General features: G+C 40.5%; 97 protein-coding genes, 1 tRNA gene, 2 pseudogenes and 1 riboswitch (1 of these 101 only partly in view). Of the genes and pseudogenes, 55 read left to right on the forward strand and 45 right to left on the reverse strand.

Annotated elements, in window-relative coordinates; genetic code table 11:
- Positions 1–127 precede the first annotated feature (127 nt).
- From BMY50_RS22725 to BMY50_RS22750, 7 genes are all read left to right on the forward strand, one after another.
- Positions 128–1,474: a YncE family protein gene (locus BMY50_RS22725; RefSeq protein WP_093329520.1), complete on the forward strand. Its 1,347-nt coding sequence runs from the start codon at positions 128–130 to the stop codon at positions 1,472–1,474.
- 174 nt (positions 1,475–1,648) lie between these two features.
- Positions 1,649–2,470: a hypothetical protein gene (locus BMY50_RS22730; protein ID WP_093329523.1), complete on the forward strand. Its 822-nt coding sequence runs from the start codon at positions 1,649–1,651 to the stop codon at positions 2,468–2,470.
- 135 nt (positions 2,471–2,605) lie between these two features.
- Positions 2,606–2,800: an SRPBCC family protein gene (locus BMY50_RS22735; protein WP_202907921.1), complete on the forward strand. Its 195-nt coding sequence runs from the start codon at positions 2,606–2,608 to the stop codon at positions 2,798–2,800.
- 257 nt (positions 2,801–3,057) lie between these two features.
- The gene (locus tag BMY50_RS22740; protein ID WP_093329526.1) at positions 3,058–3,627 is read left to right on the forward strand and encodes a Crp/Fnr family transcriptional regulator; all 570 of its coding nucleotides are present in this window, start codon (positions 3,058–3,060) and stop codon (positions 3,625–3,627) included.
- A 38-nt stretch (positions 3,628–3,665) separates the two neighbouring features.
- Positions 3,666–5,354 carry a dihydroxy-acid dehydratase gene (gene ilvD / locus BMY50_RS22745; RefSeq protein ID WP_093329529.1) on the forward strand — a complete coding sequence of 563 codons (1,689 nt, stop codon included), beginning with the start codon at positions 3,666–3,668 and terminating at the stop codon, positions 5,352–5,354.
- Positions 5,355–5,643: 289 nt separating this feature from the next.
- Positions 5,644–5,769: a hypothetical protein gene (locus BMY50_RS28635; RefSeq protein WP_262496946.1), complete on the forward strand. Its 126-nt coding sequence runs from the start codon at positions 5,644–5,646 to the stop codon at positions 5,767–5,769.
- Positions 5,770–5,780: 11 nt separating this feature from the next.
- A complete protein-coding gene (locus BMY50_RS22750; protein WP_093329532.1) occupies positions 5,781–6,272 on the forward strand; it encodes a cupin domain-containing protein in 492 nt (163 codons plus the stop codon).
- A 123-nt stretch (positions 6,273–6,395) separates the two neighbouring features.
- On the opposite strand, the gene BMY50_RS22755 is transcribed toward BMY50_RS22750, so the two are convergent.
- The gene (locus tag BMY50_RS22755) at positions 6,396–7,028 is read right to left on the reverse strand and encodes a 5'-methylthioadenosine/S-adenosylhomocysteine nucleosidase family protein (RefSeq protein ID WP_093329535.1); all 633 of its coding nucleotides are present in this window, start codon (positions 7,026–7,028) and stop codon (positions 6,396–6,398) included.
- A 411-nt stretch (positions 7,029–7,439) separates the two neighbouring features.
- Between BMY50_RS22755 and BMY50_RS22760 the strand changes: the two genes are divergently transcribed.
- On the forward strand, positions 7,440–7,643 hold the full coding sequence (locus BMY50_RS22760) for a hypothetical protein (protein WP_093329537.1): 204 nt from the start codon (positions 7,440–7,442) through the stop codon (positions 7,641–7,643).
- Positions 7,644–7,906: 263 nt separating this feature from the next.
- On the opposite strand, the gene BMY50_RS22765 is transcribed toward BMY50_RS22760, so the two are convergent.
- Together BMY50_RS22765 and BMY50_RS22775 are read right to left on the reverse strand one after the other, a co-directional pair.
- A complete protein-coding gene (locus BMY50_RS22765; protein WP_093329540.1) occupies positions 7,907–8,788 on the reverse strand; it encodes an Rpn family recombination-promoting nuclease/putative transposase in 882 nt (293 codons plus the stop codon).
- Between the two features lie 543 nt (positions 8,789–9,331).
- Positions 9,332–9,985 (reverse strand): CPBP family intramembrane glutamic endopeptidase, encoded by a 654-nt coding sequence (locus tag BMY50_RS22775; protein WP_093329542.1) that lies wholly within the window; start codon positions 9,983–9,985, stop codon positions 9,332–9,334.
- Between the two features lie 193 nt (positions 9,986–10,178).
- On the opposite strand from BMY50_RS22775, the gene BMY50_RS22780 reads away from it, so the two are divergent.
- The gene (locus tag BMY50_RS22780; RefSeq protein WP_093329545.1) at positions 10,179–10,799 is read left to right on the forward strand and encodes a hypothetical protein; all 621 of its coding nucleotides are present in this window, start codon (positions 10,179–10,181) and stop codon (positions 10,797–10,799) included.
- A 120-nt stretch (positions 10,800–10,919) separates the two neighbouring features.
- Here the strand turns inward: BMY50_RS22780 and BMY50_RS22785 are convergent, their stop codons facing one another.
- Complete coding sequence (locus BMY50_RS22785) at positions 10,920–11,171, reverse strand: hypothetical protein (RefSeq protein WP_093329548.1); 252 nt, start codon at positions 11,169–11,171, stop codon at positions 10,920–10,922.
- 46 nt (positions 11,172–11,217) lie between these two features.
- On the reverse strand, positions 11,218–11,721 hold the full coding sequence (locus BMY50_RS22790; protein ID WP_093329551.1) for a hypothetical protein: 504 nt from the start codon (positions 11,719–11,721) through the stop codon (positions 11,218–11,220).
- A gap of 689 nt (positions 11,722–12,410) precedes the next feature.
- On the opposite strand from BMY50_RS22790, the gene BMY50_RS28765 reads away from it, so the two are divergent.
- The gene (locus tag BMY50_RS28765; RefSeq protein ID WP_394332936.1) at positions 12,411–12,641 is read left to right on the forward strand and encodes a DUF2683 family protein; all 231 of its coding nucleotides are present in this window, start codon (positions 12,411–12,413) and stop codon (positions 12,639–12,641) included.
- 3 nt (positions 12,642–12,644) lie between these two features.
- Here the strand turns inward: BMY50_RS28765 and BMY50_RS22795 are convergent, their stop codons facing one another.
- Positions 12,645–14,009 carry a Fic family protein gene (locus BMY50_RS22795; protein WP_093329554.1) on the reverse strand — a complete coding sequence of 455 codons (1,365 nt, stop codon included), beginning with the start codon at positions 14,007–14,009 and terminating at the stop codon, positions 12,645–12,647.
- Between BMY50_RS22795 and BMY50_RS28770 the strand changes: the two genes are divergently transcribed.
- Positions 13,984–14,283, forward strand: coding sequence for an HNH endonuclease domain-containing protein (locus tag BMY50_RS28770; protein ID WP_394332935.1), 300 nt, complete (start codon positions 13,984–13,986; stop codon positions 14,281–14,283). The two genes, BMY50_RS22795 and BMY50_RS28770, sit on opposite strands and share 26 nt — an antisense overlap.
- Before the next feature lie 119 nt (positions 14,284–14,402).
- Here the strand turns inward: BMY50_RS28770 and BMY50_RS22805 are convergent, their stop codons facing one another.
- The 5 genes and pseudogenes from BMY50_RS22805 to BMY50_RS22825 all read right to left on the reverse strand — a co-directional run.
- Positions 14,403–15,485: an alkene reductase gene (locus BMY50_RS22805; protein ID WP_093329560.1), complete on the reverse strand. Its 1,083-nt coding sequence runs from the start codon at positions 15,483–15,485 to the stop codon at positions 14,403–14,405.
- A gap of 10 nt (positions 15,486–15,495) precedes the next feature.
- On the reverse strand, positions 15,496–16,500 hold the full coding sequence (locus BMY50_RS22810) for a bile acid:sodium symporter family protein (RefSeq protein WP_093329562.1): 1,005 nt from the start codon (positions 16,498–16,500) through the stop codon (positions 15,496–15,498).
- 102 nt (positions 16,501–16,602) lie between these two features.
- Positions 16,603–17,631 carry a methionine synthase gene (locus tag BMY50_RS22815; RefSeq protein WP_093329565.1) on the reverse strand — a complete coding sequence of 343 codons (1,029 nt, stop codon included), beginning with the start codon at positions 17,629–17,631 and terminating at the stop codon, positions 16,603–16,605.
- 28 nt (positions 17,632–17,659) lie between these two features.
- Complete coding sequence (locus tag BMY50_RS22820; RefSeq protein WP_202907923.1) at positions 17,660–18,658, reverse strand: DUF1852 domain-containing protein; 999 nt, start codon at positions 18,656–18,658, stop codon at positions 17,660–17,662.
- Between the two features lie 79 nt (positions 18,659–18,737).
- Positions 18,738–18,857, reverse strand: a pseudogene (locus BMY50_RS22825) (hypothetical protein); the annotation flags it as partial.
- A gap of 179 nt (positions 18,858–19,036) precedes the next feature.
- Positions 19,037–19,217: riboswitch (cobalamin riboswitch) on the reverse strand.
- Between the two features lie 163 nt (positions 19,218–19,380).
- On the opposite strand from BMY50_RS22825, the gene BMY50_RS22830 reads away from it, so the two are divergent.
- Positions 19,381–19,842: an Lrp/AsnC family transcriptional regulator gene (locus BMY50_RS22830; protein WP_093329570.1), complete on the forward strand. Its 462-nt coding sequence runs from the start codon at positions 19,381–19,383 to the stop codon at positions 19,840–19,842.
- A 644-nt stretch (positions 19,843–20,486) separates the two neighbouring features.
- Here BMY50_RS22830 and BMY50_RS22840 read toward each other — a convergent pair.
- Positions 20,487–20,837, reverse strand: coding sequence for a hypothetical protein (locus tag BMY50_RS22840; RefSeq protein ID WP_093329574.1), 351 nt, complete (start codon positions 20,835–20,837; stop codon positions 20,487–20,489).
- Positions 20,838–21,142: 305 nt separating this feature from the next.
- Between BMY50_RS22840 and BMY50_RS22845 the strand changes: the two genes are divergently transcribed.
- The 3 genes from BMY50_RS22845 (at position 21,143) to arr (ending at position 23,692) form a co-directional block, all read left to right on the forward strand.
- A complete protein-coding gene (locus tag BMY50_RS22845; protein WP_093329576.1) occupies positions 21,143–22,225 on the forward strand; it encodes a sensor histidine kinase in 1,083 nt (360 codons plus the stop codon).
- On the forward strand, positions 22,203–22,934 hold the full coding sequence (locus BMY50_RS22850) for a LytR/AlgR family response regulator transcription factor (RefSeq protein ID WP_162276658.1): 732 nt from the start codon (positions 22,203–22,205) through the stop codon (positions 22,932–22,934). The genes BMY50_RS22845 and BMY50_RS22850 overlap by 23 nt, the downstream gene beginning before the upstream one ends.
- Before the next feature lie 344 nt (positions 22,935–23,278).
- The gene (arr, locus tag BMY50_RS28775; protein ID WP_377533823.1) at positions 23,279–23,692 is read left to right on the forward strand and encodes an NAD(+)--rifampin ADP-ribosyltransferase; all 414 of its coding nucleotides are present in this window, start codon (positions 23,279–23,281) and stop codon (positions 23,690–23,692) included.
- Positions 23,693–23,747: 55 nt separating this feature from the next.
- Here the strand turns inward: arr and BMY50_RS22860 are convergent, their stop codons facing one another.
- The 5 genes from BMY50_RS22860 to BMY50_RS22880 form a co-directional block, all read right to left on the reverse strand.
- Positions 23,748–25,394, reverse strand: coding sequence for a glycoside hydrolase family 32 protein (locus tag BMY50_RS22860; RefSeq protein WP_093329583.1), 1,647 nt, complete (start codon positions 25,392–25,394; stop codon positions 23,748–23,750).
- 87 nt (positions 25,395–25,481) lie between these two features.
- Positions 25,482–27,050: a glycoside hydrolase family 172 protein gene (locus tag BMY50_RS22865; protein ID WP_093329585.1), complete on the reverse strand. Its 1,569-nt coding sequence runs from the start codon at positions 27,048–27,050 to the stop codon at positions 25,482–25,484.
- Between the two features lie 61 nt (positions 27,051–27,111).
- On the reverse strand, positions 27,112–28,833 hold the full coding sequence (locus tag BMY50_RS22870; protein ID WP_093329588.1) for a RagB/SusD family nutrient uptake outer membrane protein: 1,722 nt from the start codon (positions 28,831–28,833) through the stop codon (positions 27,112–27,114).
- A 38-nt stretch (positions 28,834–28,871) separates the two neighbouring features.
- Positions 28,872–31,994, reverse strand: coding sequence for a SusC/RagA family TonB-linked outer membrane protein (locus BMY50_RS22875; RefSeq protein WP_202907924.1), 3,123 nt, complete (start codon positions 31,992–31,994; stop codon positions 28,872–28,874).
- A gap of 53 nt (positions 31,995–32,047) precedes the next feature.
- The gene (locus BMY50_RS22880; RefSeq protein WP_093329593.1) at positions 32,048–33,388 is read right to left on the reverse strand and encodes a sugar porter family MFS transporter; all 1,341 of its coding nucleotides are present in this window, start codon (positions 33,386–33,388) and stop codon (positions 32,048–32,050) included.
- A 216-nt stretch (positions 33,389–33,604) separates the two neighbouring features.
- On the opposite strand from BMY50_RS22880, the gene BMY50_RS22885 reads away from it, so the two are divergent.
- Positions 33,605–36,469 carry a substrate-binding domain-containing protein gene (locus tag BMY50_RS22885; protein WP_093329596.1) on the forward strand — a complete coding sequence of 955 codons (2,865 nt, stop codon included), beginning with the start codon at positions 33,605–33,607 and terminating at the stop codon, positions 36,467–36,469.
- A 12-nt stretch (positions 36,470–36,481) separates the two neighbouring features.
- Here BMY50_RS22885 and BMY50_RS22890 read toward each other — a convergent pair whose 3' ends face one another.
- Positions 36,482–37,387, reverse strand: coding sequence for a carbohydrate kinase family protein (locus BMY50_RS22890; RefSeq protein ID WP_093329974.1), 906 nt, complete (start codon positions 37,385–37,387; stop codon positions 36,482–36,484).
- Positions 37,388–37,879: 492 nt separating this feature from the next.
- On the opposite strand from BMY50_RS22890, the gene BMY50_RS22895 reads away from it, so the two are divergent.
- From BMY50_RS22895 to BMY50_RS22975, 17 genes are all read left to right on the forward strand, one after another.
- On the forward strand, positions 37,880–38,461 hold the full coding sequence (locus BMY50_RS22895) for an SMI1/KNR4 family protein (protein WP_093329598.1): 582 nt from the start codon (positions 37,880–37,882) through the stop codon (positions 38,459–38,461).
- Positions 38,462–38,660: 199 nt separating this feature from the next.
- Entirely contained in the window at positions 38,661–39,209 is a 549-nt protein-coding gene (locus BMY50_RS22900; RefSeq protein ID WP_093329601.1) for an AAA family ATPase, read from the forward strand.
- A 217-nt stretch (positions 39,210–39,426) separates the two neighbouring features.
- Complete coding sequence (locus BMY50_RS22905) at positions 39,427–40,065, forward strand: hypothetical protein (RefSeq protein ID WP_139202320.1); 639 nt, start codon at positions 39,427–39,429, stop codon at positions 40,063–40,065.
- A 342-nt stretch (positions 40,066–40,407) separates the two neighbouring features.
- The gene (locus BMY50_RS22910) at positions 40,408–40,863 is read left to right on the forward strand and encodes a helix-turn-helix domain-containing protein (protein ID WP_093329977.1); all 456 of its coding nucleotides are present in this window, start codon (positions 40,408–40,410) and stop codon (positions 40,861–40,863) included.
- Positions 40,853–41,416, forward strand: a complete 564-nt coding sequence (locus BMY50_RS22915) for a PIN domain-containing protein (RefSeq protein ID WP_093329606.1) — start codon at positions 40,853–40,855, stop codon at positions 41,414–41,416. The genes BMY50_RS22910 and BMY50_RS22915 overlap by 11 nt, the downstream gene beginning before the upstream one ends.
- 258 nt (positions 41,417–41,674) lie before the next feature.
- The gene (locus tag BMY50_RS22920; protein ID WP_093329609.1) at positions 41,675–42,361 is read left to right on the forward strand and encodes a hypothetical protein; all 687 of its coding nucleotides are present in this window, start codon (positions 41,675–41,677) and stop codon (positions 42,359–42,361) included.
- Positions 42,354–43,241, forward strand: coding sequence for a DUF4350 domain-containing protein (locus BMY50_RS22925; RefSeq protein ID WP_093329611.1), 888 nt, complete (start codon positions 42,354–42,356; stop codon positions 43,239–43,241). Before BMY50_RS22920 ends, BMY50_RS22925 begins: the two co-directional genes overlap by 8 nt.
- Before the next feature lie 182 nt (positions 43,242–43,423).
- Positions 43,424–43,840: an OsmC family peroxiredoxin gene (locus BMY50_RS22930; protein ID WP_093329614.1), complete on the forward strand. Its 417-nt coding sequence runs from the start codon at positions 43,424–43,426 to the stop codon at positions 43,838–43,840.
- Positions 43,841–44,004: 164 nt separating this feature from the next.
- Positions 44,005–44,856, forward strand: a complete 852-nt coding sequence (locus BMY50_RS22935; RefSeq protein WP_093329617.1) for a helix-turn-helix domain-containing protein — start codon at positions 44,005–44,007, stop codon at positions 44,854–44,856.
- 134 nt (positions 44,857–44,990) lie between these two features.
- Positions 44,991–45,395, forward strand: coding sequence for a hypothetical protein (locus BMY50_RS22940; protein ID WP_093329620.1), 405 nt, complete (start codon positions 44,991–44,993; stop codon positions 45,393–45,395).
- Between the two features lie 123 nt (positions 45,396–45,518).
- Positions 45,519–46,346: an alpha/beta fold hydrolase gene (locus BMY50_RS22945; RefSeq protein ID WP_093329623.1), complete on the forward strand. Its 828-nt coding sequence runs from the start codon at positions 45,519–45,521 to the stop codon at positions 46,344–46,346.
- Between the two features lie 135 nt (positions 46,347–46,481).
- Complete coding sequence (locus tag BMY50_RS22950) at positions 46,482–48,401, forward strand: protein-disulfide reductase DsbD family protein (RefSeq protein WP_093329625.1); 1,920 nt, start codon at positions 46,482–46,484, stop codon at positions 48,399–48,401.
- Positions 48,402–48,519: 118 nt separating this feature from the next.
- Positions 48,520–48,978, forward strand: coding sequence for a thioredoxin family protein (locus BMY50_RS22955; RefSeq protein WP_093329628.1), 459 nt, complete (start codon positions 48,520–48,522; stop codon positions 48,976–48,978).
- A 16-nt stretch (positions 48,979–48,994) separates the two neighbouring features.
- Positions 48,995–49,645, forward strand: coding sequence for a peptide-methionine (S)-S-oxide reductase MsrA (gene msrA, locus BMY50_RS22960; RefSeq protein WP_093329632.1), 651 nt, complete (start codon positions 48,995–48,997; stop codon positions 49,643–49,645).
- Positions 49,626–50,138, forward strand: coding sequence for a peptide-methionine (R)-S-oxide reductase MsrB (msrB, locus tag BMY50_RS22965; RefSeq protein WP_093329634.1), 513 nt, complete (start codon positions 49,626–49,628; stop codon positions 50,136–50,138). Before msrA ends, msrB begins: the two co-directional genes overlap by 20 nt.
- A gap of 56 nt (positions 50,139–50,194) precedes the next feature.
- Complete coding sequence (locus tag BMY50_RS22970) at positions 50,195–51,211, forward strand: hypothetical protein (protein WP_093329637.1); 1,017 nt, start codon at positions 50,195–50,197, stop codon at positions 51,209–51,211.
- A 161-nt stretch (positions 51,212–51,372) separates the two neighbouring features.
- Positions 51,373–51,861, forward strand: coding sequence for a hypothetical protein (locus BMY50_RS22975; RefSeq protein WP_093329640.1), 489 nt, complete (start codon positions 51,373–51,375; stop codon positions 51,859–51,861).
- A gap of 180 nt (positions 51,862–52,041) precedes the next feature.
- Here the strand turns inward: BMY50_RS22975 and BMY50_RS22980 are convergent, their stop codons facing one another.
- From BMY50_RS22980 to BMY50_RS22990, 3 genes are all read right to left on the reverse strand, one after another.
- The gene (locus BMY50_RS22980; protein ID WP_093329643.1) at positions 52,042–52,953 is read right to left on the reverse strand and encodes an aromatic alcohol reductase; all 912 of its coding nucleotides are present in this window, start codon (positions 52,951–52,953) and stop codon (positions 52,042–52,044) included.
- Between the two features lie 99 nt (positions 52,954–53,052).
- Complete coding sequence (locus tag BMY50_RS22985; RefSeq protein ID WP_093329645.1) at positions 53,053–53,946, reverse strand: helix-turn-helix domain-containing protein; 894 nt, start codon at positions 53,944–53,946, stop codon at positions 53,053–53,055.
- A gap of 262 nt (positions 53,947–54,208) precedes the next feature.
- A complete protein-coding gene (locus tag BMY50_RS22990; RefSeq protein WP_093329648.1) occupies positions 54,209–54,595 on the reverse strand; it encodes a winged helix-turn-helix transcriptional regulator in 387 nt (128 codons plus the stop codon).
- 104 nt (positions 54,596–54,699) lie between these two features.
- Between BMY50_RS22990 and BMY50_RS22995 the strand changes: the two genes are divergently transcribed.
- Complete coding sequence (locus BMY50_RS22995) at positions 54,700–55,491, forward strand: alpha/beta hydrolase (protein WP_093329650.1); 792 nt, start codon at positions 54,700–54,702, stop codon at positions 55,489–55,491.
- A 139-nt stretch (positions 55,492–55,630) separates the two neighbouring features.
- Here the strand turns inward: BMY50_RS22995 and BMY50_RS23000 are convergent, their stop codons facing one another.
- Entirely contained in the window at positions 55,631–56,533 is a 903-nt protein-coding gene (locus BMY50_RS23000) for an arginase family protein (protein ID WP_093329653.1), read from the reverse strand.
- A gap of 148 nt (positions 56,534–56,681) precedes the next feature.
- Here BMY50_RS23000 and BMY50_RS23005 point away from each other — a divergent pair, with 148 nt between their 5' ends.
- Positions 56,682–57,107, forward strand: coding sequence for a hypothetical protein (locus BMY50_RS23005; RefSeq protein WP_139202321.1), 426 nt, complete (start codon positions 56,682–56,684; stop codon positions 57,105–57,107).
- Positions 57,108–57,162: 55 nt separating this feature from the next.
- Positions 57,163–57,450, forward strand: coding sequence for a hypothetical protein (locus tag BMY50_RS23010; protein WP_139202322.1), 288 nt, complete (start codon positions 57,163–57,165; stop codon positions 57,448–57,450).
- 327 nt (positions 57,451–57,777) lie between these two features.
- Here the strand turns inward: BMY50_RS23010 and BMY50_RS23015 are convergent, their stop codons facing one another.
- Positions 57,778–60,582: a bifunctional aconitate hydratase 2/2-methylisocitrate dehydratase gene (locus BMY50_RS23015; protein WP_093329664.1), complete on the reverse strand. Its 2,805-nt coding sequence runs from the start codon at positions 60,580–60,582 to the stop codon at positions 57,778–57,780.
- Positions 60,583–60,941: 359 nt separating this feature from the next.
- Between BMY50_RS23015 and BMY50_RS28225 the strand changes: the two genes are divergently transcribed.
- The 3 genes from BMY50_RS28225 (at position 60,942) to BMY50_RS23025 (ending at position 62,779) form a co-directional block, all read left to right on the forward strand.
- The gene (locus BMY50_RS28225) at positions 60,942–61,100 is read left to right on the forward strand and encodes a hypothetical protein (protein ID WP_162276659.1); all 159 of its coding nucleotides are present in this window, start codon (positions 60,942–60,944) and stop codon (positions 61,098–61,100) included.
- 95 nt (positions 61,101–61,195) lie between these two features.
- A complete protein-coding gene (locus BMY50_RS23020) occupies positions 61,196–61,729 on the forward strand; it encodes a carboxymuconolactone decarboxylase family protein (RefSeq protein WP_093329668.1) in 534 nt (177 codons plus the stop codon).
- A 192-nt stretch (positions 61,730–61,921) separates the two neighbouring features.
- Positions 61,922–62,779 carry a helix-turn-helix domain-containing protein gene (locus BMY50_RS23025; protein WP_093329671.1) on the forward strand — a complete coding sequence of 286 codons (858 nt, stop codon included), beginning with the start codon at positions 61,922–61,924 and terminating at the stop codon, positions 62,777–62,779.
- 50 nt (positions 62,780–62,829) lie between these two features.
- Here the strand turns inward: BMY50_RS23025 and BMY50_RS23030 are convergent, their stop codons facing one another.
- Complete coding sequence (locus tag BMY50_RS23030) at positions 62,830–64,728, reverse strand: c-type cytochrome (protein ID WP_202907925.1); 1,899 nt, start codon at positions 64,726–64,728, stop codon at positions 62,830–62,832.
- 111 nt (positions 64,729–64,839) lie between these two features.
- Entirely contained in the window at positions 64,840–65,952 is a 1,113-nt protein-coding gene (locus BMY50_RS23035) for a carbohydrate-binding family 9-like protein (RefSeq protein ID WP_093329674.1), read from the reverse strand.
- Between the two features lie 408 nt (positions 65,953–66,360).
- Here BMY50_RS23035 and BMY50_RS23040 point away from each other — a divergent pair, with 408 nt between their 5' ends.
- The 5 genes from BMY50_RS23040 (at position 66,361) to BMY50_RS23060 (ending at position 73,198) form a co-directional block, all read left to right on the forward strand.
- Entirely contained in the window at positions 66,361–66,783 is a 423-nt protein-coding gene (locus tag BMY50_RS23040; protein WP_139202323.1) for a hypothetical protein, read from the forward strand.
- 145 nt (positions 66,784–66,928) lie between these two features.
- Positions 66,929–67,972 carry an efflux RND transporter periplasmic adaptor subunit gene (locus BMY50_RS23045; protein WP_238383861.1) on the forward strand — a complete coding sequence of 348 codons (1,044 nt, stop codon included), beginning with the start codon at positions 66,929–66,931 and terminating at the stop codon, positions 67,970–67,972.
- A gap of 15 nt (positions 67,973–67,987) precedes the next feature.
- Entirely contained in the window at positions 67,988–71,149 is a 3,162-nt protein-coding gene (locus BMY50_RS23050; protein WP_093329684.1) for an efflux RND transporter permease subunit, read from the forward strand.
- The gene (locus BMY50_RS23055) at positions 71,142–72,581 is read left to right on the forward strand and encodes a TolC family protein (RefSeq protein WP_093329686.1); all 1,440 of its coding nucleotides are present in this window, start codon (positions 71,142–71,144) and stop codon (positions 72,579–72,581) included. Before BMY50_RS23050 ends, BMY50_RS23055 begins: the two co-directional genes overlap by 8 nt.
- Positions 72,582–72,919: 338 nt before the next feature.
- The gene (locus BMY50_RS23060; RefSeq protein WP_093329688.1) at positions 72,920–73,198 is read left to right on the forward strand and encodes a hypothetical protein; all 279 of its coding nucleotides are present in this window, start codon (positions 72,920–72,922) and stop codon (positions 73,196–73,198) included.
- A gap of 25 nt (positions 73,199–73,223) precedes the next feature.
- Here the strand turns inward: BMY50_RS23060 and BMY50_RS23065 are convergent, their stop codons facing one another.
- The 5 genes from BMY50_RS23065 to BMY50_RS23085 all read right to left on the reverse strand — a co-directional run bounded on the left by BMY50_RS23065 (position 73,224) and on the right by BMY50_RS23085 (position 83,313).
- A complete protein-coding gene (locus tag BMY50_RS23065; protein ID WP_093329691.1) occupies positions 73,224–75,875 on the reverse strand; it encodes a glycoside hydrolase family 38 C-terminal domain-containing protein in 2,652 nt (883 codons plus the stop codon).
- 124 nt (positions 75,876–75,999) lie between these two features.
- Positions 76,000–77,931 carry a RagB/SusD family nutrient uptake outer membrane protein gene (locus BMY50_RS23070; RefSeq protein ID WP_093329693.1) on the reverse strand — a complete coding sequence of 644 codons (1,932 nt, stop codon included), beginning with the start codon at positions 77,929–77,931 and terminating at the stop codon, positions 76,000–76,002.
- Between the two features lie 9 nt (positions 77,932–77,940).
- Entirely contained in the window at positions 77,941–81,474 is a 3,534-nt protein-coding gene (locus BMY50_RS23075) for a SusC/RagA family TonB-linked outer membrane protein (RefSeq protein WP_202907926.1), read from the reverse strand.
- A gap of 172 nt (positions 81,475–81,646) precedes the next feature.
- Positions 81,647–82,693: a FecR family protein gene (locus tag BMY50_RS23080; RefSeq protein WP_093329696.1), complete on the reverse strand. Its 1,047-nt coding sequence runs from the start codon at positions 82,691–82,693 to the stop codon at positions 81,647–81,649.
- A 59-nt stretch (positions 82,694–82,752) separates the two neighbouring features.
- Positions 82,753–83,313, reverse strand: coding sequence for an RNA polymerase sigma factor (locus BMY50_RS23085; RefSeq protein WP_093329699.1), 561 nt, complete (start codon positions 83,311–83,313; stop codon positions 82,753–82,755).
- A 605-nt stretch (positions 83,314–83,918) separates the two neighbouring features.
- On the opposite strand from BMY50_RS23085, the gene BMY50_RS23090 reads away from it, so the two are divergent.
- A complete protein-coding gene (locus BMY50_RS23090) occupies positions 83,919–84,503 on the forward strand; it encodes a dihydrofolate reductase family protein (RefSeq protein WP_093329702.1) in 585 nt (194 codons plus the stop codon).
- Between the two features lie 222 nt (positions 84,504–84,725).
- Here BMY50_RS23090 and BMY50_RS23095 read toward each other — a convergent pair whose 3' ends face one another.
- A complete protein-coding gene (locus BMY50_RS23095) occupies positions 84,726–84,914 on the reverse strand; it encodes a hypothetical protein (RefSeq protein ID WP_093329704.1) in 189 nt (62 codons plus the stop codon).
- Positions 84,915–84,934: 20 nt separating this feature from the next.
- Between BMY50_RS23095 and BMY50_RS23100 the strand changes: the two genes are divergently transcribed.
- Positions 84,935–87,400 (forward strand): glutaminase family protein, encoded by a 2,466-nt coding sequence (locus tag BMY50_RS23100; RefSeq protein ID WP_093329707.1) that lies wholly within the window; start codon positions 84,935–84,937, stop codon positions 87,398–87,400.
- A gap of 208 nt (positions 87,401–87,608) precedes the next feature.
- Here the strand turns inward: BMY50_RS23100 and BMY50_RS23105 are convergent, their stop codons facing one another.
- The 3 genes from BMY50_RS23105 to BMY50_RS23115 form a co-directional block, all read right to left on the reverse strand.
- Positions 87,609–88,721 (reverse strand): acyltransferase family protein, encoded by a 1,113-nt coding sequence (locus BMY50_RS23105; protein ID WP_093329710.1) that lies wholly within the window; start codon positions 88,719–88,721, stop codon positions 87,609–87,611.
- Between the two features lie 150 nt (positions 88,722–88,871).
- Complete coding sequence (locus BMY50_RS23110) at positions 88,872–90,053, reverse strand: multidrug effflux MFS transporter (protein WP_093329991.1); 1,182 nt, start codon at positions 90,051–90,053, stop codon at positions 88,872–88,874.
- A gap of 103 nt (positions 90,054–90,156) precedes the next feature.
- Entirely contained in the window at positions 90,157–90,744 is a 588-nt protein-coding gene (locus BMY50_RS23115; protein WP_093329711.1) for a GNAT family N-acetyltransferase, read from the reverse strand.
- Between the two features lie 310 nt (positions 90,745–91,054).
- On the opposite strand from BMY50_RS23115, the gene BMY50_RS23120 reads away from it, so the two are divergent.
- Positions 91,055–91,789: a GNAT family N-acetyltransferase gene (locus BMY50_RS23120; RefSeq protein ID WP_093329717.1), complete on the forward strand. Its 735-nt coding sequence runs from the start codon at positions 91,055–91,057 to the stop codon at positions 91,787–91,789.
- A 30-nt stretch (positions 91,790–91,819) separates the two neighbouring features.
- On the opposite strand, the pseudogene BMY50_RS28780 reads toward BMY50_RS23120, so the two are convergent.
- Positions 91,820–92,925: pseudogene (locus tag BMY50_RS28780) on the reverse strand (acyltransferase family protein).
- 111 nt (positions 92,926–93,036) lie between these two features.
- On the opposite strand from BMY50_RS28780, the gene BMY50_RS28240 reads away from it, so the two are divergent.
- Positions 93,037–93,177, forward strand: a complete 141-nt coding sequence (locus tag BMY50_RS28240; protein ID WP_162276661.1) for a hypothetical protein — start codon at positions 93,037–93,039, stop codon at positions 93,175–93,177.
- 433 nt (positions 93,178–93,610) lie between these two features.
- On the opposite strand, the gene BMY50_RS23135 is transcribed toward BMY50_RS28240, so the two are convergent.
- A tRNA-His gene (locus tag BMY50_RS23135) sits at positions 93,611–93,686 on the reverse strand.
- 133 nt (positions 93,687–93,819) lie between these two features.
- On the opposite strand from BMY50_RS23135, the gene xerD reads away from it, so the two are divergent.
- The 5 genes from xerD (at position 93,820) to BMY50_RS23160 (ending at position 99,109) form a co-directional block, all read left to right on the forward strand.
- Complete coding sequence (gene xerD / locus BMY50_RS23140; protein WP_093329724.1) at positions 93,820–94,716, forward strand: site-specific tyrosine recombinase XerD; 897 nt, start codon at positions 93,820–93,822, stop codon at positions 94,714–94,716.
- Between the two features lie 67 nt (positions 94,717–94,783).
- Positions 94,784–95,131 carry a hypothetical protein gene (locus tag BMY50_RS23145; protein WP_093329727.1) on the forward strand — a complete coding sequence of 116 codons (348 nt, stop codon included), beginning with the start codon at positions 94,784–94,786 and terminating at the stop codon, positions 95,129–95,131.
- 149 nt (positions 95,132–95,280) lie between these two features.
- A complete protein-coding gene (locus BMY50_RS23150; RefSeq protein ID WP_093329730.1) occupies positions 95,281–97,638 on the forward strand; it encodes a TonB-dependent receptor in 2,358 nt (785 codons plus the stop codon).
- Positions 97,639–97,658: 20 nt separating this feature from the next.
- The gene (locus tag BMY50_RS23155) at positions 97,659–98,306 is read left to right on the forward strand and encodes a hypothetical protein (RefSeq protein ID WP_093329732.1); all 648 of its coding nucleotides are present in this window, start codon (positions 97,659–97,661) and stop codon (positions 98,304–98,306) included.
- A gap of 104 nt (positions 98,307–98,410) precedes the next feature.
- Complete coding sequence (locus tag BMY50_RS23160; RefSeq protein WP_093329734.1) at positions 98,411–99,109, forward strand: hypothetical protein; 699 nt, start codon at positions 98,411–98,413, stop codon at positions 99,107–99,109.
- A gap of 56 nt (positions 99,110–99,165) precedes the next feature.
- On the opposite strand, the gene BMY50_RS23165 is transcribed toward BMY50_RS23160, so the two are convergent.
- Positions 99,166–101,469, reverse strand: coding sequence for a TonB-dependent receptor (locus tag BMY50_RS23165; RefSeq protein ID WP_093329737.1), 2,304 nt, complete (start codon positions 101,467–101,469; stop codon positions 99,166–99,168).
- Positions 101,470–102,159: 690 nt separating this feature from the next.
- On the opposite strand from BMY50_RS23165, the gene BMY50_RS23175 reads away from it, so the two are divergent.
- Entirely contained in the window at positions 102,160–102,807 is a 648-nt protein-coding gene (locus BMY50_RS23175; RefSeq protein ID WP_093329742.1) for an ankyrin repeat domain-containing protein, read from the forward strand.
- 11 nt (positions 102,808–102,818) lie between these two features.
- Here the strand turns inward: BMY50_RS23175 and BMY50_RS23180 are convergent, their stop codons facing one another.
- The 8 genes from BMY50_RS23180 to BMY50_RS23215 all read right to left on the reverse strand — a co-directional run bounded on the left by BMY50_RS23180 (position 102,819) and on the right by BMY50_RS23215 (position 114,545).
- Complete coding sequence (locus BMY50_RS23180; protein WP_093329745.1) at positions 102,819–103,040, reverse strand: PspC domain-containing protein; 222 nt, start codon at positions 103,038–103,040, stop codon at positions 102,819–102,821.
- Positions 103,037–104,326, reverse strand: coding sequence for a DUF2851 family protein (locus tag BMY50_RS23185; RefSeq protein WP_093329747.1), 1,290 nt, complete (start codon positions 104,324–104,326; stop codon positions 103,037–103,039). The genes BMY50_RS23180 and BMY50_RS23185 overlap by 4 nt, the downstream gene beginning before the upstream one ends.
- Before the next feature lie 70 nt (positions 104,327–104,396).
- Complete coding sequence (locus BMY50_RS23190; RefSeq protein WP_093329749.1) at positions 104,397–105,614, reverse strand: dicarboxylate/amino acid:cation symporter; 1,218 nt, start codon at positions 105,612–105,614, stop codon at positions 104,397–104,399.
- Positions 105,615–105,698: 84 nt separating this feature from the next.
- Complete coding sequence (locus BMY50_RS23195; RefSeq protein ID WP_093329752.1) at positions 105,699–107,945, reverse strand: Tex family protein; 2,247 nt, start codon at positions 107,943–107,945, stop codon at positions 105,699–105,701.
- Between the two features lie 158 nt (positions 107,946–108,103).
- The gene (locus BMY50_RS28680) at positions 108,104–108,553 is read right to left on the reverse strand and encodes a Sec-independent protein translocase subunit TatA/TatB (RefSeq protein ID WP_093329754.1); all 450 of its coding nucleotides are present in this window, start codon (positions 108,551–108,553) and stop codon (positions 108,104–108,106) included.
- 292 nt (positions 108,554–108,845) lie between these two features.
- On the reverse strand, positions 108,846–110,189 hold the full coding sequence (locus BMY50_RS23205) for a dihydrolipoamide acetyltransferase family protein (RefSeq protein ID WP_093329757.1): 1,344 nt from the start codon (positions 110,187–110,189) through the stop codon (positions 108,846–108,848).
- A 190-nt stretch (positions 110,190–110,379) separates the two neighbouring features.
- On the reverse strand, positions 110,380–111,627 hold the full coding sequence (locus BMY50_RS23210; RefSeq protein ID WP_093329760.1) for a competence/damage-inducible protein A: 1,248 nt from the start codon (positions 111,625–111,627) through the stop codon (positions 110,380–110,382).
- A 206-nt stretch (positions 111,628–111,833) separates the two neighbouring features.
- A complete protein-coding gene (locus BMY50_RS23215; protein WP_238383863.1) occupies positions 111,834–114,545 on the reverse strand; it encodes a putative LPS assembly protein LptD in 2,712 nt (903 codons plus the stop codon).
- A 212-nt stretch (positions 114,546–114,757) separates the two neighbouring features.
- Between BMY50_RS23215 and BMY50_RS23220 the strand changes: the two genes are divergently transcribed.
- Positions 114,758–115,343, forward strand: partial view of an N-acetylmuramoyl-L-alanine amidase family protein gene (locus tag BMY50_RS23220; RefSeq protein WP_093329762.1) — the 5' portion only. 287 nt of this gene lie beyond the right edge of the window; only the first 586 of its 873 coding nucleotides appear in the window; it begins with the start codon at positions 114,758–114,760; its stop codon lies off the right edge, out of view.

A 115,343-nucleotide genomic window follows, 5' to 3' on the forward strand; every position in this document is an offset into this window, starting at 1 on the left:
ACCATAATTTAGGGTAAAAGTATTCTTTTTACTTGCATTGACAGCTACAAGTTCAGATTTGAAAATATTCAACCTCTATGAATTATTACATCACAAACCTTTATCTTCGCATATCTGAATCGAATATATGTTTAGTAAGTCAACCTATCACTTAATATTAGCATTATTTATGCTAGTAAGTTTTTCAAAATGCAGTAAAAAGAATGAGAACACACCTCCTTCTCCACCTCCAGAAAAACCCAAACCCATTAAACTGGCCCTGATAGACCATACGAATGGAGAAACTCCTTTTAGTGATTCCATTTACTTAACGTTCAGTAAAAAAATCAAGGTTAACTACATTAAATCAAATTACCAATATTGTATAACGGACGATATGGGAATCAGTTACACCAGTGATTCAAAAGGGTTTAAATTTAAATATAGCTGTGCCGAACTAGGCCGGACATATCCTTTCGAATATAGTGTTACAGATGAAGAGGGAAACACATTAACGAACAAGATTAATATAGATTTTTTCACAAACAGAATACAGTTTGATGGTTTTTCTGTTTTAAATACAATCTTATCGCCCGACAATAAGCATATTTGGCTAACATTAACGAACATCGAGGATGTTAATCGATTCGTTTCCTTGTCTACAGACTCCCTAAAAGTAGAGTTTGACATTCCTGTTCCGGACGCGTCAAAGGATATCAGCTATAACCCTTACAATGGATTTATTTATATTTCATCTTTTTATCACCCTCAAATTTTTGTATTCGACCCGATCGCAAAAAAATTAGTAAAAACAATCACGTTAAATATACTTCCGGAAGACAATGAAACATATCCGGCGATATTTCCAGCAGATATTCGTTTTACTAAAAACGGGTTTGGAATTGTAAATCTTAACAGTGAAGGAAGTGCTGGTATCAATTGGAAGATAATCGACTCCACGAAGGAAGATACAATCTACTATGGCTCTGAAAAAGACGGGACATATGCCAGTATCGGGCAAGCATGCCTAATCAATGATAGCACGCAAATAATGGGATATTCTGGATATCTGCGCAAGATTGTTGTTATTGATCAAGTGAGCCGCGACATAATTAAGACCTTCGAGTCCCCCATTCCAGTTACGTATACTCCCTACTTTAAAGTCAGCACAAAAAACAATAACGTTATGGTATATGGAAACGGGGTAGCTTTTATGAACACCAAATCGAACGCTGTACATAATCATCATAATGAAGGTTTTTTTCCGTGGGACTTCTCCTATCGTTCTAATGAACCGAACCATATTTTTGGCATGGAAAATCAACATGTCATCTTATTCAACTATTTAAATGGAAATAAAATTCTTTCTTATCCCCTTGGAATAACGCCTACTTTTACCTACATGACATCTGACGGTAAGTCCCTTGCCTGTGCCGGTATTGAGGGTGTATATCTATTTTCAGAAAAAATGTTTACGGGAGGAAGCGATAGATAATGAAAATATAATCCTCGAAAAAACACTGACACCATCTATTTTAGTAAAATTACCGAATGATAAAAACGCTTTACGACACTTTTAGTTTTTTGTGTCATTACCACTTTTGGGCAGATTAAAATTGACAACACGATAACCCATCACCATGAGGTCATTCCTGGCACTAAACTTAGCATGATTCCTCCAACTGGCTTTATTAAAGCACTCCATTTCTTTGGCTATCAGCATACAGAAAGCGGTTCAAGCATCATGATAATAGACATGCCGGGACCTTATTCCGAAATTTCCAAAGGCATAACCAAGGAAAATTTGTTGAGCAAGGGAATCAAAGTAAGCTCAATTGAAAATTATGTCATTAATCAATTGCCAGCAATTTTTGTAACGGGAACACAAAACGCTGATGGAAATATTTACGCAAAATATATCCTAATGTTTGGTACGGAGGGTGAAACGTTCATAATTAACGGCGTATTTCCTGAAAAACTCATAAAAATCGGCGAAGAAATTAAAGCATCAATGTTGACGACCTACTACGATGAAGGGAAAGTTACTGACCCGTTTGAGGCTTTGGACTATTCTATAGACGTTTCCAAAACTAAACTCAAATTCGGGAAAAGCGCTGCAAACTCGCTTATATTCACTGTGGATGGCAAATTACCCCCTTTAGTCGACGACAAAACATGTCTCATAGTGACAAAGTCCTTTTCAACTATTACTCCCGTAGACAAAAAGACATTTTCAATCAACAGACTAAAGCAGAACCCTATGAACATCAAAAACATTGAATATGTTAATGAAGTTTCCATTGATGGTATTTCAGGGTATGAGATTTTTGCATCTGCTAAAAATAAAAAGACGGATGAAACGGAAAATATATATCAGGTTATCTTGTTTAGTGATAATCTCTACTATATTCTTACGGGAGTGACAAACGACGAGACGGAAAAAAGCATTGAAGAAATAAAGCGAGGAATACGGACATTTAAACGAAAATAATGTTTATATCCTTTCCAAGTCACTAAGCCTAACATTCGGGCCGATGCGCTTTTGCTTCATTATAAACCGTCTATACAACACTCGAAAAAGCCTTTCTATATAAAAATTGCTATCTTTAACTAAAATTAACTTAGCGTGCCGGTTATTGAATTGACTACACTTATTGATGCAGATATCAACATTTGTTTTGATCTAGCTAGAAGCATTGATCTGCACACAATATCTACTAAGAAAACCAAAGAACAGGCTATTGCCGGCGTAACAACGGGATTAATCGGTAATGGCATTGTCCAACACCAACAGTCCCTCCTAGGTACGACATTTAAATGAAAAATTCAACAAAGATTCTCTGCATCGCAAGAATTTATTATTTGGTGCCGAATTGGACGGATGGCCATAGGTGGAACCCATTTGTTCGACTGCCACCGCAACTGGAGCAATACAAGATAGCGAACTCTATTTAATGTACTTCGTCACAAGAGAATATTTGGAAATTTTGTTGGTTAACGAAGGTCGATTTTGACCTTCGTCAATCTTTTTTAGAAGTTTTTACTGCAACTTTGAATTTCAGTTATGGAATTGAAAAAATGACAACGGTGCTAGCAGATTTAATACAGAAAATAACCGACCTGGATGAGGAGCAATTAATAGCTGTTGTTTCCTGCTTTAAACCATTAACGGTAGAGAAGCATGATAATCTACTGGAAAGAGGAGCTATAGCCAACAGGCTATTTTTTATCAATAAAGGATGTCTTAGATTATACTACAGCAGCGAGGATCATCATACAGCCACGCGGTTCATGGCATTTGAGCATACCTTCTTAACGTCAATTGTAAGTTTCATTTCCCGGGAGCCTTCTTCAGAATACATAGAGGCAGTAGAACAATCAGAATTACTAGTTATTTCTCATCATGACTTCTTTAATTTAAGGGTGACGGTCCCCTCATGGGATAAAATCTATATCTACATTCTGGAGTATGGATTAACGGTGATCAATTCCAGGTTGAGCGGCCTGCTCACCCAAACCGCTACTGAACGTTACCGGGATTTGCTTAAAAACAACCCTGAACTTATTCAACGCTTGTCAAATGCCAATTTAGCAGCCTATCTGAATATATCTCCCGAAACGCTGAGCAGACTAAAATCGCAGATGTAGCGGCCACCATGCATTATTAGAAAAAGCTAAAACCCAATATGAGAAGCGACGAAGTAAAAAAAGGGCACCAAAGAACACCACATAGATCATTGTTCAGGGCTACAGGATTAAAAGACGACGATTTTGCGAAGCCATTTATCGGTGTGGCAAACTCATTTATAGAGATCATTCCAGGACATTTTTTTCTGAATAAAGTAGCTGAGATCATTAAAGATGAGATCAGGGCAAATGGATGTGTTCCATTTGAATTTAATACCATTGGTGTAGATGATGGCATTGCTATGGGACATGATGGGATGCTGTTTTCACTACCAAGCAGAGAACTGATTGCAAGCTCAATAGAAACCGTGATGAATGCACACAAATTGGATGCAATGATAGCCATACCAAACTGTGATAAAATAGTTCCGGGGATGATCATGGGCGCGCTGAGAGTGAATGTACCAACAATTTTTGTAAGTGGCGGACCAATGGCAAAAGGTTATAAAAAAGATGGAACACCAATCGACCTGGCCTCTGCATTTGAAGCTGTTGGTAAACATGAAGCGGGTACTATCAGTGATGAAGAACTGCTGGATATTGAATGTAATGCCTGCCCAAGTGGAGGTAGCTGTTCGGGTATGTTTACGGCAAACTCTATGAACACCTTAATGGAAGCAATGGGAATTGCGCTACCCGGTAACGGTACGATACTGGCCCAAACGCCAGATCGTGAAGCGCTTTACAGAAGAGCTGCCAAACGGATTTGTGAAATAGCAAAAGATGAGGCCACAGGTGAAAAATTCAAGTTAAGAAACATACTCAATGAGAATGCCGTAAAAAATGCATTTGCTGTTGATATGGCAATGGGTGGAAGCTCCAATACTGTCTTACATATGCTAGCTATTGCTAATGAAGCAGGTGTTGATTTTCAACTCAAAGACATCAATGAGATCTCTAAAAACGTGTCACATATTGCTAAGATCTCCCCAAGCCTGTCTACAGTCCATATGGAAGATATTAACAGCGCCGGTGGTGTAAATGCGGTGATGAAGGAAATGACAAAAAGAGGGAATAGCGTTCTTGTAAATAACTTAACGATCAGCGGAGAAACCCTGATGGAAAAGATTGCAGATGCGCAAATCAAGGATAAAAGTATTATCCGTACTGTAGATAATCCATATAGCCAGGTTGGCGGATTAGCAATTCTCTATGGCAACCTGGCTGAGGAAGGTGCTGTAATTAAAACAGCTGGCCTTACGGGTGCAAGGGTATTTACCGGTAAAGCTATGTGTTATGATGGTCAGGATGAAGCTGTCGCAGGAATTCTGATGAAAGAAGTGAAGGCAGGAGATGTAGTGGTAATTAGATATGAAGGCCCTAGGGGCGGACCAGGCATGCAGGAGATGTTAACGCCTACAAGTTTAATTATGGGCATGGGGTTAGGTAGTTCTGTGGCGCTGATTACTGATGGAAGGTTCAGTGGCGCAACAAGAGGTGCATCGATCGGTCATGTTTCGCCAGAGGCGGCAGAAGGCGGTATGATTGGCTTACTTAAGAACGGTGACGAAATCCATATAGACGTAGATAAATACATATTATCTGTCAATTTGGATGATGACGAAATTGCTAAACGGAAAGCAGCATTTGTGCCAATTAAAAAATCTTTGCAATCAAGGTGGCTTGGTCAATATAGGGCATTGGTTACAAATGCTAGCAAAGGTGCCGTCTTGAAAACAGATCTGTAATTGTATCGCGTTTAGATTTAAACAAGGAACAAGTAAATCATTTTGATCACTAGTTCCTTATTTAATTCCTCTCGTTTGAATTAAAAATAAAACCTTCACTTTCTTTATTCTCTCAATATCTTGCCATCTACACTTCGCGCCCGGAAGAAGTCAGCCGGCTTATTGAAGAGGCCTCGAGCATTGCCAAATAAGATGTCACATATTAATATGAAGACCACATCAAGACGGGAACAACTTTATAACCGCCGCGCCAAACATTCACCCTTTACTTCTGTTTCTTGTAAATTAAGTGAAGAAAAAAAGAGGCGCTACAGTAGAAAAACGCGAAGAAAATGCTTCAGCACAGCAGGAGGTTAAATCTCTTGCGGAGAAGCGAGGCGTAAGCGTTCTAATTGACGTTAATAGGGACATTTAAATTATCACTTCATGGAGCTAGGTATCGAGATTATCAAAAATGATGACGGACAAACCTTAGGAGTAGCGGGCGGTAACTACAGGATCATTGCATCGGGAGATAAAACCGACAATAAATATGCAGTCATTGAAATGATTGTCCCACCCGGAGGCGGGCCACCGCCCCATTCGCACCCTGATACACACGAAACCTTTTATGTATTGGAAGGAGAAGTTGAATTTCAGACGGAGCAGGGAAAATCCACTGTCGGTGCCGGAGGCTTTATAACCATCCCACTTGGGGGAGCCATTCATTGCTTTACCAACACATCCAAGTCGGTGGCCAAACTACTTTGTACCGTAATGCCCGCCGGCTTGGAAAAGGTATTCGAACTAGTTGGTGCTCCAGTAGGTATGGGTGAATTTGCACCCATACCTGAACTTACAGAAGATCGCCGGGAACTTATGGCACGGATAGACAGGCAATATGGTCAAAAAACATATCCAAAGGGGTATCTTGATTAAGCACGAAATACATCATGTAGCAATAAGTATTCTCTTTTACTCAAAGAATGAGGAATGGTTATCACGTAGGTAACTTCGGGGATGCTTGCCCGAAAACTCTTTGAAATCCCTAATCATATGCGATTAATCGTAGTAACCTGAATGCTCATTATATGTTACCGGAATATCCTGTTTGCCCAGCTTTAGTATTTCGCCGAATGCCAGTGCGGCTTTGTGTACCTGTACTGTCCAGTCTTCTGCTGCATTGCCGTCTGCTCCGTCCGATATGTATTTGAGGCTGAGGAAAGGGATATTTTCTTTCATTGCCACAAGAGCCAACGCGTAGGCTTCCATATCCACCACATTGTAAATAGTAGTGGAATGTGCCATTTCAAAATTATCTCCCGTTCCGCAAACGGCTTCGGGTAGTCCGTCCATCTGCAAACCGTATTCAAGGATTGGAGGCAATCCCGACAAGGGGGTTTCGTATTGGTCGTAGCCCAATCCTCTTACATCCATATCCCGTTGTATGAATTTGGAGCAGCAGACTATGTCGCCTTTTTTGTAATGGTTGCTTCCGGCAGAACCTAAATTGACAATCAATTTCGGTTTTTCCTGCTGTATGGCTTTCATCAGATTATAGGCTGCATTTACTTTGCCAATTCCGCATATCAGGTGCTTGTAATCCGTAAATACATCGGCTGCTTCAGATGCCAGTGCGAACGTAAACAGTACATCCTCAACAGGAAAAGCATATTTGGGGTTTATGGTAATCATCAATTCTTTTTAATGGATTAATACCCTACAAAGTTAAACTTTTAGTGCTAACTGTTCGGTCAACAATGTTACCAAAGCAGATGTAGGGAAAACACCTAACTGTCTCCACTTTATTTTCCCGTCCTTAAATTATAATGGCAAAATAGGCCCTCATAAAATAGGCCTGGTGGCTCGTTTTGATGGCGTTTGGTACTGTAGGCTGTGTAATGAATGCATGGAAGATAATAAAAACTTTATCACTCACCTATTTCTTCGATCTGTTAACAAAATTTTAAATAGGGTAAGGAACCAATGGGCCATCCAGCGATTGAGAGATTATCTGGTTCAGTGTTATGCTATTAATGAAAAACGCTTAGCACAAAAGCAGCAGGAACAAATCTGCGCTTGAACTGCTCAAAGCATATAGAACTTATGGAAAGACCAGAAGGTTACCCTAAATATGACTTTGGATACAATTATGATAAATTGCTTCTCTTGTTTGAATATTTGAAAATTGAGGGTGACACAGCTAGGTGCATGATCTTAAATATATTCTCTGGCGTACTGGCAGATTTTAAACTGAAAAAAGAGAAAGATGGCTGGCAAGTGCTATCTTATGGTAAGAATATGATTTAAAATTTATATGACAATAACTGTCTCCGGCAGAAATAAATGATATTGTCATTGCAATTAACCGCCATAAAAATGGAAGTTCAGGCACGAAATATTGTAATTAGATTATTCTTTATACTCCTTTTAAGTGCTTTTAACAATACAGCAACAGCCCAGCAAGCTATTAAAGTGAAACGCAGGTAATTGAAGACGAGAGAAAATCTACAACAAAAGCCATCTCTTTAAAAAGAAATGGCTTAAAATATAGTTATATCAGCTGTAAAAGACTACAGCTTCTCTACTACCGTTAGGGGCAGTTTTAAACTTTCAGCAATGATGTGGTTAGCTACACCCGCTTTTTTTAAAGATTGTGCAGAGACCAATTTCTCTTGATCTGCCTTTGAGCGCTCTTGTTCAGCTGCTTTTTTCTCAGCAAGCGACATCGCGCTGTTCCACAACCACTTGTCTTGCAAACTTGCTTCGTATGCCATTCTTTCCTCCTTTGTTAAATTGGACAATTCTGCTATTTTAAAAATACGCTGAAATATCCGTTTGTTCATGAACGTTGGAATCTTATCCGCTTTACTCAGGTTATTCAATAACCAGAACCACCTATCCTTATCCGTTTTGATTTCCTCGTCTTTTTTTGCAAAGTTAGGGAGTTCCAAGAATATATAGCTCAATTTACTGTAAAAAATTCTCCCCGAATCTTTGTCTATCAGAGAGATACTCTTCAAATACCGTTCCCGTTCCATATCATCCATCCTGAACTCCAATATACCTATGAAAATCACTGCCGGTAGTTCAAAGTTCCAGTATTCGACCCCTTTGGGATATTGGCTGCTTATAAGCCTTGAAGTGCTGAACATAACCCGTTCCTTGAAATTATCGTGGTTCATGCGTTGCATTTCCACAATGATTTCTTCTCCGTTATCACCTGTACATCGTAAGTCGAAAATCACTTTCTTCTGATCAGCTGTTTCGCCCAAATATTCTGTAGGGCCATATACAAGGTTTTTGATTCGTTTACCACTCCCGATCAATTCATTTAAAAAAGGGATCAATATGTCTTGATGGGCAGGCTTTCCGAACAAAAATTTGAATCCAAAATCGCTCCCGGGATCGATAAAGCGACCAACGGTAGGTTTTTCTAGGTTGTTTTTAGTCATACTTTGATATTTAGGTTATTTACAAATATAGCAAAGCACAGCTTGATATACTAAAAAAATTAGTTTTTTTGTAAAAAATTGTCTGAAAAATCATGCTTCGAAATCTAATAGGATCGGTTATACCATTTTTCACTACGTAAAAACCTATTATGGATACTGTGTGGCTTAATCGAAATTAATTAGCCGAATTATTTGGTCGCGATGTCAAAACCATTGGCAAACACATAAATAACGTTTTCAATGGAGGAGAATTGGATAAAGGTTCAGTTGTCGCAAATTTTGCGATAACTGCAGCAGATTATCTGGTTCAGGGTTATGCTATTAATGAAAAACGCTTAGCACAAAAGCAGCAGGAGTGCAAATCTGCACTTGAACTGCTCAAAGCATATAGAACTTATGGAAAGACCAGAAGGTTACCCTAAATATGACTTTGGATACAATTATGATAAATTGCTCCTCTTGTTTGAATATTTGAAAATTGAGTATATGGTGGCATATCTATTCGAGGTATAAATAACTCTTTGAAGGTATTACTTTACTTTATCAGTAAAGGTTTCCAAACTTGTCTGTATAAATAAGAATCAAGGTGATTGTGTCGAAAGTTGCGTGTGATAGAATAGGTATCCAAAGGTTATTATCGAATTTCTTAAAAAGTATAGCCCAGAATAAACCTCCAAAAACAGCCGCAACCATACCGAAAACATCCTGTTGCCAGTGATACAGTCCAAACAGTATACTTGTAATGATCACACTCCATAACATTGAACTCTTTGTAAGTCGTTTATCCAGCAAAGATTGAATGTAGCCACGAAAAGTAATTTCCTCATAAAAACCTCCTATAAGCCACGCAGCTATAATAATTATTATCAGTTTTGAAGGGCTCTCTTTAATGAAATTATATTCTGTATAATCGGGAACAACAAAAAAGTACTTTATCGTGGGAATATAAATAAGTTGCATAAAGCCGACCCATATTAAAGCTGAAACTATCCCAATCAAAACCGCTTTGATAGTTAAGCCATTTTTCGAAAGCCCTAGATCACGGAATATTTTAGCTTCCTTGCGCAGAAGGAACCAGATTAAGAGCAGACATACAACGCTGTACGAATAAAAGGGTAATGGAACAAAATGTGGAAATAATATGAGAAAAGCTATAATTCCAATATCCCTAAATAAGAGTAGAGCCTTATTTTCCATTTATGGTATTCTGATACCTGCTTTATTTATTTTAGTTGAAACTAGATTTAGTTTGCACAGGATAAAAATACTAAAACAAACGGTCTTTTGCTGAAGCATATAGTTCATAGGGCGGATACGCAAAAGGACAGGAAAGCGATGAGGAATCCATTATGCCCATGGTTTTGCTCCGAATAATACTTAATTTCGTGATATGAGTAACCTTAATCCACATTCGCCGTTTTGGGAGCTATTGCCGCTTAAAGGCTTGGGGCCGATACGGTTTTTGACCAATAAATCGACGATGCAGGCATATCACGGTGAACTCGGTTCGATCACGGCCGAAAGAAACGAAAATTTGGAGCAGCAGCAACAGGAACTGTATGATACCTTTAATCAGTTCAGCGAATTCTTCAGTCAAGACGATTTAAATAATGTGCTTGAAGCAATGCAGGTTGTCGGAGATAGTCGGGATGATATTTCGACGGTGTTCATGGACTCTGGAATATCGCTGGAATATAAAGCCGATCAATTGGTGGAGGTTTTCGCTGATGACAGGGCGAAACAGTTGCATTTTCAGGGTATGCCGATTTTTTCTACCGATCCAAAACAATTGGTTATGTACATCAGCAAGCAATTAAATGAAACCCCTTTTATCAAGAGTGAAGAAATTGCTTTCCCCGTGCACAACCTTTTTTTGTTTTCATTCTTGAGTGAGCAAGCAGGTGGTGCATACCACGACGGGGAAAAGAAGAGTAGAACCGTTAGCTGGTGGAATACAGCGCGGCCTTACGGTGAGGATTTATCTGCTTATCGTCCCTTAGAACTGATTTGAGATGGAGCCTTCGGTGTAAGAAAAGATGAGCATCTGCAAAAAAACATGAGTTCAATCCCTTTGAATGGTTGAAATACACCAAGCTTCCGTTTGAACCTGCTATGATATATAGGTTAGGCACTAAAATAGGTTTAATTCATTGCGAATTGCTTCTTCTTGCACTTTTGTCAATTCGCGAACGATAGTGAAAGATTTTAAGTTAGGTGAAACCATTACAACCTTAATAGAATGATCTGGGTATTCCAGATAACTCTGGTCTTTAGGCAATTTGTTAGACCATATCAAAAAAGGCTTTCCTTGCTCAAGTTTTTGCCTTCTTAATTTTCTTACAACAGAATTACCAACTGTTTTTAATTCTTCAATGGTTCCCATTTTGTTTTATTTTTTGCCTAAAACAAAGGTTGATTATTGAACGATACTATAGCGAACTTGCTTTCTTCTCTGGTGCGTCACCTACGAATGCCTCTATAAAACGGCCTTCTTCCCTGCTGTCTTCAAACACGATTTTCACCAATTGCACGCCGTTGGAGTCGGCGGAAATGCCAGTAGCGGTGATGGTTAACCTCACTTCTTGCTCTGGTTGGAGCAGGTAGTTCAGGTAGTTTTGCTTGTCCTCAAAACGTACCAGCACCCTGCCCATGGAAATTGTTGAAATATAATAGCTATTGCGCTTGCTGTCTACAACCTGCGTACCAAATACATTCAGCCTGAGTTCTCGAGGCACTTCTTTTTTGTTTAGCAAGGTGAGCGTGGCCTTTGCGGTGTTCGTGGTGGCGTCTAATTGATAATCTATAGCATTGAATTGAATATCATCTACGACGGCGGAACTATCAGGTGGTGAAACAGCTAGTTGGGCTGCTTTGCCTGCCGATAGCCCAATGAACAATAAACTGCAAGCCAGTATAAAGGACAGATTCTTCATGGTGCGATGGCTATATGTTAATTTTTGAAACGTATGATTGCTGTATTTTGCTTTTAGTTGTCATGCTATAGATCAAATTTAGTTAATTTATTTGATAAGCTATTAGGATGAGCTAACTCGACTAAAAAACGAATACGTCATTTTACTCTAGGTAGATATTCAAGCCCAACACCAGATTTTCCAGCTCCTTTTGAGCCAGTGACGATATATAGGCTAGGCACTAGAATAAGTCTAATTCATCGCGAATTTTATTTTGCATTTCGCGATTTGCAAAATGCAAAATACATGTACGGATAGATGAGTAGAACTGGAAATAAAGAATTATTAAGATGGCAGACCTTGAACTAATAGGCACAGATTGAAGGGATATATCCAAAAAAATTAAGGCCGTCTATACGGGGTTCTTTTCTGAATGTGTAAGGTTATAGCGTGTTAACGATTGGAAGAAGTTATCCATTTCTTTTGTTTGGTGATTTCGGTACGACTACGAATCTTTGCTTTGCGGAAGTTAAAACTTATTTTTGTTTAAATGATGCAGCAGTTTCCTACCAGCAATAATCTACCCATTCATCAGCTGGCCGCCTGTTTTAACAATACATCGGCTACTTATAAATTCTATTGGCTTTATTAGACGAGATCCAGAACGGGCATTAAGCCGTTAACAAATAACCCTATATGCTATTTCGGAAATTAGAGCAACATCCTCTGTTACCACTGCCCCATATCGCCCCTATTGTAAATCGTTAGCAAAAAGCAATTTAAAGATTGCATTAAAAATTGCAATACCTCCTTTGAACAGAAAAAGTCCATACGATCCGGATTTCGTCAAGGAAATTCTCGATGGCCGGGAAGATGTCAAAAATGCAAAGGAGTTAAACTGGATTAAACTAAAGTCAAGGCCGGGACACAAGAGTGATTAAGTATCAATTCCAATTACTTTTCCAATATTTAAATTCTGAAGGCGATATCCGATAACGCGCAAAATTACCTTCATGCAAAGCTAAAATCTCCGTTTCAATTGCCTCGATAAATTTGTTGCGATCATTTTCTGGGATTTTTTCCGCCTCCTTTTTTACAAAAAGCACTGTCCCTTCTTTTCCTATTCCATTACGAACAATGTTGGAAATAATAACTCTCATCTCTTCTCGATATTTTAAGCGAAATGGGTCAGGTTCTCCCAGCGACTGTTTAATGGCAGCATAGCGCATTGCGGATCGCTCATACGCCCACATGAAAACATCTTTGAATAATTCAATTCTATTCAATTCATAGATGCCGAGCATTCCTTTGACATAATATTCTTCCGGTACATCGACAAAGGATAGTGGAGCAAGGTTGTTGCTGTTTAATGGGATGTTTGCAGCTAAACGCGAAACCCGCTTATTTACGTCATCAAACGGCTGAAGGTAAGGCAAATGTATTAAGACAAATAATGACTGTTCAAACGGATTTTTAATCTGCCTTGCCTTTTCTAAAATTAAATCAAAAAATTCAGAAATGAGTTGGGGTATTGCCAAAGGGGTGAATACCGAATTTGTTATACCAACACCAAACTCCCTTAATCTACCTGAAGCTGCGGGGTTGGACAGCAGGTTATTGGAAAGCAGGGCATGAAGATTTAAAATGGTATAGCGATTGAAACTCACATCATCTGCTCCCTCAACTAAAAACTCAATCGCATCCTTGTGATTCAATATCATTTGGGTTTCTTTAGCAGACTTATTCTCGGCAGGTCTGCCACCATGGATCAATATCTCGGTATCCAGCAGCGAATAGGTATTGCCCTCTAAGCGACTGGAATTCCACGATAGATCAATTAATAGTCTACCAAGTATATGCTTTGCATAAGTTCCCGCTGCTTGTGCATCTCCCTGTGTTTTTCCGATCAGTGCCAGATGTTCTTTTTCTGCGTTTGTCAGGTAACTATCCAAATTAGGACGGTAGTTGGCTAAAAATTCCGTTTGATACCCAACTGGCTTTCTTTTTGTCTCAGATCGTGTAACTAGGGCTAAAACATCTTTTCCTTCAATAGATAACGGAATATCATCTTGTGGTTTTGAGGAACGGTCTTCATCGTGTATTTGTAACTCGGTAATCGTGGGAAAGTACTTGGTTGATCTCGAGCCTCCAGTGATCATTACCCGATGATCGTCCGCTAACTTTTTTAATCGTCGTTGCAATGTCCGCCTTTCAATTTGAAAGGGGAGCCTGGCCATTAACTGATCGATGGATAGCCCATTTTCGTCTAATGATTGTACGATTATGTTTAGTTGTTCCGTTTCACTCATAAAGTATTCGCGACAGTTTTACGACAATGATAGTTGTTTTCTGTCGCAAAACAAATTTTCGCGACATAAATTTGTCGCGAATAACATTTCGCGACAACAAGCGAACGCTATCTCGTTTTCCGGAAATTTGTATGTCCGGCTAATTCAAAATATAGGACAGTATCATATGGAGCGCTTTATACCCTACAGCTTTGTTTCGCATGATCAGATATGGAACTTGATTCCATCAAACAATAGCTTCAACATTAGTAAAAGCAATAAGCCCCAAGCCTAGCCAGAAAAAATCAAACGAGAAACTTTTGGAAGATTATTTTTATATTGGCACGGATTGGAGAGAAGGGCTATCAAAAGATAATTTTTTTGATGTGATCAATCCTTTTTTTGTGTAGAATTTTATTCGTTCCAAAGCGGATAATCAATGTAACCATGTTTTCCGCCCCCATACATTGTTGCTCTATCCAGCTCACTAAGCGTGGCATTTTTCTCAAACCGTTCATGCAGGTCGGGGTTTGCGATGTATAGCTTGCCAAAAGAAATAAGCTTTGCAATGCCTTTTTCAAGTTCTGCTTCGGCAGAAGCCTTGTCATACCCTGCATTAGCAATAACTGTCTGGCGGATCTTCCTGCCAAACAATTCAATCTCGTCGTGAGCGGCACCATGTTCAGGCGAAGTGAAATTGGGGCTGCGCCTCATGATTTCCACATAGGCAAAGGCCATTTCATTCAATTTTTCGATCAGGTGGGTATAGGTAGCGATAGGGTCGTCCAGTACCATATCACCATAGAAATGGAAAGGAGATATTTTAATACCCACCTTTTCACTACCCACCACACGGATCAATTCCTGCATCACCTCCACTACAAAGCGGACCTTGTTAGGAATGCTGCCGCCATAATCATCCGTCCTTTGGTTGGCACTTTCAGCTAAGAACTGGTTGGGCAGATATCCATTGGCAGCGTGAAGGGCAACCCCGTCAAACCCTGCCGCTATGGCATTTTTTGCGGCCTGGCCATAGTCCTTTATAGTCTGCTTGATTTCGGGAATCGTCATTTCCTGAGGTATCTCGTAATCCTTCCTGCCCTGAGAGGTAAAATGCTGCATCCCGCGGATAGGCAAGGGTGATGGCCCAAAAGGGAGCTTGCCGCTCCTGTCTACAGAATGCCCCATGCGGCCGGTATGCCAAAGCTGGGCTATAATAATACCGCCTTTATTGTGTACCGCCGTTGTAACCTTCTTCCATGCTTCTATTTGTTGACCCGTGAAAATACCCGGAGTGAGCGGACTGCCGGTAGCCTCTTCACTGATCCTGATGGCTTCGCTAAAAAGCAAACCTGCGCCAGCCCTTTGGGAATAATACGCTATTGTCATATCACCCACTAAGCCATTTACGTCTGTACGACCTCTGGTCATCGCTGCCATGGCCATGCTGTTTTTTAGGCTGACACCGCCTAATTGTGTTTTTTCTAAAAGTTTCATCCGTAAATAATTATTCGTTAATGTTTTTCTCTTGTCGTCTAGCCATACCCTGGGCGATGATGCTGGCGGCGATCAATTGCAAGGCATGGTAAAGCATGAGTGGCAACAATACGATGCCCGTAATGGTACTGTGCTGAAAAAGCACTTTTGACATGACCGTGCCGTGTACCAATGACTTCTTAGATCCACAAAATAAGACCGTAATACGATCTTCGTCTGAAAAGCCAAACAAGCGGCTGAGTAGTCCAACGCAAAAGAATACAACAAAAAACAAGGCCATCATCCCTGCGGCGAGTACGGCAAGTTCAAGGGTGGTGAATCCTTCAAAAAGATGTTCGGAGAATGACTTACAAAACGACGTGTAAATGATGGTGAGGATAACTGCCTGATCGAAATGTTTGAGTTGTTTTTTATACTTTTCGGCAATGGCGCCAAAACGGGAGTGGAGGCTGATGCCGATAATGACAGGTAGCAAGACTTGAAGAATCAACTTGATGACGATATGCGTGATATCAAAATCGCCTGTTGCAGAAGCGATGAACAGCCCAACCCAGAGCGGCGTAACCACTACGCCGATCAAACTGGAAATGCTGGCATTGAAAATGGCTGCAGGAATGTTGCCCTTGGCGATGGAAACCATGACCACGGAAGAGGAAACGGTGGACGGTAAAGCTGACAGAAAAAACACACCCAACCAAAGCAACTCAAAGTCAGTGCCAGTGAACAAAGGGCGAGATGCCAAAACGATGAGCGGAAAAAACAAAAAGGTTGTCAACTGCACAACTAGGTGCATTTTCCAGTTGGCAAGCCCTGCTTTTAGTTTCTCAACACTCAGTCGCATTCCATAAAACAGGAAAATCAACGACACACCTGCATTAGCAATCTCTTCTAGCGAAACAGGTTCTTTGACCATGCCTGGCTGCGGCAAAAAATAGGCTAGCAGAATCATGGTGCCTATCAGTAACAGGAAACTATCGAAACCTGCTTTACTTAATACTTCTAATAACTTCTTCAATATGATCTTACAATATGCCAATTTATAATTTTGGAAGCCAATTGCCTGATTAGGGAGTTTTTCTTGAAACTACAATCCAGAGAGGCGTCCTATATATGGGGACTAGATCGCAAATTCTTTCCGTATGATCTCTGCTCCAGCGCTTAAAGCACTTAACTTACCTCTCGCTACGTTTCGGGATAAAGGAGCCATACCGCAATTCGTACTAGGGTAAAGATCTTTGATATCAACAAATTCAAGCGTTTTACGCAGGGTATCAGCTACCTCTTCGGGTGTTTCTATCGTGTTAGATGCCACATCAATTGCACCAACCATTACTTTCTTCCCACGAACCAGTTCAATTAAATTTAAAGGCACATTTGAGTTGTGGCATTCTAACGACACGATATCAATAGTAGAAGTTTGAATTTTAGGAAAAATTTCTTCGTATTGACGCCAGGCTGATCCCAATGTCTTTTTCCAATCATTATTAGCTTTTATTCCATAACCGTAGCAAACATGTACTGCAGTTTCGCAGTGTAACCCTTCAATGGCTCTTTCTAATGCTGCCATTCCCCAATCGTTTACTTCATCAAAAAAAACATTAAATGCAGGTTCATCAAATTGGATAATATCAACCCCTGCATCTTGCAATTCTCTTGCTTCCTCATTGAGTACTTTCGCAAATTCCCACGCCAGTTTTTCTCTGCTTTTGTAATGGGCATCGTACAAGGTATCAACCATCGTCATCGGACCTGGCAATGCCCATTTTATAGGTTTATCTGTCTGTTCACGTAAAAATTTAGCGTCTTCAACGAAAACTGCTTTTTGACGTGTAACCTCACCTACAACGATAGGAACACTCGCATCGTAACGGTCACGGATCTTTACGATCTTACGATTTTCAAAATCTACACCACTTAAATGCTCAATAAAAGTGGTTACGAAATGTTGGCGGGTTTGCTCACCATCACTAATGATATCCACCCCTGCCAATTGCTGTTCTTGCAAAGAAATACGCAAAGCATCTTGTTTCCCTTCCAATAACTGATCGCCGTCTAACTTCCAGGGTGACCATAATTTTTCAGGTGGTGCAAGCCAGGCAGGTTTGGGCAAACTTCCCACAATTGAGGTGGGCAATAATTTTTTCATAATAAAATAAATTTAAGGTGTTGTGTAATTAAAGAGAGAAGTTGACAGACCACTGTTCTAAAACACTTTTGTAAGGCTTAATGAAATGCTCGTCTGCAAATTTGCCTTGCTCGATCGCTAACTGGCTGCGCTCTTCCCGGTTGTATACAATTTTTGTTAAAGAATGGTCCTGATTTTTCAAACTAGGCTTATAGCATACTCCTGCAACAGAATTGGCGTTATAAATTTCAGGTCTATAGATCTTTTGGAACGTTTCCATTGTACTAATGGTACTGATCAATTCCAGGTTTGTATAATCAGCCAGTAAGTCGCCAAAGAAATAAAAGGCCAAAGGCGCAACGCTATTAGGTGGCATAAAATAGCGAACCTGCAAGCCCATTTTTTTGAAGTATTGTTCTGTTAAAGAAGATTCGCTGGGTTGGTATTCAAAACCTACTATCGGGTGATGGTTTCCTGTACGATGATATGTTTTATTCTCTGCTACACTCAAACAAATAACAGGTGGTTTAATAAAGCGTTTTTTGTAAGTTTCTGAATTTACAAAATGCTTAAATATATTGCCGTGTAACTCACCAAAGTTATCAGGAATGCTAAATTTATCTTTACCCTTGTTATGCTCTAAAAGCAAGACGCTAAAATCATAATCACGTACGTAAGAAGAAAAGTTATTTCCAACAATACCTTCCAGGCGTTCGCCAGTTTTATGATCAATAATATGCGTTTTTAAGATCTCAATCGAGGGGAATGTTGTACCACTACCATCGATATCTATATCAACAGAAACAATCTCTAATTCAACCGAATAGCGATCGTTCGTTGGATTATCCCAGTTTGCCAGGGTGTTAAAACGATTGTTGATCATATTAATGGTGTTGCGCAAGTTTTCCTGACGACTTGTTCCTCTTGCCAAGTTAGCAAAGTTAGTAGTGGTGCGCGTACTATTGGACGGTATATAGTTCTCATTGAAATAAATACTCTTTAGTGTGAACACAAAATCATTCTTGATGGCATGCTGGATATTTTCCATGTATTTCTTTTTGTTTGTTATCGGATCTTCTGTTATGATCGCTTTTATTAATTGTTGCAATTATTTCCTCGGTACTTGCTTAGCTGATCTTCTCCCGTGCTTCTTTAGCAGCAGCCACCATGTTGATCAAAGCGGCTTTAGCTTCCGGCCAGTTACGGGTTTTTAGACCGCAATCCGGGTTTACCCAAAGATTTTGCGTGAGCATGTTTTTAACTTTTAAATATTAATGATCATTATAAAAAGTTCTTGGTTATTCCTGACACGACAGGCGAAGAAGGGTTATAGAGGCGTTTTTATATACGAACAGGCGCAACCAAGCCATGAGGGCCGGCACCTTTAAACTGTACAATCTGACCAATGACCTCTTTACGCGGAAGCATCGTCAATTCAGTAAAGGCAGGTATCCTGACTTGTAACGGCTTTTACCAGCCTTCCCGCTTGCGCAGTGACCATGATTGGTAAAGCCTTTGTGTTACTTACAGTTGCGCGACAGCTCGTGATTTGCACACGATTCCCTATTAATTCACCGTTAAGTAAAACCTTTTCTGATTGCTGAAACAAACAAAGAACCAATAGTTTTAAACTCTGGTCAAAGTTACAAAAACAGCAATTAAAGCTAAACTAAGGATGTAATTTTAGCTAAAATTACTTTTAATTGATTTTTTATTGAATTTTTATGCTGTTTACTTATATTTTTGTATGCTACAACAGTGATTTATGCTATGGAACAATTGGATGAGATCGATCTGAAACTATTAAAAATATTAGGCAATGATTCAAGTCATACCATCAAGGAACTCGCAGCGAAAGTAAATTTGACGCCTTCGCCGGTGGTGCAACGCGTGAAACGCCTAGAAACAAGTGGGTATATTAAAAAGTATATTGCATTATTAGACCCGCAAAAGTTCAACCAAGGTTTTATCGTTTTTTGCAATATCAAGCTGAAACAGCATGACCGAAATATCGGACGTAGTTTCGTACAGGATATCCTAAAGATCGACGAGGTAGTGGAATGTTATAATATCTCCGGTGATTACGATTTCTTTCTGAAAGTGTTTGCCCGGGACATGAAGCACTACCAGGATTTTGTGTTCAATAAATTAGGTTCGGTAGAAAGCATTGGCAGCGCGCACAGTACCTTCGTGATGGACGAGATCAAAAACACGCACAATATCAGTTTTTAGTACTAATCTTTTAATTAAATCGTAAATCGCATGAATTACGGGTAATACCGTCATCGCTCTGATAAATGATGATATCTCTTATAGCTACGGAATAGATCAAACCACCCTATTTTTATAATGAAAAAGTTGTTTTCAATAGATCTGTTTATATTCAATATTAACTTGTATGGCAATGAGGGCAGCAGTATGCACAGCCATTGATTCTAGCTCCGGGGTATTGTCTTTTAGCTTCTAAAACTGCCGGTTCACAAGTATAGTATCCACCTAACTTTTTAAGATTTGTTGAATTTTTGATCCAGTAGCAATCTCCATGATGAACCTCATAGTTGCCATTTGTCTGTTGATTTCCATTTAAGTAATAGGTACGATACATACTACAGTCTCAATTTAAATAGTTTTATAAAAGGTAACGCTTACCTAACTCACGCAATGAATGCGCAATCTTTTAGCAAGCGTTACCTAGCACGGTGCCACGAAAAACAACCTTTTCTTCACAGAAATTTAAAAATAGGTTTAGGTTGTAATCATCCCATGTGTTAATATTTGAAGTAATTTCGGCACAAAAAAAAATATCCCAAAATTTATTACATGAATAGGCTTATTAGATAGATGAATAGAAAGATGGGATACACCAATTGCTTTTTTTATTCTATCTTACGGATAAGCGATTTACCTTCCTTGATCTTGATAGCAATGACCTCCTCCTGCAAAGCTTTCTCAGGAAAATCAATAGTAGCAGCAATATCGTGACCTGCTTGATTGAGCAGCTTGAAACCAATGGGTTTGGTATACACCCAACCAAGTGCTTTATAAAGGTCTTCGTGCATTTTTACAGAGGTAAGAAAACTTCTATATGCTTCTAAATAAGCAGCTACTTCTCTTCGTGCCTTAATGGTTCTGACATGTTTTTCAACGATCGCAAAACGTCCGTACAGCCGGCTTTCTTCTGCTATTTCGATATACGTATATCGTTTTCTCCATTTAAAGAGGGGCATATGTGGGTTGATTAATGCGATGGCATCGCAATAAAGAAATAGTATTTAACTTATTGGGCCTAAAGATTTAGACCCAATAGCTGTGTGTCTTACCTTGTTTTTAGCAGACCGGTCATTGTAACTGTTTGAGAAGTATCTGCCTCGGATACTGTTTTTAGTGTGCTTGCTTTTCTGAACTTTAATAAGTTCTTTGAAGAAACTGTAATGTTGAATACCTGACGTTTCATATTTTTTTTTGGTTAATTTGCTACGCCAGTTATTTTTTTGGAAATTTAGTACATCAACACAAATATTAGATAGACGAGATGGCCCTTACGATAGATTTACAAAATAAGAAAATGCTACCCTGGCATCTTTTGGGTTGGTTTGTTCTAATTGCTTATGAAATTACTTTTTTGATGGCTTTAGAGGCTCCGAGAACACCTCTTGGTCTGTTTCTTTCTTACAGCCTCTGCATCATGCTGTTTTACATCCACGCTTATGTGATAATGCCGATTAAAAACCGCTATTGGCTTATTCTGCTCATACCTTTGGAGATTTTTGTTTTCTATCTAATTGAAATGAGCTTTGAACACATCAAGCTCTTTGTGGCAGATACGTATAAACTAACTCCTGTTAAAACGCTTCTTATACAATACACGTATAGAGGTATTTACTTTGTTAGTTTCGCTACGGTATATTGGCTTTTTATGAATGCGCTACAAAGCCGCGACCGCCTCTTGAAATTAGAAAAACAACGTATTGTTGATGAACGTTTACAAACGGATCTAGAAATGAAACTGGTGAGATCACAAAATGCAAAACTTCGTTCACAAATTGAGCCGCATTTTATATTTAATACCATGAACTTCATCTACGACTCGGTAGAGAGTGTTTCTGAAAAGGCTGGCGAAACAATCTTACTGCTTTCGGAAATGATGCATTATGCGTTGCAAAAAACGGATGATGATTATGAAGTGCCTTTACAAGTGGAATTAGAAAATATACGGAACCTAATCAGGATTAATAACATAAGAACCAATAATAGGCTGCATGTTAAACTGGAAACAGACCTTGATAGCGAAGACGAAGACCTATTAAAAACGCTCCCGCTTTTATTTATTACCTTTGCGGAGAACATGTATAAGCACGGCGATTTAACGAACGAACAAACACCGGGAATTATCTATGTTTCTGCTAAGAAGGGTGAACTACTCTTTACCACTTGGAACAAGAAACGCCCACATAAAGCAATTGATGGCAACTCAATGGGAATTGCCAATGCCAAGGAAAGGCTACAGAATTTTTATAATAAGAAACAGTTTAGCTTATCTATTAATGACAATGCCGAGGGGTATTCGGTTGAACTGAAGATTGAATATGCGTATGACAAGTTGTTATATAATTGATGATGAAGAGGCTTCGATTAGTCTGTTAAGCAAATTCATCACCAAAACTCCAGATTTGAACCTTGTGGGCAGTTCTTTAAACCCCTTGGAGGCACTGCAGAAATTTCAAAATAGCAGTATACAGGTAGATATCACGTTTCTGGACATCAATATGCCTGAAATATCGGGTTTAGAACTCGCCAACTTAATTGGTAAATCCACCCATATTATCTTTACCACTGCACATACACAGTATGGTTTAGAGGCTTTTGACAGAGATGCTATTGATTACATTGCAAAGCCCTTTAGCTATGAACGCTTCTTAAAAGCAGTTAGCCGTTACCATAAACACTGGCATAATGCGCAACAACAGTCGCCAAAAAAGGAACATTTCTTTTTTATAAAAAATGACACCAAAGGAAAGCTTACGCGGATTGTAATAGATGAAATTATTCGCATCGAATCTATGGCGAACTACATCATGATCCACACTACTTCGGGGAAACATATTACTTATCTCACGTTGACCGAAGCCGAAGACTACTTGGCCCCGTATGGATTTGTCAGAATACACAAATCATCCGTTGTTAACCCTAAACATATTAAAGGGGTAGATGGTAATCAAGTTAAGCTAATTGACGGCTCAACGATTATTGCTGGGGTGAGTTACAGGAAATTGCTAACGGAAGAAATTGCCAAGAATTTACTGGTTTCTAAAAGACGAAATTGATAATAAACCGCAATATGGAATTTTCACCATTCAACAATGTTGTTAAATACTGCCTTCAAGGTATGGATATGGAAGAAAAAGGCGAATCTGAAGAAGCAGGTAAACTCTTTCTGCAAGGTTGGGACGAGGCGACAAGTGCCTTTGAGAAATTTCTTGCCGCGCATTATGTAGCCCGGCATCAGAAAACAGTATCAGACCAATTAAAATGGCTCGAAACAGCTTTGGAGTATGCTTTAAAAATAAATGATGATTCTGTTAAGAGTGCTTTCCCTGCTCTTTATTTAAACATTGCCAAATGCTACGAAACGTTAGGCGACATAGAAAAGTCAAGGAAGCATGCTAACTTGGCTACCTTATTTAAGGACAACCCGTCTGACAAAGGTCCTTTTTATCATGGCACGAAAGCGGATTTGCAGGTTGGCGATTTATTGACAGCAGGCGGCAATTCAAACTACCAATCAGACCTCAAAATGAATCATATTTATTTTACCGCGATGGTGAATGGAGCAGGGCTTGCTGCTGCATTAGCGAAGGGTGATGAACGTGAACGTGTATATATCGTTGAACCAACTGGAAATTTTGAAAATGACCCAAATGTTACGGACAAAAAATTCCCAGGCAATCCTACCCGTTCATATCGTAGCCAAGAACCATTAAAAATAGTTGGCGAAGTAACAGAATGGATTGGACCAACGCCTGAGAACCTTCAGAAATTCCGTGAAAAACTAGCGAACAATAAAGGAGAAATAATAAATTAAGTAATGTATTTCAGAAAAATCCGCTCGCCTTGTGCTAGGCGAGCGGAGATTATATTCACTTATTCCAGATAGACTGAACGCTTAAGATCTCCAAATCTGCCACTTCAATATTATTTCCCCAAAAATGGAAACCTTCTTTATTACCGTCTTCCACTTTTCTTGGCAGGTAATACGAATAAGCTCCCCCATCAATGAATACTTCCATACTCGTTTTATCGATGTAAATATCTGCCGAGATTTCCATACTGGTTGGATCGTTTGGCGAATAAAACATCCCATTAAGCTTATTATAATTCAGATCATAATCCACAATGCGTTGCCCAAAAAGGTTAAGCCCGGCAGTAGTAGCATGGGATAACTTAATGGTGGCCTTTAGCCTCAAACCATCCGCCTCCGAATACTTTGCAAGCAATTGATTAGCACGTTCGGCTGTTAAGTTGGTTTCCTTTTGCACCGATGTAAAAAGTTGTTCCGTTTCTTTTACTGGCCGACTGAAAAGGCGAGGCCCTTCTTTCGTACTGCGCAGCGTCAGTTCTGTAGGTAACTGCATCATCCCTTTAAAAGGCATATTAGGATGCGTTATTTGCCCCCAACCAATTTGTACCCTTCTTCCGTCAGGCATATCCGTAATGGTTTGTGCCGCATAGATAGGGCCTGTTGTATAAACATATTTGCCCGCTTCCGGCTTAAACACCTTCCCATCAAAAGAACCCAACATATACGTGCCAGAGGCTCCATACATCACCCATTTTGTGTTTTTAGCATTGCCATCTATCGGCAGTTCAAAAAGTTCAGGGCACTCCCAAAAGCCTGTAACATGGCTCTCATATTTCCAATCTTTCAGATCGTTGGACGTATAGATGGAATGGCCATCCCGCTCGTTCAGCACCATCACCCAGTGTTTTCCCGGCTTGTACCAAAATACCTTCGGATCGCGCGTATCCGGGCTGTTCCACTTCTCTTTAGAATCAATGATAGGATTAGCTTCGTATTTTGTAAACGTACGCCCTTTATCGAGGCTATAGGCTATACATTGCACCTGCCTATCCGGTCCGGCTGCCGTATAAGCAGCTACCATAGCCGGTGTTTTACCTTGATTATAGCCTGCTGTATTGTTATAATCTATTACCGCCGATCCGGAGAACATCGTTCCCAGCTTATCCGGATAAAGTGCATCCGGTAGCTCCGTCCAGTGTACCAGGTCTTTGCTCACTGCATGCCCCCAGTGCATATTCTCCCATTCACTTTCATAAGGATTGTGCTGGTAGAATAAATGATACTCGCCCGCATAAAAAAGCAATCCATTCGGATCATTGATCCACCCCCTGCGGGTTGTAAAATGAAACTGCGGTCGGTTTTTTTCTTTATAAAGACTATCCTGCCCGGCCAGTTCATCATCCTGATAAATTTTTGCCAACCCTCCTTCATCACCCTCATAGCTTATCTTCAATGTTTTTCCTACCAAATCCGAAACGTCTTTAAAAACCCAATAATCTGGCGATGACTTCGCCAGCCGTATCACCACCGAAAGATCAGGTTTGCCATCCACGCTGAACGTCATCTTCTGGCGCTCTTCTTTATGTGATACCGGAAAGTTAAGGTATCTTTTGTTGATTTTAATTTCAATTTCACCTGCACTTAATGAAATATAGTTTACCAATAGCAGGGCAACTGTTAAAAATTTGTTCGCAAAGGTTTTCATCTGTTTGTTTTTTGTATTATTTACTAAGTCGGGCCAATAGCCTAATCGACTCCTTATTTATTGAATTTCCTTATCATCTTGTTTACATCAGGGTTTGGCATACCAATAGGTTGTTGCCGCAATATCCACATAACCACTATCCCAGCTTAGCATTTCCATATCATATGAAAATTGCTTCCTAAAAGGTATGGCATCCAGTATGCGTGTCCGCGTAAAGGTATTATGCCCCGTGGACGACGTATGATCTACCCGCGTTGCATTAGCAAAAGGCGTTTGGTAAATAACCACAGGTGCCCATGAGGTATTGTAATAATCTTCTAATCCGGTACCAAATTCAGATGGAAAATCTTCGCCATCCACATACGCTTTGGCGTCTCCTTCCCCATACCATGAATGCATATGATTCAGGGTGGCTAAGGTGTTACCAAGATACACACCTTTACCCTTCACATCAATAAAATTCCAGTCAATCGGTGCGCGGTTATCTCCCTTCGGGTTCTTCTCTGGATCATAATCCCATTTGGCATCCCATACCTGTTCTTCCATTTTCGTGTAGGCATGAAAATACATCGCTCGCTCATCCCATTCAAAATCATCGGTTGCAACAGAAAGCTTTAATTCAACAGGGAAATCATTATTATTGATGATGCGTATCGCTGCCGATTTTCGGAAAGGCATTAGCCATCGTGAAATCAGCGTTTTCTTATCTGCTAGTGTTCTATACCAGCTTGCTATATCATTCCCGCCATAGCCGCTACCTATAAAATCACCTAAAGGGCACAACACTGTTTCCTTACCATCAAAGGATATTTTCAGCATCACCTTTCTCCAAAGCGCTTCCTGATCGCGGTTTAAATCACCTAATTGGATTTTCAGTAGACGAATAGCCTTATTAACGTCTCTTACATCCAGCTCACATTCCTCCGAAGGATTCAATCTTTTTGAAATAGAATCTGTTACGCTAAAATTTACCGATGGATGCCAAAGGGTACTTTCCGTATTATCAATTTCCTTTTTTAATTGTTGTAGCTGCTCAAAAGAAAACGTTTCGGCTTTCACTTTTTTTGGATAGGTTCGGTAGTTGATCTGATAATAATGTGGTTTCTCTTTACTTGCGCTATCGGCAAACTCCCAGGTTACTTTACAATGCTTCGCATAAACCAAAGGCAAATATAGTGTATTACCGCCCTTTCCCTGCGGGTCATAATTGGTGTGGGGGTTCAACAAGGCAGGACCCAAATCCAGTCCTGCTTTCAACAAATCAAATCCGGGAACGGTAATGGTAGGTTCCTTTTTATGATCGAAATAGAAACGCATCGTCCCGGGTTTTTCCAAACAGGTCAACCAAAAACGGACAATGGCGCCCGGACCGTCCGCGTCCATCATGACATGCTCTACCCTTCCTTCCTGTTCCTCCTGACGGATAAACTGATTAAAGTCGCCATTTGCAAACCAACCTGCCCCATTGCGCACGGTAGATCGTCTATCATAGCTACTTACTTGTTTCAATGTATACGCAGGTTCAGGATAACGCGCAACCTTTTCAATCGCACGCATCTCTTTTAATAGCCGCGCCATATTGACCACCTCCTGGCAATGGCCGTAATGGACAAGACCAATCGTAGCGCAGATTAATAAAAATATTTTAGTCATCATTTGATTTATTTATTGGTTCCCCTTTTGCAAAATAGATAAATTCGTTTTATACGCAGTATAACTACCAACCAAAGTTTTGCCTATATAATCCTTGGCTAAAATTAATTTGATTTTGTGGGATTGGTAAATATTCATCTCTGTTTTTCTTGAAGGCGGCGCCCGCCAAATGAGGTGTTCTTCCTTGCTCTACCGAAAAATAATCGTTGATAAACTCGGCCGCAATCCCCCACCTAACGAGATCAAAAAAACGATAGCCCTCCATGGCAAATTCCAATCTACGCTCAAAACGTAGGGCTTTACGCGCAAAATCATTGCTCCAAACGCAATTCACTCCCGGTTGATAGGTATTTATAAAATAACTTGAAGTGGCTGTACCATCTGCCTGCGTCAATCGGGCCGCACTTTTCTGGGCACGCTGCCTAATCGCGTTAATCAAAGGCAGTGCCTCTTGCTCGCGGCCCAGTTCAATTAAAGCTTCCGCTTTTATGAGTAGCACATCCGCATACCGAATCACCGGCCAGTCTTTGGCGCTCGACATAAAGGGTGGGTATTTCATAAATGTTGGATCGGTATAGGCTACCGTTTCCTTCATACTCATAAAATTGCCATAGGTGGCATTGTCGCGATTCCATGAGGCCTGAAACACCAGGTTTTTTTGGTATTTGTAGGGATGTCCCGGAATGGCAATGGTATGATCCAGACGTGTATCAAAACTTTGTGTTTTAAAATCTCCAGACGGGACAATATCGTTGGTATTATAATTATCCAGCAGCGGCAATCCATTGGCATTCGTTTTAAATGCATTCACCAGATTGGAACTGGGTTGATGAAAACCGCAGCAACCATATTCCTGGTTCATGGGATAATTGGTTCCTACACCGGCGTTAATTCTTCCCTGTGGCGTGCCATCGCTTTTTGAGAAGACAATGGCAAAGACAGACTCAGGGCCTTTTTCATATTCGGAAAGAAAATTTTCTGCAAAATCATCGGATAAGCGATACCTTCCCGAATTAATTACACTATCGCAGTAGGCCACTACCTCATTTAGTTTCGCTTGATCTTTTGAGGTCACATTATGCTGCTCATCCTGCACATAACTTTGATAAAGCAATGTTTTTGCCAGGTAAGATTGGGCAGCCCCCTTCGTAATACGGGAAGACTCCTCCTGCGTTACCGGTAAGTACTGCATAGCAAAGCGAAAATCGTCTGCTATTTTTGTCCAAAGCTCCTCGTTACTGTACAGATCATTCCCAATGGTTTGATAGGCCGACTTTTCGACACTTTCGTCTATATAGGGTATACGTTTGAAAAGAACCTTCAATAGAAAATAAAAATGCGCGCGAAGGAAACGTACCTCCGCAGTACGCATCAGCTTCTGCGGAAAAACGTCATCACCCATTTCATTCAGCAACGCCAATGCTGCATTACACCGCGCTACGCCCACATACAAACGGAACCAAGTACCGTCACTTTCTCCCAAGTCTACCCGGTTGATGGAAAACAGTTCGTAAGCATGCACATCATTCTGATCACCCGTTCCGCCCCCACCCTTGTAGGCATCTCCGCCGCGTACACTGCCATAAGCCCACATGGTGGTATAAGGTACGCTCCAATGATCATTGCCCAAAGCCGAGTAGGCACTGATCACCATAGCCTCCACATTTTCGGGTGTTTTCAGATTTTCGTTAAACACAACGCCTTGCGGCAGTTTCTCCAAACTTTTCGAGCAGCCAGAAAATAGGATGGCCGTCAAAACCAATAATATGATAGGTGAATTTTTCATTTGCTAGTATTTTAATACAATTATGATAGAACAATATGTTAGAAGGAAAGGTTAAACCCTAACGTAGCAATTACCGGTACTGGATAGCCATTTCCCGGATTTTCCGGATCCGGTGCCGTATACGCCCGGTCTTTCCAGCGTAATAGGTTGGATGCCTGCATATATACACGTGCACGGCTCACGTTAAACCTTTCAAACGCATCCTTCAGGTCGTATCCGATTTCAATATTTCGCAATTTGAAATAACTTCTTGGCTCCAAAAAGTAGGTTGAAAATCTATTCTCATTATTCGTATTCACCAAGGTTAAGGCAGGAACGCTTGCTCCCGGGTTTTCAGGAGTCCAGGCATCCAATACACGACTACCCCAGTTTGATCCCGGTGCCAGCGAAGTAAAATCAGTCAGATTTTTATAACTATTATTTACCACCCCTCCCTGTATGCCTTGGAAGAAAACAGCAATATTGAATCGTTTATAGCTTAAGGTTAAATTCAAGCCATAAGTAAAATCAGGATCTGAAGTGCCTAAGTACTGCTGGTCGTTATTATCAATCCGTCCATTCTGATCCAGATCGAGGTAACGTATGCGGCCCAACGCTTTACCTGGTTGTTCCGGACTACTGTCTACTTCTTCCTGTGTAGTGAACAAACCATCAGCCACCCATCCGAAATGTGTATTTGGCGAATGCCCAATGATGGTATACGTTGTACCATTGCCCGGATAACCTATAATCGCATTGTTGGGAAGCTTCGTTATCTTTAAGCGATTTCTGGTAATATTAGCCGCCACATCCAAACGCATATCATCGCTTAAACGCTGGGTATAATTTATAGCCGCTTCCAAGCCCTTGTTCTGTAGCGAAGCACCGTTAATCCATGTGCTTCCCCCTTCTCCCACTACACCCAAATAAGGAGGGCTAATCAGCACATCGTCCGTATTCTTTATATAATATTCTACCGAACCGGTAAGTTGATTAGAGAACATGCCAAAATCTACTCCAAAGTTAGATTGCGTAGTGGTTTCCCATTTAAGATCTGGATTACCGGTTTGAATGGCCGTATACCCGGCAGGCAATGTACCCGTACCCTGCCCGCCTATATCATAGGCACTGCCTTCGCTTGGATCCCAGGTTAGGTCTGTGCCGTAAATGGCGCGGTACAAGGAATAGGTAGCATAGGCCGGAATGCTTTGATTACCGGTTTGCCCCCAGCTATAACGTAGTTTAAAATCAGAAATAAAATTTATATTATCTTTAAAAAAGGTCTCTTCACTGATGCGCCATCCCAAAGATGCTGCCGGAAAATTTGCATAGCGGTTGTTGGAACCAAACTTACTCGAACCATCTCTCCGGATCGTGACAGAAGCCAGGTAGCGATCATGATAGTTATAATTTGCTTTAAAGAAGAATGATTGCAAGGCGTCTGAATTTCCATCACCACGCGCAAGAATATTTCGGGTACCTTGCGTGAGGTAAGCATAGTTTAGGTCTGCAATGGCCAATCCCTGTGCACTGGCATTAAACCCTTGATTCCTATTATTAACCGTTTCGGAACCTAAAAGCAAATTAACACGGTGCTCATTCGAATTCAGGTCGTATGTCAGGATATTTTGCCAGGTTAATGACCCACTGTAGTCAAAGTTGGTATTCACCTGGGTCACATCACTATTTAAAAAACCAGATTGGTAGGGCACCTGTAAATGGCGATAAAAAGTGCCTGCATAATCCACATTAAAAGCCGTTCTGAAATTCAAGCCCGGTAAAATAGAAAGATCAGCAAACGTACTGCTTAAAATGCGGGCAAAGTGATTATTATTCTGCCTATTATCTTCAATCAGTCTAAGCGGATTTTGCCGATCGTCCATCCCAGCAACCGGGCCGCCCCAACCACCATCCACCGTACGAACCGGTAAAATCGGGTTCAATATCAGCGCCAGCGAGGTAACGTCTCCCGTTGGTATTTGCGCGTCTTTGAAATAAGAAAGATTTAGGTTCTCCCCTATCTTCAGCTTGCCATTAAACAAGGAATGATCTACATTCATCCGTAAGGTCAACCGCTGGCTTCGCGTACGCTTAATGATGCCTTCATTATCATAGTAACCCAAAGAAAAAAAAGATGTTCCATGCTGCCCTCCATTTGAGAGCGCAATGTTATATTGTTTAATCTGTGAAACCCGCGAAACTTCATCAAACCATCGGGTATCCGACGTGCGCATTGACTGTTCGGGATCTACGTATTGCCCCAAAATCACTGCATTCAATTGCGGGTTCGAAAAATCTTTATTCCAATCAAAATCATAAATCAAACTTAAAGCAGAAGGGTCCTGCGGATTATTACGGGACGGGCCGAAGCGTCCGTCATTCACGGCAGCCTGCCAATAAGCCCGTGCACGCTCATCAGTGTTCAGGGTATTGATTTTACTATTATAGAACTGCAGGGAATGTGAAGCATCTACATCAATCCGCCTAACACCTGATTTACCTCTCTTGGTGGTCACAATAATCACCCCCGCTGCCGCCCTAGAGCCATAAATCGAAGCGGCCGACGCATCACGCAGTACCTGCATCGACTCGATGTCACTCTGATTGATCTCCTGCAATCCTCTTTGCGTCGGCACCCCATCAATGATATAAAGGGGGTCATTGCTAATATTAAGCGTAGTTTGGCCACGCATGCGCACCGTTACACCCCCATTTGGAGCACCGCTAGCACCAACTTCTACCCCCGGAACCCGCCCCTGCATGGATTTTACAGGGTTGCCCAGCGGCACATTCTCAATATCGGCCATCTTCACCACAGAGACGGCCCCCGTTAGGTCTTTTTTGCGCTCCGATGTATAGCCTGTTACAATCACGTCTTCCAGCGCATTTAGGCTGATTTTCATGACTACATTGATCGGATCATCGTTTCTGATCACCATCCGTACCGGCTCGCTTCCCAACATACTAAAAGAGATGCTTTGTCCAACAGCAGATGCAATGCTGTACACCCCCTTACTGTCTGTTATAACAGAACCCGTTTTTCCTACAATGGATACCGTAACCCCTTCCAGTGGAGCCGAGCTCGTATCTCGTACTACACCTGAGATTACAACTTCCTGCGCCGCCACGCGGAGGAAAAAGAACATACTTATACAGCATGCCAACAATACTTCTTTTCTCATAATTGGTTAATTAATTAGATTTTTTGGTTTATCTTATTTGGTTAATAGACAAATTATACTACTGGCTCATTGGTCAGCTGTGATTCAATAGCTTCCAAACTTACCCCCTTCGTTTCGGGCATCCACCAGATTACAAACACCAATTGTAGCACCATCATTACCGTGAAAAATAAAAAGGTAATCATACCACCAAGGGCCTCTGCCAGTATGGGAAAGGCAAAAGTTACCAGTGCCGCCAAAATCCAGTGTATAGAACTCCCAAAGGTTTGCCCTTTTGCCCGCACCTGATTAGGAAAAATTTCTGCAATAAAAACCCAGATAACAGCCCCTTGAGAGAAAGCAAAACAGGCTATAAAAAGCATGAAGTACACTGAAATATACATCCCAGATGATGCTGGATTATTAAACGAAAAAACCACCAATAGCAGGGAAATGATAATACCTACAGAGCCAATTTTCATTAACATCCTTCTACCAACCTTATCAATCAATTGGACAGCCAATAGCGTAAACACAAAATTGGTCATACCAATTCCAATTGTTGAAAGCAAAGAAGAATGAACACCCAGCCCAGCCATCTCAAAAATGCGCGGCGCATAATAAATAATGGCATTAATACCCGAAAGTTGGTTAAAGAGCGCAAACAACCCTGCCAATACCAATGGCTTGCGATGCGCCTTCACAAAAAGTGCCTGCGTTTGCTTCGTTGGCTTTCGCTCTGTTGTATTTTCGATCGCAATAAGCTCTTGACGATAACCAAGCGGATTAATGATACTTAGGGTTTCTATCGCCTCTTCTCGTCGTAAACCCTTCATAAGCAACCATCTCGGGCTCTCGCGGATGAAATAGATGGCTATTAGAAAAAGAAAAGACGGCACGGCTTGAATGCCCAACATTAAACGCCATGATTCATCGCCCAGCTGATTGATTAAATAGTTTGATAAATACGAGATCAGTATGCCCAACACTACATTAAACTGGAAAAGGCCTACTAATGAACCGCGGCGATCGGGCGGCGCTATTTCAGAGATATAAATAGGTGCCGTAACCGACGAAGCGCCTACACCTAAACCTCCTATAAACCGGAAGAGCACAAAAAGATGCCAACTACTGGTAAAAGCCGTTCCAAGCGAAGCAAAAAGATAGGCCAATGCTACCAAGTATAAGGTTTTCTTACGCCCCAGTTTATCGGAAGGATAGGATCCGAGTAAGGAACCAATAACGGTTCCGATGAGTGCCACCGAAATGGTAAAGCCATGTTCAAAAATAGTGAGCTGCCAATATTGCTCGATAGCTTTCTCTGCCCCCGAAATAACTGCGGTATCGAAACCAAAAAGAAAGCCCCCTAAAGCCACCACTACTGACCATAGTTTCACCATGTGATTTTTTATCATATCGATTTATTTTGATTGGTTTGATTTTGCTGTGCAAGATAGACAGGTAGCTAGAGAAGGGGTTGCTCTCGGAGATCAAATCATTTCATTTTTATAACAAAATTTATGTTTCTGAATATCAAATAATTACAAATATCAAGACCCATTATTTATCTTGATGTTTTGCCAGCGTAACATCTTCTTCAGGTATTATACCATAGGTGTTGAACCACCTAAATGACAAAAATGCTTTTTCTTCCCAGCCAAAGACGCAATCCCTTATATTTGTCGGGATCTACCATTAGTAATAGGTGGCCCACTAACTGGATTGTAAACATGAATACCATTTCCCTCAACCGATCAGGTGTTGTTTTGCTTTTATTTTTGGTCTTCGGGTTGGTCATTTCCTGCAAAACGACTAAAAAGAGCAACAAATTCATTATTGGGTTCTCCCAATGCACGGGTAACGATCTATGGAGAAGCAATATGCTAGCTGAAATGCTGACCGAGCTAAGTCTTCATCCAGAAGTTGATTTCCATTATTTAGAAGCAGGTGGCAACAGCGCCACACAACGCGCACAGGTAGATACGCTTATTGAAAAAGGAATTGATCTGTTGGTGATTTCTCCCAATGAGGCCGAGCCCCTAACGGCTGCCGTAAAAAAGGTAATGGACCGTGGGATTCCTGTCATTGTAATTGATCGGGAAGTCAAAGGAAACGGTTATACGGCATTCATCGGCGCAGACAATGTGAAGATTGGCGAAATGGCAGGCCAGTACCTGTCGCAGCTTATTGGCAACGAAGGAAACGTTATTGAAATTAGGGGTTTATCGGGTTCCTCTCCGGCTATAGACAGAAGTAAAGGCTTCGCCAAGGCCATTAAGCAATCAAAAAGTCAAGTCGAAGCCAAAACGGTTTATGGCGATTGGATGGAGGACACCACCAAAAACATCCTGAGCAAGATACACAGGCAGTTACAGGACATCGATGCCATCTTTGCACATAATGATAATATGGCGCTGGGAGCACGCAAAATTCTCAACAAATATTATCCTGAAAAACATATTCCCATTATCGGTGTAGATGCCTGTTTTGGCGAAGGAGGAGGATTGGATATGGTGTACGATGGAAAAATTACGGCCTCCCTGGTGTATCCTACACTCGGAAAAGAGGCCATTTGGACGGCTTTGGATATTTTGAAAGGCCTACCCTTCAAAAAAGAGAACAAGTTAAGTTCGATCGTCATTGACTCTACCAATGTGCGTGTCATGAAGATGCAGGCCGCCATGATCAGTAGTCAGAAAGACGATATTTATAGTCAACGTAAGCTCCTGGACGAACAGAAAATAATCTATAAAAGCCAGCAGGCTGTACTCAATATCATCATTGTATTGCTTGTATTATCGCTCATTTTTGGAAGCATCGTTGTCATCTTGCTTCGAGATAATAAAAAGATCAATAAAAACCTGGCCAAAAAGAATGTGGAAATTGACACGCAACGGAAGCAACTTATCGAGATGTCAAAACAAGCCGCCGCCGGTACAGAAGCAAGGTTAAACTTTTTCACCAATATCACCCATGAGCTACGAACGCCCTTAACTTTGATCTTATCACCCATCGAGGATATGGTAAAAGACACCCGTCTTTTATCACTGGCAGCAGATAAGATCAAAACGGTGCAGCGAAATTCGGTACGGCTACTGAATATCGTCAATCAGCTACTGGATTTCAGAAAGATAGAAATAGAAGGTTACCTCATACAGGCCTCTCCAAGCAATTTGATCTCCTTTGTTCGCGATCTTATAGAACCTTTTAAAACATACGCTTTAAAAAGGCAAGTGCAACTATCCTTTGTTCCCGCAGAAAAAGAAATATTGGTATGGTTTGATGCCAATATGCTAGATAAAGCGCTATTGAACCTCTTATCAAATGCCTTTAAATTTGTAAAAGCCGGAGGTTTCATCAAAGTTTACATAGCACGCTGCGGCACCGATGTAAGCATTCAGATCAAAGATTCAGGTATTGGTATGCATGAAAAAGATATCGCTTTGATTTTCGATCCTTACTATCAGGCCGACAACTCCCCGTCTAACGGTTTCGGTATCGGTTTATCTCTGGCAAAAGAGATTATCCATAAGCACAAAGGAGAAATACAGGCAGCATCCATAAAAGGACAGGGTTCTACCTTCACCGTAACGCTGCCACTGGGAAGCGAGCATTTAAGCGATCGCGAGAAAAGAATTTCCTCTGCATCCTTTAAAAAGGATGAAAAAGCGGCCATATATGCCATTGATTCAGATGTGCAGATGCAGGATATCACGCAAACAGCACCTTGGGGTTTGAAAGACTATTCGCTACTCATTGTGGAAGATAACCCTGATCTTTTAAACTACCTGGTAGCAGAATTGAGCGATGAATACGATGTCATCTTCGCCACCAACGGCCCAGAAGCAATTCAGCTTGCCAAAGAAAAGGTGCCCGATCTCATTATTACCGATAATGTTATACCCGAAATATCCGGTAAAGAAGTATGTAAGGTTTTAAAAAACGATTTAAAAACGTCCCACATCCCTATTATACTTCTTACAGCTCAAGCAAGTTCTGAACATCTTATTTCAGGCATGAATGCCCTCGTAGACATGTACATCACCAAACCTTTCCTGATCAAAAACCTTTCGGCAAGTATCAAAGCCTTAATCAACAACAGAAAGGTATTGAAAAGTCATTTTACCAGCGATATTGAGCTCCCAATCGAAAGTATTAAACTCAATCAGCTGGATAAAAAGCTCTTGAACGATTTTTCAAGCGTCGTTGAAGAAAATTTAAGCAATGATCAGTTCTGTGTGGATGACATTTGCCGGCTTGTTGGCATCTCCCGAATGCATCTGTATCGAAAAGTCAAATCGTTAACAGGGATGACCGTTAACGAATACATATTGGAGCGCCGATTAAAAAAGGCCTCTTACCTGCTTAAACATGAATCTTTAAATGTTGCAGAAATCACCTATGCCGTGGGTTTTTCTAGCCCCAGCTATTTTTCAACAACTTTTAAAGCCAAATTTGGTTATTCTCCCAGTCAATATAAAAGCAAAATCAAATAAACTCCCAAGTTATTACCATTTAACTTGCTCTAATTGCTTCTGCCACATAAACCGCGCTAAATCGGAGCCTTTATAATCTGGATTAGCGCCCGCTTGCGAGGTAACGTAGGCACCAAGTGCTGCCGCATAATCCAATATATCTTCTGTAGATTTTCCCAATAACTTCTGCGCTACAAAAGCAGCCAAAAAAGAATCGCCGCTCCCAACCGTATCTTTCACGATAACGGGATAGGCTTTAAAATCATATCGCGCCATGGGTGTATAATAAGAAGCACCCTCTCCACCTTTGGTTACGATGATCTCTCCAATCCTATATTTATCCTGTAATCGGTTTACACTTTCCTGTTCCCGATCGCCATTATCACCAAACCACGATGCAATAATTTGCAGTTCATGGTTATTTAGTTTTACAATATCCGCCTTGTGCAATAGATATTCAATGGTGGCTTGTTCATAATGCGGCGCGCGGAAATTAACATCAAAAAGCTTCAGTTTCGCGTGTTTAGCCAGCTCATATAAGGTGGCGCGGCTGAGCTCATTGCGGGCGGCCAAACTACCAAACACCAGCAGATCAGCTGTTTCAACCAAATTAGCGGTCTTATCATCAAAATGGATAAAATCCCAAGCAACGGGCTGCACAATCTCATAGCTCATCTCGTGATTGGCTCCTTCGGTAGCAATCACTTCACTGGTCTTTTGGTGTTTATCCAATTGAACGTACTCGGTAGATAAGCCCATTTTCTTCAAGAAGGTAGTCAGTTCCTCTCCCAGTGGATCATCTCCAACCCTGCTTACCATATAACTCTCTATGCCCAGTCGGTTTAGGTGATAAGCCACATTCATCGGCGCGCCACCCGGCTTTTTCCCATCAGGAAGTACATCCCAAAGCACTTCTCCAAAACAAACAACTTTTTTCATCGGATTAAATTTGTTTTTTATCGGTGATGAAGCTTGCATACGCTGTTTAATCAGGCCCTTTTTTTGAGCGGCAGCTTATGCAGGTTTCATCTGATTAAATTATTTATGCTTGTAAATTTTTCAATGGCCTAAATGAGCTCGTTACACTCCGTTTGTTTTCTTAATTGACCATCCATTAATCAGCATTTACAGGGCTAAAATTAAAGACATTATTCCAAAAACTTTTTTTATATCGTGCAATTTTTCTTTAATTCCGTACCATGTGGGCTAATTATTGATAATCCGCTGGCCTAGCATGAAGTGAGCGGATTTCTTTGTTAAGATCATGGTAAATGAAACAATCTTTTTGCTCCTTCTGTTTTCTTCAAGCCTCATGTTAGCCTGACTGCTTGCTGAAAGGTTTAAATTTATAAAGAATAAAGTTATATCTAGCCGGGTATTATTGATGCTGTAGAATCACTATCTTAGCTCCTTTAGATAGTTTAATTGCTTATGAATAACATCACAGAAAGCTTTAAGACAATTCTTATCAAGCAGAAGGATTTAAATTACCATTTCCCCAATATACTTAGAAAAGCTGCCAGCCTCGAAGAAATAGCAAAAACAGAAAAAGTGTTGGGCTTAGACTTTAATGACGAGCTGAAAGAACTTTATTTATTTGCCGATGGAACAACTATTGATAGCGAAACTCCTTCGGGGCTCACGGGTCTGATACCCATCCACAACTTTTTATCTTTAGAAGATGCGGTTAACTATTATAATCTGAGCATGGAGTTTGAAGAGAGCTTTCAAAATTTGACTAAAGACTTTAAGCCAGCCAGGCAGTTGTATCCATTTTTAGAGGATGGAGCTGGTAACTGTTATTGGGTTGATCTAAATGAAAAGACCTCAAACTATGGCCGGATATTCTGGACAAATACTTATGGTGTCGATCCTGATTATACTTACAAGTCCTTGACGAGTATGTTTGAGGTTATTGCTGAAGCATATGATACGGACGTTATGTTCTTGGATCGTGATGGTTACCTTAGCTGTGATTTCAAAGCGTTTGACAAACTTTCTGAAGAAAAATAATAGGCTTAGCTTTAATAAATATTTTCGTTTTTACTATCTCGGCTTATCAAACAAGATCGTTATTTCTTTGTTGCCCATTCTTTAGGCGGAAACTACGCAATGAAATTTATCTCGGATAACAAGATCATTAGTTTGTCTTCGCTTTATCGCCTAAAACATAAAGAAAGCAAAGTTTACATTTTAATTAAAGAGAATATTGATGAAACAAGGCAGAATTATTATAATAAGCGGCTCGCCGGGGACCGGTAAAAGTACAGCGGCATCAATAGTTGCTGAGGAATCTACGTTATCAAAGTCGGTACATCTGCACACCGATGATTTCTATCACTACATTCGTAAGGGAGCAATACCCCCATTTTTACCGGAATCACAAGAACAAAACTTAATTGTTATTGAAGCCTTTTTGGAAGCTGCAAAACGTTTTGCACGTGGTGGATTCGATGTGATTATTGACGGAATTGTTGGCCCTTGGTTCTTAGAGCCGTGGTTAAAAGCTGCACAAGACAATTATGAAGTACATTACATTATCTTAAGAGCGACTAAAGAAGAAACAATGAAACGGGCAATCAATCGTTCCAAATTGGACGACGATGCTAACATGGAGTTGGTAGAAAAAATGTGGAAGCAATTTAACGACTTGGGTCAATATGAATCAAATATTATCGACTCAACAAATCAATCGATCGAACAGAGTGTTTCAAAAATAAAAGCTGAGATTGAAAAAAAATCTTTTTTACTTACGGCTTGATGTGATACAATGGGTGTTTTAACTTTTGCCTATAGTTGAAAAAATAAGCAAAATGATTTGGCTTATATGCTTATAAAGCTTATATTTGAAATATAGGTATCCCTACGACCGCGAGCCTTCATGTTTTTAATCTATTTGTTTTTAATAAAGACCGCTATGTACCAAGGAAAGCGGTGAAAGGAGAAAAGTGAAGAAAAATAATCAATATGTTATAATAATGAAAACAGTTACTTCTTCCATCTTTAAACTGCTAATTGCTATGTTGGTGTTTTCAGCATGCTCCAACGGGAAAGACCCTGAAAAATATATAGGATATTGGGTAGAAAACAACAATGATCTGACTATACCAACTGAAATTAAAGAACAAGCTGGTAAGCTCTATATTATAGCAGACAATGACGGCGAAAAAATCGAGATGCCTGCCACTTTCGATGAAAACGGAAAATCATTACATGCGAAGCATCTTACTCCATCGGGGAGCTTGGACGTGCAAGCTGTTTATCTTGATGAGAGCAAACACCTAAAGATAACTATGGCTAATAGCTCCACAGAATTTTCCAAATTATCTGAAACGGAAGCGAAAGAGCGAGCAAAGAAAGTGGAAGCGTTTTATGACCCCAATTTTCTTGTTGGCAAATGGATGAATTTAAAAGCTACTGACGCAGATCCTATAGAAATTAGAAAAGACGGTGATAAATATTTCCTCCAAACGGCCCTTAACAATACGGAAATAAAATATAACAAACGGGCTTTTGTCTGGTCTTACTTGAACAGCCCATCAAGAATAAGTAGGCTAAAAAATGGAAATCTGCAGTGGGAACTTGGCGCACTGCGCACTGAATATAAACGAATGTAAAATATAGTTGGAATAAAGTGAAGGATATAAATAATTTTTAAAGTTCATCTGTGTTCTGTAACAGCATTTGTTTTTAGGTACGGGATTGTAGCAATATAAAAAATCCTGATTTTCTTTATTCTTTCAATATCTTCCAATAACGACCCTTTATTCCTTCTCGTTGAATGTACCTCTTGTCTTTAAGAGTATCTAAAAGCTTTTCATTTATCCAAACCAAGGGGAATTCATAAAAAGACACAAATGATATCTAAAGCGAATCAATAAGTAAGAACAAAATATATTTTCTTTTCGTTTATTTCGTTTATTTCGTTTATTTTTGTTGTATTAAACAAAATGAAGATCATGGAAACCTTGGATAGAATAAATAGACCCTCTAAAGTTGAACAAAAAGTAGCTCTGGAATCATATGACTCATTGGCTGCTGTCATTGAACAGCTACACGCTGAACAGACTGAAATCGAAATAGAGGAAACCAAAGACAAAATCATAGTTCCTTTGCGTGCCCTAAAATTATTCGGAGGTATATTAAAAGCTATGTCCGAAGGAAAGCCGATCTCCATCGTTCCTTTGGCTACCGAGGTCACCACGCAAAAGGCTGCGGAAATATTGGGATGTTCTAGACCACATTTGGTCAAACTACTAGAAGAAGGAAAGATCCAATACACCAAAGTCGGTAAGCATAGGAGAATCCTATTTGAGGATGTGATTGAATACAAGAAACGTATGAAAGATGAACAGAAAAAGCGGCTGATTGATATAATGAATTTCGATGAAGATTTAGGCCTTTATGATTCATAGTGTACGTTTTACCGCTGTATTGGATACCAATGTGGTGTATCCTGTGATTATTCGTGATCTGCTATTATGGTTTGCTCATTATGATCTCTACACGCCGAAATGGAGTGCCCATATCTTTGATGAATGGCAACGGGTCATGCAACGCAAAGGTATTTCTGAAGAAGAAGCTGCCAGAAGAACAAAGGCTCCGAATCACGCTTTTCCAGATGCACTTGTTATGAATTACGAAGGCTTGATACCAACCCTTACGTTGCCCGATCCAGATGATTGCCATGTATTAGCCGCTGCGATTAAAGCAAATGCCAATCTGATAGTTTCAAACAATATCAAAGACTTCCCAAAAGAATACCTTAGCACATTCGGATTAAGTGTTAAAACGGCTGATGACTTCTTAACAGATATTATTGATCTCAATCACGAGGTGTCCATCCAAGCTTTTCGGGAAATGGTTCTGCATAAAAAGAATCCTAAACTGGATGAATATCAAGTACTGGATCAGCTTAGAAAATGTGGACTAAAAGACACAGCAGATTACCTACACTCCTTATTGTAGACTTCTTCAAATACATAGTCGAGTCTCCCGTGTTTAATCATTCCTCAATAAAATTTTTAGATTTATCGAAGTTATTTTCGGCATCATAAAACACACGATATTCATCGAAAAGAAAGGCACAATCATTAAGATCTATTAAAAAGAGTCAATCTGATGGCAAAATTATGCTAGTTATCACCGTAAATTTGTTCATCTGTATCCAGCCGAACGGCTTTTACTGATCTTATACTGATTATTGCATCATCAAAACATAAAATTATGATGATGAATGCAAAAACAGTAAAGCAACGATCTCTAAAGGCCTGCACACTTGTAGCCGTGGGATTAGTTGTGCTTAGCGGCTACACAGCGGAACCGCAAAAAGGGAGTGTATTCCACGAAATGAGACCGATTCAAACTGATAGCGTATCCTTGGATGATGTATCTGGGTATTTCCGCTTTCCAAACCGAGTTGCCTGCATCCGTTTTTTTAATAAGGACGGCCAATTCGTAGCGCAGCAGACATGGGATGGACGAGTTTATCCCCTACAGCGTACCGGATCGCTCACCTTCCAGTCGCGTGATGAAGCGTACAAGATTGCATTTATCGAAGGCGCTAATGGAAAAATTGACAAGGCTAAGATCCTTGACCGCTTAATGCTGGAAAAAGTTTCCTACAACCCTACCCAATACGTTTCGCTCACTGTAGACCAACTTACGCCACTTTTGGGGCGATATAGGCTCCAAAAAGATAGCAATATGGAAATCAATGTAACACGGCAAGGCAATAAACTTGCTTTAGAGCAATTATGGGATAACAAAACCATGGTGTTTGATGCTTTCTCCCCTACGGATTTCCTGAATGCGGAACTGTCCTTCCCGCTGACATTCATCGTCTCGAATGGTACAGTCAAAGAACTTATCTGTTTTGAATCAGATCGTTGGGAAAGGATAGAACATGAATAATCGGATATTCAAATCAATTCTCTTGATCTGGCTACTTATCCCAATTAGCCAGCTATCCGCCCAAAGCGTTGCTGATCCAGGCTTTCGGTTTGAAACGGAACGTCCCCGCTATAAAAACGGGGAAGGATCTCTTGTTCTCTACGATGAGGGACACAACAACCCTTTCACGCTAAAGGGACAGTATGCGGCATTTGCCCAGGTATTGGAAGCAGATGGTTACCGATTGGAGACCAACAGCCAAACCATTACTGCCGAAAGCTTAATGGGTGCCCGTGTGTTTGTGACCGCCAATGCACTGCACGACCTGGACAATTGGGGTGCCCAGGCAGCTAGCGCCTATACAGACGAAGAAGTGGAAACTTTATACGATTGGGTGCATCAGCATGGCGGTTCGCTTTTCCTCATCACGGACCAAATGCCTGCCGCAGGCTCAGCAAGTAAGCTTGCGGCACGCTTTGGGTTTAAGCTCATTAATGGTTTTGCGCAGCGTAAGGATGGCCAAACGGAGATTTTCTCCCGAAGCAGAGGGAATCTTACGGCCAATCCAGTAACCGATGCAGCAGGTTTTGCAATAGATAGCATCCGTTTTTGGACGGGAACGGGATTTGTTCCACCGTCGGAAGCCATCATCGTTTCGTCGTTGGGCGAAGACTACGAAGTCTCGCTCGCGTCTGATGGATCCAAAATATCGGGTAAAGGTTTAGTAAACGGTGCTATTCTACCATGTGGGCGTGGACGGGTATGCCTGATGGCCGATGCCGGTTCGTTTTACGCGCTTTTAAGAGGGATCAAAAGCGAAAAACGAGGGATGAATCATCCTGACGCAACTGAGAACGCCCAGTTTCTTTTGAACATCCTTCATTGGCTGGATGAACGATAAAGAATTTCGATTAATTGAACATCTAACGTCCTTCTGAGGCCTAAGACGATTACTGACAAATAATTTGCTGTTTCTTGTGAACCAAATCCGCTAATAATTGACCTAATTCACAAAACGCTTCTATTTTCTGTGTTGCAACTTTGTACGGTCAATACCGACAATATAATTTAACATATATAGAAATGAAACGTACAGCAAAAGCACATTGGGAAGGAAGTGTAAAAGAAGGCAAAGGCAACGTAACGACCCAGAGCGAAATTTTAAATCAGACGAATTATAGTTTCAGAACCCGCTTCGTAGGAGATGAGAAGGGAACTAATCCCGAAGAATTATTAGCGGCAGCACATGCAGGCTGCTTTACGATGGCAGTCAGTTTTGCATTGACGGAAAAAGGAATAACACCAACTTCGCTGGATACGGAAGCAACTGTAATGATGGATGGTGCAGGAATCACCGGAATCCATCTTTTCATTATTGGAAACGTACCGGATACCAGCGCTGGAGAATTTGAAGCCATCACAAAAGGAGCGGAAGAAAACTGCTTAATTTCAAAAGTTTTGAAAGTACCTATAACTTCAGAAGCAATCCTGGTTTCATAATAACCAGTTATAATCAATAGGTTTTGCATACTGGCGAGCAATGTCCCATTCAACATTTTTATCTATATTTGATTGGGTGTTGAATGGGCATTCCGTATTTAATTTCATCGACTATCTAAATCAGAATAAATAAATGACCTGCATTTAAACAGAATTAGCTAAGAATGGTTAGTGACTACAAAAAATTTGACTTATTCGGGAAGACCTTTATTCAGAAAGTGGATTTAAAACCGCCTTTTGAATTTGCCTTCCCTGTGGCGGAGCAAGCGTGCTTCTTATATATGCTGAAAGGTGAGATGGAATACCAATCGGCCGGTGATCATTTGAAGGTACCTACTCATCACTCCTTGCTGCTTAACTGCATCAACTCCGGTAAACAGATACATGATACCAGCTCAAATAGCGAAGGCGAGATTGTCATTGTTACGTTCCATCCGGATATACTGAAAAAAGTTTATGATAAAGAAATCCCACTAATCTTTAAGCCAACTAACCAGGTAACCAATCAGTGCAGAAAGACAATTAATAACGACTTTTTGATTCAAAAATATATTGAAGGATTGCTCTTCTATTTTGAAAATCCATCTTTGGTCAATGATGAAATTTTGGTTTTGAAGCTAAAGGAAATCATACTTTTATTATCGCAAACGCAAGATGCGGAAACCATACAAGTCATACTATCGCAGCTTTTCTCGCCGGCAGCCTATACGTTCAAGCAAATTATAGAAGCCAATCTATTCGAACAGGTTGGTGTAGAAGATCTGGCGCAAAAAACCAATTTGAGCGTTTCTTCGTTTAAAAGGGAATTTAAAAAATTGTACGACGATTCGCCTGCCAATTATATCCGAACGAAACGATTGGAAAGAGCCGCAGAATTGCTTTTAGTTTCTCATGAACGTATTACAGACATTGCATTTGATTGTGGATTCAATGACTTGGCAAATTTCACTAAAAGTTTTCATGACCGATATACCGTCTCCCCCTCAAATTTCCGCCTAAAAATAAAAGAAGACTGAGAAAAGGAACGGGCTTTAACATTCCATTCTGGCCCAAATAGACAGATTATTGAACTGATTTACAAAATGCTTTCCTTTCTTGAATTGCAATTTTGCATTGTCAATAGTGACTTAACGAATTTTTTTATCAGACAATGAAAAATTTAAAATTAGCGATGACAGTAAGCATTTTTACTATTCTGTTTTCAGTCAATGCCTTTGCGCAAAACGCTCCTAAAATTATCGCCATCATAAACAAAGCCAATTGGTGCAGTGTATGCAAGGCAAACGAAGAAAGAGCAATGGCAGCCTTCAATGAAAACAACAAGGATGGAGCCTATCAGTTTGTGGTTAACGACCTCTCTAATGCCGAAACTGCGAAAAAATCGGCAGTAGCAATTAATCAGCTCGGGCTTACGAAATTAATGGAACCTTATCAGGCAACAGGCATCGTGTGCTTATTTGACGCCAAAACCAAAAAACCAATCAATCAATTACTCATGTCTCTGTCTTCTGAAGATATTGGCAGGGCAATGGCCATGCTCAAAAAAGATAGATAATTCTGTTAATACTCCTCTTGGAAAGGCAGCCTGAAACGAGGCTGCCTTTATAAACCATCAGAAATTCACGCCTTGTTTCTAATTGGTTGATGATAATTTAAAAAAATAAAAAATCAAATAAACATGAAATTCATTAAAAATATAAGTTTTTTATTCGCATTGGTAGTGGCCCTGAATTCTTGTTCAAAGGATAACGATGATTCGGTTAAAGAAGAAAAACATTCAACTTTCGTTTTGGTACATGGTGCCTGGCAGGCATCTTTTGTATGGGATAAGGTTAAGGCAGACTTAGAATCTCAGGGCAACAAAGTTGTTAAGGTGGAGTTGTTAGGTCATGGAGATGATCAAACTCCTGTTTCTGAAATCACTTTTGATGGATATGTTAAACAGGTTACCGATGTTATAAATGGCTTAAATACGCCTGTTGTATTGGTAGGACACAGTTTGGGGGGAGCAATAGTTACCCAAGCAGCGACAAAGGTGCCGCAAAAAATAGATAAATTAGTATATGTTGCCGGGTTTATTCCTCAAAGTGGTAGTAGTGTATTTGAGTACTCGGCAATGGATTCTGAAACCTTGATACCTTCGGTACTGGAATTTTCTACAGACCAGCGTACCGTAACGATTGCTAATCCTAAAGTAAATATGCGAGATGTTTTCTGTCAATATGGTTCTGATGAAGACATAGACTTATTGGTAGAAAAACTTCGTCCGGAACCGGTTGCTGCTGCTGGCACTCCGCTGAATTATAGTAGTGATATTTATAGTACAATAGCTAATAAATACTATATCTATACTACCGAGGACAAAGCCATCAGTTATCCTTTTCAACAGCAAATGGTCAACGAAGCTCATATTACAAAAACCTATAAAATTGAATCAGGACATAGTCCTTTTCTCTCCAAACCAACTGAATTAGTTCAGCTCCTTAATCAGATAACTCAACAATAATGATTTGTGCTTTGGAGATTCAATGCTTTTATGGAGGAATTAGGTAGGTTATAAGTCTTATTGTGAAAAATGAAGCTATTCCGTACTGTTCATTCCTCTAAATAGTAACAATTAAATAATCAGAATATGTCAGTTATGAAAAGAACAATCGTTTTTTCAATAGTACTTGTATGCCTTGTATTTACCAAAAATTATGCGCAGCTACAAGAAAATCCGGTAGGGTGGAAAACAAGTATCCAGCAAGGAAAAGGAGATACCTTATTGGTAAACCTTACAGCAACTATAAAAGAAGGATGGCATATCAACAGTCAGTTCAATGCCATTCAGAACGGGCCGCTACCAACAGTTTTTGATTTTGAGAAATCGGAACAATATACTGTGATAGGTGACGTAACAGAGCCTAAACCACTCAGCAGAATAGAAGAAGCATACAACAACCAAACATTATATTACTTTGAGCATGAAGTTAGATTCATCCAGAAAATTATTCCCAAAACGAATGATAGTCTCGCTATTAAAGTTGCCATAACATATATGTCTTGCAGCAGTACCATGTGCCTGCCACCGGAAACGGAAGAAGTAGCTTTGCTATACAAACCTCAACATGCACTTACTTTGGCAGATCAGACAGCTCTTTCTGTAAAAGAAACCAATATTGGATGGATTTTTTTAGGTGGGTTATTGGGTGGATTTTTGGCCTTGCTTACACCTTGTGTATTTTCGATGATCCCGCTTACAGTAAGCTACTTTACCAAAAACGGTGGTTTAAAGAAAGCTATTCTATATGCTGTATCTATCGTTGTTATTTATGTCACATTGGGATTGACCATCACACTTACGCTAGGCCCAGATGCCCTGAATGCTTTGGCCAGTAATGGGATTGTAAATTTGATTTTCTTTCTGATATTCCTGGTATTTGCCCTTTCATTCTTGGGTGCGTTTGAAATAACCTTACCCAGTAGCTGGTTGAATAAATCAGACAAAATGGCCGACAGAGGTGGGTTTATCGGAATATTCTTCATGGCCTTTACACTGGCGTTGGTTTCATTTTCCTGTACCGGCCCCATTATAGGAAGTTTATTGGTAGAAGCCGCAATTAATGGAAGCATAGCGGGGCCTGCAGCCGGAATGTTCGGTTTTGCACTTGCCTTGTCTATTCCGTTTATGCTCTTTGCTGCATTCCCGAGTATGCTGAAAAAGTTGCCAAAATCCGGCAGTTGGTTGGGTAAGGTAAAAGTGATATTGGGATTCCTGGAATTGGCTTTAGCCATGAAATTTCTATCCACATTTGATTTGGTGTACCAATTAGGCTTCTTAAAACGGGAGGTTTTTATAGCGGTATGGATTGTGATTTTCACCTCCTTCGGTTTTTACATGCTTGGCAAATTAAATTTTGAGGATGGGGAGTCGAAATCAAAAACATCGATAAGTGGATTTATATCTTCTGTTGTGATCTTCAGTTTTGTGGTGTACCTCATTCCCGGATTGTGGGGAGCGCCCGTGAAATTGGCAAGTGGCTTTTTACCTCCTTCATTTTATAAGGAATGGAATCAAAATACCCCGACGGCCAATACAAGTATCAGCACCAATACGATCCCTGCAGAAAAGCATGCGCAACCATGCCCTCAAAATCTGAATTGCTTTCACGACTATGATGAAGGTGTGGCTTATGCTAAAGAAATGAACAAACCCATTCTACTTGACTTCACCGGGTGGAGCTGTGTCAACTGCCGCAAGATGGAAGATAATGTATGGAGCGACCCAATGGTTTGGGGAAAATTAAACAATGACTACGTGTTGATTTCACTCTATGTAGATGACACAACACCTCTACCGGACGACGAGCAATATGCTTCTGAAACTACAGGGAAGAAAATAAAAACTATTGGTAACAAATGGAGTGATTTCCAAACGACTAAATTCCGCACCAATTCGCAGCCCTATTATGTTGCTGTCAATACGAAGGGGGAAATGCTTCATGAACCCGTAGCGTATGAACCCAATGTAAAAACGTACGCCGCATTTCTACAGGAGGGTGTGGAAAAATTCAAATAAATGCAAGCAAAGCGTTCTGAACCAAATCACCAAATAATTGGGCTGATTCGCAAAATGCATCTCTTTTTTGTAGTGCAATTTTACCTTGTCAATAGTGGCAACAGCTAATCGTTGTTTTATGAAACAGATAAAAATAAATACTTACGTCGTATGCTTAGGCTTCTTTTTATTGAGCCTACTGCCATCATGGAGCTTAAAGGCACAACAGAGATCTTCGGAAAATACAGGGATTATCTTTAGTAACCAGTCGTTCAAAAAGATGCTGGTAATAGCTCGGGCCAGTCATAAGAACATATTTGTTGACGCCTATGCGATCTGGTGCGCACCTTGTAAACAACTTCAAAAAACGACATTCAAGGACGCTAAAGCAGCGGCTTATTTCAACAAAAACTTCATCAACATCCGTATTGATGTGGAAAAAGGAGAAGGGATTGATCTGGCTAAAAAATGGCAGGTAGAAGGCTTACCCACACTCCTTATCCTTGACGAAAAAGGTGAAATAATCGCCGATCATACCGGGTATGTTGATGGAACGGGTCTGCTTGAATTTGCTAAAGAAGTAACAGGTAAAGAATAAATTCAAAATAAATGAGATGAAAAAGAAAATATTGTTGTTATATGCCTTACTGTTTTGCTCGGTTTGGGGACGCTCGACGACCCTTTATGGAAAAGCAACCGACAAAACGGATACCGTAACCTTTGCTTCCGGTTGCTTCTGGTGCATAGAAGCTAAATTTTCACAACTGAATGGGGTTTTGAAGGTAACTTCCGGTTATACAGGAGGTAATGTAGCTAATCCGAGTTATGAGCTGGTATGCACGGGTACAACGGGACATGCCGAAGCGGTTAATATTGTTTACAAGCCTGAAATCATTTCATATGATGAATTGCTGCAAGCTTTTTTCTTATCGCATGACCCTACGCAATTGAACCGTCAGGGTAATGATGTAGGCACACAGTATCGTTCTGCGATATTTTACCATAATGAAACGCAACGTCAAAAGGCGGAATACTACATCGCCGTATTAACGAAACAGAAAATTTATGGCAACCCTATTGTAACCGAGGTAAAACCCTTTACAACGTTTTATAAGGCAGAAAACTATCATCAGGAATACTATACAAAGAACCCGAACCAAGGTTACTGCCGATATGTGATTCAGCCGCAACTGGAAAAATTCACGAAGATCTTTAGGAATAAACTGAAAAATAAATCGAATCATCATGAAGAAGATCATTTTTAGCTGTTTACTGGCGATATTTTCTTTCGCCGGTTATGCACAGAATCAAAAATTAGATAAGGGACATGAAAACAATCCCTACTATTCGACATCGGATACTACCAAACTAAATGTAGCAGATGCTGAATGGAAAAAAGTGCTGTCTGCAGACCTTTACGTGGTAGCTCGGGAAAAGGATACCGAACGGCCGTTTACCGGGAAATACTGGAAAAGTGAAACCAGAGGTACTTATTATTGTGCCGCTTGCGGAAACATACTTTTCAGATCGGATGCCAAGTTCGCCAGCAGTTGTGGATGGCCAAGCTTTTATGAGCCGATCAGAAAAAATAGCGTGGAATACGTAGAAGATCATTCCCATGGAATGAACAGAACAGAGGTGCTTTGCGGTAGATGTGGCGCACATTTGGGCCATATTTTTGATGACGGGCCGGCACCAACCTACAAAAGATACTGCATGAACTCCATTAGTCTTGACTTTGAACCAAACAAAAAATAATTGAAGAAAAATAGTTAAGCAGCCAATTGTGTGCGATTTTCAATACCCATGATAATATGATAAAAAACAATATTAAATTTCGGGCCTTCTTAATAGGTCTGACACTTTGGTCCTGTAGCGTTCATGCACAGAACATGGTCAGTATGTCTTCTTTACATCCAGAGGCGGACACCATCAGTGCAGGTAAAAAAGAACTTGCTATTCGCTATCCCGATTTAAGACAGTTCGGCGTCTCGTTCAATCATTTCGGCTATAGCGATTTTGATGCAAAATTAAATGATCGGGATTTTGCCCATGGAAAAATAAGAACCGAACGTATCAGTACTTTTTTCAACTCACCGGCTATCAAATGGAAAAGTAATTCGCTATCGGCCAGCATCTACTATACTTACACATCCACCGAGCTGAAAGAGATTACCAATAGACTACCGGATCAAGAGTTAGCAGCGCTAACTACCGATAAAAGTACGTTCGATCTGGCATTGAATTATTCACGGTCGGCGACGATATTTAATCGGCCCATCATCTATTCATTGGTAGCGAGAGGAATTACGGATGGTTTAAATGATTTTCGTCGTTTTAATCTGAATGGGAGTTTCAATTTACCATTGAAGAAAACTGAAAACACCACATTCTCCGTCGGGTTATTGGTTTTAATAGATCCCTCTTCACCGATACCTGTTGAGCCTATCATTAACTATTATCATAAGTTCACCTCATCAGGGCTTGAATTGATAGTAGATCTTCCGAACGGTATTAACGTAAAAAAGGGAGTTGCAAAAAATGCTTGGTTTAAGGTTGGCTCCAATCAACGTTCTTACACAACTTTTTATGACCATCATAATACGTTCTTAGATGGAAAGGTAAGCTATAATACGATTGAACTGAATAGCGGTGCAGCATTTGAATACCTTTTTGCAGAGAACATGATGCTGACCCTAGGTGGCAGATTTAGTAGTTTTTTATCTGCCAAGCTGTTTAAAGACGGTGAAAACTACAGCGACGCTTCGTTAAGAAGTGATAACAAAGGGGCTCCTTATCTAACGATTGGTTTGTCGTTATTGACCTTTTAAATGCAATTTAATATTTCGATAACCATTCGATCTTCTCTTTAAAAGCTACCCCGGTTTTTTGAACCAAATTGTCAAATAATTGGACTAATCTACAAATTCACCCTGTTTCGGATAGTGTAATTTTGCACTATCAATAAGTGTTAAATTTTAAAATTAAACTCATGGGACTATCACATTTAGGTATTTTTCATACTGTTATAGGTGTTGCAGCTATTATCGCAGCCATTATATCTTTAATCAGAAGAGGTAAAATAGATCTAAGCCAATTGAGTGGCAAGATCTATTTTTATGGTACCTTAGTTACATCACTAACCGCTTTAGGACTATCCAGTGTTAAAGGTGTCAATCCTGGGCATATTCTGGCCTTGCTAATTGTTATATTAATTTCGGTGGCTTACTATCTTTACGCAAAAAAAACGGGAAACAATCGATCACGTTTTATCGAAAACTTTTTTCTTACGTTCAGCTTTTTCCTGTCCTTGATTCCGACAGTTAATGAAACTTTTAACCGTATCCCGGTAGGTCATCCTTTGGCCAATGGACCGCAGGACCCATTAATCGGAAAAACCCTGCTCGTACTTTTTGTGCTGTTTGTGATCGGTTCGATCTTGCAATTCAGAAAGCAAAAGAGCATAAATAAGGTGGTGTAAATTTGAGTTTTTTATTGACAAAAGTTTAGAGAGCTTTATTTACTATCCATATATAGGGCGGGATGACAGGAGGAATACAGGGGCTCTGGAGAATATACTATAGCCAACAGGAAACTGAGAAATATCAAGCGAAGAGGAATTTCATTCGATCTTCGCTTGATCGGCTTATACAGGTTTGAGTTAACTTTGCACAGGAAGTATTCTTGTCTTTGCCCATTCTCGGATACCAATTGTCGGTATCCTCTGTTGATAATTAAATGTCTTTTCTATCGGCCAAGTTACTCCAGGTTGCGTGAATACCATACGATATTTATTAAAGATATCATCCGGCCTTTGTTCTAAAGCTGAGGACAGGTGTTCCTTACTCCAAAGAATGCGCTCAAAAGTGGTATTGAAGATGGTTTCTACCTCTTCGGCAATTTGTGTAAAAGTTGCCGTTTCACCGGAAACAAATACAACCTCATTGACAATTTCCGGTTGATGAAATAGTATCTCAATGGTCAGTTTTCCGATATCCTCGCAACAGGTTAAGGTCAATGAATGGTTCCAATCACCCAGTGCGTGGACAACCTTATTTTCAAGGCTGACGACTCCGAAATCTTCGCGAAACAAGAAACTGGTAATCATGCCAATAGATACAATTACCCATTGTGTTCGGTCTTGGGCTCGCAGAAGATCTCTGACGTTAAGCTGCTCATCAAAAACCGGCTGTGCGCTTCCTCTTCCGATCTGATCATAATCCGCTCCAAATTGCCAGGGCACATAACGCCTGACTCCGGCTTGCAGTACAGCCTCGGTAATTTTTATCTGCATACCCTTTCCGATTGAAAAACCACTGCAGCAGATTATGGTATCATAACGGCCAAACACCTCTGCCAATTCGGTCACCGTACTCGTAAGGAGGTCTACCACCTCTAATTTTACATGCTGGAATTGTGTATGTTGTTTGAAATCTTGAACGACCGCTCCTGAGGGCCGTGCCAACGCGGCAACGGTCAGGTCAAGTTGGTGTGCATCTTGATAATCATGTAAGCCCTGCAACATGGATAGGCCAACTTCGCCCGTTCCAATTACTAAGAATGAATTTTTCATCTTTGATCTATTTACGTATTGAGAATTATTTCTGACGCAAAGTTATCTCGATGAAAAAGGTATCAAGATGCGAGAAAGCTGTTAATAGCTGCAAAAATCCTAGGTCGTTCGATAAACAAGTGGAGTCGTTTTGGTAAGTTTTTTATAAAAATTCACAAAATGGGGTGTTTCCTGAAAATTTAAACACCAAGCAATCTCTTTTATAGAATAGTTTGTATGTTTTAAAAGTATATTGGCTTCTTCAATAATACGTTCATGAAGGATATCACTGGTTGTTTTCCCCATTGTCTTTTTAAGTGTTTGGTTCAGGTGATCGACAGTTGTGTTGAGCAAGCCAGCAAAATAGCCCGGTGTTTTACCTGCTAATGGCTTTTGCAGGCTGATGTCAAAAAAGGCATTTTCGACCAGTTTAAGGAAGCGTTCATCAAGCGTATCCTCCATATACAGAGAAGGAAAATTGTTGCTTTTAATTATTTTCTGTATGTAATGGATGATATCGAACACACGGTTGCGGATCAGTTGTTCTTTAAAGAAATAATCTGAATCTTTCTCCTGTTCTATTTCCAACATTATTTGGGACAAAAAAAGGTATTGCTCTTTGCTTAATGGTTGGGCGTAAATCCCTCGATCTTTAAAGACCGGCCAATTACGCAGGTTCAGTTTGGCTGTTCCTTTGAGAAAACTTTCGCTGCAGACACAATAATCACCAACAAAGTTTTCATCATCGGTCGAAAAGCCGGACCGTGTCATCGGCTCGGTAAAAACAATCGTATAACCAGCGATAGGAACTTCCACATTATTAGAATGGTATTTGGCCGTACCATTGAGCAGGGCAATTTTATAAAACGGTTTGCGCTGCAATCGTTCGCAGGCAGATAAATCCTTTTTAAGATCCTTCCAATGAAAAACATCGAAATGCCCTAAAAAGAATTGGTCATCGGAATAAGATCTATGAACGTATTCATCATAAAAAATTTCGATCTCTCTATGCATTGTTTTAAATTATCAATTGAAACAAATAGCACTATGAATGCCTTAAAAACAACAAGATTCCTGCCGCACAGAGCTCATTCAACTGGTAAATTTAGTTAAATGAGCACGAAATAATATCTGAAAGCGGATTTCACCAAATGATTTTATAGTGTCCATGCTAATATTTTGCTTGTTGATAAATTATCCATTTTTAATGCACTTAGTTTTTAATAAAGCTGAAACCGATTGACTTGTCGTCTGACCGACTATGCTAGGTACAATTTTAACGGTTGACCGTACAATAATTATTGCCCACGGTTTTCCATTTCAATCCCCAGTGATGTAAATCTAAAATGATAGCTAAGAGTTCTCTACCCTTTTCGGTTGTTGCATAGCGAATCTGTGGCGGTGTGGTTTCCGGAATATCGCTGGCCGTGATGAGTGACTCTGCTCTTAATTCTTTTAACCTTTTGCCCAAGATCTGATCGGAAAGTGTGGGGAAGGCTTTCTTTAAAGTGGTGAACTGAGCGACACCTTCATTAATACAATATAATATTTGCATTTTCCATCGCAATGAAATATCGGCCAATACGTCATTTACGTCGCAGGCCGCTGCTAATGTCTGCCGATTTTCACTATTGGTTGATAGCTCTTTTCTGGGTGTTGCCATATGTAGTCGTCATATTCTTTACTCACTTTGGGATGAGTTATTGTGTCGTGTAATACGTCACCATACTTTTGTAGTAGTCATTTAATCATACAAATTTATTAAAAATGAAACAGTTTAAAAGCGTAGTATTTCTACTATTATTTGTGAGCGTCCATATCTTTGCAATGGCAAAAGCTCCAAAAAATAATCCGATTTTTGTACTCGTTCATGGCGCTTGGCATGGAGGATGGTGTTGGTCAGACGTAAAGCGAGATCTTACCGGGAAGGGTTATGAGGTTTTTACACCTACATTGACCGGACTTGGTGAACGTAAACATTTGGATAACGAAAAGGTAAATCTGGATACACATATTGACGATATTGTCCACTTGATAGAGATGGAAGATTTGCACGATGTTTACCTAGTTGGACATAGTTATGCCGGTGCTGTTATTGCGGGGGTTGCCGACCGTATTCCGCAACGATTGTCGAAATTGATTTTTCTCGATGCCATGATTGTTGAGAATGGACAAAGCGCTATTTCTCTACAGCCAGACAATGTGCGGCAGTTGCAATTAAAAAACATCAAACGGAAGGAAAATTTCGAACCTTTTGATGTGGCGTTATTCGGGGTTACAGATACGGTTGTAGCTGCTTTGGTGAAGAAAAGATTGACACCTCAACCTTTCAATACATTTGCTCAACCACTGAAGCTGAGGCATAAGTATGGAAATGGCTTACCACTAGTGTATATCGCTTGTACCCACCCACAACTGCCAATTATGAAAGAAATGAGCAGTAAGGTACAAACGGACAAAAACCTGGATTGGCAGCACATCGAACTTCCCACTGGCCATGATGCGATGATTACGGCTCCAAACGAATTGACTAACATTTTTGAGGGATTGATTAATTAGTTAGCACTCCCCCCTGTTCATCTCTTTTTTGACAGGGGGTTGGTTATTCTTCAGTAATTACTTTTCGGTGCTGTTTTCCCCAAACGCTGGTCTGGCGCTAACCGGCAATCAGAGCAAGTGCTTTCCTCGACATTTATCTTTAAGTGGAGCGGAAGGCACGAGCGATGGTATCGCTTATATTTTGGGCGATCTGCCCGGTAGTATCAAAGCGTGGGTTAAAGATGGTAACATCAAAACCAATGATCCTGCCGGTGCATAGAAGTTGGTTAATAAAATATTCCGACTGTTCAAAATCGAGGCCACCGGGCAGATGATATTCTACTGCAGGGTTCAGGTCATCAGCCAATACATCGGTGTCAAAATGCATCCAGTAGCCATCTAAGCTGGGGTCAAGGTCTACTACGGCAGCTGCTGTAACTTGTTTTATACCTTCCTCTTCTATGTTTTCCAGGTCATAGCGGATGATATTGGTATCCCGGATATCCTGCGAGCCGTATTCTTTTGTCTCCTCCCAATCCCGCTGACCGATATGAATCACATGGTTATCTTGCACATAGGGTTTTGCGTTGTTGGTGTTGGTAAGTATATCTGGTCCCCGGCCGGTAACAATCGCCAGGTCCATATCCGCCACTTCGCCGGTTACCGATTTTTCGGGTTCGTAGAAGTCGGCATGTGCGTCTATAAAGATCAGCCCATATTTACCACGAGCTTTGAGACCTGACATGATGCCTAGGAGGATGCTGCAATCGCCGCCCAGAATCAGCGGGAAGCGGTCTTTATCCAGCAGAAAATTGACGGATTTTCCCAGCTCGATAGAGAAATCGCGCAGTGGTACCGGGTTGAGGCAGTGGGTATCGGGGTCTCTTTTATCACTGTACTGCGTGTTGAGGGTAGCCAGGTGCAGCACCGGGTGTTCGGGCTGCAGCTGCCGGTCGAGGCCGGCCTCGAGCAGGGCAGCTGCCAGGTCTTGCACGCCATTTGTGCGGAGCCCTAATATGGAAGGTGCCGCCAGGATCTGTATGTCGAGACTTTGTGTACGCATATACGGTATATCACAGCACAAAATTTATTCCAATTCGTATTTAGTTTGAGCTTCCACAAGTATTAGATTTTTATTAATTTAGCATCAAACTTAAACCGATATGTACCTCTTATCCAGATTGATGAACGGCCTGTTTCCTCCTAAAAAAGTGGAACGAGCAGACGCTACGATTTTAGAAAAGAAGGGATTCTTTAATTGTATAAAATCCATAGAAAACGGATCAAACAAAATCACTACCTGGGCTTTATCGGTTGTGGGCGGTACTTTTATTATAATATTAACTAGCGACTACCTTAAACCGGAAAAATTTGAATTTAAACTTGTATATCTTCTGTTTATTGTGGGTTGGATTTTGATGGGTGTTTCTATTTACTGTGCTAAGGAAATTACGGGTAGCACGATAGCTTCTGAGTTATATAGCGATAATCTGGAAAGCCTCAAAGAAATTTTTAAAAGATGCAATAACTTATATAGTAAACAAATCAGATATTTCAATCTTGGGCTTTTAATGTTCGGCATTTGGTTAGTTTTATTTTTGATATGGTGGATATTTAATGGTTATGACAAATTGTAATTACATTGACGATTGCTTAAAAATCCCGATAGCAAGCACTTGCCTGGATTTTTGTATGGAAAAGATTCTAAGAAGGCTCACTGTAGAGGAAAAACAGCTTGTTTTCGGATTTGGCAACGAATTGGCCAATAATATATATCGTATTTATAATCAATTCGAAGTGAATGACTTTGAAATGCTAAAAAGGCATCTTTCGCAAGAACAGGTTGATGAAATAACCCTTACCTTTTTAAACATTGGTGACACACAGATCGCTTATTTAAAAGCAGACAGTTACACTAGGCGGAATATGTTAAATGACCTTCGAGAGAATGGCAACCAGGAAAATGGCTTGTATCTTTGATTCACACCTCCTTTTTGCTACATTTGCATTAATCGTACCCGTCTAGCTTCCCATTTGAACAGCTGGCGGGTCTTCTTTTTTAAGAACAACTACATCACTTCTTAAAACCTTAAATCTATTCGAAAGCACCATGGGAAAGCAACCTAAAACCGTAGATGAACAAATCACAATACCGGAGTACCTGTAATCATACAGCGTATATCTTTCTTCGGAATAGACTTAGTCGTCTAAGGTCTACATAGAAACCGTTTTGGATGTGCAGGTTATAGACCTCACACATCCAAAACGTATTTTATCTATCTTCATAGCCTAATGAAACCGAGAAATCTAAAAAGAAATCTGATCAGTGGCTAAAGCGCTCGTAGTCATTTTTTTAATGGGCGGCGAAAACTGCGTTAGCTTAATCCCTCTAACAGCAACTTTATATTCTTCAATGGTAGGGGTTCTTCCAAAAATGGCAGAAAGAACAACCACTGGGGTAGATGCCAATAATGACTCTCCTTTCTTGCGGTCTGAATCTTTAACTACACGGCCCTGAAATAGACGGGTAGATGTTGCCATTACCGTATCGCCCTTCTCTGCCTTTTCCTGATTACCCATACATAGATTACATCCAGGCCGCTCCAGGTACAGGATGTTTTCATAAGTTGTACGGGCAGTACTCTTAGGAGCAGCATCATCGAATTCAAAACCGGAATACTTTTGCAGCACATCCCAATCGCCCTCTTCTTTGAGTTCATCAATAATGTTATAAGTAGGAGCTGCCACTACTAAAGGAGCCTGGAACTCAACTTTTCCATATTGTTCCTCCAGATTTTTTAGCATCTTCGAAACGATCTTGATATCTCCTTTATGCACCATGCAGGACCCAACGAAACCAAGGTCAACATGTTTCTCACCCCCATAATATGTAAGATCTCGAATGGTATCGTGTGTGTAGCGCTTTGATGCATCCACATTATTTACGTCAGGGTCTGCAATCATTGGCTCATCAATAATATCCAGGTCAACTACAAATTCTGCATAATATTTAGCATTCTCGTCAGGTGTTAATGGTGGTTTTTTTCCTGACTTGATTTCATCAATCCTTTTATTGGCTTTATCAATAAGACCGCGAAGTACCTGCTTCTCATTATCCATGCCCTTCGCGATCATGATCTTGATTCTGTCTTTGGCTATCTCTAACGACTCGATGAGGGTGTCTGGCTGAGAAATACAAATGGATGCCTTGGCTTTCATTTCTGCAGTCCAATCTGTGAAGGTAAATGCCTGGTCAGAAAGCAATGTGCCGATATGCACTTCTATCACTCTTCCTTGAAACACATTTTCTCCATTAAATTCCTTTAACATCTGTAATTGGGTAGCATGCACCACATCACGGAAATCCAGATGATCCTTCATTTTGCCTTTGAACGTCACTTTTACAGATTCAGGAATGGGCATAGAAGCTTCACCGGTGGCCAGTGCTAGCGCTACAGTACCAGAGTCTGCACCGAAAGCAACTCCTTTAGACATTCTGGTATGGGAGTCGCCACCAATAATGATAGCCCAATCATCCACGGTAATATCATTCAGAACCTTGTGAATAACATCGGTCATAGCGTGATAGGTACCTTTCGGGTCTCTAGCGGTTATAAGACCAAAGTCATTCATAAAACGCATCAACCGGGGAATATTCTGTTGAGATTTGCTATCCCAAACGGAGGCTGTATGACAACCTGATTGATAGCCTGCATCTACTATTGGAGAAATTACCGTTGCAGCCATTGACTCCAACTCTTGGGCAGTCATTAATCCGGTTGTATCCTGCGATCCAACAATATTTACCTTTGCACGAACATAGGAGCCTGCATGTAAAGTTGCTCCAGAGGTGCCAACAGCATTCTTATTGAATATTTTTTCTACGGCGGTGAGGCCTTGACCTTGATGTGAAATTTCTTTGGATGGCGCGAATACAAGTGGAGCAACAATGCCAAGGGTTTTCGCGGCAAACGTTTGTAGTTTTTTGCCAAATTCGATGGAATAAGAACCTCCGGCTTTCATGAACTCGATCTTTTGAGGAGTGAATGCTGAGGCTACATCCATTATCTCTTGTCCATCTTTATAGAGCTTCTTGGTCTTTGTGTTAACGGTAAGAACGGTTCCGGTATCAATAGAATAGGCTTGTTCTAAAACGGGCTGTCCCTCAGCATCTACCACAAGCTTACCGTTTTCATCGAACTTTTTAACCCAGTTTTTAAGATCTAAGCCAATCCCTCCCGTTACCCCAACGGTCGTTAGAAATATCGGAGAAATACCATTGGTCCCTGCCACCACTGGAGCGATGTTAACGTACGGTATAAAAGGACTTGCCGGTTTACCGATCCAAAGAGCCACGTTGTTTACACCGGACATTCTCGAAGAACCTACGCCCATGGTACCTTTTTCGGCAACCAACATGACCCTTTTGTCAGGATGTTTTTCTTTAAGCGCCTGCAGCTCTTTTTGTTGTTCTTTGTTGTGCTCAAACATGCACTGGCCATGAAGCTCACGGTCTGACCGGGAGTGCGCATCACTTCCTGGAGAAAGCAAGTCGGTAGAAATATCACCGACGCCCGCAACGAACGTTACTAACTCAATCTCTTCAGGTATGTCTGGTAACTTGGTAAAGAATTCTGCTTTCGCATAACTTTCAAGAATATCTTTGGCAATTTGGTTGCCATTTTCGAAGGCTTCTGCTAAACGATCTGTATCCGCGTCGTATAAAAAAACTTGGGTTTTCAGTATCTCTGCAGCTTTTTTTGCGATAGCATGATCATCGCCCAATGCTACATCCAACAAAACCTCAATAGAGGGGCCTCCCTTCATGTGGGATAATTGCTCAAAGGCAAAGTCGGGTGATATTTCTTTTACTTTAGACTCACCAAAAATAATTTCCTTCAAAAACTTCGCCTTTAAACGCGCTGCACTTGTGGTTCCTGGTAATACATTATAAATAAAAAAATGGAGTGAATCTTCCCGATGCTTATGGTTTACATCTTTGATTTGTTCAATAACTTCGTATAGCAATGCTGCATCGTCAATTGGCAATGGGTGAAGCCCCTGGGCTTCTCTATCTATAATCTGCGTTAGATATTCATTATATCTGCTCATAAATTAATCTTTAGTTCAAGAAGGAATGATAAGTTGTCCAAAACTACAAATCTACGCAATTTATCTAAAAAGTAGTAAACAGTGTCTCTACGAATTAGTAGGTACGTCCTATTGGTTGCACAATTAGATCTCATTTTAACTGTTCACAGCTTAAAATATCATATTTACACTACAGCAGTGCATTTTTAATTAAAATTTGCACTATCATAGTGCAGAACACTCATCTTTGTGAAAATCATTTTCCATGGAGAAATTAGCTCTTCGAATATTGGCAATATCCGAGAAACATTTTTTTGAACCAACTGCGAGTTAAACATGAAATTATAACTTCTAGTGTGGGCGACCTTTAGGTTGGTGATATGGTTTTCGAAATCGGAGGAAAAACGAAAAATCAAAAACAGCTACAAGGTGTTAAAAAAGGTTATGTTATAAAAGACGTATCGAATCAGGATTTTGAACACCATCCCCCTTTGGTAGCTGGGAATGATTTATTAGCGTTATCAGGAGCGGGAAAATAACACAAATCATCGGGCAATTCGTCTATTCTTATCGGCGCTTACGCATCCCATCTTTGCATCATCAAATTTATTTACAAAATAAAAAACGCAAAAAGATGAAAAATTTTCCCATCCCTACAGCAGAACAAGTTTCTTCAGCTAACCAGGCATTTTTTGGAAACCTCCAAAAATTAGTAGGCTTTGTGCCTAACTTATTTGCTGTTTTCGCTCATTCCGAAAATGCCTTAGGAAACTACCTAGCCTTACAAAACGCCAAAACATCCTTAAAAGCCAAGGAACGTGAAGTGGTAAATTTAGTTGTTAGCCAATATAATCATTGTGTATATTGCTTAAGCGCACATACTGCAATTGCAAAGATGAACGGTTTTTCTGATTCTCAAATATTAGAGATAAGGAAAGCAGAAATTTCTTTCGACCCTAAGCTGGATGCGCTGGCAAAACTGGTAAAGGGCATTGTAGAAAATAAAGGTCATGCCCCTGCAGCACTCAGCGACAATTTTCTGGCCGCAGGATACTCAAATGGAAACCTGGTTGACGTAGTAGTTCTGATTGGCGACAAAACAATAACCAATTACCTACATGCGCTTACTGAAGTTCCGGTCGACTGGCCGCTCGCACCCGAATTATAAATCGGTGGATGAATTATATCCCGGTGTCCAAAAGGGGGGACATACTGGGATATATTATTCAACAAGACAGACAAACCAATATACTGTTGCATTGCACCACCTATTCGTATATTTTTGTGTAATGGAGAAAACAATAAACCAAGCGGAACCCTGTACAGGAAACGTCAACACATACTAATCGAAACCTAAGGGATGAAACTTGTATATAAAAATCAAACTACCGCAGCCGAGTGTAGGCTTTTAGCAGAAGAAAAAGAATTTGACAGGGCATTTTACGGGAAAGACCGTAAGGATAAATTGTTGACGATTGCTTGGAATAGAGGCAATTTCCAAACAGTGCATATTGATGGTATTCGGTATGATTTTCCCGAGAACAGCCTATTGTGTTTAATGGTTAACCAATCTTTTAGTTTTGCTCAAGCTGGCGATATTGTAGCCTGGCAGTTCAATCGGGATTTCTATTGTATCGAGAACCACGACAAGGAAGTTAGTTGTGTAGGTTTTTTGTTCTACGGTTCCAGTGAAATGATGTTCATAAAACTAAATGAAGCACAACAATACAAGATTGACTTATTACTAAAAATATTTGTAGAGGAATTTGAAACGATAGATACTATACAAGAGGATATGTTACGGATGCTTCTAAAGCGCCTGATTATTATTGTAACCCGTATTGCAAAAGATCTTTTTGTCGATAAAGCGGTGACTGATTCAAAACTGGACATTGTACGGCAATACAACTTGTTGGTAGAGCACCATTATAAGACAGAACATCGAGTGAAATTTTATGCGGAACAGCTCAATCGCTCTCCGAAGACATTGGCTAACTTTTTTGCGCTTTATAACCACAAATCTCCTTTGGCTGTTATACAAGAGCGCATCTTTTTAGAAGCTAAACGTCTGTTTATATACACGGATAAATCCTCTAAAGAAGTAGCTTATGAGTTGGGCTTTGAAGATGTTGCCTATTTCAGTAATTTCTTTAAAAAAATGGCATCGGTTGCACCCACCACATTTCGAAAAAACAAATCAACGTTTATTACGGGCTAAACAATCTATAAACTTCTTATAAAATCACTACTTGGGTTTAGCACCATCGTCTACTTTGCTCTTGTCTTCGCCACTTCGGCTGCTGTTACCGCATCAGACTGATTGCCAAAATTTTGCCTTATATAGGTTAACACTTGGGCAATTTGCTCATCGTTTAAAAAACTTCCATGTGCTGGCATCACTTCATTATAGGAGACACCCTTTACGGTTATCGGTCCGCTCAGTCCGTTTAAAACCAGCTCGGCCAGTTTTGTTTTATCTCCGTTTACCCATTCTGATTCTGCCAGCGGTGGAAATCGGGATCCATCCCCCATTCCATTCGATTGATGGCAGGCTCTGCAGTAGGTAGCATAAACAGCTGAATTTGTTGCGGCCAGCGCATTTTCCAGGTTATCTTTTTCCCGATCGGGGGCTTTTATATTCGATGCCGTTTGTTTGCGTTTCTCCATTCCGGCCAACTGTTGTTTGCCAAATGTATTTTTATTTCCCTTAAACATGATCCGCCAGATTTTTCCCTTCTGCGTATCGCCAACATACAGCGAACCATCTGACCCTTCGGCCAGCCCCATTGGCCGATAGTTGGCATCCGGTGCCGTTGGTATGGTATCCATCCCGCCAAAGCCATCTGCAAAAATCTCCCAGGAACCTGTAACAACACCATCCTTCATAGGCACAAAAGCCACGATATATCCTGCCTGTGGGTATGGCGGACGGTTAGTTGATCCATGAAAGGCTATGAAAGCACCGTTTCTATAACGTGCAGGGAATTGATCTCCTTTATAGAATAACAGACCATTTGGTGCAAAATGCCCGGGAAAGCCAACTAAAGGCTGGCCCGCTGTTGCACCATTTCCCGCTTTCTTGCCATCCCCTCCATATTCTGGGGCTAAGAGTTTTTTCTTCTGCATGTGATCATAATAATAGTATGGCCAACCCGCGTCAAAACCCTGCGGAACTTTGAAAAATTCTTCCGAAGGAAGCATCGCTCCCTGCCAGTAATCGTAATACTCCGGCCAAGTGAGAGCAAAATCATCCGTTCCATGCATCACCGTATATAATGAATTTGAAGCGTTGTCCCAATTCATCGCGACGAGGCTTCGTAAACCGGTAGCATACTTCACTCCATCGCCCTGATGTTGATTCAGCTTGTCTTCATCAAACATCCAGATCCCACCGTGATCGTCCAGCAAGGGACAGCCGTTTTCAGCATCATCCGGATCACCCATCCCCTTCGATCCGCTCACCCGGTTAAATTCCTGGCAACTATTGGACCCAGCACCCCAGCCTACAAACATATGCCCCTTCCCGTCAAAAGCTAGGGGTTTAGTGATATGTTCATGGGGTGGGCCATCATCAATAACAATTGTATCTATCTTAGCTTCTGGCAATAATGTTCCCGGAATCAGTTTGCTCCGGAAAACGTATAATTCAGAACTGTAGTAAATGTAGCCGTTATGGATATTCATCGCATTCCCGTATTGCCCGCTCTGATATTCACCCCAATAGACGATGCTGTCCAACTTGCCGTCTCCATCGGTGTCTCTTAAGGCCGCATTGGCCTTGCCATTAGGTGTGCTAACCCGCAACTTAACGTAAACATCTCCCTGATTGTTAACATCTATACTCCTTGAGCCGAAATAGTTACGTTGCGGTTGTCCTATTCTAGGTTTCCCCTGGTTACTCCTGAATGGTTTCGGCTGCTTTCCGTCCGATGAAGGGCGCCTTCCGGCCCATGGATTTTGCTGCGTCTCCGGCATCGGGCCGCCACCTAAACTATCCACCGCTACCAAGGCTTCAAAGCCCCCCGGCAGATAAAGACCCCCATTATCGCGATCGCCCTCCGGTAACTGAGGTCTGGAATAACATCCCGCCAAACCAAAACAAATGATCAGTATAAGATTAATTTTCCTAATAAAACGCAGATGTAACAATTGGGGAATAATATTCATATTAGCACATATGATTAAAATTTATTTTTTTACTTATAAAGAAATCCAAAAAACCTTTATTTTAAAACCACAAAGAAGCTATGCCCGTATACGCATTAGCTCCCGTAAAGATTAAGGCCAATCGAAGAATACTTTTCCGTCCTGATCAACCGCCATCAAAAGGTGATTTTTAGCTGGTAGGTAAGCAACCCAAAACTGATGGGCATTGGCTTTCATAACCAAGGTCAGGTCTTCCGGAACAGCATCTGCAGGAAAGGTTATATTCAATGTTTTCAGATCACCGGCAAAACATCCGTTTTCTCTTTTATACATTCCTTGCAGATAATACACTTTCCATACAAGCTCTCTTGCTTTATCCAAGCTATCTAAATACGTCTCAACCTTCTTTATATCCCCCTTCTCATCGGCAAAAATGAGATATCCCCAACGTTCAGGCATATGCAAATTCACCATACCCTGAGGTGCCCAGACCCAATAGGTTGGCTCTAGGACCTTGCCTTGTGCATTCGTCTGTTTACTATATATTCCGCTTTCTACTTTCAAAGGCCATTGTACCCGCGACAGGTTCATCCGCCAGATATTTCCGGGAATCTGCTTTTCGTTCATCCCCATGGTTATACTTTTTAAAGGAAAAGCTAGTTCTATCGACCAGCCTCGATCTTGGTCTTCCGGCCGATTTAAAGAACCCATGAGATGTACTGCTTTTTTCAATCCCTTCACGTCCCAATCGCTTAAAGGCCTCCCTCCGCTCCGATAAGGCTTGGTCATTAATAGATCCCATACAGTACCTAAAGCATTTATTTGAAACTCCATATATTGTTGGCTATCGCCATCCGGATCAATAAAAAGCTCAAAAGCATTTTCCTCGAATATTCGGTTGTCATGATGTTGTAGGGATGCCCAAAGATGTTGCTCTTTAAACTCAACATACAAGTAAAGGAATTCATCATTCCACAGCATCTTGGCTCGGGTCTCTTCCGGGCGCTGCATGATAGCCACATCAGCTATATGTTTAAAAGGGCTAATCCAATCTGCCTTGCTCCACGCGGCTTCGTCCGCCTTTCCGTCGATCTGCAAGGTATCCGCAATCCTAAGCATACGATATCGGGGCGGCGCAGTAAACAATTTTTCATTCAGTTGCTGGGCATAACCAGACGACAGGAAAAAAGGCCATATAACATTGTATATTATACAAATCCGGGTAAAAAAAAGCATCAGCTTCATCTGCGCAATTTTTTTTATTATATATTATCATGATTTACCTCTGTTACGGGCATCTCATTTTTTTTGTTTCCTAACTAATAGAACATTTTCGATTAAAACAGCTATTTAAGTGTTTTAAGTCTCCAGCATTTATGCTAGAATCAGGGAACAAACACCGAAAAAACGTTATTCCCTTATGAAAACACCACAAAATAATCTAGGCAAGCTTACGCTGATAGCCAAGCATAATTAGACAGCATGAAAATAACAAAAAAACCTCAAATAATTGATAAAAAGTATAGTTTCCATCCACGGCAGAAAAACAAACGTCTGCATTTCTGAATTTGTAACAATTACACTTAATCTTTAAAATTTCCATACTAAAACTGCTTGTATCATTTTCAAACTTTATCTACATTTGCTTCAAGGATGCAAGGACGATTTCATCATTACATGTTTGGTGTGTTATGCACGATACTTATCAGTTTTGGCTGGTATTATGTAGCACCGCAACATTATTCTGCATCCATTAAGTACCATGCTTTCGAACACGTCGATAGGCCCGTTAATAGTGAAAGCCTAGAAACAAAAATCGCTCGCAAAGGCAAACATCATCGCCGTGAAAAAATCCGGGCTTATTTTCCGGAAAGCGAAAATGAAAACGATAATACTGAAAACGACCCTAATCCTTCTCCGTTAATCCTATTCATAGAGAATGGTTTCGGAAATTTAATCTCCTATATCTCCACGGATTTTCTTAACAGGCGTACCGCCATTTTACTTGCGAATGCAGAAAATCTAAGCTCACGAAAGAACGCACTTTATATTCGCTACAGTGTATTCAGGCTGTGATTTTGTACTAATTTTTTTAAAAGATGTGAATGGTTTTCAAATTTACTTGAGGGCTCGTTACACTATTGTTTAATTTTTTAAAAATTATTATAAAACTATTATCACAGTCATGAAAAACTTCATGTATATAAACTTGTGCCTTATTATGGCAGCTACAAGTTGCCAATCTGAAAAAAAAGAAAAGACAGAAGCCGCCCTTTTTAACGTTACCTCTCCATTAGTCAAAGATACACTGGTTAATAAAGATTATGTGGCTCAAATTCGTTCCATCAATCATATCGAACTACGTGCCCAGGAAAAGGGCTACATCCAATCCATATTCGTTGATGAAGGACAGTATGTACAAAAAGGACAACCGCTGTTTAAAATTATGCCTAATCTCTACGAATCTGACGTCAATCGTGCCAGGGCGGAAGTTAAATATGCTGAAATCGAATATCAAAACACCCAAAACCTTTCTGAAAAAGACATTGTAGCTCCCCAAGAAGCAGAAATGGCCAAAGCAAAATATGAAAAGGCCAAGGCAGAACTTGCCTCCATGAATACACATTTGAAATTTACGGATATCAGCGCGCCTTTCTCCGGTATCGTAGGAAAACTTCATTTGCGGAAAGGGAGCCTTGTTGATGAAGGTGAACTGATCACGGAACTATCGGACAATAGCAAGATGTGGGTATATTTTAATGTTCCTGAAGTAGAATATCTCAATCAAATGGAGGCTAAAAAGGATAATAACCCACTGCATGTTCGATTGAAAATGGCCAATGGGAAGGAATTTGACCAGGAGGGTATCGTAGAGACAATCGAATCTGATTTCAACAATGAAACAGGAAATATCGCTTATAGAGCTACATTTCCAAATCCAAAAGGACTATTGAGATATGGACAGACAGGGAATATCGTCATTACATCTCCTTATGTGAATGCGCTAATGATTCCTCAGAAAGCTACATTTGAAGAGCTTGAAAAAAAATATGTATATGTTATAACCAAAGATAATAAAGTAAAAGCGCGAGAGATAATAGTTGCTGCCGAACTACCGCATATCTACGTCGTCTCCTCTGGTTTGAGCAAAGACGAAAAGATTCTACTGAATGGACTGCGAATGGTACAAGAAAATCAAACAATTGAATCGAAGTACCAAGTGCCGGAAAAAGTAATGGCGAACCTAGATTTATATGCAGAGTAATTAAAAAGCAGCATTATGTTTAAAAAAGTAATACACCGACCGGTATTTGCTATTGTCATATCGGTTGTCATCCTGTTTATCGGCGGGCTGGCCATAAAACAGCTTCCTACCGAACAATTTCCCAAAATTGCTCCAACAACAGTAGCGGTTTCAATTGCCTATCCTGGCGCAAGTGCTGATGTCCTTGTAAAATCATCATTAATAACGCTGGAAAATGCGATCAACGGCGTGCAGGGAATGCGTTATATCGCAACCGACGCGACCAGCGCTGGTGAAGCGACCGTAAATGTCGTCTTTGACCCGGGAACAGATCCCAACGATGCTGTGGTACTGGTTAAAACGAGAGTGGATCAAGTCATGCCTTTGTTGCCTGAACTCGTGCAGAAGGAAGGTGTGATCGTAAACCCCATTCAGCCTAGTATGCTGATGTATGTCAACCTATACAGTACCAACAAAAGCATGGACGAGAAATTCTTGTATAACTATGCAATGGTAAATATCATCCCTGAGATCAATCGTATCCATGGTATAGCCAAATCTCAGATTCTTGGCAGTCGAAGATATGCCATGCGTATCTGGTTAAACCCGGCCCGTATGCGGGCTTATAACCTGTCTGTCGATGAGGTAATGAAAGCGATTGGTGAACAGAGTATTATTGGGCGTCCAGGTCGTTTAGGACAAAGTTCCGGAATCGCTGCCCAATCGCTGGAGTATGTACTGACCTACAAAGGACAGTATAATAAGCCGGAAGAATACGAGAACATCATTGTTAGAGCAAATACCGAAGGTGAGAATATCAAACTGAAAGATGTAGCAAAAGTTGAACTTGGTAGCGAATTCTTTGATATCTACTCTAATCTGGACGGGCATCCTTCGGCATCTATTGTATTGAAACAAAATTATGGTAGTAATGCCAATGATGTTATCAAGGATGTAAAAGCAAAGCTGGATGAAATGAAAGGAAACTTCCCGCCGGGTGTTGACTATAAAATCAGCTATGATGTATCTCAATTTTTGGATGCTTCTATCGAACAGGTTATGCACACCTTGCGTGACGCTTTTATCTTGGTTGCCATTGTGGTGTTTATTTTCCTTGGCGATTGGCGCTCTACACTGATCCCAATCATTGCGGTGCCGGTTTCGCTGATAGGTACATTCTTTGTCATCCAGCTGTTCGGCATGTCGATCAATTTGGTCACCCTGTTCGCACTTGTCTTGGCCATCGGGATTGTAGTGGACAATGCGATTGTCGTTATCGAGGCCGTACATGCCAAGATGGAAGAGAGTAATATTTCTCCATACAACGCGGTAAAAGAGGTTATGGCTGAAATTGCGGGTGCCATCATTGCTATAACCGCGGTCATGGTAGCTGTATTTATCCCCATTTCATTTATGACGGGGCCTGTGGGGACATTTTACCGTCAGTTTTCAATTACTATGGCGAGTTCGATCGTTATATCAGCGGTAGTAGCGCTTACACTTACACCAGTGCTTGCGGCCATGTTACTTAAAAATAACCATGGTAAACAAAAAAAGGTAAATATATTTACCAAGTCGTTAGATGCATTTAACCACACTTTTGATAAAGTAACGGGTAAATACGCTGCTCTACTTCGAAAAATCGCCAACCGAAGAGTCATCACATGGGGTATCTTGATTGCATTCTGTGTCGGTATTTTTGTGATCAATAAAACACTTCCGGGTGGATTTATTCCGAGTGAAGACCAGGGAACAATTTATGCCATTATTCAAACACCTCCTGGCTCTACGCTAGAACAAACCAATAAAATTTCCAGAGAACTACAAAAAATCTGTCAGGCAGTAGATGGCGTTGAGTCTGTATCCTCACTCGCAGGTTATGAAATTATGACCGAAGGTCGCGGCTCAAATGCCGGAACATGTCTCATCAATCTTAAAACATGGGATGACCGTGAGCATTCTGTAAAAGAGATCATGGAAGAACTTGAAGAGAAGTCGAAAAGCCTGGGTGCTACCGTTGAGTTTTTCGAACCACCCGCAGTTCCTGGTTTTGGATCTTCTGGTGGTTTTTCTATGCGCCTGCTTGATTTGAACCGGACAACTGACTATCAGGATTTCGATAAAGTGAATAAAGCTTTTATTGCCAATCTAAAAAAACGCAAGGAGCTAACAGGGGTATTTACCTTTTTTGCTGCCAATTATCCACAATACGAATTGATATTTGATAATAATGCAGCCATGCAAAAAGGAGTCTCTATTGGTAAAGCAATGGATAACCTTAATATTCTTATCGGTAGTACTTACGAGCAGGGTTTTATTCGCTTTGGACAGTTCTTCAAAGTATATGTACAGTCATCTCCCGAATTTAGACGACTTCCTTCGGACATCATGAACCTATATGTGAAAAATGATCAGGAACAGATGGTTCCTTATTCGGCATTTATGACATTGAAAAAAATGCAGGGACCGAATGAAATCACACGTTATAATATGTACAACTCAGCCGCTATTCGTGGTCTTCCAGCCAAGGGTTATACAACCGCAGATGCCATTCAGGCAATCAATGAAACAGCTCTTAAAACATTACCTCACGATTACAAAGTAGCTTGGGAAGGACTGTCTTATGACGAAGCGCAGCGCGGAAACGAAGCCATCTATGTATTTCTTGTTGTCCTGGTGTTTGTATATCTGGTACTAGCCGCACAATATGAAAGCTTTATTATCCCATTTGCCGTGTTATTATCACTACCGGTTGGTGTATTCGGGTCATTCTTTCTACTTAAAGCCATGGGCCTTGAAAATGACATTTATGCACAGGTAGGACTTATCATGATTATTGGTCTTTTAGGTAAAAATGCGGTGCTCATTGTAGAGTTCGCGGTTAAAAGGCGTCAAGCCGGCGACTCTATTTTAGATGCGGCCATAGAGGGATCTAGAGCACGCTTCAGACCAATACTAATGACATCATTTGCCTTTATAGCAGGACTTGTACCACTTGTCTTTGCTGGCGGAGCGGGTGCTATCGGAAACCATACCATCGGTGCATCAGCTTTGGGTGGAATGCTTGTGGGAACGATTTTCGGAGTCATTGTCATTCCGGGACTCTATTACATTTTTGCAAAATTGGCCGATGGAAGAAAAATGATCCAGGCCGAAGACGAATCACCTTTAAGCGAAGACATGATCCATTATGAATAAGAAAAAAATATATCAATATACAGGTTTCGCACTGTTCTTGCTAAGTTTTGCAGCCTGTAAACCTTTGGAAATAAAACAACGTGCCGAAAATAGAAATGTACCGGAAAAATATGGTACCGCAAACAGTGATTCTACAAATACTGGAAAAATCAGGTGGAATAACTACTTCAGCGACCCTAATTTGCAAGCATTGATCAGTCAGGCCTTACAAAACAATCAAGAGCTCAACATTGTCTTACAGGAAATTGAGATGGCCAAAAACGAGGTCAGTGCCAAAAAGGGTGAATATCTGCCTTCTGTAGGAGTTAAGGCTGGCGCTGGCGTAGATAAAGTAAGCCGCTACACCAACATCGGAGCGATGGAGAAAAACACGGAAATAGAGCCTGGTAGAGAAATGCCTGAACCGTTGTTTGATTTTGGTGTAGGGGTAGAAGCAACATGGGAAACAGATATATGGGGCAAGCTGCACAATGCAAAAAGAGCCCAGCTACAGCGATATCTTGCGAGTGTGGAAGGGAAAAATTTCATGGTAACAAATCTGATCTCCGAAATCGCAGATTCTTATTATGAACTGCTTGCATTAGATAATGAACTGCTGGTGGTCAATGAGAATATTAAAATCCAAAATGATGCATTGGGGGTTGTAAATGATCTAAAAAAGTTCGCCCGATCCAACAAGCTTGCTATCAAAAGATTCCAAGCACAAGTATTGAAGACACAGGGAATGCAATATGACATCAAACAAAAGATAACTGAAACAGAAAATAAGATCAATTATCTTATCGGAAGATTCCCCCAACCTGTGCAAAGAAATCAGCATGCATTTGATAAACTTGTTCCACAGGCAGTCCACACGGGTATTCCTGCTGATCTTTTGGAAAACAGACCGGACATCAAGCAAGCCGAATATGAACTTGCTGCTTCGAAACTTGATATCAAATCGGCCAAAGCACGCTTCTACCCTTCTTTGGATATAGCAGCAGGTGTAGGATTGCAGGCCTTTAACCCAACGTATCTGGTAAAACCGGAATCCTTCGCAGCTTCGCTTCTTGGGGAGCTTACCGCCCCATTGATCAACAAAAGAGCGATAAAAGCAGCCTACAAAAATGCCAATGCAAGGCAAGTACAAGCGGTCTTGCATTATGAACAGACAATATTGGGTGCATACATCGAAGTTGCAAACCAGCTTTCCAAAATTAAAAATTTGGAAAACGGTCTGGATGTGAAAACTAGGGAGGTCTATGCCCTAAACGAATCCATTGGTATCTCCAATGATCTGTTTAAATATGCACGGGCGGACTACATGGAGGTTTTACTGACACAACGTGATGCTTTGGAATCCAAATTTGAACTGGTTGAAAAGAAAGTCAACCAGCTAAAAGCTAGCGTAGCGATATATAGATCGTTAGGTGGTGGATGGGATAGTCAATAATACAATATCCTAATTTTTATTTATTAGAAGCCGTATCAAAATGTAAATTTAGATACGGCTTCTTTTTTAAAACGATTATTAATCTAAGTTTGGTAGAATATGGTTTATTATGCCAATACTAATTGAATACGGCTCAATGAGGGCTGCCGCCTGATATCTTCGTGTTTCATTCGATTTCTGTCTTGGTAAAACTGAATTTCGCTTTTGATAGACGACATAGAATTTGAACAAATCATAAATGAAATTTTATAACCTTTGCACAATAGATTGAAAATATCTAACTTAACCATTCAGATTTGATAGTTCTACATAAAAAGAACACACCTAATTAAATAATTATGAGCACACTAATACACTTTGTAAGAGAAAAAAACATTCGCGACAAGTTCTTTTGTACAGCTGATCCGCAGGTTATTGATAAAATCACATTCGACCATAAAACGCTCATATCAGAAGGTACACAATTGAGAATTCATAGCAAGAATTATGTTGTGCAGAGTAAAATTTATACAACTGCTGACAGGGGATGCATTAACGAATGGGAATCTCATTATTATGGTAAACCTGCAGAATATGATAATGAAGTTTATTTTCATGTGGAATTGGAAGCCATTTAGATATAGCTCGATTACCTAAAAATATCTACTGTAAAATAAAGCTTGCTGGAGCATAAGCATTAACCTCAAATCCGAATTTGCCTGCTATAATTTTTATCGGCTCCCCTATCTTCTCCCCTCGCAAATCGACAGGCATTGCCGTTACTGCATTTATACCATCCGGTAATGTTACGATCATTTTCCCTGAACCCCCAGCTTGTTCCCATACGCGCAAAACGGTTCCATCGCCATCTGGATTTTTTCCAAATGCGGTAATCATTACGCCTTTTTGAGATAATTGGACACCCGCCGCAGATACGGGCAAATACCCGCCGGGATCATTTATTAATGTTGCTAAAAGTGGAGAGCGGGATTCTTCAGAAGGTGTAATAATAGACTTTTCGTTATTAAAATGGTCTATAAACCATAAATTAATCTTTGCGGACCATGAGCCTTCGATCCATTCCGCAAAGTTGGTACCCCAAAGATTGTTGTATAGATTGACGAAAACATTGGGTTTTCGGGGAATGAAATACCCTGAATACTTCCATAATCCGGGCCTATCGAGGCTGATACCTGGAGCATCAGGCGTCGAAAGTCCAATTCCTTTTCCATACTTATCAATTATGGACATACCCGAATTAAGGAAAGAATAGTCAAAATTGCTTCCTTTAACAAAATCCCGGGCAGGATCTATCACGCCACCCAATCTTGCTAATTTAAATGTCGGATCGCTCACATTGAAGGGCAGGCTTATCCAGCCTGCTTCCGGCCAGGACTCAGCTGGCTTGCTATTGATATTCCAGTTGAGCTCAACATTTGGTGTATTTTTATATAAAGTTACTGTGATACTATAATTATGTGGCAGCTTAGTCGACGTTGAAAATAGCATGGTAGCTGCTATTGAAACCGCATTTTTTGAAAAAACAATTTTTGCATGATGTCCTTTTTCTGTAACGTGCGGTTCGTCTGTCAAATTCGGTCTGGTTAGTTGCCCTCCGCCGCCTCTTTTTATGATACTTTTAACGTAGCTATCTGCATCCTTCTTACTGAAACGTTCATACAAATATTGACCAAAGCCATACTCGCTTTTTTTATCAACCATTTCCCTACCCGATTGCTTTTCTAAAATCGAACTTATACTCCCCCTAATTGGGTCAAATTGTATCTTTAAATATTTGTTCTCTATCGTGTTGGTTGATTCATCGATCAAAAACTCGCTTCCAGCATTTGATGGTGCTTCATTAGTCAGTATGTAATTGCGATAGCCTGATGCCGGCACATTCTTCGCAATAAACTGAAGGATATTGTTTTCATTTGAAATCGGTATAATTTCACCCGTTTCAACATCCTTAACGGCAGTGCCCGGGTTGGATGAACTACGCCCTTTAATAGTTACCAATCCACTTCTTTCCCATGGCAGCGAATTATAAACAAAAATTCTTTTTCCTTTAACATTAATCTCTTGAGCCAATGCTCTCAACTGCTGGTTCAACGCTGGTGCTACCATCTTATCAGCTGAAAATACACGGTCTGCTTTTTCCTTCCATGATTTTTCAATATGGTCGTACACACCTTTTGCCCGTTCTATTTTAAATTCATCTCCATAACTCCATGTGCCATTTCTACCATGACTCATTGCCATCCCGAAAGTGTGCTCATCAAACAAAAGATTATCGGTATAGGCTTCCGACAATAAATTTGAAATATTATATTCTTTAGGCGACCATATATTATATAAAGTATTGAGCGACTCTAATGCAAAAAGATCTTTGCTAACCCTACGGGACTCTTTAACCTCTCTTGGCATAGACATAAACCCATAGATCCATGTATCTGGCATATCACCACGCACGACAGGTAATTGGGGATTTTCTTTCATAACAGCATCATAAAAGTCAGACATGCGCCCAATTTTAATTTTTGCATTCGGTACCTGTTGATGTATTTCTGCTAAAACTTTATCAACAGTTTCAGGTGTTGGTGGTCCTGAGTTATCACCATTTTGTATGATTGCCAGCCAGCTTTTATATGGCCAGTTTGGAGGTGGAAGCAAGGAGGTACCATAACCTTTTTCCGAATACATCGTCATCAATTTTGAGCCATCCGGTCCCTCCCACCAGAATAGCTCAGGGACCTCAGGAGATTGAAAGGCCCCGTTGCAACCGATCTGAAGAAATTTCACTCCGGCATGTTTCAACAGCGTAGGCAGCATCCAGGACTGACTGGGTACATCCGACATTTTTGCATCATAAGGTAAAGGCAAACCGTGGCGTCGTGAAATAGCAGACGAGATACCCATACCACGAACCAACATTTCAGGATCGCTGGATTCCGTCTGTATATTAAAAGGCAAGGCGTGTATTACGAAACGACCTTTCACAAAAGCGGCCTCTACGTTAGATTTGATGTCGGGTAAACTCTGATTGATCATTTGACTCATTGGCCAACCAGGAACCGTCCAGACAAATTGCTTTTCGGGAGCCAACCTTTTGCTTTTTTCCATAATGCGAAAAGCATTTTCCATCATAGAAGTACTGTACTCCTTCACAACAGCTTCCGCATAATCCGTATAACCAATATCAAAATGTGTTTTAAATACTATAACGATCTCTTTGACGGACGTATCTTCCTGCTTCTGGGCAAACAACACGGAGCTGGCAAAAAAGAACCAGCATAGTAAAAAACTCTCTTTCATTGTAATTTATATTATAAAACATCTATTAAGTTACGGTAAAGCAGTCGACCGCAGTGGAGGCATTATATCTCTCCACTACGGTCGATGACACCTTTTGGATATCACCTTCTTTCAATAATAACCCTTACCAACCCGGATTCTGCACCAAGGTAGGTGATTGCTGCAATTCCGTATTCATTAATGGGAACAGGTAATGCTTTGGCGCAGTAAACACACGGTCTTCAACAAAGAAGCGTTCCATCCGATACTTTTTCCCGTCAATCTCGATCTTCCCGTTGGGATCTTCAACAGGCTGCATACCATTGATCATCCGTTGGGTTTTTGGATAAGATCCATACCCCTTAGTCCAATATTGTTGCGAGCGTTCATTATTGCTGCCTCCAGCACTTCTAAATTGCTGCTCTTTATTCACTTCACTATCAGAGGTTGGCTCCAGATACAATCGGGCGTCAAAAGCACGTTTATTTTCATAGAAAAACTCTACCCGGCGCTCGCGCTTGATGTATTCGCGCATCAATTCCCGGTTGTTCATCGTTTCCGGTGGCATGGGTACCATAAACGAACGTGCCCGCACCTGGTTAATCAAATTATAGATCTCCGCATTTGGACCATCCAGCTCATTTACGGCCTCGGCATAAATATAGATAAAGTCGGGTAAACGCCATATCGGTGGGGCACTGATTCTTAAGCTACCATTTTTATTCCAGGCCTCTTGTAAATACTTACGCAGGTAATACCCTGTTTTTGTTGCATTGGAGGCATTGATTTTATCGGCGCCGCTCGCTGTATTAACAGTGGATGGGTTGTTAGTCCCATTACGAAAGGGAGCTCCATGATAAACAATATCCCGGTAAAAGCGCGGGTCGCGCTTCACCGAACGATAAGGATTACCATCGTCGTAACCATCATTTTTGGCCCGATCAGCATAAACGGGATAACCGTAACCATCCGGTGCCATATATTCGTATTCATCCACCTGCTCCTGTACCGGTTGTTGTCGGGAGCTCCCACCCCTGCTAGGTGGATACACATCGCCGTACCATCCTTCGTATTTATCTTTGGTTACGAACCAAACAGCCTCGGTTTTGAAAGCATCCATATCGTAATACATCTGCCATAAACGAGTATATACCGTCGAACCACTGGTATTCTGGTTACCACTATCATTAAAATCCTGATCGCTATATTTTTGGTATAAACTAAACCGTGGGGAACCCGCTTCATTCTTTAGGTCCAACACTGCTTTTGCTGCATCACGGGCAGCTGCCCAACGCGCTGCATTATAGGCATAATCATTTTCGAAAACACGGTTACCCGTATAACCATATTGACTCGCTCCATTCCATAAAGGTGCAGCTTGTGTCCAGCGCGTAATGGCAATCAGTCCTAAACAAGCACCTTTGTCGACCCGACCAAAATCATTACTACTCCAATCGGCGGGCAAACGATTAAAGGCTTCCTGTGCATCTTGTACAATTTTATCGCCTACTGCCTGAGCTGATTCACGTGTAAAGTCCTTGGACTGGTTTACATCAACAACATAATCCAAATAAGGCGCTTCACCATAAATGCGCAACACCAAATAATGCAGGTATGCGCGCATAAAATAGGTTTCTCCGACGCGCTTCTGTAGATCGCCCGGATTTATAGGATTATCCGGCGTCTGATATTTCTCTACGCCCACTAAAATCACGTTCGCTTTCCGTATACCGGCATACAGGTCATTCCAATACTGCCCACGGCTACCCGGTATATTTGTGGTATTCCAATCGCCCGTGTTAAAACTATTGGCAGCATTATTGCCAACATTGGTTGCTTCTGCTTCATCTGTGATGCCAGCGGTAGAAAAATCTGCAAACCACGTCATGGGAGCATTGGCAGTCTTCGCTTTTGCATACAAATCCGTTACCAATTGGTTGACTTTATCGTAACGCGTAAACACCTGTTCCTCGGTCAGTTGATCATCAGGTAATTTATCCAGGTACTTCTTGCAAGAACTTAAACTCATGCAGGCGACAAAGGTTAATATAAGGTATTTCTTTAGTTGTGTTTTCATCTTTTTATCTTAGAAGTTAACGTTGACACCAAAATTGTATACTTTCAATAGCGGATACCAATAACCGTTCGTATTACTTTCGGGATCCATATCCAGATGATCCAATCCGTCCCACGTCATTAGGTTCTGTCCTTGCACATAAAAGCGCACTTGGTTTAAGCCGATTCGTTTGATCCAATTTCGAGGTATACTGTATCCAATTTCAACATTTTTTAGACGAAGATATTTGGCATCATATAAGAACAAACTACTGCTACTATTCTTGTTATTATTATGCGTACCCATATGCAGTGCTGGATATGTAGCCGTTTCGGCGGTTTCAGGAGTCCAGCGATTAAGATGAAGAGGCCTTACCGAGCCTGTTTTATCGTGATCATACTGTGGAAAATCCCAGGCGGCGCCATCAGTTACCAGCATAGACGAGTTTAAGGCACCTTGGAAGAGCACACTGATATCTAGTCCTTTATATTGTAGTGTAATCGGTAGACCAAATTGAATTTCAGGACTACGTGGATTTCCCATGATCTGGCGATCAGCAATATCAGTAATCAGGCCATCTCCATTCAAATCCTTATATACTGCATCACCGGGAATAAGTTTGCCCCAGGGTTGATAGCCATTTTCGTTCAGGGCATCTGCCTCCGCCTGATCGCGCACAAAATGATCAAACACATAAACAAAATTTTCATTCAAACGGTGTCCGGTAGCGGTCCGCCAAGGGTGCTCCCAGCTAATTTCATTCTGGAAAATGATCTTGTTACGCGCAAAAGTAAAATTCGGCTTTATATAATATCGAAAATCCTCACCGATACGGTCTGTCCAAGTTAACTCAAAATCGACCCCTCTATTGTTCACAATCCCGGAATTGATGAAAGGTGCCGTTTGACCCACCACACCAGGGAAGCCAAGTCGGTTATCACTCGCTCTCAATTCGGTCAAAATATCATAACGATGCTCGTGGAAAACATCCACGGTAATCCCCAAACGCTCCTTTAAGAACTGCGCATCTAAACCTATATTGATTTTACGGGCTTTTTCCCAGCTCATTAAGGGATTTGCTAAGCGGTCTTCTTTCAAACCATCCAGACGGAGGTTGAAGCCTTGTTCACCAAATTCATAAGCACTTCCTCCTGTATAAAACTGTAAATAACCAAAACGACCGCCCGGTAGTTTATCACTACCCACTAAACCATAAGAACCGCGCAGTTTTAAGAAGTTCAACCACCCTCTGGTATTATTCATAAATTTTTCTTTAGAGATGACCCAGCCGAGTGCTGCAGCAGGAAAGAAACCGTAACGACGTTCAGGTGAAAAGTTTTCCGAACCATTGTAACCAAAGTTAAATTCTGCGAGGTATTTCTGATCGTAATTGTAGGTAAACTGACCACTTAAACCCTGATAACGGATATCGACTTGCGCACGATCTCCATCATAGACACTTTGTGATGAACGGTTGAACAGGAGCATACCACTGACATTGTGTTTATCAAAGGCCTGGTTATAATTCACCTTAAACTGATAGAACGTACGGTTAAAAGGGTTACTCTGTGAAAAGCTGTTCCCTAAGGTTTGGTCGATGGCATACTTATTACCTAAAACATAGGTACCATCGTAAAAGCCTGGATTCATAAATACGTCACGCCCACCTGAAGGCGTAAAGATGGAATAACCGGGATATTCCCGATATCCTTCACTGTAGGTATCTATTTGTCGGCGTAACCATTGTTCTTCATTCGCATCATAAGAAAAGGTACCGTCCACCGTTAGTCCGTTGGTGATGAAATCTAAGTTATAACCCATGGAGAAGCTTCCTTCCAAGTAGGTTTTTTTCTGCGTATGGAAACCACTTTTGGTGAGCTCGCCCAAGATATTGAAACGGTAAATCTGGTCACCGTAAAGCAATCCATCTGGGTGATCTAGCAGATATTGCGCATTCGCGCTATTGCTATTCGGTTCCAGTGTAATGGGCAGATAAGGTGGTTGCGTCATGGCAATGGTTGTAAGCCTTCCCGCACTTGTTCCGGGTGCGGTACGGTCAGTAATACGGGCCCCGAGGTTTAACTTAGCCCATAATTTATCGGTAATATTCACATCGATATTTGACCGGAAATTATAGCGTACAAATTTAGCTTTGGCATTGTAGTCTGACAGGTCAATATGATCGTAGTTAGTACCTTGGCGCATATAGCCCCCCATCACATAATAGCGCGCAATATCATTTCCGCCACGAATAGCCAGATTTGATTCTTGCTGGATGCCGCTTTTGAAAAGGTAATCAAAATAATCCCAGTTATACCCTAGCCCATCGGAATTGTCTCCTTTCGCCTGATGGAATTTATTGATCGCATCCTCAGAAAATAAATTTAAATTATCCACGTTTCCTCCATCACGAAGGGCATCGTTTGTCATCGCCTCATTATAGAGCATTGCGTAATCGCCAGATCCTAAAAGGGAGGGTAATTTTACCGGACTGTTTAGCCCTACAGAAGTTCTAAAATCGACCGTTGCTTTTTCCGCAGCTTTTCCGCGTTTCGTTGTAATGACGATTACGCCGTTAGCGCCACGGATACCATAAGGAGCGGTGGAGGCCGCATCCTTCAGAATGGTAAACGTTTCAATTTCATCTGGGGCCAAGTAAGACATATCGCGTTCAATACCATCCACAATAACAATAGGTGATTGATTACCATAGGTACCTTTACCACGAATAAAAATCTCCGATCGATCAACACCAGGTTCGCCACCGCTATATTGGTTAGCCACTAAACCCGGCAAACGTCCTGCGAGCATATTGTTGATATTCGCCGTAGGGCTCTGTACCAGATCTTTGGAAGTAATGGTACTGACAGCACCAATTACATTTTCCTTTTTCTGTGTAGTATAACCAACAACAACGATTTCTTGCAAGGCCTTTGTGTCTTCCACCAACTGTATATTAACAGTACTTGATCCCTTCAGGTCGATTTGCTGTGGTTGAAAGCCAATATATGAGAAAATTAACATTGCATCAGCATATGGGACATAAATGGTAAAATTACCATTAGCGTCTGTTCTTGTAGCTGTTTTCGTACCTTTTACAACCACACTCACGCCAACCATTTCCTCTTTGGTTACGCTATTAACTACTGTACCCGAAATCTGCTTTCCCTGCTGTATGATACGGTTTACCGAACTGGTTTCCGCCGGAATAATGGTAATCTGTCCGTTTGCTTCATGATAGAACAGACCTAACTTAGGAAGTTCAGTGCTTAGTAACTTTAACAAATCCTCTCCATTCGACTGAACGGTAATTTTTTTATCTTTAAAAAGATCCTCATTATACAATAAGGCAATATCGGTTTGTTGTTGTAAGGTTATAAAAAAAGTTTTTAAAGGTGCATTTTTTAGGTTTAGCGATATTTTCTGCGAAAACGCTTTAGCAGAAAAACCTAACAATAATAAGGTACATAAAATACAGAAAAAAGGATGGATACTAATCCTCTTTTTTGGGCAATTACCTTCCATTACATCACCTTGCGGGTCATGTTCATTTTTTATCGTCATTTGCTTGTTTTTTAGGCAATGAAACGTCGTCGAGTTTTTTTACGGTTATATGCTAGATTATCACCGAAAACTCAAATAGGTTTCATATTTTTGAATAAGATTTAAAGATTAGCTAAGATTTTTACGTCTCAGGAAGAAGGAGCTCCCCCTCCTCTTCCTTATTTTTTCGTCATTATTTTTTTATCAAGTAAACCTCCTTTTCATTAATTTTGATTTGATAACTTTCTAATTCGTATATACTTTTTAAAACATTTTCTATAGATCCCTGCAAGCTTAAGCGTCCGGAATAGGCCACCTTTACCTGTTGTAATGTTTCGGGGCAATGTATGTGCACATTAAAAATACGTTCCAGTTTTTTGAAAAGCATCGGCATGGGCATTTTATCGAGTGCCAATTGCCGCTTGGTCCAGAGCATTCCTCCGTCCACTGCGCCTTCATTTACGTGAATTTTACTTTCCTTTCGGTTTAACGCTAGTTGCTGCCCCGGCTTTAATTGAAACAGTTGATGGTTATCACTTTCAAAAGCAATACGACCGGTGATGAGTGTTGCTAGCATCTCTTGATCTTCTTCATAACAGCTCACATTAAAAGAGGTTCCTAATACCTGAATAGTCCCATCATTGGTTAACACGCGAAAAGGATGCAAATTGGTGGCTATTTCAAAATAGGCTTCACCATTTAAAAACACATCTCTTTTCCCTCCTTTAAATGTTGCCGGAAATGTTAAAAAAGAGCCTGCATTCAACCATATTTTGGAGCCGTCTTCCAAGATCACTTCCTGCCGCATCCCATAGGGCACGTAAACGGTTTTATAATCAACAGCCTCCTTGTTGGCCATTTGTTGCGCGTAAAAAATGCTGTCCTTAAGAATGATTGCTTGTTCCTTTGCCAGATCAGTCTCTCCCTCTTCCAAACCCGTTTTAGACAAAGTAAGCATCTGTATACTGCCTTCCCCATGCTTCAGTAAATTAACACTTAACTGAGCGGCGCGTTTCATTTCCAGGGATAGGTCTTGATTGATACTCATATAAATCCAAAAAACGAGACCGGTAACAAATACAGCTACAATTGCACCAAGCGTACCAATAGTATACTTCTTTTTTTTTCGATCAATGGAATGTTCAATTTTTTCCCAAAGAAAATTTTTGGTATCCGTATTAAAGGATTTGTCCTCATCTTCTGGTCCAGTTAATGATCGTTCCTGTTTTGATTTATCCATTAATCTTTAGCCTTATATAGATAGAGAGCTGAAAACACTCAAGGCATGGACATTTTTTTTTAAAAAAATAAAGAGAAGACAATTACGAGATAAGTTATTGTCTCTAGATCGGCTTTTAACAGTTTAATAGCTCGATAGCTTAGTTTTCGGCAGGTTTCAATATTGATGTTCATAACTTTGGCGACTTCGGGATAAGATAAGTCCAAGGTATAACGTAAATGTAAGATTTCACGTTGCCTTTTAGGTAGGCGGTTAATACCTTCTTTTAGCCGTTCCCAAGCGATCTGTTCTGTTTCTCTTGTAATCAGACCAACTTCTGCGCTCTCCTCTACTTCCACATCGCCTTCTTTAACAACTGTTTCTTCAGCAGTTTTGCGCAGTTTGAATAAGCGCCTCCGCAAAGAAGCCAATAAATAAGCACGGATATTCACGTTCTCGGAGATTTTATGATTTCCGTAAAGATGAACAAAAAGGTCGTGGATGCAATCAAGGACTTGGTCATGATCTCCTCCTAAATTGATTCCATAGGCATATAGAGCGTCTGAATGTGCTTCATAAATACGCCGAAAAGCGTCCTTATCACCTTTGACAAATAATTTCCAAAAATCCTTTAAATCCATGACTTTTTGGTTAATCTCTTCACTAAAGGTATGTCAAATCCGGTGAGCATAATATTTTTATAGAAAAAGCTCACAATATTAGACACAAAAAAATATTCGCACAACTTGAAGCAAAAAGTTAACATAGCGATAAAGTTTATTTCACAATCATCCTGTTTCAATCACAAGATATCTCCTATCTCGCAACATAATTACACACTTTAACAATAAAAACACTTATCCAATTTTTTTATCTTAACCATAAAATATTTCCATGCATTTATAAATGAGCATGATACAAATGATAAAACTTAATTAACAAATGATCTGGTTTTCTTTAGGCCATATCTTAGGTTTGTAAATATACAATTTATCTTTTTGTTGCTCATATGTACACAGATTTCTGTAGGTAAAATGAGAAACTTAAATAATCTGCTCCTAAACGATGTATTTCATGATTCTACGGATATAGGCAAATTGGTCGGTTCTGGTGCTCCAACCAAGAGAGAGATAGGTATTCGCAATGGTTAGTAAATGATCAAAACACCCTCATATTGTCGCAATTCTACCGCTTATGTGTAACTCATACTTTTTAAATTTGGACAATGATTAACTAATAGAGACAAATGAGAAAAATCAGGATTTTCGAACATATCTCGCTGGATGGCGTGATAGAACATGACGGAGACTATACCTATGGCGCGTGGACGACGCCCTATCGTAGCCCAGCAGGAGCTGCCATCCTCTTTGAGGCATATGGCCCCAACTTTGACCTACTGCTTGCCCGACACACCTACGATATATTTAGTAACTTTTGGCCTAATGCCGGAGATTTCCCAATGGCAAATGCAATAAACGCGGCAACGAAATACATCGTAACCCACAGGCCCGACAGCATGGAATGGGGGCCGGTGCAGCATTTGGGCGAGGATGTTATAGATGCAATTCGCGATCTCAAGTCATCGGATGGCCCTGATCTGATCGTCGTGGGAAGTTCGACGTTAACGTCGGTATTGCTTGAACGGGGACTGGCTGACGAGGTTGTGCTCATCACCTACCCTGTTTTACTCGGCCATGGCAAACGCTTATTGTCAGACAGTATTGACGCTCGGGAACTTGCTTTTGTTGGTTCGAAAACCACCTCCACGGGTGTACTCATCAATACTTATAAACACCTCGGATCGTTAAAAAAACCAATTAACCTCCATTAAATTTTGTGCTATGCCTAACTTGCAAGTTATGCACAAATTAGTACAACCACTTAAACATAAACTTCCCTGGGTGAAGTTTTAAATAGAAATTATGACTTCTAAAAATATAAAACTATGAACCCATCATAATTTATTCAAACCGCACAAGGGGATGAAATAAATTACTGCGAATGGACGATGTTGGCATCGTTGTAGAATCCATCGATTACGCCATCTCTTTTTTCACGGGTCTGAACTAAACAATATGTAATGATCCTCATCAGGATGCCAGCCAGCCAAAGCTTCTGCCATCGTATTCCTAGGCATGTTTTCTTTCGCACGTAAGAAATTGATACTGATCGGCGAAACTTTGATAGGAAAGGGCACGTCTGCGAAATTTTCATCGCTTATCTTTACGGCATCAAGTATCAAAAAGCAATTTTTTATCTTTTATGAATCAATCTAAGAAATTAAAGTTTCTGGGTTTGCTAGCGTGCTTTTTCGGCATCGGCCAACTTCAGGCACAGGAAAGAAAGGCACCCGCATACCCCCTAATCACACATAATCCTAATTTTAGCATATGGTCTGCTACCGATCAATTAGCTGCTTCTACTACCACACACTGGACCGGCGCTGATCACTCGCTCCTAGGACTGATCAGTGTGGATGGTAAGGTTTACCGCTTTCTGGGAAAGGAAGAGATAAACTACAAAACGGTGCTGGCTACATCTGACGAGACCGGATACAACGTTGAATATACCGAAACAGCACCGCAGGGTGATTGGACTTCAGGTGCATATACTGCTACTGACTGGAAAAAAGGCTCGGCCCCTATTGGCGACGATGCCAACAATGTGAAAACACTTTGGAAATCTGATGACATCTGGGTAAGAAGGGTTTTTACGATTACGGATCCTGCCAGCATCAATGAACTGTTGCTGAAACTGAATCATGATGATAACATTGAGGTTTTTTTGAACGGCGAAAAGGTGTACGAGAAAACAGGGTGGACCAATACTTTTCAGTATTTCCCCATCAGTAAGGATAAGATGAAGGCTGGTAAGAATGTCATTGCGATTCATTTGGCTAACAGTGCCGGCGGTAGGTATCTCGATTTCGGTTTGGTAGATAAGCAAAAAAACAATGCTGCTAAAATACAGCTGGCCGAACAGAAAAATGTAGCCGTAACAGCTACACAAACTACCTATGATTTTACTGCAGGCGAAATAGACCTGAAACTTACGTTTACATCGCCACTTTTGATGAACGATCTCAACCTGCTGGCGCGCCCGGTTTCTTATACGACCTATAATGTTCGTGCTAATGATAACAAAACACATGATGTAAAGGTATTCCTTAGCGCATCGTCAAGCATTGCGGTGTTTAGGCCATCCCAGGAAGTAAGCGCCCAAAAATATGAGGCCAGCAATTTATCTATCCTGAAAGCGGGTACAGTAGAACAACCTGTGCTGCAAAAAGCTGCGGATGATATGCGTATAGACTGGGGTTATTTTTATGTAGCTGCACCTAAATCGAGCGGCGCAGTTCAATTCATTACTCCACAAAGCACTGCTGCTGATGCTTTCAAAAATGGCGCTACTGCTTCTACCGCCTCAAAAGGCAAGTCACTGGCTTTAAACACGATGATTCCTTTGGGTGCTGTTGGCAAAACGCCGGTAGAACGTTTTGTTGAGTTGGGTTACGATGAGGTGTATGCCATCCAGTACTTTAATAAAAATTTAAGGCCTTGGTGGAACAACTCTGGTAAAGAAACTATTGAAAACCAACTTGGCAATGCGGCGGATGCGTATGAATCTGTAATGCAACAGTGTGCTGCATTTGACAAACAGGTATATGCTGATGCGCTAAAGTCGGGGGGTAAAGAGTATGCACATTTGTGTGTGCTGGCCTACCGCCAAAGTATCGCCGCACATACATTAGTAAAGAGCCCTGAAGGCGAGCTATTATGGTTATCTAAAGAGAACAATAGCGGTGGTTTCATCAACACGGTGGATGTAACTTACCCATCGGCACCATTGTATCTGATCTATAAACCAGCATTGCTTCAGGGCATGCTGAATGGTATTTTCTATTTCAGCGAAAGTGGCAAGTATCCTCACCCTTGGGCAGCGCACGACTTGGGGACTTACCCATTAGCTAACGGACAAACATACGGCGAACCGATGCCAGTGGAGGAGGCGGGTAATATGATCATCTTGACTGCTGCGATAACCAAGGTACAAGGTAATGCCACTTACGCTAAACGGCACTGGAAGACGCTAACTACCTGGGTGGATTATCTTGCTAAAGAAGGCCTTGATCCGAAAAAGCAATTGTGCACCGATGATTTTGCTGGTCACCTTGCCCGTAATGCCAACTTATCGATTAAAGCAATTGTAGGTATTGCCTGCTACGCGCAAATGGCCGAAGCATTAGGTAATACCGAAACAGCAAAGAAATACAGAGCCATTGCCGAAAGCATGGTACCAAAGTGGATGGAAATGGCAGATGCCGGTGATCACTACGCACTCACTTTTGATAATAAAGATACCTGGAGCCAGAAGTATAACCTAGTTTGGGATAAAGTCTTAAACCTGGATCTCTTTCCGCAAAAGATATTCGACACAGAGATTAAGTTCTACCTCACCAAGCAAAATAGGTACGGTATCCCGCTTGATAGCAGGAAAGCCTACACTAAAAACGATTGGATACTATGGACAGCAACCTTTGCTCCTACAAAGGAAGCGTTTGAGGCTCTGGTAAAACCCGTGTACATACATGCGATCGAAACCGACTCGCGTGTACCGTTGAATGACTTTTATGACTCTAATACAGGCATCCGTGAAAACTTTAAAGCCAGAAGCGTAATCGGTGGTTTTTATATGAAGCTTTTGTCGGACAAACTAAACAAACGTTAATAGCTTTATGAACGCTGTCGGCTTTTTGCTTCCGATTTACAGTCAAATGATTTCAATTGAAATCATTTGACTGTTTGTAACAACACTTCTTATAAGAAACAAACGGGTTCTTTGTGACCAGAGATCCAACGCCATTTTGTTAAACCAAGTCAAATTGCCGATCTGTTGTTTTCGTTTTGATTGATTATATTATTGCATGCAATAGTACTCAACCAAGTTTTCTTCTCAGCCATTTACGCACCGGTTCATCATACCATTTCAGGGCGGCGTAAGCCAAAACGATAGCGCCGCATAAAATAAGCAACGCGTATGGCCAAGCTTGTAGCAGGGTTACTCCCTTATTGTTGCTGATCCAAGCGACATAAAAGTAAACGAGGGGATAATGCACCAGATAAAGTGGATAGGAGATGTCACCCAGGAACTTACATATCCTACTTTCCGTTTTTGTAGATACAATGCCGCTGGCACCTAAATATACAATAAGAGGAAAAATCACGATGATACATACAGATTCATAGATTCCGTTCAACCAAAGATGTTCTGCCCCGCCAATCCGCGGCATATAAAGTACAACCGCTACCAAAATACTGCACCACGTAAAGGCATTCCGAATGCGGGTCGGCTTGGCCACACGGGAAAGCAACAGACCTGCAAAAAAAGGATACATTGTTCGGGTAATTCCAATGCGCATGTGCTCGGCATTCAACGTCCAGCCGCCGCTTACATCACCTTTGGGGCTGGTAATAGCTAAATGGGCCAGCGCTACTGCCGCTATAAACACGAAAATAGCTAATGCCCTGTTTGAGAATTTTCTTATTATAGTTGCATAAAGAATGTTGGCGATGTATTCAAAGAACAGCGACCAACCGACGCTATTGAGCGGGTGCATTTCCTCCCAGCCCCGTATATCAAGCGACAAAGGTATCGGTAATACCGTATATCCGATTAGCATAACCAGGAGTAGCTTCCACAAGGGAACCGTATGGATGAGTGGCCAGATCGCCGAATCGGTAAAATAGAACCCGATCGCTCCAAGGGTCATTCCCAAGATCACCAACGGTTGAAGCCGTTCGATCCTGCGTTTACAGAAGCTTCCGAGCGTCATTTTATGCCAACGGTCGTCATAAGCATAGCCAATCACAAAACCGGACAACAGAAAGAAAAAGTCAACTGCCAGATAGCCATGGTTTACCAGATTGTCCAAATTTCCGGTCGACAGGGGTTCGCTCAGGTGAAAAGTAACGACAATTATAGCTGCAACACCGCGTAGGCCGTCCAATATAGGGTAATGGGGTTTTGTGGACAGATTATTGTTATTCATTGATTTGGTTATGGAGCTTAGGGAATAGGTATTTAGATAACGTATTTCTCCTGCTCCCAATCATTTTAAGCCGTTTAGTTCGGCGATAAAATTAAATAAAAAGGATCGTACTGATTTTACTGTATCTTATCAAAGTTCAGACATATCGTCTCATTTGGGGCGACGATCATTTGAGGCAAGAAGTAGTCCGCTAATTCCGATAACAAGATAGGCTATTACTAATGGAAAAACGCCGCTACTCATCAGCTTGCTAATTATTGAACCCAGCGTTGCACCAATTGAAAAGAATATTGTACCATAAACTGCGGAGGCCATTCCTGCCACGTTTCCCAAAGGTTCAAGTGCGAGAGCACTACTATTAGGCTCCACGGCCAGGTTAATAGCCATCAGTAGTGTAACAGCAATAAAAAACAAAAGCATATTGGGTGGATCTCCGAAACTTAGGGCAAGTATCGTTAAACCGGCTGCAACAAGGGTGTATGTAAGGAGTAAAGATTTTATAGTTCGTCTTGCTCCATATTTTGCTGATAAATGTGCGTTAGTAAAGGTCGATAAAGCCATGAATAAACCCATACCTCCAAAAATCCATATAAACAGTGAAGGCTTGCCATAAATTCCGCCAATAATATGTTCCGAGCTGGCCACATAAGAACTGAGTGCTGTAAAAAGAAGCGTAGTGATAGCCGTATATCGAAGAAAGGTTCGGTTGCGCAAAACGTACCCCATAGATTTACCAATACTGGAGAAATCGAGGGAAACTCTTTTATTCTTCGGTAATGATTCTTCAAGTCGCAACGACCATAAAAAGACTATCAATGCAAAAAAGGGTGGTGTTAAAAATACCATTTGCCATGAGGAAATGTGTAAAATAGTTGATCCTAGAAAGGGTGCTATAACCGGTGTAAAAAGAAAAATGGTAAAAATAAGAGACATGATCCGTGCCATTTCGTTGCCGACAAAACGATCTCGTACCCCAGCAATGGTGGTCATAAAAACTGCTGAAGCCCCTACTCCGGCTATAAAGCGTGCAACAAACATAAGTGAGAGGCTGGGAGCGAAAGCGGCGGCTATTCCACCGATGATATAAAGAGGAAAGCCGATACGAAGAATGGGTAATCGTCCAAAACGATCGGAGAGCGTTCCGAAAATAATCTGGGCTACCTGCCCCATAAAAAAGAATGCAATGATTTTTGCCGTTTCTGTTGACTGTGGATCGAGGCCAAAATGCTTTCGCAGTTCACGAAATGCAGGAAGCATGATGTCAATTCCTAAAGCCGTCAACATCATTGTCGAAGCTGAGAGTGCAATAAATTCACCTTGTTTCATTTTCATTAGCATCCTGCATTTGAGTTTCTATCTCTTAGTCATTGTATAAATCATAATCATTTCTCCCTACTGTACATGGGGAGCATTATCCGTATTACCGTTAATTGATTTATCGCGCTTTTCGCAACATGGGCCGTAAAACAGGCGAGCTACCGGATTGAATCTCGCCGATAACCTCGAAACCGTGACGCTCATATAACGAAATATTCCTAGGGTTCGAAGATTCGAGATACGCGATTAACCCATCACGGTCAACGGCCTTGAGCGCTTCAGTCATCAGTGCCGAGCCTACCCCCTCACCTTGATACGCCGGGTCGACACCTATCATCGGCAAGTACCAGTGTTGTTCGGTCGGATGAAATTTTTCCATCTGCTCAAAAATTTTCTGCATATCTTCTTTTACATCGTCGCTAACGTTTTCGTCGAACAGCCTGATCAGGGATTCCTCATCAGATCCAATGCCAGGTGGTAACCACAGGGCGACGCCAGCGAGACCATCGGCAATGTAGGCTGTCCCCCCCTTAAACGCGTTTCCGCCGAAAGCCCTTGCTATCGAAGAGAAGGTTGCCAAATATTTTGCTGGATTCGGAAGAGACCAACGAACCATCGGGTCAACGCTGAATGCCAATGTCAATGCATCGATAGCGCCGGCTTCATCCGATGCTTGAGCGATTTTTATTATCGTATTCATTTTCATTGTAAGCAAGATTTTTATATAGTAAAAGTACTACCTATTTTTTTATTTAAAGTGGTGCAAAATAGACTTTATTGCGGGGTGATCTGGACATAAGTCTACTAAATCTGCTGTTGAAGTAATTTCTTCTAGCCATAACTTTGTACGCATAGAAACTTGTATTCTGCTTTTTATTAAAAAGATATATCGATATATAAATGTTTTTGCGATCTGCTTGTTTTTCGCAAAAAAAGAACCATATTTTGCATTGCCCAAGAGCCCGTTATTTTGTACTTTTAATTCTTTTAAACCGATTACCTAAAGTTATGTGCTTATGCAACTGGAAATCACCAAGGCAACACTAGATGAAATTCAGGAATTACGAAAGCTATTGCTTGCGGAAGTCTCTTTCCAGTTTGTTTATAATAAGTGTCATGGCGCAGGTTGGGCCGATGTCTATCGTTTTACAATGGCAGGGTCACCGGTTGGTCATGGGGCATTATGGGGGAAAGAAAAACGGGAAAACAGGGATACGGTCTTCGAATTTTACCTATTAAAGCCATTCCGGCATTTGGGAGATAAGATATTTCCCAAATTTTTAAAGAAATCGGGCGCTATGTTTCTGAATTGCCAAAGTAATGACACGTTTCTAACTAAACTGTTATTTGAATATGGGAAAAATATTAATGCAGAGGCAATTTTATTTGAGGATAGCTTTCAAACTGAATTTAAGATTGACGGGACTGTTTTTCGAAAAAGTGAGCTGCAGGACGGTGGTGATTCGGAATATGTTTTAATGCACAATGGTGAGGTAGTAGCCAGCGGCGGTTATGTCTGGAATTACAACTACCCTTATATCGACCTCTATTATGAAGTGAAACCGGGTTACCGACAAAGAGGATTTGGCAGTCTGATTACACAGGAATTGAAGAAGGAAGCGTACCGTTTGAACAGGGTCCCCTCGGCACGTTGCAATATCAACAATATAGCTTCGAAAGCGACTTTGCTCAAAGCAGGTATGCGCATATGTGGATATATGTTGATTGGAAAGATCCCCAAATTTAAGTGAGTAATAAATAACCGTTTTTTATTCTTTACTTCACCGAATTTTGATTGGTCGCTTTGCAGTTAATTGCTTTTTCCTCTTAGTATTCAAATACTTCCTTACCGGAATATCATACACTACCATAACTAGATAAGCAATACCCACTAAAAGGATCAACGAGATTATAATAATAAGGGCCAGTTGCCCGGCAGCAGGTTTATGACTAGTATAATAATTTCCGAACATCCATATAACAGCATAGTGCGTCATATACAATGGATAGGATATTTTCCCGGAAAACACGCAAAGCTTTTTCAGGCCTTTCGTTAAGGTAGCCCCGGCTCCCAACGAGATCAGCAGCGGAAAGTAACATATTACCACCAGAGGTTCGGTAAGCCAATTCCATTTACCAAATGGCATTAAAAATGCCAATGACAGTAATATGCACATCCCCATGAAACCCAGTTTATTTTTAATGATCCAGTTGAAACGGTAAATGGCTAGCCCGGCCAAAAATGAATACAAGATACGGGCACCACCGTCCCAAAAGCTGTTTTTATCCCAGCCACCCAGTAAATTGCCCGCCCGGTAGCCAACAAAGCAAAGCACTGCTGCAGCAATAACAACAAAACTTTCCGACTAATGCGGCAAAGGATAAGCACATAAAAAATATTGGCAATATACTCCCAAAATAACGACCATGATGGTGCATTGAGACCGAACAAATTAAAAGCCCGCTCCTCCATCGCCGGGAAAGGTATCAGCAAAATAGAACTTACAAATAGCAATATAATTTTAATGGGACTGTACGATTCAGGATGGCCGCCAAACGGATCAAACAAAAAAGCGAGTAGTCCTAATATGGAGCCAAAAACAATTAGCGGGTGCAGCCGGATGAGCCTTGATATAAAAAATTCCTTCACACCCATTTTGCCAACGCGATCATCGTAAGCGTAGCCGATGACAAAACCCGAAAGACAAAAAAAGAAATCGACCGCAAGGAAACCATGCCCGATAAAATTTTGGCTAAAGTCCGAATAGGCCCACTCCATAAAGTGGAAGATAACTACCGCAACAGCGGCCAGGCCTCTTAAACCATCGAGAATTTCAAAATGTTGTTTGGTTTTTAAAATATTGGGAGATAGTTGGGTTTCGCTCATTTATATCAAATATAAGCTAAGCGATGTGAATATTCAAAAAAAGTTAGTGTCTCGCAAAACCGATCTTTTGTCTGATAAATGTCCGCTAATTGCTCTATACTCCTTTTGAAGATGGCCTCTATACTCCCTGCCAACTCGTGGGGAACTGAATGGGCACTTGTTGGGGCCGCGCCCGAAGGAGTCCCCAAGGAGCTCCCATTGAGTACGCACCAAGGTCACCACCATCACCGAAGAAAGATCGGAGCCATATAGCCTCCGGTTAATCCCGGTGACGGCGTTTGATATCGCTTAAAAGGAAACGTCTTTCAAGGTTATAATAACTATGAATGGGTAGTTTACCACTTTTGGTAGGCCAGTACACCGGTTTTGTCCGAGGTGCCGATCCGGTCAGCTGCATATTTGGCATCGCACCATATCTAACCCTGATCTAGCTTTCAAAATGTGGTTACCGATTAAAGGCCGAGGAAGTAAATGCTGAATTCACTTATTCTTAAAACAGCTTGTTCTGAATAACAAGGCAACTGAATTGTTAAAAATGGTAAATTTTGATACTTATGCCAGGCGATACAGCAGAAAACAAGAATCGAAAAGTGGCTTTGGCCAAAAAATTGACCGAAGCAAGCAATAAATTGACGAGCGCAAAAAAAGAGGGCAAAAAGTCTTAAAAAACCTTTTGCCCTATGAAGGGTGGAATACCGGGCTCGAACCGGCGACCTCCTGAACCACAATCAGGCGCTCTAACCAACTGAGCTAAAACCACCGTTTTTCAGTGAGGCAAAGATATAGATTATACCAACATGTAGCAAATATTTTTTATCAATTTTTATACCCCCGTTTTTAGTAATTTAGCGGTTGGCTTACGTGAGATCGATTTATTTATATAAAAAAAGCAGAATGGACTGGAATTCAGCACTAAAAGATTTTATCCAATATTTACGACTTGAACGATCTTTAGCCAAAAATTCTATCGACGCCTACCTGCAAGATGTAGAAAAACTAAAACAACACGCTTTATATAGCCATCAGAAATTGCCAGCGGAAATTTCAACACAGGATATCCGTGATTTTTTGGAGTGGATCAATACATTAGGTATGACACCCCACTCCCAGGCGAGAGTTTTATCGGGAGTTAAAGCTTTTTATCAATATCTAATGTTGGAAGGGCTCATAAAAAATAATCCAGCGGCATTAATTGAAGCCCCAAGACTAGGACGCAAATTACCTGACACACTCAATATAACCGAAATAGATACCCTAATTGCCGCTATTGATCTTTCTACACCGGAAGGCATCAGAAATAAAGCCATGCTGGAAATACTCTATAGCTGTGGCTTACGGGTAAGTGAGCTGGTAAATTTAAAATTATCCAATCTTTTTCTAAATATTGAGTTTATTAAAGTAACAGGTAAAGGAAGTAAAGAGCGTTTGGTTCCTATTGGCCAAACAGCAATAAAACACATCGAAATCTATTTGCAACATACACGCAAAGAAGGACCAATAAAAACAGGTATGGAAGATTTCGTGTTTTTAAACCGACGAGGTGCCCCGCTCACACGGGTGATGATCTTTTTAATAATAAAGGACCTGGCTGCCAAGATTGGATTAAAAAAGAAAATCAGTCCACATACCTTCAGACATTCCTTTGCTACCCATTTGATAGAAGGTGGCGCGGATTTAAGAGCCGTTCAGGATATGCTAGGCCACGAAAGTATCAGTACAACAGAAATCTATACCCATCTAGATCGAGACTATCTGCGCTCAGTTATGATCGATTTTCACCCAAGAGCTTAGTAATTCACACAATTATTACTTGCAATGTAGGTGCATTAATAATATCTTTGCAACAAATGGAGTGAGGATGATAAGAAATCTACTTATTAAAACATGCACCTATAGGCTTTTTGCGTTCTGCCTTCTTGTAACCTTCTGTTACATACAGGGCGTACAGCTTATGCATGCTTATCATCATCAAGACTCGCTTATACAGCTCGATAAAGATTTAACATCGCTTGACACCAAAAAAGAGATAAATTGTAAGATTTGTGACTATTTAGTTGTTAAACAAGCACAACAGCTACCAGCACAGCTATTTACGCTGAGCGAAGTGTACAGAAGCAAGCCAGTTTTAATACAAAGACTGGATACCGCTCAACCTTTTGAAATCACTTTATCCAGTTATCTGAATAAAGGCCCACCTTTAGTATAAATTACCCTGTTTTTAACGACGCATAGCCGCTCTGAAGCTCTTTTTCACCTAAAGAGTGATTATAGATCGTTTTGAACAATGATGCTTTTACCAGGTAAAATTCATCCTACGTTTTGATAACCTTCAAAACAGTTTAATCCATATATAACATGTTTAATAAAAAACAGCTTGGCCTGTTTGTATTGCTATTCGGTATAGCAACAGGTTTTGCCCAAAGCAATGATTGTAATTTTATGATTAGCGGACGTGTAACTGACGGAGATACTCAGCTGCCTTTATCAGGAGTATCTGTCACCATAATGCCGGGCAATCGTTCTATCAAAACAGACGGGCATGGCTTTTATCGCTCGCAATCACTGTGCAAAGGTACATACACCCTCACTTTTAAAAGTTTAGGTTTTGAGAATAAGGTGCTGCAATTAGATCTGAAAAAAAATGAAACCCTTAATGTTTCGATGCAACATGGGAACATCGTGTTGCATGATGTAGAGGTTGTAGGCCATAAACCAGTACATCGCTCTACCGCTAGAACCACTACACTCAACAGTGAACAATTGGAAGAAAGTCGTGGAGCGGTACTGGGCGACGCGCTATCTAAAATTGCAGGTGTAAGCACACTTAAAACAGGTAATTCTATTGTTAAACCCGTAATTAATGGCATGCATAGCAACCGGGTATTAATACTAAATAACGGCATCCGTCAGGAAGGCCAGCAATGGGGAAGCGAGCATGCACCGGAGATAGATCCTTTTATTGCGAAAGAACTTACCGTAATAAAGGGTGCTGAAGGCGTGCGCTATGGGGCAGATGCGCTCGGTGGAGTAGTGATGGTAAGTCCAGCCCCACTTCAGATTGACGGACCGCTCAGCGGCGAGGTAAATATAGTGGGGGCAAGCAATGGACGTATAGGTACAGCGGCGGCTACGCTTAATGGGAGTATCCAAGGAATAAAAGGTTTTGGTTGGCGCGCCCAGGGCTCGATAAAAAAAGGTGGAAACATTAAATCTGCCGACTATTATTTGGGTAATACGGGGGTTAATGAACTGAATTTTTCGGGAGCAATCGCCTATAATACAACTTCTACAAAGTATGAACTTTATTACAGTCACTTTAATACGGAATTAGGCATATTAGAAAGCTCCCATATAGGTACTGTAGAAGATATCCAAGCGAGAATAGCCTATGGACGGCCATTTGAAAAATATGATTTCACCTATAGCATTAAGCCGCCCAGGCAACGGGTGACACACGACTTAGCTAAGCTCAAAGCGCATAAAGATTTAGATAATGGTGCTTCTTTAGATGTTCAATATGCTTTTCAACGGAATCATAGACAGGAATTCGATTTAAGGAGAAACGCGGCGGACGACAAGAAGCCTATGATGGATCTGGTGCTAACCACCCAATCTCTTGATGTTACCTACGATCATTTGCATGAAAATGGTTTGCGTAGCCTATTTGGCATAAATGGACTGATGCAAATAAATAATAACACGCCAGGCACTGGAACAACACCCTTGATTCCCAATTATGACAGCTATAATATTGGTGTCTTTGCTGTAGAAAGGCTTATTAAGCGTAACTATGAACTGGAAGCCGGCCTTAGGTATGACTTTAAATATTTTGATGCAGCGGGCTACCGCTATGATTATTCTCAATTTAATGAAAATGGGGGTTTGGATCTTAATTATTTCACTGGCACCAGACGCTTCCATAATATTTCAGGATCAATTGGTGCTGTGTGGCATCTTACATCACAACTAGATCTACGTAGTAACCTTGGCCTAGCTTGGCGAGCACCTAGTGCCAATGAACTCAATAGTGATGGCTTGCACCATGGAGCAGCAATCTATGAAGTAGGAAACCCGGACATGAAGAGCGAACAAGGCTATAAATGGGTTAACTCTCTTTCTTACAACACCCCAAAGCTAACTGTTAACCTCGACATTTACGGGCAATATGTCAGCAATTATATCTATGCACAACCGAATCCAGATAGTGTTAGAAGAACTATTAGGGGCACTTTTCCGGTCTTTGTATATGAACAAACAAATGCCTCTTTCTGGGGTATAGACTTCAGTGGTTCGTATGCGCTTACCAATCAGCTCACTTATTCGGCGAATATTGCAATTGTACGGGCAAAAGACGAGCGCAATGGAACCTATTTACCCTATATTCCGGGTGATAGAATAGACCATAATCTACGCTGGAGCTTCACAGATAACAACGGCCATTGGAGTAAGCCTTTTTTACAGATTGGGCATCGCTTCGTGGCGAAACAAACGCGCTATCAGGAAGATTCAGATTATACTTCTCCACCCCCTTCTTACCATCTATTTGATGCAGTGGCAGGCATTAAATACCGAATGGCTAAGCAATCGTTAGGACTAAATATATCGGTAGATAACCTGACAAATAACTTATACAAAGAATACATGAACCGATTTAGATACTATGCCCATGAGATGGGTAGAAATATAACGGTAAGGCTTTTCTATAACTTTTAACAAATTAAATAATTATTACTATGAACAAATTACGTAACTATTTTTCTTTTGTGCTGATAGCAGCGAGTGCCATGGCTTTCACTGCCTGTTCCAAAGATGACCCTATTCCTGAACAAGACCAGGAAGAGGTAGGAAAAACTTTGATTTTGCTTGAAGAGGTAGATTGGCATGGTGATTTCCGAACAGGCCATTCCCATGCTATTGACGGAGCTAAAATTGACACCATATCTTTTGATGAAAAAGGCCTTCCACCGGTGGGTTTTCACTTGCATCTAACTGAGGGAAAATCATATAAAATGAGCTTGATAGCTTATGATTTTGCTGGCAGGGAACTCCAACAAACATTCTTAGACCGTGCAGACATTCATCAAGTAGTTATTTTGGGAGCTCCAGACGGTATATTGGATTATACGTATGGCGATGCTGATAATGCACAGGTTGGCGTAACAGGTTATCTACATGTATTAGAAGTTGCGCCTACTTTCACCTTGCAATACCTCTTACGTCATTTAAATGAAGGGGTGAAAGCGGGATTGACAGCGGAAGACTGGAACAATAAAGATTATCAAAGTAAGTTTGCTGGAGCAACCGATCTTGATCTGAAATTTGAAATACACCCGGTTGAAGGTGACGGTCATGTGCACGAAGAAGGCGAGCACGATCATTAAGAAAAGACTTACATAAAATAGTAGAACCCTGCTCTGGCCAATCAGGGTTCTTCATGCCTTTATACTTTCATTTTAATTACATTTTTAACTTTTAAATACAATTTATGAAACATTTAAGAAACTATTCTTTTGCACTTATTGCTTTTGCCCTTTTATTTAATGCTTGTAGCAAAGATGATGACAACAATATCACACCTGATGATCCAAATGCCATCGCTTCATCTCGCTTAGATTTTATAGAAGTTAATGGACACCCGCATGGGGATCATTTTCATGATCTGGCAGAGATTGAGGGTGAGAGGGAAAGTATTTCCATAACGTTTGACAATCAAGGTGTAGCCCAAAACGGCCATACACATTTAGATCCGCATAAAATTTACAGAATACAGTTACATGTTTTCAATAACGAGGGAAGAGAAATACAGGACGACTTCCTTGCTAGCAAAGCGGTGGCCGACCTATATAAATCTTTTATCGTAGGTGGAAACTTCGTACTAAACCCTAACACCAATGGTGCAGAGAATGGTGCGCTTTTCCAACCTAGAGAACAAACGTACGGTGATGGGAATGCGGTAAACGGAAAGTACGAGACAACCGGCATTTTGGCATACTTTACTTTAGGAGAAGCCAATGAAGGTGCCGAAGCAGACGTATCTTACGTGCTACGCAAATTGAGCGATGCTACTACAAAAGCGAAAATTGAACGTACTGACTGGAACCATGATGACTATGCTAGCCGTTTTGCTGGTGAGGACGTATTGAAATTGACTTTCGAAATTCATGCGGAGGGGCATGACCATTAAGGAAGGTTATAAATAGTAATAGCCTGATGGGCACACACCTATCAGGCTATTATTTTCTAACTACTATGTTTTAATATAAATGGAACATATACGCCAAAGGTGATGTTCCTTCCCGGATTGTAAATTCCGAGACTCAAATCTGTTTGGTCTAGTCTACCCGGTTTATACCGGCTCAGCGCATCGTAATACTTCTTATTCAGTAAATTATTCCCTGAAATATATATTTTTATAAGTTGCTTTCCGGCAAAGAAGGTAGCACCAACACTAGCGTTTAACAAGGTGTAACCTGCTGTAGGTGTTTCGAACTCTTCATCTACCCTATTCTGCTTAAAATAATTTGCTATACCGACAGATACAAAAGGTTCTTGCACGTGCTGAATCTCCGGTTCGTATCGCAACTCATTGCGCAGTACGCCCGCAGGGATAAATGATAAAGGCCTATCGAGGCTTGTATTCTGCGCATGTGTGTAACCAAAGGTATTTTCAAAATGGATAAAATGCACGGGATGCAAAACTAGGCTGGCTTCTGCTCCATATAAATTAGCATTCACCTGACCATAATTATATACGGGTAAGTCATCAATAAATTCACCATGATGGGCAGCATATATAAAATCGTGAATATAATTATTATAAATACTGGCGCTGGCATTGATGATATCTCCATCATAAGCCAACTCAGCATCCACCTGATAACTTCTCTCTGGTTGCAGATTTGAATTTCCAATCTCATACCTGAAGGTGCCTTCGTGTTCACCATTAGAGCCTAGCTCTGCGGGATTTGGTGCCCGAAAAGCTGAACCTATATTGGTTTTAAAATTTAGCTTTTCTGTAAACTTATGGGTGAAGCCTAATGCACCACTTATATTGGAAAACTGATTATGAAACGCCTCAAACAATGGTTCTCCGTCTGCTATTAAGGATTTGCCTACATTTTTACGAAAATCATACCGAACACCCATATTAAAGGTGCTATGCTCCCAGTTCTTTTTGAGGTAGGCAAATGCTCCAACACCATAAGTATCATAAGCAGGAATCAAAAATTCCTCCCCTCTATTTTCACTATGTCCAATCTCCGTGCTTGCACCGAAAACCGGCTCCCAGCCATTTTTCTGTCCAATATAATAGCGAGCATCTCCTGTGTAAGTATTTAGGTTAAAGAATAACGATGGATCGGGACCGTCTTCTAATTCCCGCCGTTGATTTTTCTGGTAACCTAAATCGAGCTTTAAGTTACCAGAGCCAATAACAAAATTATTATTCAGTGATATTTTATAATGTCGAATATCTTGCTTTGGATACAGTAAACTGCGATTTTTTAAATCGTCCTTGCTAAATAGCCCACCATCTTCGTCTACATAGTTTCCCTGATCATCAAATGAAGGTTCGTAAAAACCTATATTATTTCTGAAGCTAGAAAAATTAAGGTGTGAGTACCCCCAGGATTTATTCAAGCCGATCATACCACTGAAGTCTGTTTCGTTGAATCCAGAATTTGGAAAATAACCGGTAGGTGTTTTAAATGAGTAGGCGTTTTTGTAGGTCCCCCGCCCTCGCCAAACGATACCATTCTGATTTCCGGTTAACATAAGGGAGCTACTCGTTAAACCATTATTGCTTGAATAATTGCTTAGAAATTCACCACTGATTTCGCCCTCTGGCACCGGAATCGGTTCTAGTAGATTTATAACACCCCCAAGCGCATCGGAACCGTATATTAAAGACGCAGCACCTTTTAATACCTCTACTCTATTCGCTTTAAACTGGTCGATCTCTATGCCGTGCTCATCACCCCATTGTTGCCCCTCTTGTTTAATACCATTGTCGATCGTTACAACTCTGTTATAGCTTAAGCCTCTAATAACAGGCTTTGATATGGACGGCCCTGTGGACACCTGCGATATGCCTGGACTTTTAGCCAAGGCATCAATAATATTAGATGATGGCAGCAATAATTTATCTTTGTTGATAATATTTACAGATGTACTGTTCCGTTTATTGCTTCCTGATGAGATGGTTCCGGTAATCACCACTTCACGTGTTTCAATAAGGGTAGGTTTTAAAGCAAACTCCCAATCAGTATCTTTTGATAAATCGACAGTTTTAGTAACCGTTTCATATCCTATAAATCGTATTTCTACAAGAAACTGTCCTTTAGCTGGAACACTCCTTAGTTTAAACGTGCCCGACTGGTCCGCATTAACAGATATCCTTAAATCGGGAATCGTCACCGTAGCTCCTGGCAGTGGCTTACCAGTTTGAATATCTATAACTTTTCCGGATACAACAGCAAGTTCACCGGAAAACACATTACTGACAAACGCTAATAACACGGTCAGCACTATAATAATCTTTTGCATGAATAAATAATTAACAGCCAAATGCTGTAAATGGATAGAGAAAATTACCTGGTCGCTTAAAAACAACCTAGGCAAATGGATTTGAAAGAAAAGATTATAGTGCGAAAGGGGGCCCTCGGGATGTAATATCGAGAACGGCCATTTGGAAAAAAAAGCGTATTTCATTAAAAAATCTAAAAACTACGCTTTCTAAAGGATTTATCTCAAAATTTATTTGAGCTAAATCATATTTCTTGTCGAAATGTATGTTACAGATCAAACAATAAGAAGAAAGGCTTACTGTTCGTTCCGGATGTTGGTTATTGGAATAAGAAAACCCTTTTATGCGAAGGGGGGTAAAAAGGTTATGATGATGATAAAAATCTACAGGAACAACGGCCAACATAAAATACAAAAGCATCAGCTTTGCAAATGTTGAAACGACTATTCCTTTTTGATTTAACATGCTAGAAGAATGAAGGTACTATTACAAAATTTTGTAAGTCTTAAAAAAGGGTCGGATACGAGTACCCGACCCTACATCTACCTATGAAAAACATGCCTTAAGCAAGGCATTACAAAAATAAGGCATTATATTTACATCGCAAACAAAATCTTGCCTTATAATGAAAATAATTTTAATTATAGAGTGTTTTGTAATAATGATTTTTATAGTAGGTTTGCAAAATAGATTAAATTGAAGCGTTTAAAATGAGTCTTACATTATTAGAAGAATATATAGAATCGGGCAATGCAGCTGCGATAGACAATCTTTTGCATACAAACCCTGCTTTATGTCAGCAAAAAACAAGTCATGAAATCTCCCCTCTCCTACTGGCCTGTTATTATAATAAACATCAGATTGTAAAGATCATTTTACAACATATTCAGGAAATTAACATTTTCGAAGGCGCAGCAGCTGGTTTAACTGACGTTGTAAGTGAACTTTTAGAGGAATCACCTGAATTGCTCAACACTTTTTCTGAACATGGGTTCACACCTCTTGGCATGGCTACTCATTTTGGGAACACGGAGATTGTAAGATATTTGTTAATAAAGGGAGCAGATGTAAATTTGCCTTCTCAAAATGGCTATAATGTCTATCCTCTACATGCTGCCGTTGGGTCCAATTTTGATGAAATAGCTAAAATGCTGGTAGAAGCAGGTGCTGAAGTGAATGTACTACAATCGTCACGCTCAACCCCCCTTCATACTGCGGCACAACATGGCAATATAGAAATACTCATTTTATTGTTGGAAAACGGAGCACTAACAGACATTAAAAATGATTTCGGAAAAACGGCCGCAGATTTAGCAGCAGAAAAGGGATTTGCAGAGATTGCTAATATACTAAGCTGAGAAAGCGTTTATTAAAAGTCCCAAAGGCGGTGTCTCATTCGTTTCACAAAACCACGAATATCTAATACAAAACCCGCTAACAGATAAAAAACTATAGGAAACCCGACCGCTAAAAAGGAAGAATAAATAAAGAAAAGTCTAATTTTTGAGATAGAAACACCCAACTTTTCTCCAATATAAGCACAGACTCCAAAAGAGCGTTGCTCAAAAAAAACCATTATGCGCTGCATCATAGCGTTTCATTTTGTTTAAGAATGTGCAAACCTATACCGCAGGTCAAACATCTCATTTTATCGCAATAAGACCCCTTTAATTGTAAAAGAGCTTGAGAATCCGTCGCTGTCTTCGCTTGTACACCTAACCGTTTGTATTGGTTCACAATACTATTATGCTCAGGAGCTAGCTCTTCTAACAAATCAACCGCCCTGCAAATATACGCCTCTTTTCCAATATATTTGCCATAGCTAAATAAAATTGTTACCACTGTATTCAAAATAATGCTGTCAATAGTATTTTTTCCTAGCTTAGCAGGATGTTTCTTCGACAATACATCAAATTTATAGTGGGTTTTCCAATAGCTATTAATGGGTAAATCTTCAAACAAACATCGTAGCTCATCAACCTTCTTGGCTTCGATAATCTTAGAAAACAGTCCCTGTGCTTGCCTATGCCAAGCGCTAAATTGTGCTAATCTAATGGTAGGAAAGTTTAACGGACGCATACGTAAAAATCTCCAAGAAGCGGCATCTATAGGTTTTAAATGATACTGTTTCTGCAAATACCGATAAGTGTGCTGCAGCTCGTTCGGGTAATCGTCCTTAAATTGCTTCTCTAACATACCTGCTTGGCCAAACATCAACGCTTCAATAAAAATGCCGTCCTCATATTTCTTTAAAAGTTTATAAGGTAAACTTTTAGCTAAACGCTCAAAAGGTATTGCATTCACGCGATAGCCGAAATTCTTGGCTAATAAAATATAGGTAATTTCCTCCCAACTGCCCTGGCAATCATTTAATAAATTATTAACGTATTGCGCTTTTTCTAATAGGCGCTCTACCGATAACCGCTCTAACCATTGGGAAATATAAAAAGGTTCAACCAATGAAATATGTTCTTGACATGGTATGACCGTTCTCGCGGTCATGAATTCGTTATACCGATTTAATACGGTATGATCTATCAAAGTTTTAAGCTCTAAGGTTTCTGGCATGGTACCGTCTTCTAAGATTATTTCGCTATCGTGATCATACACTACATGTAGAATTACATTATTATAAGCTGGATCATGTTGATGCTTGTGAGCGTACCAATCAGACGACTTAATATGGATTTCTACATTCCCGGCCCATTCGATGCCCTCTATAATGAGTCTACTATGTTCAAAATCTGGACCAGCATGTCTATTCTTGTCGCCCGGGTATTTAACAGATAGGATTTTTTCGTTTTTAGTTCTTAGTTTATAGGTATTATATAAACGGTACTTCCAAATGTAATGGAGCACCTCTTCAGGTATATTCATTTGCCGGAATGATAGGTTTACACCTAAAGATAGAAAAGATTTATAGATTCTTAAAACGAATTAAAAAATTTCATCGTTTTATCCATTTGTTTACCACCATGGCAGCCACCGTATCACCGGTAGCATTTAACAGCGTAGCCATAGGATCTACTAAAGTACCGATAATCATGACGGCCGGAATGGCTTCAACGGGGAGACTGTACGCTGATATCATGAGCATTTCCCCGATATAACCTCCATTTGGAATACCTCCTGCTACTATACTTACCAACACGGTAAGCCCCAATGCCAGGAGCAGTGTATCTGGCTCCATAAAAGGCCGGCCAATAAGAGAAAAAGCCACCGCAATTTTAATAATAGAGGACATCGAAGAACCGTCTTTATGCAGCGAAGCACCAAGCGGTATCACTACGTTGGCGATGGACTCAGGAATGCCAATTTTTTTCGCCGCTTCCAAATTTGGTGGTATAACGGCGATACTGCTACAAGTACTCACAGCCGTGATAGATGGCAGAATATTGGCCTTCCAAAATATACCTATCCCCTTTTTACCTTTTGCGATAAAAGCATATAAACTAAAGAAAACTAAAAAATAAAAAAGTCCGACTAAATAATAAACACCTAATGGCTTCGCATATATTCCAAATAATTGGGGCCCTACAGTGCCTACCTGATAGGCAAAATAAGCTCCTAGACCAATCGGCGCTAGTTTCATAACAAATCCCAATAAAGTCTTCATAACTTCATTTCCTGAATGTAGAAGTTTGCGGAATGGTTCGCCTGCCTCACCTGATCGAAGCGACGCAATGCCTACCAAAAAGGAAAATATAATAAAGGCTAACATATGCTCGCGGGAAAGAAGTTGATTGAATTCACTCACCGTGAGAAATCCAACCAAACGATCACCCCAGCCCAGATGGTCGTCACCAAGTGCAACATTGGCAGCCCCTTTCGTAGCCAGATTATCGTTAAATGGGAAAAGCCAAACGGCGATAATCGTAACAATTGCTGCGATCAGCACCATGGATACGAATACAATCATCATGACCGACAGTATACGCCCTAATTTTTGTGATTGATCAATGTTGGCGACTGCCGAGGCGATGGCAAAGAATATAAGTGGAATAACAGCTGTAAAGAGCAGGTTTAGAAAAATATCTCCTAAGGGTTTGAGATATATTACTACATCCCTCGCGAAAAGTCCTACTAAACTGCCTATAAAAATACCGGCAAGCAACAACAGAATATTGCTGTAGTTTTTAAAAAAACCATTACTTAGGATGCTCATATAACACTAAAGTAATGGTTTTTTTAAATTTTATACAAAGCAATCTGCTTAATTTTGTGATTTAGTCAGTTTCGATCTAAAACATTAAGAAAACTTACTTTTTAATGCAGCTAACTTAGCGGCCATATCTGTTTCGGGAGTTTTACGGTTTTGGGGCTTTGCATTTCTCTTATCAGCACGCGCATTCGTATGAGCCGGCTCTTTCTCTTCTGATTTCATACTGAGTGATATACGATTTCTCGTGACATCAACTTCCGTAACGGTCACTTCTACCTGTTGATGTACTTTAACTACCTCATTTGGATCTTTAACAAAACGATTAGCAAGCTGACTTAAATGTACTAAACCGTCTTGATGTACGCCAATGTCTACGAAAGCTCCAAAAGCAGTAATATTTGTCACTATACCAGGCAGCTTCATTCCTACTTTTAAATCATTGACACTGTTAACGCCTTCCGTAAACGAAAATGCTTCAAATTTTTCTCGGGGGTCTAAACCGGGCTTAGACAACTCTTTTAATATATCATTCAAAGTAGGCAAGCCTACCTCATCAGTAACATATTTGCTAAGAGAAATACTTTTGCGAAGTTTATCATCTTTTAATAAACTGTCTACATCCTGCCCTAAATCTGTAGCCATTTTTTCTACCAACGTATATCTTTCAGGATGTACACCACTAGTGTCCAATGGATTTTCTGCCCCTCTGATGCGTAAGAATCCGGCCGCTTGCTCAAATGCTTTTTCTCCTAAACGAGGCACTTTTTTTAAATCCGACCTACGTTTAAAAGCGCCGTGTTGATTTCTATATTCCACTATGCTTTGAGCCAGAGCGGGGCCTAAACCCGATACATATGCTAATATTTGCTTAGAAGCGGTATTGAGTTCAACACCTACTGCATTTACGCAACTTATCACTGTATCAGCCAATGATTCTTGTAATTTACTTTGATCTACATCATGCTGATATTGACCCACTCCAATAGACTTTGGATCTATTTTCACCAATTCCGCAAGTGGATCCATCAGTCGTCTACCAATAGAAACAGCTCCTCTTACCGTTATATCATAATCAGGAAACTCTTCCCGGGCTACTTCTGAAGCGGAATAAATAGATGCCCCGCTCTCATTAACCATGACAATAAGTGCTCCAGGCAAGTTTAGCTTCCGAATAAAATCTTCCGTTTCGCGTCCTGCCGTACCATTTCCGATGGCTATAGCGTCTATATTGTATTGTTGAAAAAGTTGTTTAATTTCATGAACAGATTCAGCTGCTTTAGCACCACCTGTATGCGGGTAAATAGTGGTATTAACAAGAAGTTTTCCTTGCTCATCTAAGCAAACAACCTTACATCCGGTGCGAAAACCTGGATCAATGGCCATTGTACGTTTACTTCCTAGCGGTGCCGCCAGCAAAAGTTGACGTGCATTCTCGGCAAATACACGTATAGCATCTTCATCGGCCCGTTTCCGGGTAATTAAACGAACTTCGGTTTCCATGGATGGTTTTAGTAAGCGTTTAAAGCTGTCCTGAATAGCTAATCGTACTTGCGCGCTACACTCGTTAGCAGCCGTAACAAAGCGCGTATCAATCATGGCAATTGCTTCTTCTTCCGGCACTATGACATCTAAGTACAACATTTGTTCTTTTTCGCCACGCCTCATAGCCAATATGCGATGGGAGGGTGCTGATTTCAAGGGTTCCGTCCATTCATAATAGTCTTTATATTTTATAGCCTCTTCTTCTTTTCCCGGCACCACCCTTGACGAGAATGTGCCGTGTTCCATAAAAAAATCGCGGATCTGCGAACGGGTTTCTGCATGCTCTGCAATGATTTCAGCTAAAATATCCCTTGCTCCCGCTAAAGCCTCCTCTACACCGGCAACACCTTTTTCTTCATCAATATAAATAGACGCTTCGGATGCAAGATCGCTAGACTCCTGCGCTAAAATAAGGTCTCCTAAAGGTGCTAATCCCTTTTCTCTTGCCACTGATGCCTTTGTTTTACGCTTAGGTTTATAAGGCAAATAGATATCTTCCAGTACCGCCATTGTTTCGGCAGCTTCCAATTTTTCCTGGAGTACCGGTGTTAACTTACTTAACTCAGTAAGCGATTTTATAATTGCTTCCCTCCGTTTATCTAAATCGCGCAATTGTCCAACTTTATCACGTATTTCAGCTACCTGTACTTCATCAAGACTGCCGGTGAGTTCTTTTCTATATCTTGAAATAAAAGGAACTGTTGCCCCTTCGTCTAATAATTGAATGGTCGTTCTTACCTGTTTGTCGGTTAATGATAATTGTTGGGCAACTCGCTGTTCGTGTGTTAACATAATAATTTAATAAAATGCTAAGGATTACGCTCTAAATCCTTTAGCCTAAACATATTTTTATGGATGCGAAATTGGGTTATTTAAATTAAAGAAGCAAGAAGCTTTTAATAAGAATTGTGCTTATAAATAAAAAAAGCCCTTATCTAAGGGCTTCCATTCTATGAATTTTGTTTGGTATCCTTTTCTTTTTCACTTCCATTATCTGGTTGTGTAGAAGATTCTTTATTTTCATTATCTGCTACTTCAGGGCCTGCAACCTCCGTTGAGGTATTGCCATAATAATTACTTTGGCTTCCATAATATTCCGGCTGCCTTTGTCCGCCATCACTGTAATCATCTACTTGCTCAGTAGGTGCCTGTGTGCGAGGCCGCTCGGTGCTGCTACTTGTGGCATCGGAAACATCCAGATCTTTTCCGAAATTATTTATCTGATCATTTATATCTTTTTTAATAGAGTCGGAAGCGTCCTTGAACTCACGAATACCTCTACCTAAACCCCTAGCCAGTTCGGGAAGCTTTCTTCCGCCAAACATGAATAATGCTACCAATAAGATAAGCATCATTTCTGACCCACCTATATTTAGAAATAATAATACTGAATTTAACATCTTCCTTTTCTTTGAGCCAACAAACTTAAAAAAATAAGTTTGTTCTGCATAAACCTTCCTTCAAAGCTATTAATTTTTTATGGCAATGTATAAATAATTAGAAAAATCTAATGCCTTATTTAGTTACTAGTTGTTCGGTATTCGTTACTCGCCTATCTGTATGTTTGTATTGTTTATCCGTTTTTTCTCGCGCAGTTACTTTCGTACCATCTGTATTGCTTTGCTTTAACGTTGGTATAACAACAAATACACTGTAAGAATCGAACAACAAACAACGATTAACAAACAACGACTATATCGTTCTGTTTACATCCCACTGTTCCAGGTAATCTGCTACCCGTTTTACAAACATGCCTCCCAATGCACCATCTACCACGCGATGATCATAAGACAATGACAAAAACATCATATGTCTGATACCGATCATATCTCCAAACTCCGTTTCGATGACGGCCGGTTTTTTAGTAATAGCGCCGACAGCCAATATTGCCACTTGAGGTTGATTGATAATTGGTGTTCCCATTATATTACCGAAAGAGCCAATGTTTGTAAGTGTAAACGTACCTCCCTGCGTGTCATCTGGCTTTAGTTTATTGTTTCTAGCTCTATTTGCCAAATCATTTACCGCCTTGGTAATGCCCGTTAAGCTCAGTTCTTTTGCATTTTTTATTACGGGAACAATTAAGTTACCACTGGGCAAAGCGGTGGCCATACCTATATTTATAGCATGTTTTTTAATGATCTGCGTACCGTTTACAGAAACATTTACCATTGGAAAATCTTTCAAGGCTTTTACAACCGCTTCGATAAAAATGGGCGTAAACGTTAACTTCTCATTCTCGCGATTTTGGAAAACATCTTTTACTTTATTACGCCAATTAACCACATTGGTAACATCTGCTTCTACAAAAGAACATACATGCGGCGCCGTTTGAGCACTGTGGACCATATGTTCGGCAATTAGGCGTCTCATACGGTCCATTTCAATAATTTCATCTTTACCTGAGGCAACAGACGCAGCAGAACTTTCAATTTTACCTGTATTGGAGGCATGTGTTTCTTGTTTTGCTAGCGGTGCTTCCTCACTGCTTTGACCTCTCGCAGCTAGGTAGTCAATAAGGTCTTGCTTTGTTACCCTACCTTCTAAACCTGAGCCTTGAATGTTCTCCAACTCATCTAGCGATATACCTTCTTCTTGCGCAATATTCTTAACCAAAGGTGAATAAAATCTACCAGTATCCCCAGATACTATTTTGGCAGAAGATTCCTGGGAAAGTTCATCATTTTCCGCAAGCTGCTCAAGTCCCGGTATAGCCGGTTCTACCGCTGAAGTCTCACTTATCGGTTCCTCAATTACGTCACTATTACCTAAATTTGTTTCTTCGGTTCCCTCACCTTCAACCTCCAACACAGCTAATACATCTCCTACCTGCACTACCTGGTCTTTGTGAAAACGTTGTTCAATAAGCTTTCCCGTTACCGGAGATGGAACTTCAGAATCTACTTTATCAGTGGCTATTTCCACTATTGTATCATCGGTGTTAACCACCTCACCAGGATGTTTCAACCAGTTTACAATGGTTGCTTCAGATACACTTTCCCCCATTGAAGGTAGCAGTAAATTATATCTTGCCATGTTACTCTATCTTATTAAATCTTTTAATAACGCCCAAGTTACAACAATATCTAAAAAAACAAAACAATACAGAATAATATTTTGTTTAAAACCATCACAAACAACTAACTATTAGTCATTATCCGTAATAATGATTTTTTATTTTGATCCAAATAAGGATTAATATTCAAATTGTTCTACCAAGTTTCAACTAAGTCACCTCTTCCTTCAAGAGGTAAAATAACATAATTAATGCGTTTGCTGCCGAACGTTCTATATTAGGAAGCCTAATTTTGCCAAAATTGAACAATTTCGCTTTTGCTCCATTTTTACCCGCTACGGCAATCCATACGGTGCCTACTGGCTTATCGGCTGTCCCCCCATCGGGCCCTGCAATTCCTGTAACCGCTAAACTGTAATCCGTGGCATATTGTTTTTGTGCGCCTAAGGCCATCTCTAATGCAACTTGCTCACTCACTGCACCATATTTTATAAGAGATTGTTCGGACACACCCAGCATACTAATTTTTAATTCGTTGCTATACGTTATTGCTCCTCCTTTAAATATGACGCTGCTTCCTGGTAAACTAGTAAGTAAATGGCCTATATATCCGCCTGTGCAACTTTCGGCGGTCGACAAACTTAAACCGTTATTTACCATAATTTCTAATAAAGTCTGCTCTAAAGAAATATCGCCGACACCTACGATATAGGGCTTAACCAACTTTTCAATAGTAGCTAGATAAGTCGAAACTTCTTTCTCCAAACTTGTCCCATCCGTTCCAAACCCCGTTAATCTCAATTTTACTTGTCCGTATTTCGGCAAGTAGGCCAGATGGATATGAGTAGGCAACGATTCCTCAAACGAAGCAAGCTTCTCGGCCAAAAATGATTCGCCCAAACCTGCGGTTAAGAGCGATTGATGTACAATAGCACTTTTTCCTGGAATATTTTTCAGCCTTGGGAGCACCTCATACTCCATTAGATATTTCATTTCCGATGGAACGCCCGGCATAATTACAAATATTCTTCCCTTTTCGTTAATCCACATGCCGGGTGCTGTACCCGTTTCATTGTGGAGAACTGTTGCATTGGCCAATACATCCGCTTGTTTATTATTTACTTCCAACATTGGCCTATTAAACTTTTTAAAAATAGCTGTTACATGAGCCAAGACCTGCTCGTCGCGGTATAGTGTAGTACTGAAATAGTCAGCGAGTGTCTTTTTCGTGACATCATCTTTTGTAGGTCCAAGGCCGCCAGTGCATAGAATAACATCTGCTCGGTTTATTGCTAAATCGAGCGCTTCTGTAATAGCCTTCGATTTATCAGCTACTGAACTTATTTGTACCAATTCAATCCCAATTAAATTGAGTTGATTGGCAATCCAGGCAGAGTTTGTGTCTACAATCTGCCCGATCAATATCTCATCTCCTATCGTAATGATCTCAGCTGTCATAGGGAGCTTTTGTTTTTTAATTAACTAATAACCTGCATTTTAAATCTAGACCCTTGCATTTCTCTATTAACGACGAATAAAGTCTTGTTACTTGCTACTTAAGTCTTGCTACTTGACACTTATATCTTGCTACTTGATACTTATATCTTGCTACTTGATACTTATATCTTGCTACTTGGTACTTATATCTTGCTACTTATATCTCGCTAAAAACTATTATAATAGTCGTTACGTTTTGTAAGTTTTAGATCTTGAAGAATAGAAGCTTTCACACGAATATTGAAGGTATAACTTCTGTATGTTCCAAAGGGAATCCATCCAAAAGACATATCCCAACAATGCAGATCGCGATATATATTAAATTGGGTTAAACTCATTTTTTTTGTTTGAAAATCATAACCGGAATTATATTGTATTTTCCATTTTGGTGTAACAGAAAGATCTCCATGTATATTGATTGTACTGGTTATATTAGACTTCGCAAATGGCTTGCTATATTGAAAACTAAAAGAAGCCGCGATGTTCCAAGGAATATTAAAATCAACAAAAGCGTTAGGGTCAGAACTTATACGGGCGAGCTCCTGCTGCTGCTCGGGCGTCATATTGGGTTTGTTCTTGTCCATCTCATTTAAATTATTATTTCTGCTTTTCGCAGCTTCAGGATTAAAGCTGAAGTCCATAGACAAACCAAACTGTGTTAAACGCGCCAACTGCCCTCCTTTAATCGCATATTCATTGATCCGCCTATAACTTGGCATAGTGCTACCAGGTGTCGTTACCTCGACATAGCGATAAGGATCAAAAGATCCGTTAAAGTTTAAACCCAGTTTCTGATCAAATAAGGCCGTTCTGCCTGAAAAAGATATGTTGGAAAGGTTAAAAGAGTCTGCCACAAAATTATAGTTACCGCTAAAGGTTAACCCTTGTAAGATAGGTACTTTTTTAAAGCCCGTACCGGTAGTATCTTTATCGCTCTTTATTTTAGCTTCGATATTGTTATCAATTGAAAAACCAATACCCATGGAACGCCCGGCACTAGGTGAACCATAAATCGCATTTTGAAAGATTGAATATTTGACAGGCCTTCCCTGATTATCTAAAACAGGTGTACCATCGGCATAGCGTTGTTCTCTATAAAATCCAAAACGAGCATCGGAAAAATCAGGTCGGTAGTTAAAATTGACAGAAGGCGTGATCACGTGCCTCAATGCCGCTAATTTCCCTTTAAAGTTTTTTTGTCCGTAAACTTTTGTAGAAAACCCGGTTGAAAAACTATAATCGTATGCTCTGTTAAAACCTTGCACGGTATCAATCCGTTCGACATAACCAGAAGGGTCATTATCAAAACGTTTACGCGTCGATTGAAAATACCATCTTTCGGTATAATTTAAACTGGTATTAAACTGAAAATAGTTAGCTACATTTAAAGATAAGCTTACAGGAATGTTATGCTGTATACCATTTTGCATCTTCCCCAATGTTTCTTTTCTAAATAAAAGACTGTCAGGACTATTAATGGTGTTTTTACCTTGCATACTGTAACCTACAGTAAGTCTTTGATACCACTTTTGCTCACCTACCCGCTCTTTAGAATCAAAAGGGTTGAAAGTAGCCACATTTAAGTTGAAGGTAGGTAATTCTAAATTGATCTGGCCAGTACTAATGTCCTGTCTGTGACTTAAGCTTGATGTAAAATTAACTTTCCCGTCTGCGAATGTTTTACCATAAGCAATACTGGAAGACATGTTATTCCTGGTAATTTGATTGTAATCATAGGTACCACTAGCAGCTGTATTTGAAAAGAAACTACCTGTTCCTGCGTTAACAGAAGCACTAAAGGTTGTCCCAGGATTTGCTTCTTGCCGTTGTGAATGATTCCAGGTTATATTGAAATCCTTTGCCCTTGAAAAGCCGGGGGTGTTCTCTTCACCATTTTTGGTATAAGCGTAACGTAAACTAAATCCTCCATCATACTTATAATTCTTTTTATAACGCACCCTTGCATTTGCCTCCCACGACCCCTTGGTGTACAAATTACCTCGCAATTCTGCATCCCAATAATCATTTAAACCTATGTAGTATCCAGCATCACGCAAAAAGAAGCCACGGGAAAAATCTTCGCCGAAAGAAGGGAACAGAATACCTGATTGCCGTTTGTTGGTTTTTGGAAAAAAACCAAAGGGGATCATAACAAAACGTAAAGGCACCTGCTCTATCACCATGTAAGCACTTTTCGATACCACTTGATTTTCGGTCAGAATTACCCTACTCATCTGAATACCGAAATGTGTGTGCGGAAAAGGCAAATTACAGGTACTGTAAAAACCGTGCCTTATAAATTGCTCATTATATTCGTTCTTTTTGATTTCTCGCGCCTGAATAGATGCACCATCCATTTCAGTAAATACCCCGTAAGTCTTACCCTTCTTACTATCGAAATTAAAAATTAAAGAATCTACTGTTACAGGTGGGTCAGTTGCTGTCTTGAAGATAGGTCGTCCTCTATATTTACCGTTATGATCAATCAAACCGCTGGCAAACATTGTACGCGAATTATTATCAATCCGTATATAATCTGCCGTGAGCTCCATATCTTCATACTTGATTTTGGCATTACCATATAAATGTAGCTGATTATTTTTACGATCGGTGATAGTAGAATCTTCCGCATTACTGAGCACCATAGAGCTTATTCCCTGCCCGTCTCCTTTTTTAGTAGTATCGCGATTAACAGAATCCCTTGTAACGGAATCCATTACTACTGCTTCTCTTTTAACAGTATCTTGCACATTATTTAGCGGACGTTTCAAACTATCCTGTACAATAAATTGCTGTCCTGAAGCCAAAATTGGCATCAATACCCCAAAAAGAAATAAAATAAGTTCAAAAAAAACGCTAACAGACTTCAAATTTGACAACGAATATTATTTTTGCAGTATATGAATTTTAAGGAGCCCAAAATTAATGAAAGCATTAACAGCTTGCAATAGCGATGATATTTTCATTCAACGTTTTCAATTTGTAATCGCTACAGCTTGAAAAACTTTTACAAAGGAAGCATTTATTAACAATATCATACAATAAGATTATCTTTATAGCATTAATATATTTAAATAAGAACGAAGTTTGGATGATTAGATTTGTAACAAAACTTACCGCAGCTGTCTGTTTTATCATCTCATTACAGATACCAACGCAAAGTTTAGCTAATAAGTATGACAACCCCTATAAATTAAAAATTATTGTGATCGATGCAGGCCACGGTGGAAGAGATGGGAATACACATGGATCCTTTTCGAAGGAAAAAGACATAACGCTAGCGGTTGCCCTGAAACTAGGCAAAGCCATTGAAGAAGAGCTAAATGGTGTAAAAGTAATTTATACCAGAACCGATGATAGTTTTATAGAGCTTTATGAACGAATTGGAATAGCAAATAGAAACAAGGCCGATTTATTTATTTCCTTACATTGCAATTCGATGCCACATACCACTCGGCGTGTAGTAACCCGTTATGTTAGAAATAAACGTGGTAGAAAAGTACCTGTTTATAGATCGGTCTCTTCGCAGAATACCAGCGTAAAAGGAGTGGAAACTTTTGTTTCTGGTTTTGGCAGGTTAGACGAACAAGATGTTGCCATGCGCGAAAATGCCTCGATGCTGTTGGAAGAAAACTATCAGGAGAACTATGAAGGGTTTGACCCTAAGGATCCGGAGA

The sequence above is a fragment of the Olivibacter domesticus genome (genome assembly GCF_900109575.1).
GTDB lineage: Bacteria > Bacteroidota > Bacteroidia > Sphingobacteriales > Sphingobacteriaceae > Olivibacter > Olivibacter domesticus.

What these genes read in the sequence shown, in the direction of transcription:
- BMY50_RS22725 (WP_093329520.1), top strand. Translation starts at nt 128, where the DNA reads ATGTTTAGTAAGTCAACCTATCACTTAATATTAGCATTATTTATGCTA.
- BMY50_RS22730 (WP_093329523.1), top strand. Translation starts at nt 1,649, where the DNA reads ATGATTCCTCCAACTGGCTTTATTAAAGCACTCCATTTCTTTGGCTAT.
- BMY50_RS22740 (WP_093329526.1), top strand. Translation starts at nt 3,058, where the DNA reads ATGACAACGGTGCTAGCAGATTTAATACAGAAAATAACCGACCTGGAT.
- ilvD (WP_093329529.1), top strand. Translation starts at nt 3,666, where the DNA reads ATGAGAAGCGACGAAGTAAAAAAAGGGCACCAAAGAACACCACATAGA.
- BMY50_RS22750 (WP_093329532.1), top strand. Translation starts at nt 5,781, where the DNA reads ATGGAGCTAGGTATCGAGATTATCAAAAATGATGACGGACAAACCTTA.
- BMY50_RS22755 (WP_093329535.1), bottom strand. Translation starts at nt 7,028, where the DNA reads ATGATTACCATAAACCCCAAATATGCTTTTCCTGTTGAGGATGTACTG.
- BMY50_RS22760 (WP_093329537.1), top strand. Translation starts at nt 7,440, where the DNA reads ATGGAAAGACCAGAAGGTTACCCTAAATATGACTTTGGATACAATTAT.
- BMY50_RS22765 (WP_093329540.1), bottom strand. Translation starts at nt 8,788, where the DNA reads ATGACTAAAAACAACCTAGAAAAACCTACCGTTGGTCGCTTTATCGAT.
- BMY50_RS22775 (WP_093329542.1), bottom strand. Translation starts at nt 9,985, where the DNA reads ATGGAAAATAAGGCTCTACTCTTATTTAGGGATATTGGAATTATAGCT.
- BMY50_RS22780 (WP_093329545.1), top strand. Translation starts at nt 10,179, where the DNA reads ATGAGTAACCTTAATCCACATTCGCCGTTTTGGGAGCTATTGCCGCTT.
- BMY50_RS22785 (WP_093329548.1), bottom strand. Translation starts at nt 11,171, where the DNA reads ATGGGAACCATTGAAGAATTAAAAACAGTTGGTAATTCTGTTGTAAGA.
- BMY50_RS22790 (WP_093329551.1), bottom strand. Translation starts at nt 11,721, where the DNA reads ATGAAGAATCTGTCCTTTATACTGGCTTGCAGTTTATTGTTCATTGGG.
- BMY50_RS28770 (WP_394332935.1), top strand. Translation starts at nt 13,984, where the DNA reads ATGTTTAGTTGTTCCGTTTCACTCATAAAGTATTCGCGACAGTTTTAC.
- BMY50_RS22795 (WP_093329554.1), bottom strand. Translation starts at nt 14,009, where the DNA reads ATGAGTGAAACGGAACAACTAAACATAATCGTACAATCATTAGACGAA.
- BMY50_RS22805 (WP_093329560.1), bottom strand. Translation starts at nt 15,485, where the DNA reads ATGAAACTTTTAGAAAAAACACAATTAGGCGGTGTCAGCCTAAAAAAC.
- BMY50_RS22815 (WP_093329565.1), bottom strand. Translation starts at nt 17,631, where the DNA reads ATGAAAAAATTATTGCCCACCTCAATTGTGGGAAGTTTGCCCAAACCT.
- BMY50_RS22820 (WP_202907923.1), bottom strand. Translation starts at nt 18,658, where the DNA reads ATGGAAAATATCCAGCATGCCATCAAGAATGATTTTGTGTTCACACTA.
- BMY50_RS22830 (WP_093329570.1), top strand. Translation starts at nt 19,381, where the DNA reads ATGGAACAATTGGATGAGATCGATCTGAAACTATTAAAAATATTAGGC.
- BMY50_RS22840 (WP_093329574.1), bottom strand. Translation starts at nt 20,837, where the DNA reads ATGCCCCTCTTTAAATGGAGAAAACGATATACGTATATCGAAATAGCA.
- BMY50_RS22845 (WP_093329576.1), top strand. Translation starts at nt 21,143, where the DNA reads ATGGCCCTTACGATAGATTTACAAAATAAGAAAATGCTACCCTGGCAT.
- BMY50_RS22850 (WP_162276658.1), top strand. Translation starts at nt 22,203, where the DNA reads ATGACAAGTTGTTATATAATTGATGATGAAGAGGCTTCGATTAGTCTG.
- BMY50_RS22860 (WP_093329583.1), bottom strand. Translation starts at nt 25,394, where the DNA reads ATGAAAACCTTTGCGAACAAATTTTTAACAGTTGCCCTGCTATTGGTA.
- BMY50_RS22865 (WP_093329585.1), bottom strand. Translation starts at nt 27,050, where the DNA reads ATGATGACTAAAATATTTTTATTAATCTGCGCTACGATTGGTCTTGTC.
- BMY50_RS22870 (WP_093329588.1), bottom strand. Translation starts at nt 28,833, where the DNA reads ATGAAAAATTCACCTATCATATTATTGGTTTTGACGGCCATCCTATTT.
- BMY50_RS22875 (WP_202907924.1), bottom strand. Translation starts at nt 31,994, where the DNA reads ATGAGAAAAGAAGTATTGTTGGCATGCTGTATAAGTATGTTCTTTTTC.
- BMY50_RS22880 (WP_093329593.1), bottom strand. Translation starts at nt 33,388, where the DNA reads ATGATAAAAAATCACATGGTGAAACTATGGTCAGTAGTGGTGGCTTTA.
- BMY50_RS22885 (WP_093329596.1), top strand. Translation starts at nt 33,605, where the DNA reads ATGACAAAAATGCTTTTTCTTCCCAGCCAAAGACGCAATCCCTTATAT.
- BMY50_RS22890 (WP_093329974.1), bottom strand. Translation starts at nt 37,387, where the DNA reads ATGAAAAAAGTTGTTTGTTTTGGAGAAGTGCTTTGGGATGTACTTCCT.
- BMY50_RS22895 (WP_093329598.1), top strand. Translation starts at nt 37,880, where the DNA reads ATGAATAACATCACAGAAAGCTTTAAGACAATTCTTATCAAGCAGAAG.
- BMY50_RS22900 (WP_093329601.1), top strand. Translation starts at nt 38,661, where the DNA reads ATGAAACAAGGCAGAATTATTATAATAAGCGGCTCGCCGGGGACCGGT.
- BMY50_RS22905 (WP_139202320.1), top strand. Translation starts at nt 39,427, where the DNA reads ATGAAAACAGTTACTTCTTCCATCTTTAAACTGCTAATTGCTATGTTG.
- BMY50_RS22910 (WP_093329977.1), top strand. Translation starts at nt 40,408, where the DNA reads ATGGAAACCTTGGATAGAATAAATAGACCCTCTAAAGTTGAACAAAAA.
- BMY50_RS22915 (WP_093329606.1), top strand. Translation starts at nt 40,853, where the DNA reads ATGATTCATAGTGTACGTTTTACCGCTGTATTGGATACCAATGTGGTG.
- BMY50_RS22920 (WP_093329609.1), top strand. Translation starts at nt 41,675, where the DNA reads ATGATGATGAATGCAAAAACAGTAAAGCAACGATCTCTAAAGGCCTGC.
- BMY50_RS22925 (WP_093329611.1), top strand. Translation starts at nt 42,354, where the DNA reads ATGAATAATCGGATATTCAAATCAATTCTCTTGATCTGGCTACTTATC.
- BMY50_RS22930 (WP_093329614.1), top strand. Translation starts at nt 43,424, where the DNA reads ATGAAACGTACAGCAAAAGCACATTGGGAAGGAAGTGTAAAAGAAGGC.
- BMY50_RS22935 (WP_093329617.1), top strand. Translation starts at nt 44,005, where the DNA reads ATGGTTAGTGACTACAAAAAATTTGACTTATTCGGGAAGACCTTTATT.
- BMY50_RS22940 (WP_093329620.1), top strand. Translation starts at nt 44,991, where the DNA reads ATGAAAAATTTAAAATTAGCGATGACAGTAAGCATTTTTACTATTCTG.
- BMY50_RS22945 (WP_093329623.1), top strand. Translation starts at nt 45,519, where the DNA reads ATGAAATTCATTAAAAATATAAGTTTTTTATTCGCATTGGTAGTGGCC.
- BMY50_RS22950 (WP_093329625.1), top strand. Translation starts at nt 46,482, where the DNA reads ATGAAAAGAACAATCGTTTTTTCAATAGTACTTGTATGCCTTGTATTT.
- BMY50_RS22955 (WP_093329628.1), top strand. Translation starts at nt 48,520, where the DNA reads ATGAAACAGATAAAAATAAATACTTACGTCGTATGCTTAGGCTTCTTT.
- msrA (WP_093329632.1), top strand. Translation starts at nt 48,995, where the DNA reads ATGAAAAAGAAAATATTGTTGTTATATGCCTTACTGTTTTGCTCGGTT.
- msrB (WP_093329634.1), top strand. Translation starts at nt 49,626, where the DNA reads ATGAAGAAGATCATTTTTAGCTGTTTACTGGCGATATTTTCTTTCGCC.
- BMY50_RS22970 (WP_093329637.1), top strand. Translation starts at nt 50,195, where the DNA reads ATGATAAAAAACAATATTAAATTTCGGGCCTTCTTAATAGGTCTGACA.
- BMY50_RS22975 (WP_093329640.1), top strand. Translation starts at nt 51,373, where the DNA reads ATGGGACTATCACATTTAGGTATTTTTCATACTGTTATAGGTGTTGCA.
- BMY50_RS22980 (WP_093329643.1), bottom strand. Translation starts at nt 52,953, where the DNA reads ATGAAAAATTCATTCTTAGTAATTGGAACGGGCGAAGTTGGCCTATCC.
- BMY50_RS22985 (WP_093329645.1), bottom strand. Translation starts at nt 53,946, where the DNA reads ATGCATAGAGAGATCGAAATTTTTTATGATGAATACGTTCATAGATCT.
- BMY50_RS22990 (WP_093329648.1), bottom strand. Translation starts at nt 54,595, where the DNA reads ATGGCAACACCCAGAAAAGAGCTATCAACCAATAGTGAAAATCGGCAG.
- BMY50_RS22995 (WP_093329650.1), top strand. Translation starts at nt 54,700, where the DNA reads ATGAAACAGTTTAAAAGCGTAGTATTTCTACTATTATTTGTGAGCGTC.
- BMY50_RS23000 (WP_093329653.1), bottom strand. Translation starts at nt 56,533, where the DNA reads ATGCGTACACAAAGTCTCGACATACAGATCCTGGCGGCACCTTCCATA.
- BMY50_RS23010 (WP_139202322.1), top strand. Translation starts at nt 57,163, where the DNA reads ATGGAAAAGATTCTAAGAAGGCTCACTGTAGAGGAAAAACAGCTTGTT.
- BMY50_RS23015 (WP_093329664.1), bottom strand. Translation starts at nt 60,582, where the DNA reads ATGAGCAGATATAATGAATATCTAACGCAGATTATAGATAGAGAAGCC.
- BMY50_RS28225 (WP_162276659.1), top strand. Translation starts at nt 60,942, where the DNA reads ATGGTTTTCGAAATCGGAGGAAAAACGAAAAATCAAAAACAGCTACAA.
- BMY50_RS23020 (WP_093329668.1), top strand. Translation starts at nt 61,196, where the DNA reads ATGAAAAATTTTCCCATCCCTACAGCAGAACAAGTTTCTTCAGCTAAC.
- BMY50_RS23025 (WP_093329671.1), top strand. Translation starts at nt 61,922, where the DNA reads ATGAAACTTGTATATAAAAATCAAACTACCGCAGCCGAGTGTAGGCTT.
- BMY50_RS23030 (WP_202907925.1), bottom strand. Translation starts at nt 64,728, where the DNA reads ATGAATATTATTCCCCAATTGTTACATCTGCGTTTTATTAGGAAAATT.
- BMY50_RS23035 (WP_093329674.1), bottom strand. Translation starts at nt 65,952, where the DNA reads ATGAAGCTGATGCTTTTTTTTACCCGGATTTGTATAATATACAATGTT.
- BMY50_RS23040 (WP_139202323.1), top strand. Translation starts at nt 66,361, where the DNA reads ATGCAAGGACGATTTCATCATTACATGTTTGGTGTGTTATGCACGATA.
- BMY50_RS23045 (WP_238383861.1), top strand. Translation starts at nt 66,929, where the DNA reads ATGGCAGCTACAAGTTGCCAATCTGAAAAAAAAGAAAAGACAGAAGCC.
- BMY50_RS23050 (WP_093329684.1), top strand. Translation starts at nt 67,988, where the DNA reads ATGTTTAAAAAAGTAATACACCGACCGGTATTTGCTATTGTCATATCG.
- BMY50_RS23055 (WP_093329686.1), top strand. Translation starts at nt 71,142, where the DNA reads ATGAATAAGAAAAAAATATATCAATATACAGGTTTCGCACTGTTCTTG.
- BMY50_RS23060 (WP_093329688.1), top strand. Translation starts at nt 72,920, where the DNA reads ATGAGCACACTAATACACTTTGTAAGAGAAAAAAACATTCGCGACAAG.
- BMY50_RS23065 (WP_093329691.1), bottom strand. Translation starts at nt 75,875, where the DNA reads ATGAAAGAGAGTTTTTTACTATGCTGGTTCTTTTTTGCCAGCTCCGTG.
- BMY50_RS23070 (WP_093329693.1), bottom strand. Translation starts at nt 77,931, where the DNA reads ATGAAAACACAACTAAAGAAATACCTTATATTAACCTTTGTCGCCTGC.
- BMY50_RS23075 (WP_202907926.1), bottom strand. Translation starts at nt 81,474, where the DNA reads ATGACGATAAAAAATGAACATGACCCGCAAGGTGATGTAATGGAAGGT.
- BMY50_RS23080 (WP_093329696.1), bottom strand. Translation starts at nt 82,693, where the DNA reads ATGGATAAATCAAAACAGGAACGATCATTAACTGGACCAGAAGATGAG.
- BMY50_RS23085 (WP_093329699.1), bottom strand. Translation starts at nt 83,313, where the DNA reads ATGGATTTAAAGGATTTTTGGAAATTATTTGTCAAAGGTGATAAGGAC.
- BMY50_RS23090 (WP_093329702.1), top strand. Translation starts at nt 83,919, where the DNA reads ATGAGAAAAATCAGGATTTTCGAACATATCTCGCTGGATGGCGTGATA.
- BMY50_RS23100 (WP_093329707.1), top strand. Translation starts at nt 84,935, where the DNA reads ATGAATCAATCTAAGAAATTAAAGTTTCTGGGTTTGCTAGCGTGCTTT.
- BMY50_RS23105 (WP_093329710.1), bottom strand. Translation starts at nt 88,721, where the DNA reads ATGAATAACAATAATCTGTCCACAAAACCCCATTACCCTATATTGGAC.
- BMY50_RS23110 (WP_093329991.1), bottom strand. Translation starts at nt 90,053, where the DNA reads ATGAAAATGAAACAAGGTGAATTTATTGCACTCTCAGCTTCGACAATG.
- BMY50_RS23115 (WP_093329711.1), bottom strand. Translation starts at nt 90,744, where the DNA reads ATGAAAATGAATACGATAATAAAAATCGCTCAAGCATCGGATGAAGCC.
- BMY50_RS23120 (WP_093329717.1), top strand. Translation starts at nt 91,055, where the DNA reads ATGCAACTGGAAATCACCAAGGCAACACTAGATGAAATTCAGGAATTA.
- BMY50_RS28240 (WP_162276661.1), top strand. Translation starts at nt 93,037, where the DNA reads ATGGCCTCTATACTCCCTGCCAACTCGTGGGGAACTGAATGGGCACTT.
- xerD (WP_093329724.1), top strand. Translation starts at nt 93,820, where the DNA reads ATGGACTGGAATTCAGCACTAAAAGATTTTATCCAATATTTACGACTT.
- BMY50_RS23145 (WP_093329727.1), top strand. Translation starts at nt 94,784, where the DNA reads ATGATAAGAAATCTACTTATTAAAACATGCACCTATAGGCTTTTTGCG.
- BMY50_RS23150 (WP_093329730.1), top strand. Translation starts at nt 95,281, where the DNA reads ATGTTTAATAAAAAACAGCTTGGCCTGTTTGTATTGCTATTCGGTATA.
- BMY50_RS23155 (WP_093329732.1), top strand. Translation starts at nt 97,659, where the DNA reads ATGAACAAATTACGTAACTATTTTTCTTTTGTGCTGATAGCAGCGAGT.
- BMY50_RS23160 (WP_093329734.1), top strand. Translation starts at nt 98,411, where the DNA reads ATGAAACATTTAAGAAACTATTCTTTTGCACTTATTGCTTTTGCCCTT.
- BMY50_RS23165 (WP_093329737.1), bottom strand. Translation starts at nt 101,469, where the DNA reads ATGCAAAAGATTATTATAGTGCTGACCGTGTTATTAGCGTTTGTCAGT.
- BMY50_RS23175 (WP_093329742.1), top strand. Translation starts at nt 102,160, where the DNA reads ATGAGTCTTACATTATTAGAAGAATATATAGAATCGGGCAATGCAGCT.
- BMY50_RS23180 (WP_093329745.1), bottom strand. Translation starts at nt 103,040, where the DNA reads ATGATGCAGCGCATAATGGTTTTTTTTGAGCAACGCTCTTTTGGAGTC.
- BMY50_RS23185 (WP_093329747.1), bottom strand. Translation starts at nt 104,326, where the DNA reads ATGAATATACCTGAAGAGGTGCTCCATTACATTTGGAAGTACCGTTTA.
- BMY50_RS23190 (WP_093329749.1), bottom strand. Translation starts at nt 105,614, where the DNA reads ATGAGCATCCTAAGTAATGGTTTTTTTAAAAACTACAGCAATATTCTG.
- BMY50_RS23195 (WP_093329752.1), bottom strand. Translation starts at nt 107,945, where the DNA reads ATGTTAACACACGAACAGCGAGTTGCCCAACAATTATCATTAACCGAC.
- BMY50_RS28680 (WP_093329754.1), bottom strand. Translation starts at nt 108,553, where the DNA reads ATGTTAAATTCAGTATTATTATTTCTAAATATAGGTGGGTCAGAAATG.
- BMY50_RS23205 (WP_093329757.1), bottom strand. Translation starts at nt 110,189, where the DNA reads ATGGCAAGATATAATTTACTGCTACCTTCAATGGGGGAAAGTGTATCT.
- BMY50_RS23210 (WP_093329760.1), bottom strand. Translation starts at nt 111,627, where the DNA reads ATGACAGCTGAGATCATTACGATAGGAGATGAGATATTGATCGGGCAG.